The 112,567-nt window shown below is 66.4% G+C and carries 108 protein-coding genes and 4 pseudogenes; 62 read left to right on the forward strand and 50 right to left on the reverse strand.

The genetic code is table 11. From position 1 onward, the window contains the following. From BN996_RS06600 to BN996_RS06610, 3 genes are all read right to left on the reverse strand, one after another. Positions 1-339 (reverse strand): nucleotide-binding protein (locus tag BN996_RS06600; protein ID WP_449271626.1); only part of this gene is annotated, 339 nt, incomplete at its 3' end. Positions 340-403: 64 nt separating this feature from the next. Then, positions 404-778: a YlbF/YmcA family competence regulator gene (locus BN996_RS06605; RefSeq protein WP_004041523.1), complete on the reverse strand. Its 375-nt coding sequence runs from the start codon at positions 776-778 to the stop codon at positions 404-406. A gap of 72 nt (positions 779-850) precedes the next feature. Beyond that, positions 851-1,504 carry an alpha/beta hydrolase gene (locus BN996_RS06610; protein WP_089777706.1) on the reverse strand — a complete coding sequence of 218 codons (654 nt, stop codon included), beginning with the start codon at positions 1,502-1,504 and terminating at the stop codon, positions 851-853. 165 nt (positions 1,505-1,669) lie between these two features. Here BN996_RS06610 and dph2 point away from each other — a divergent pair, with 165 nt between their 5' ends. The 3 genes and pseudogenes from dph2 to BN996_RS06625 all read left to right on the forward strand — a co-directional run bounded on the left by dph2 (position 1,670) and on the right by BN996_RS06625 (position 4,979). Then, positions 1,670-2,704, forward strand: a complete 1,035-nt coding sequence (gene dph2, locus BN996_RS06615) for a diphthamide biosynthesis enzyme Dph2 (protein ID WP_008574453.1) — start codon at positions 1,670-1,672, stop codon at positions 2,702-2,704. A 158-nt stretch (positions 2,705-2,862) separates the two neighbouring features. Then, positions 2,863-3,423: a DUF8173 domain-containing protein gene (locus tag BN996_RS06620; RefSeq protein WP_089777707.1), complete on the forward strand. Its 561-nt coding sequence runs from the start codon at positions 2,863-2,865 to the stop codon at positions 3,421-3,423. A 79-nt stretch (positions 3,424-3,502) separates the two neighbouring features. Beyond that, a pseudogene (locus BN996_RS06625) lies at positions 3,503-4,979 on the forward strand (hypothetical protein). Between the two features lie 27 nt (positions 4,980-5,006). Here BN996_RS06625 and BN996_RS06630 read toward each other — a convergent pair. Further along, positions 5,007-5,456: a TIGR00725 family protein gene (locus tag BN996_RS06630; protein WP_089777708.1), complete on the reverse strand. Its 450-nt coding sequence runs from the start codon at positions 5,454-5,456 to the stop codon at positions 5,007-5,009. A gap of 177 nt (positions 5,457-5,633) precedes the next feature. After that, positions 5,634-5,756 carry a hypothetical protein gene (locus tag BN996_RS20635; RefSeq protein WP_264371800.1) on the reverse strand — a complete coding sequence of 41 codons (123 nt, stop codon included), beginning with the start codon at positions 5,754-5,756 and terminating at the stop codon, positions 5,634-5,636. Between the two features lie 248 nt (positions 5,757-6,004). On the opposite strand from BN996_RS20635, the gene BN996_RS06635 reads away from it, so the two are divergent. The 3 genes from BN996_RS06635 to BN996_RS06645 all read left to right on the forward strand — a co-directional run bounded on the left by BN996_RS06635 (position 6,005) and on the right by BN996_RS06645 (position 10,000). Beyond that, the gene (locus BN996_RS06635) at positions 6,005-6,838 is read left to right on the forward strand and encodes an MBL fold metallo-hydrolase (RefSeq protein ID WP_089777709.1); all 834 of its coding nucleotides are present in this window, start codon (positions 6,005-6,007) and stop codon (positions 6,836-6,838) included. Positions 6,839-6,994: 156 nt separating this feature from the next. Beyond that, positions 6,995-9,028: a hypothetical protein gene (locus BN996_RS06640; protein ID WP_089777710.1), complete on the forward strand. Its 2,034-nt coding sequence runs from the start codon at positions 6,995-6,997 to the stop codon at positions 9,026-9,028. A 75-nt stretch (positions 9,029-9,103) separates the two neighbouring features. Beyond that, positions 9,104-10,000 (forward strand): phosphoribosyltransferase HisG-related protein, encoded by an 897-nt coding sequence (locus tag BN996_RS06645; RefSeq protein WP_042666224.1) that lies wholly within the window; start codon positions 9,104-9,106, stop codon positions 9,998-10,000. 30 nt (positions 10,001-10,030) lie between these two features. Here the strand turns inward: BN996_RS06645 and BN996_RS06650 are convergent, their stop codons facing one another. Next, complete coding sequence (locus tag BN996_RS06650) at positions 10,031-10,330, reverse strand: hypothetical protein (protein WP_226908713.1); 300 nt, start codon at positions 10,328-10,330, stop codon at positions 10,031-10,033. 241 nt (positions 10,331-10,571) lie between these two features. Next, positions 10,572-10,661: pseudogene (locus BN996_RS20790) on the reverse strand (ArsR/SmtB family transcription factor); the annotation flags it as partial. Between BN996_RS20790 and BN996_RS20640 the strand changes: the two are divergent. Both BN996_RS20640 and BN996_RS20485 read left to right on the forward strand, forming a co-directional pair. Continuing rightward, a complete protein-coding gene (locus BN996_RS20640) occupies positions 10,623-10,757 on the forward strand; it encodes a hypothetical protein (RefSeq protein WP_264371801.1) in 135 nt (44 codons plus the stop codon). The pseudogene BN996_RS20790 and the gene BN996_RS20640 sit on opposite strands and share 39 nt — an antisense overlap. A 35-nt stretch (positions 10,758-10,792) precedes the next feature. Further along, a complete protein-coding gene (locus BN996_RS20485) occupies positions 10,793-10,960 on the forward strand; it encodes a RidA family protein (RefSeq protein WP_244878209.1) in 168 nt (55 codons plus the stop codon). A 70-nt stretch (positions 10,961-11,030) separates the two neighbouring features. Here BN996_RS20485 and BN996_RS06660 read toward each other — a convergent pair whose 3' ends face one another. The 3 genes from BN996_RS06660 to BN996_RS06670 all read right to left on the reverse strand — a co-directional run bounded on the left by BN996_RS06660 (position 11,031) and on the right by BN996_RS06670 (position 14,588). Further along, positions 11,031-12,080, reverse strand: a complete 1,050-nt coding sequence (locus tag BN996_RS06660) for a tyrosine-type recombinase/integrase (RefSeq protein WP_089777712.1) — start codon at positions 12,078-12,080, stop codon at positions 11,031-11,033. Beyond that, the gene (locus tag BN996_RS06665; protein WP_089777713.1) at positions 12,070-12,516 is read right to left on the reverse strand and encodes a DUF5805 domain-containing protein; all 447 of its coding nucleotides are present in this window, start codon (positions 12,514-12,516) and stop codon (positions 12,070-12,072) included. Before BN996_RS06665 ends, BN996_RS06660 begins: the two co-directional genes overlap by 11 nt. Positions 12,517-13,883: 1,367 nt before the next feature. Then, positions 13,884-14,588, reverse strand: a complete 705-nt coding sequence (locus tag BN996_RS06670; protein WP_089777714.1) for an SOS response-associated peptidase — start codon at positions 14,586-14,588, stop codon at positions 13,884-13,886. Between the two features lie 121 nt (positions 14,589-14,709). On the opposite strand from BN996_RS06670, the gene BN996_RS06675 reads away from it, so the two are divergent. The 3 genes from BN996_RS06675 (at position 14,710) to BN996_RS06685 (ending at position 16,682) form a co-directional block, all read left to right on the forward strand. Beyond that, entirely contained in the window at positions 14,710-15,465 is a 756-nt protein-coding gene (locus BN996_RS06675) for a ribonuclease H-like domain-containing protein (RefSeq protein ID WP_042666204.1), read from the forward strand. Positions 15,466-15,572: 107 nt separating this feature from the next. Next, on the forward strand, positions 15,573-15,923 hold the full coding sequence (locus BN996_RS06680; RefSeq protein WP_089777715.1) for a DUF8002 family protein: 351 nt from the start codon (positions 15,573-15,575) through the stop codon (positions 15,921-15,923). Between the two features lie 72 nt (positions 15,924-15,995). Continuing rightward, complete coding sequence (locus tag BN996_RS06685) at positions 15,996-16,682, forward strand: dolichyl-phosphate hexose transferase (protein ID WP_089777716.1); 687 nt, start codon at positions 15,996-15,998, stop codon at positions 16,680-16,682. Between the two features lie 62 nt (positions 16,683-16,744). On the opposite strand, the gene BN996_RS06690 is transcribed toward BN996_RS06685, so the two are convergent. Then, positions 16,745-16,948: a DUF5800 family protein gene (locus BN996_RS06690; RefSeq protein WP_007274390.1), complete on the reverse strand. Its 204-nt coding sequence runs from the start codon at positions 16,946-16,948 to the stop codon at positions 16,745-16,747. Between the two features lie 121 nt (positions 16,949-17,069). Here BN996_RS06690 and BN996_RS06695 point away from each other — a divergent pair, with 121 nt between their 5' ends. The 3 genes from BN996_RS06695 to BN996_RS06705 all read left to right on the forward strand — a co-directional run bounded on the left by BN996_RS06695 (position 17,070) and on the right by BN996_RS06705 (position 20,158). Further along, positions 17,070-17,921 (forward strand): polymer-forming cytoskeletal protein, encoded by an 852-nt coding sequence (locus BN996_RS06695; RefSeq protein WP_089777717.1) that lies wholly within the window; start codon positions 17,070-17,072, stop codon positions 17,919-17,921. A 108-nt stretch (positions 17,922-18,029) separates the two neighbouring features. After that, the gene (locus tag BN996_RS06700) at positions 18,030-18,893 is read left to right on the forward strand and encodes a DUF4349 domain-containing protein (protein WP_089777718.1); all 864 of its coding nucleotides are present in this window, start codon (positions 18,030-18,032) and stop codon (positions 18,891-18,893) included. An 89-nt stretch (positions 18,894-18,982) separates the two neighbouring features. Continuing rightward, positions 18,983-20,158 (forward strand): redox-regulated ATPase YchF, encoded by a 1,176-nt coding sequence (locus BN996_RS06705; protein ID WP_089777719.1) that lies wholly within the window; start codon positions 18,983-18,985, stop codon positions 20,156-20,158. Between the two features lie 220 nt (positions 20,159-20,378). Here the strand turns inward: BN996_RS06705 and BN996_RS06710 are convergent, their stop codons facing one another. Further along, positions 20,379-20,624, reverse strand: a complete 246-nt coding sequence (locus BN996_RS06710) for a hypothetical protein (RefSeq protein ID WP_042666210.1) — start codon at positions 20,622-20,624, stop codon at positions 20,379-20,381. 81 nt (positions 20,625-20,705) lie between these two features. Here BN996_RS06710 and BN996_RS06715 point away from each other — a divergent pair, with 81 nt between their 5' ends. Continuing rightward, the gene (locus BN996_RS06715; RefSeq protein WP_089777720.1) at positions 20,706-21,125 is read left to right on the forward strand and encodes a DUF5367 family protein; all 420 of its coding nucleotides are present in this window, start codon (positions 20,706-20,708) and stop codon (positions 21,123-21,125) included. A 200-nt stretch (positions 21,126-21,325) separates the two neighbouring features. On the opposite strand, the gene BN996_RS19740 is transcribed toward BN996_RS06715, so the two are convergent. Beyond that, positions 21,326-22,144 carry a hypothetical protein gene (locus tag BN996_RS19740; RefSeq protein ID WP_139043111.1) on the reverse strand — a complete coding sequence of 273 codons (819 nt, stop codon included), beginning with the start codon at positions 22,142-22,144 and terminating at the stop codon, positions 21,326-21,328. Between the two features lie 433 nt (positions 22,145-22,577). Then, positions 22,578-23,699, reverse strand: a complete 1,122-nt coding sequence (locus BN996_RS06725; protein ID WP_089777722.1) for a pyridoxal phosphate-dependent aminotransferase — start codon at positions 23,697-23,699, stop codon at positions 22,578-22,580. Positions 23,700-23,955: 256 nt separating this feature from the next. Between BN996_RS06725 and BN996_RS06730 the strand changes: the two genes are divergently transcribed. The 3 genes from BN996_RS06730 to BN996_RS06740 are packed head-to-tail and all read left to right on the forward strand — an operon-like array spanning position 23,956 to position 26,674. Then, positions 23,956-25,002, forward strand: a complete 1,047-nt coding sequence (locus BN996_RS06730; protein WP_089777723.1) for an ABC transporter substrate-binding protein — start codon at positions 23,956-23,958, stop codon at positions 25,000-25,002. Beyond that, entirely contained in the window at positions 24,999-25,868 is an 870-nt protein-coding gene (locus tag BN996_RS06735) for an ABC transporter permease (RefSeq protein WP_042666216.1), read from the forward strand. Before BN996_RS06730 ends, BN996_RS06735 begins: the two co-directional genes overlap by 4 nt. After that, a complete protein-coding gene (locus BN996_RS06740; protein ID WP_089777724.1) occupies positions 25,856-26,674 on the forward strand; it encodes an ABC transporter ATP-binding protein in 819 nt (272 codons plus the stop codon). Before BN996_RS06735 ends, BN996_RS06740 begins: the two co-directional genes overlap by 13 nt. 49 nt (positions 26,675-26,723) lie before the next feature. Here BN996_RS06740 and BN996_RS20050 read toward each other — a convergent pair whose 3' ends face one another. Then, positions 26,724-26,873, reverse strand: coding sequence for a hypothetical protein (locus BN996_RS20050; protein WP_167344111.1), 150 nt, complete (start codon positions 26,871-26,873; stop codon positions 26,724-26,726). Between the two features lie 143 nt (positions 26,874-27,016). Between BN996_RS20050 and BN996_RS06745 the strand changes: the two genes are divergently transcribed. After that, positions 27,017-28,393: a DEAD/DEAH box helicase gene (locus tag BN996_RS06745; protein WP_089777725.1), complete on the forward strand. Its 1,377-nt coding sequence runs from the start codon at positions 27,017-27,019 to the stop codon at positions 28,391-28,393. A 39-nt stretch (positions 28,394-28,432) separates the two neighbouring features. Here BN996_RS06745 and BN996_RS06750 read toward each other — a convergent pair whose 3' ends face one another. Further along, positions 28,433-28,825, reverse strand: coding sequence for a transcriptional initiation protein Tat (locus BN996_RS06750; RefSeq protein WP_089777726.1), 393 nt, complete (start codon positions 28,823-28,825; stop codon positions 28,433-28,435). 162 nt (positions 28,826-28,987) lie between these two features. Between BN996_RS06750 and BN996_RS06755 the strand changes: the two are divergent. Further along, positions 28,988-30,437: pseudogene (locus BN996_RS06755) on the forward strand (DUF790 family protein). A gap of 33 nt (positions 30,438-30,470) precedes the next feature. Here BN996_RS06755 and BN996_RS06760 read toward each other — a convergent pair. Both BN996_RS06760 and BN996_RS06765 read right to left on the reverse strand, forming a co-directional pair. After that, positions 30,471-31,007 carry a DUF7122 family protein gene (locus BN996_RS06760; protein WP_089777727.1) on the reverse strand — a complete coding sequence of 179 codons (537 nt, stop codon included), beginning with the start codon at positions 31,005-31,007 and terminating at the stop codon, positions 30,471-30,473. Further along, positions 31,004-31,945 carry an RsmB/NOP family class I SAM-dependent RNA methyltransferase gene (locus BN996_RS06765; protein ID WP_089779853.1) on the reverse strand — a complete coding sequence of 314 codons (942 nt, stop codon included), beginning with the start codon at positions 31,943-31,945 and terminating at the stop codon, positions 31,004-31,006. The genes BN996_RS06760 and BN996_RS06765 overlap by 4 nt, the downstream gene beginning before the upstream one ends. Before the next feature lie 180 nt (positions 31,946-32,125). Here BN996_RS06765 and BN996_RS06770 point away from each other — a divergent pair, with 180 nt between their 5' ends. From BN996_RS06770 to BN996_RS06805, 8 genes are all read left to right on the forward strand, one after another. After that, complete coding sequence (locus tag BN996_RS06770; RefSeq protein ID WP_089777728.1) at positions 32,126-32,872, forward strand: proteasome assembly chaperone family protein; 747 nt, start codon at positions 32,126-32,128, stop codon at positions 32,870-32,872. A 117-nt stretch (positions 32,873-32,989) separates the two neighbouring features. Continuing rightward, complete coding sequence (locus BN996_RS06775; protein WP_089777729.1) at positions 32,990-33,685, forward strand: nucleotide exchange factor GrpE; 696 nt, start codon at positions 32,990-32,992, stop codon at positions 33,683-33,685. A gap of 126 nt (positions 33,686-33,811) precedes the next feature. Then, positions 33,812-34,573, forward strand: a complete 762-nt coding sequence (locus tag BN996_RS06780) for an alpha/beta hydrolase (protein WP_193310946.1) — start codon at positions 33,812-33,814, stop codon at positions 34,571-34,573. 223 nt (positions 34,574-34,796) lie between these two features. Beyond that, a complete protein-coding gene (dnaK, locus tag BN996_RS06785; protein WP_089777733.1) occupies positions 34,797-36,677 on the forward strand; it encodes a molecular chaperone DnaK in 1,881 nt (626 codons plus the stop codon). A gap of 146 nt (positions 36,678-36,823) precedes the next feature. Next, positions 36,824-37,981 (forward strand): molecular chaperone DnaJ, encoded by a 1,158-nt coding sequence (gene dnaJ / locus BN996_RS06790; protein WP_089777734.1) that lies wholly within the window; start codon positions 36,824-36,826, stop codon positions 37,979-37,981. 52 nt (positions 37,982-38,033) lie between these two features. Beyond that, positions 38,034-38,354 carry a cupin domain-containing protein gene (locus BN996_RS06795; protein ID WP_089777736.1) on the forward strand — a complete coding sequence of 107 codons (321 nt, stop codon included), beginning with the start codon at positions 38,034-38,036 and terminating at the stop codon, positions 38,352-38,354. 94 nt (positions 38,355-38,448) lie between these two features. After that, on the forward strand, positions 38,449-39,156 hold the full coding sequence (locus BN996_RS06800) for an AMP-binding protein (RefSeq protein ID WP_089777739.1): 708 nt from the start codon (positions 38,449-38,451) through the stop codon (positions 39,154-39,156). Between the two features lie 137 nt (positions 39,157-39,293). Next, positions 39,294-40,601 (forward strand): dicarboxylate/amino acid:cation symporter, encoded by a 1,308-nt coding sequence (locus BN996_RS06805; protein ID WP_089777741.1) that lies wholly within the window; start codon positions 39,294-39,296, stop codon positions 40,599-40,601. 21 nt (positions 40,602-40,622) lie between these two features. On the opposite strand, the gene BN996_RS06810 is transcribed toward BN996_RS06805, so the two are convergent. After that, positions 40,623-42,629, reverse strand: coding sequence for an AMP-binding protein (locus BN996_RS06810; protein ID WP_089777743.1), 2,007 nt, complete (start codon positions 42,627-42,629; stop codon positions 40,623-40,625). Positions 42,630-42,752: 123 nt separating this feature from the next. Between BN996_RS06810 and BN996_RS06815 the strand changes: the two genes are divergently transcribed. Further along, positions 42,753-43,334 carry a GNAT family N-acetyltransferase gene (locus BN996_RS06815; protein ID WP_089777745.1) on the forward strand — a complete coding sequence of 194 codons (582 nt, stop codon included), beginning with the start codon at positions 42,753-42,755 and terminating at the stop codon, positions 43,332-43,334. A 32-nt stretch (positions 43,335-43,366) separates the two neighbouring features. On the opposite strand, the gene BN996_RS06820 is transcribed toward BN996_RS06815, so the two are convergent. Both BN996_RS06820 and BN996_RS06825 read right to left on the reverse strand, forming a co-directional pair. Beyond that, positions 43,367-43,636 (reverse strand): DUF8142 family protein, encoded by a 270-nt coding sequence (locus BN996_RS06820; protein WP_089777747.1) that lies wholly within the window; start codon positions 43,634-43,636, stop codon positions 43,367-43,369. 95 nt (positions 43,637-43,731) lie between these two features. Next, positions 43,732-43,986, reverse strand: a complete 255-nt coding sequence (locus BN996_RS06825) for a DUF7520 family protein (RefSeq protein ID WP_089777749.1) — start codon at positions 43,984-43,986, stop codon at positions 43,732-43,734. A 146-nt stretch (positions 43,987-44,132) separates the two neighbouring features. On the opposite strand from BN996_RS06825, the gene cdd reads away from it, so the two are divergent. The 4 genes from cdd to BN996_RS06845 all read left to right on the forward strand — a co-directional run bounded on the left by cdd (position 44,133) and on the right by BN996_RS06845 (position 47,933). Next, on the forward strand, positions 44,133-44,555 hold the full coding sequence (cdd, locus tag BN996_RS06830; RefSeq protein WP_004041462.1) for a cytidine deaminase: 423 nt from the start codon (positions 44,133-44,135) through the stop codon (positions 44,553-44,555). Position 44,556: 1 nt separating this feature from the next. After that, positions 44,557-45,810, forward strand: a complete 1,254-nt coding sequence (locus BN996_RS06835) for a hypothetical protein (protein ID WP_139043112.1) — start codon at positions 44,557-44,559, stop codon at positions 45,808-45,810. Next, positions 45,807-46,625, forward strand: a complete 819-nt coding sequence (locus BN996_RS06840; protein ID WP_089777751.1) for a nucleoside phosphorylase — start codon at positions 45,807-45,809, stop codon at positions 46,623-46,625. Before BN996_RS06835 ends, BN996_RS06840 begins: the two co-directional genes overlap by 4 nt. A gap of 114 nt (positions 46,626-46,739) precedes the next feature. Next, positions 46,740-47,933, forward strand: coding sequence for an NAD(P)/FAD-dependent oxidoreductase (locus tag BN996_RS06845; protein ID WP_089777753.1), 1,194 nt, complete (start codon positions 46,740-46,742; stop codon positions 47,931-47,933). A 196-nt stretch (positions 47,934-48,129) separates the two neighbouring features. On the opposite strand, the gene BN996_RS06850 is transcribed toward BN996_RS06845, so the two are convergent. Both BN996_RS06850 and BN996_RS06855 read right to left on the reverse strand, forming a co-directional pair. Further along, the gene (locus BN996_RS06850; RefSeq protein ID WP_089777755.1) at positions 48,130-48,375 is read right to left on the reverse strand and encodes a hypothetical protein; all 246 of its coding nucleotides are present in this window, start codon (positions 48,373-48,375) and stop codon (positions 48,130-48,132) included. Positions 48,376-48,543: 168 nt separating this feature from the next. Further along, positions 48,544-49,077, reverse strand: coding sequence for an Rrf2 family transcriptional regulator (locus BN996_RS06855; RefSeq protein ID WP_004976849.1), 534 nt, complete (start codon positions 49,075-49,077; stop codon positions 48,544-48,546). 165 nt (positions 49,078-49,242) lie between these two features. On the opposite strand from BN996_RS06855, the gene BN996_RS06860 reads away from it, so the two are divergent. Then, positions 49,243-50,163, forward strand: a complete 921-nt coding sequence (locus BN996_RS06860) for an NAD-dependent epimerase/dehydratase family protein (RefSeq protein ID WP_089777757.1) — start codon at positions 49,243-49,245, stop codon at positions 50,161-50,163. A gap of 45 nt (positions 50,164-50,208) precedes the next feature. On the opposite strand, the gene BN996_RS06865 is transcribed toward BN996_RS06860, so the two are convergent. Further along, a complete protein-coding gene (locus BN996_RS06865; protein WP_089777759.1) occupies positions 50,209-51,522 on the reverse strand; it encodes a DUF389 domain-containing protein in 1,314 nt (437 codons plus the stop codon). Between the two features lie 121 nt (positions 51,523-51,643). Between BN996_RS06865 and rocF the strand changes: the two genes are divergently transcribed. Both rocF and BN996_RS06875 read left to right on the forward strand, forming a co-directional pair. Next, entirely contained in the window at positions 51,644-52,543 is a 900-nt protein-coding gene (rocF, locus tag BN996_RS06870) for an arginase (protein WP_089777761.1), read from the forward strand. Then, complete coding sequence (locus tag BN996_RS06875; RefSeq protein WP_042663302.1) at positions 52,543-53,013, forward strand: NUDIX domain-containing protein; 471 nt, start codon at positions 52,543-52,545, stop codon at positions 53,011-53,013. The genes rocF and BN996_RS06875 overlap by 1 nt, the downstream gene beginning before the upstream one ends. 4 nt (positions 53,014-53,017) lie before the next feature. Here the strand turns inward: BN996_RS06875 and BN996_RS06880 are convergent, their stop codons facing one another. The 3 genes from BN996_RS06880 to gyrB form a co-directional block, all read right to left on the reverse strand. Then, entirely contained in the window at positions 53,018-53,434 is a 417-nt protein-coding gene (locus BN996_RS06880) for a hypothetical protein (RefSeq protein WP_089777763.1), read from the reverse strand. Positions 53,435-53,543: 109 nt separating this feature from the next. Further along, the gene (gyrA, locus tag BN996_RS06885; RefSeq protein WP_089777765.1) at positions 53,544-56,099 is read right to left on the reverse strand and encodes a DNA gyrase subunit A; all 2,556 of its coding nucleotides are present in this window, start codon (positions 56,097-56,099) and stop codon (positions 53,544-53,546) included. A 1-nt stretch (position 56,100) separates the two neighbouring features. Continuing rightward, entirely contained in the window at positions 56,101-58,020 is a 1,920-nt protein-coding gene (gene gyrB / locus BN996_RS06890; RefSeq protein ID WP_089777766.1) for a DNA topoisomerase (ATP-hydrolyzing) subunit B, read from the reverse strand. A 253-nt stretch (positions 58,021-58,273) separates the two neighbouring features. Between gyrB and BN996_RS06895 the strand changes: the two genes are divergently transcribed. Both BN996_RS06895 and BN996_RS06900 read left to right on the forward strand, forming a co-directional pair. Beyond that, positions 58,274-60,670 (forward strand): DNA topoisomerase VI subunit B, encoded by a 2,397-nt coding sequence (locus BN996_RS06895; protein WP_089777768.1) that lies wholly within the window; start codon positions 58,274-58,276, stop codon positions 60,668-60,670. Further along, positions 60,670-61,770, forward strand: a complete 1,101-nt coding sequence (locus tag BN996_RS06900; protein WP_089777770.1) for a DNA topoisomerase IV subunit A — start codon at positions 60,670-60,672, stop codon at positions 61,768-61,770. The genes BN996_RS06895 and BN996_RS06900 overlap by 1 nt, the downstream gene beginning before the upstream one ends. 27 nt (positions 61,771-61,797) lie before the next feature. On the opposite strand, the gene BN996_RS06905 is transcribed toward BN996_RS06900, so the two are convergent. From BN996_RS06905 to ligA, 5 genes are all read right to left on the reverse strand, one after another. Continuing rightward, entirely contained in the window at positions 61,798-62,019 is a 222-nt protein-coding gene (locus BN996_RS06905; RefSeq protein ID WP_042663298.1) for a hypothetical protein, read from the reverse strand. Between the two features lie 76 nt (positions 62,020-62,095). Next, positions 62,096-62,929, reverse strand: a complete 834-nt coding sequence (locus BN996_RS06910; protein WP_089777772.1) for an alpha/beta fold hydrolase — start codon at positions 62,927-62,929, stop codon at positions 62,096-62,098. An 89-nt stretch (positions 62,930-63,018) separates the two neighbouring features. Next, entirely contained in the window at positions 63,019-63,726 is a 708-nt protein-coding gene (locus BN996_RS06915) for an MBL fold metallo-hydrolase (protein ID WP_042663296.1), read from the reverse strand. Between the two features lie 103 nt (positions 63,727-63,829). After that, entirely contained in the window at positions 63,830-64,180 is a 351-nt protein-coding gene (locus BN996_RS06920; RefSeq protein WP_042663295.1) for a DUF8070 family membrane protein, read from the reverse strand. Between the two features lie 72 nt (positions 64,181-64,252). Continuing rightward, a complete protein-coding gene (gene ligA / locus BN996_RS06925) occupies positions 64,253-66,010 on the reverse strand; it encodes an ATP-dependent DNA ligase LigA (protein ID WP_089777774.1) in 1,758 nt (585 codons plus the stop codon). A gap of 118 nt (positions 66,011-66,128) precedes the next feature. Here ligA and BN996_RS06930 point away from each other — a divergent pair, with 118 nt between their 5' ends. Next, positions 66,129-67,658: a glutamate-cysteine ligase family protein gene (locus BN996_RS06930; protein ID WP_089777776.1), complete on the forward strand. Its 1,530-nt coding sequence runs from the start codon at positions 66,129-66,131 to the stop codon at positions 67,656-67,658. Positions 67,659-67,797: 139 nt separating this feature from the next. Continuing rightward, positions 67,798-68,175 (forward strand): DUF8097 family protein, encoded by a 378-nt coding sequence (locus tag BN996_RS06935; protein ID WP_089777778.1) that lies wholly within the window; start codon positions 67,798-67,800, stop codon positions 68,173-68,175. Positions 68,176-68,255: 80 nt separating this feature from the next. Here BN996_RS06935 and psmB read toward each other — a convergent pair whose 3' ends face one another. Then, positions 68,256-68,987 carry a proteasome endopeptidase complex subunit beta gene (gene psmB / locus BN996_RS06940; protein WP_089777780.1) on the reverse strand — a complete coding sequence of 244 codons (732 nt, stop codon included), beginning with the start codon at positions 68,985-68,987 and terminating at the stop codon, positions 68,256-68,258. Positions 68,988-69,134: 147 nt separating this feature from the next. After that, entirely contained in the window at positions 69,135-69,308 is a 174-nt protein-coding gene (locus BN996_RS20055) for a hypothetical protein (RefSeq protein ID WP_004970695.1), read from the reverse strand. Between the two features lie 337 nt (positions 69,309-69,645). On the opposite strand from BN996_RS20055, the gene BN996_RS06950 reads away from it, so the two are divergent. Both BN996_RS06950 and BN996_RS06955 read left to right on the forward strand, forming a co-directional pair. After that, entirely contained in the window at positions 69,646-70,005 is a 360-nt protein-coding gene (locus BN996_RS06950) for a DUF555 domain-containing protein (protein ID WP_004970698.1), read from the forward strand. A gap of 142 nt (positions 70,006-70,147) precedes the next feature. Next, positions 70,148-70,687: a CBS domain-containing protein gene (locus BN996_RS06955; protein WP_004041437.1), complete on the forward strand. Its 540-nt coding sequence runs from the start codon at positions 70,148-70,150 to the stop codon at positions 70,685-70,687. A gap of 45 nt (positions 70,688-70,732) precedes the next feature. Here BN996_RS06955 and BN996_RS06960 read toward each other — a convergent pair whose 3' ends face one another. After that, positions 70,733-72,037 carry a cytochrome P450 gene (locus tag BN996_RS06960; protein WP_089777785.1) on the reverse strand — a complete coding sequence of 435 codons (1,305 nt, stop codon included), beginning with the start codon at positions 72,035-72,037 and terminating at the stop codon, positions 70,733-70,735. A gap of 72 nt (positions 72,038-72,109) precedes the next feature. Continuing rightward, positions 72,110-73,084 (reverse strand): phosphoribosylformylglycinamidine cyclo-ligase, encoded by a 975-nt coding sequence (gene purM, locus BN996_RS06965; RefSeq protein WP_089777787.1) that lies wholly within the window; start codon positions 73,082-73,084, stop codon positions 72,110-72,112. 415 nt (positions 73,085-73,499) lie between these two features. Here purM and BN996_RS06970 point away from each other — a divergent pair, with 415 nt between their 5' ends. Then, positions 73,500-73,736, forward strand: a complete 237-nt coding sequence (locus BN996_RS06970; RefSeq protein ID WP_089777789.1) for a DUF8028 family protein — start codon at positions 73,500-73,502, stop codon at positions 73,734-73,736. Positions 73,737-74,109: 373 nt separating this feature from the next. On the opposite strand, the gene BN996_RS06975 is transcribed toward BN996_RS06970, so the two are convergent. Together BN996_RS06975 and BN996_RS06980 are read right to left on the reverse strand one after the other, a co-directional pair. Further along, entirely contained in the window at positions 74,110-74,733 is a 624-nt protein-coding gene (locus BN996_RS06975) for a zinc metalloprotease (protein ID WP_089777791.1), read from the reverse strand. After that, a complete protein-coding gene (locus BN996_RS06980; protein WP_089777793.1) occupies positions 74,730-76,409 on the reverse strand; it encodes a TraB/GumN family protein in 1,680 nt (559 codons plus the stop codon). Before BN996_RS06980 ends, BN996_RS06975 begins: the two co-directional genes overlap by 4 nt. 53 nt (positions 76,410-76,462) lie before the next feature. On the opposite strand from BN996_RS06980, the gene BN996_RS06985 reads away from it, so the two are divergent. The 12 genes from BN996_RS06985 (at position 76,463) to dhaM (ending at position 88,682) form a co-directional block, all read left to right on the forward strand. Continuing rightward, positions 76,463-77,791 (forward strand): glycerate kinase type-2 family protein, encoded by a 1,329-nt coding sequence (locus BN996_RS06985; protein WP_089777795.1) that lies wholly within the window; start codon positions 76,463-76,465, stop codon positions 77,789-77,791. 63 nt (positions 77,792-77,854) lie between these two features. Beyond that, positions 77,855-78,475 (forward strand): ArsR/SmtB family transcription factor, encoded by a 621-nt coding sequence (locus tag BN996_RS06990; RefSeq protein ID WP_089777798.1) that lies wholly within the window; start codon positions 77,855-77,857, stop codon positions 78,473-78,475. Positions 78,476-78,555: 80 nt separating this feature from the next. Beyond that, on the forward strand, positions 78,556-78,999 hold the full coding sequence (locus BN996_RS06995; RefSeq protein ID WP_004041429.1) for a bifunctional nuclease family protein: 444 nt from the start codon (positions 78,556-78,558) through the stop codon (positions 78,997-78,999). A 60-nt stretch (positions 79,000-79,059) separates the two neighbouring features. Then, positions 79,060-79,545, forward strand: a complete 486-nt coding sequence (locus BN996_RS07000; RefSeq protein WP_089777799.1) for an acyl-CoA thioesterase — start codon at positions 79,060-79,062, stop codon at positions 79,543-79,545. 48 nt (positions 79,546-79,593) lie between these two features. Continuing rightward, the gene (locus BN996_RS07005) at positions 79,594-80,046 is read left to right on the forward strand and encodes a DUF7992 family protein (protein WP_089777801.1); all 453 of its coding nucleotides are present in this window, start codon (positions 79,594-79,596) and stop codon (positions 80,044-80,046) included. Positions 80,047-80,233: 187 nt separating this feature from the next. Then, positions 80,234-81,643 (forward strand): DUF4397 domain-containing protein, encoded by a 1,410-nt coding sequence (locus BN996_RS07010; protein ID WP_089777803.1) that lies wholly within the window; start codon positions 80,234-80,236, stop codon positions 81,641-81,643. Positions 81,644-81,768: 125 nt separating this feature from the next. Continuing rightward, positions 81,769-82,074 carry a DUF8036 family membrane protein gene (locus BN996_RS07015; protein ID WP_089777805.1) on the forward strand — a complete coding sequence of 102 codons (306 nt, stop codon included), beginning with the start codon at positions 81,769-81,771 and terminating at the stop codon, positions 82,072-82,074. A gap of 32 nt (positions 82,075-82,106) precedes the next feature. After that, complete coding sequence (locus BN996_RS07020) at positions 82,107-82,715, forward strand: hypothetical protein (RefSeq protein WP_089777807.1); 609 nt, start codon at positions 82,107-82,109, stop codon at positions 82,713-82,715. Positions 82,716-83,156: 441 nt separating this feature from the next. After that, entirely contained in the window at positions 83,157-86,288 is a 3,132-nt protein-coding gene (ileS, locus tag BN996_RS07025; RefSeq protein ID WP_089777809.1) for an isoleucine--tRNA ligase, read from the forward strand. Between the two features lie 176 nt (positions 86,289-86,464). Then, positions 86,465-87,463 (forward strand): dihydroxyacetone kinase subunit DhaK, encoded by a 999-nt coding sequence (dhaK, locus tag BN996_RS07030; protein WP_089777811.1) that lies wholly within the window; start codon positions 86,465-86,467, stop codon positions 87,461-87,463. A gap of 137 nt (positions 87,464-87,600) precedes the next feature. Next, on the forward strand, positions 87,601-88,299 hold the full coding sequence (gene dhaL, locus BN996_RS07035; RefSeq protein ID WP_089777813.1) for a dihydroxyacetone kinase subunit DhaL: 699 nt from the start codon (positions 87,601-87,603) through the stop codon (positions 88,297-88,299). Continuing rightward, positions 88,296-88,682: a dihydroxyacetone kinase phosphoryl donor subunit DhaM gene (gene dhaM / locus BN996_RS07040; RefSeq protein ID WP_004063261.1), complete on the forward strand. Its 387-nt coding sequence runs from the start codon at positions 88,296-88,298 to the stop codon at positions 88,680-88,682. Before dhaL ends, dhaM begins: the two co-directional genes overlap by 4 nt. A 106-nt stretch (positions 88,683-88,788) precedes the next feature. Here the strand turns inward: dhaM and ptsH1 are convergent, their stop codons facing one another. The 6 genes from ptsH1 to glpA all read right to left on the reverse strand — a co-directional run bounded on the left by ptsH1 (position 88,789) and on the right by glpA (position 96,477). After that, positions 88,789-89,064 (reverse strand): phosphocarrier protein HPr, encoded by a 276-nt coding sequence (gene ptsH1 / locus BN996_RS07045; RefSeq protein ID WP_089777815.1) that lies wholly within the window; start codon positions 89,062-89,064, stop codon positions 88,789-88,791. Positions 89,065-89,163: 99 nt separating this feature from the next. Continuing rightward, positions 89,164-90,234, reverse strand: a complete 1,071-nt coding sequence (locus tag BN996_RS07050) for a DUF7973 family transport facilitator (RefSeq protein WP_089777817.1) — start codon at positions 90,232-90,234, stop codon at positions 89,164-89,166. Between the two features lie 3 nt (positions 90,235-90,237). Then, positions 90,238-91,770 carry a glycerol kinase GlpK gene (glpK, locus tag BN996_RS07055; protein ID WP_089777819.1) on the reverse strand — a complete coding sequence of 511 codons (1,533 nt, stop codon included), beginning with the start codon at positions 91,768-91,770 and terminating at the stop codon, positions 90,238-90,240. 363 nt (positions 91,771-92,133) lie between these two features. After that, a complete protein-coding gene (locus BN996_RS07060; protein WP_089777821.1) occupies positions 92,134-93,444 on the reverse strand; it encodes an anaerobic glycerol-3-phosphate dehydrogenase subunit C in 1,311 nt (436 codons plus the stop codon). Next, positions 93,441-94,709: a glycerol-3-phosphate dehydrogenase subunit GlpB gene (gene glpB / locus BN996_RS07065; RefSeq protein ID WP_089779854.1), complete on the reverse strand. Its 1,269-nt coding sequence runs from the start codon at positions 94,707-94,709 to the stop codon at positions 93,441-93,443. The genes BN996_RS07060 and glpB overlap by 4 nt, the downstream gene beginning before the upstream one ends. Continuing rightward, entirely contained in the window at positions 94,696-96,477 is a 1,782-nt protein-coding gene (gene glpA, locus BN996_RS07070; RefSeq protein ID WP_089777823.1) for an anaerobic glycerol-3-phosphate dehydrogenase subunit GlpA, read from the reverse strand. The genes glpB and glpA overlap by 14 nt, the downstream gene beginning before the upstream one ends. A 356-nt stretch (positions 96,478-96,833) precedes the next feature. Here glpA and BN996_RS07075 point away from each other — a divergent pair, with 356 nt between their 5' ends. Together BN996_RS07075 and BN996_RS07080 are read left to right on the forward strand one after the other, a co-directional pair. After that, positions 96,834-98,024, forward strand: coding sequence for a Cdc6/Cdc18 family protein (locus BN996_RS07075; protein ID WP_089777824.1), 1,191 nt, complete (start codon positions 96,834-96,836; stop codon positions 98,022-98,024). 81 nt (positions 98,025-98,105) lie between these two features. Continuing rightward, on the forward strand, positions 98,106-98,786 hold the full coding sequence (locus BN996_RS07080) for a phosphoglycolate phosphatase (RefSeq protein ID WP_089777826.1): 681 nt from the start codon (positions 98,106-98,108) through the stop codon (positions 98,784-98,786). A 30-nt stretch (positions 98,787-98,816) separates the two neighbouring features. Here BN996_RS07080 and BN996_RS07085 read toward each other — a convergent pair whose 3' ends face one another. Then, positions 98,817-99,005, reverse strand: coding sequence for an HEWD family protein (locus tag BN996_RS07085; RefSeq protein ID WP_042663830.1), 189 nt, complete (start codon positions 99,003-99,005; stop codon positions 98,817-98,819). Positions 99,006-99,195: 190 nt separating this feature from the next. On the opposite strand from BN996_RS07085, the gene BN996_RS07090 reads away from it, so the two are divergent. From BN996_RS07090 to BN996_RS20795, 4 genes and pseudogenes are all read left to right on the forward strand, one after another. After that, on the forward strand, positions 99,196-99,750 hold the full coding sequence (locus BN996_RS07090) for a class I SAM-dependent methyltransferase (protein WP_089777829.1): 555 nt from the start codon (positions 99,196-99,198) through the stop codon (positions 99,748-99,750). A gap of 326 nt (positions 99,751-100,076) precedes the next feature. Next, positions 100,077-100,502: an IS200/IS605 family transposase gene (tnpA, locus tag BN996_RS07095; protein ID WP_089777831.1), complete on the forward strand. Its 426-nt coding sequence runs from the start codon at positions 100,077-100,079 to the stop codon at positions 100,500-100,502. Beyond that, a complete protein-coding gene (locus BN996_RS07100; RefSeq protein ID WP_089777833.1) occupies positions 100,499-101,773 on the forward strand; it encodes an RNA-guided endonuclease InsQ/TnpB family protein in 1,275 nt (424 codons plus the stop codon). The genes tnpA and BN996_RS07100 overlap by 4 nt, the downstream gene beginning before the upstream one ends. Positions 101,774-101,814: 41 nt before the next feature. Beyond that, a pseudogene (locus BN996_RS20795) lies at positions 101,815-101,925 on the forward strand (rubrerythrin-like domain-containing protein); the annotation flags it as partial. A 104-nt stretch (positions 101,926-102,029) separates the two neighbouring features. Here BN996_RS20795 and BN996_RS07110 read toward each other — a convergent pair. Continuing rightward, positions 102,030-102,998 (reverse strand): DUF368 domain-containing protein, encoded by a 969-nt coding sequence (locus tag BN996_RS07110; RefSeq protein WP_089779856.1) that lies wholly within the window; start codon positions 102,996-102,998, stop codon positions 102,030-102,032. An 837-nt stretch (positions 102,999-103,835) separates the two neighbouring features. On the opposite strand from BN996_RS07110, the gene aglM reads away from it, so the two are divergent. Then, on the forward strand, positions 103,836-105,128 hold the full coding sequence (gene aglM, locus BN996_RS07115) for a UDP-glucose 6-dehydrogenase AglM (RefSeq protein ID WP_089777837.1): 1,293 nt from the start codon (positions 103,836-103,838) through the stop codon (positions 105,126-105,128). A 73-nt stretch (positions 105,129-105,201) separates the two neighbouring features. On the opposite strand, the gene BN996_RS07120 is transcribed toward aglM, so the two are convergent. The 4 genes from BN996_RS07120 to BN996_RS07135 all read right to left on the reverse strand — a co-directional run bounded on the left by BN996_RS07120 (position 105,202) and on the right by BN996_RS07135 (position 111,616). Beyond that, complete coding sequence (locus BN996_RS07120; protein WP_089777839.1) at positions 105,202-108,348, reverse strand: oligosaccharyl transferase, archaeosortase A system-associated; 3,147 nt, start codon at positions 108,346-108,348, stop codon at positions 105,202-105,204. A gap of 72 nt (positions 108,349-108,420) precedes the next feature. After that, on the reverse strand, positions 108,421-109,476 hold the full coding sequence (locus BN996_RS07125) for an NAD-dependent epimerase/dehydratase family protein (protein WP_089777840.1): 1,056 nt from the start codon (positions 109,474-109,476) through the stop codon (positions 108,421-108,423). Positions 109,477-109,609: 133 nt separating this feature from the next. Next, complete coding sequence (locus BN996_RS07130) at positions 109,610-110,602, reverse strand: NAD-dependent epimerase/dehydratase family protein (RefSeq protein ID WP_226908715.1); 993 nt, start codon at positions 110,600-110,602, stop codon at positions 109,610-109,612. Positions 110,603-110,605: 3 nt separating this feature from the next. Then, a complete protein-coding gene (locus BN996_RS07135; protein ID WP_089777843.1) occupies positions 110,606-111,616 on the reverse strand; it encodes a sugar phosphate nucleotidyltransferase in 1,011 nt (336 codons plus the stop codon). Positions 111,617-112,567: the final 951 nt, after the last annotated feature.

Here is a 112,567-nt window from a genome sequence, read left to right on the forward strand (position 1 = left end):
GGCGGCGTCGGGGCCGGCCCCCGCGGGGCAGTCGACGACCGCGCGCCGCTCGTCGTCCGCGGCGGTTCGGAGCCACCGCTCGAAGGCGTCGTCGTCGGCCCCGGCTGGCGCCGGCAACACGGAGACGGTCGAGTCGGTCGGATGCGGCCGGACCGACGGCTCTCGGGCGGGTGCGCCCGAGGCGGCGTCCACCGGGCGTTCGACGCCGGCCATCGCGTGGAGGTTCGGCATGTCCCTGTCGGCGTCGACGGCGAGCACCGGGCCGTCGAGCGCGCTCGCCAGTCCGAGGGTCGTGGTGGTCTTCCCGCTGCCGCCCTTGCCGCCCGCGATTGCCAACATAGCCGGGGCTGGCCCCGGCTTGGTACTTGAACCTGCGGCGAAAACGAGTCGCGCCGAGTCGTCCTCAGTCGTTACAACAGCCGCCGGCCTCGCCGCCGAAGTCGACCGCAAGCGGCTCCGAGATGGCCTCGTTAATCTTCTCCAACTCGCCGACGAGTTCGGCCTGCGCGAGGAGGTACTCCTCCATCACGGGCTCGGAGTGGAGTTCCTCTTGGGCCGCTTGGACCTTTCGGAGCCCCTCTTGGGTCGCTTCGCCCATCTGCCGGGACACGTTGAACTCCTCGCGGAGCTGGTTGAACTCCGTGATGAGTTCCTGCACGTCGTCGTCGGCTTCGACGGCGGCCTTCGCCTCCTCGTAGGCTTCGTACTTCGGATGGTCGGCGATGGCTTCGCCGAGTTCGCGCCCGAGTTCTTCGAGCCGCGTCGTCTGCGTGCTCATAGCCGCGCGTTGGGGTGCGAGCGGTTTCAACCTGCCGAACGGGGAAGGACGGGCGATTCCGCAGACGGCGGCTCAGACGCGGGCTTCGACGAACGCGACCACGTCCCGCAGTTCGTCCGGGCCGACGCCGTGGGGCGCGCCGTAGACGTTCGCGGTCACGTCCGCGCCGAGTTCGCGGAGGCGCTCGGCCGCGCGTTCGACCCGCGAGGCCGGGATGACTTGGTCCATCGACCCGCCGCCGACGAACACCGGCTTGCCGGCGATGCCGTCGGGGTCGAGGTCGGCGTGCGAGTCAGCGAGGTAGCCGTGGAGCGCGACGACCCACGCGTAGTCGTCGGGGTCGTCGAGGAGGAGCGACAGGCTGGTAATCGCGCCCTGACTGAACCCGAGGAGTCCGATTCGGTCGGGGTCGATGTCGTACGCCTCGACCGCGCCGGCGATTGCCTCGCGGACGAGGCTCCGGGAACGCTCGAACTGCTCGGCGTGGGGCTGGCTCTGGTGGAGACCGCCCTCGGAGAGGTCGAGTTCGTACCACGTGTAGCCGCCCTGCAGCGGGTCGGGCGCGCGGAGGCTCACGACGTGGACGTGGTCGGGGAACTCCCGTGCGATAGACAGGAGGTCCTGTTCGTTCGAGCCGCGGCCGTGGAGCAGGACGACGGCGGGAGCCGGTCCGTCGCCCGGCTCCGACGGTTCGACGTGGACGTGTTCGAGGGGGATGTCTGACATGGACGGCGGTAGGCCGCCGCGAGCCTTGAATCCCCGAGTGACAACGGGGTAACCGGGTGACGCCGCCGTCGACGCCGCGGTTCGATTCGGCGTGCGTGCGGGTGTGTGACGCTCATTCGTGGGGAAGCGCGGTGGTTAAACGGCTCCGTCCGCAACGATGGGGCAATGAGTCAGGACGCCACCTCGGAGGGAGACCTCCGAAACACCGGGATGTCGCTCAAGCACGACCGGGAGTGGGACTACGAACTCGAACAGATCGTCGAAGCCATCGAGGAGCGCGACGCAAAGCGCGTCGGCCTCCAGTTCCCCGAGGGGTTGAAGCGCCGCGGCCCGGCGGTCGCCGACGACCTCCGACAGCTCTGCGACGACGACGTGACGTTCATGCTCTCCGGTCAGCCGTGTTACGGCGCGTGCGACCTCGACACCTACCTCATGCGGCGGACCGACGTGTTCGTCCACTTCGGCCACTCGCCGATGAAGGAGTCGGACAAAATCATCTACGTCCCGCTTTTCTCCAACGTCGACCCCTTCCCCATCATGGAGGACGCGCTCGACGACATCGAGGGCGACGAGGTCGGCCTCGTCACCACCGCCCAGCACATGAACCGCTTCGAGGACATGTGCGACTGGCTCGAAGAGCGCGGCTACACCGTCCAGACCCGCAAGGGCGACGACCGCCTCACCTACGAGGGACAGGTCCTCGGTTGTAACTACGCCTCCGCGGACATCCCGGCGGACGACGTTCTCTACGTCGGCGGCGGCAAGTTCCACCCGCTCGGCCTCGCGATGGAACACCCCGACAAGAACGTCGTCATCGCCGACCCCGTCAACAACGTCGTCACCATCGCCGACACGCGGAAGTTCATGAAACAGCGCTACGCCTCGGTCCACAAGGCGATGGACGCCGAGAAGTGGGGCGTCATCTTCTGTACGAAAATCGGCCAGGGTCGCATGGAAATCGCCGAGAAGATTCTCGAAGACAACGACAACGCCTATCTCATCACCATGGACGAGGTGACGCCGGACCGCCTCCGCAACTTCGACATGGACGCGTTCGTCAACACCGGCTGTCCGCGCATCACGACCGACGACGGCCCGCGCTTCCACAAGCCGATGCTCACGCCGCAGGAGTACCGCATCGCCGTCGGCGACGAGCCGCTCGACGCCCTCGAATTCGACACGTTCCACGGCACCTGGTAGCCCGAGACTCCCGGTGAGCGCCCCGCCCCGGCGCGTGGCTCTCGCGACGCCGCCGAGGGGAGCGTCCTGTTTCGACTCTTCCGCCTCGCTTCGGACGTATCCGATTTTCTGACAGTCCATCCAGAATACCTATACGAGTCGCCATTCGACGGACACGTATGGTCCCTCCACGAACACGAACTGCCCTCCTGAGCCTGCTCGGCGTCCTCGCGCTCGCGGGGACCGCCGCCGCGCAGAACCTCGAATCCGCACAGCAGATTTCGCCGGTGTTCCGCGCCGGTGGAAGCTTCCTCATCGACCTCGTCGTCGGCGGCATCCTCGTCGCCGCGGCCCCGGCGTACACCAGAGACGCCATCGCCGAGATTCGGGACGACCCCGGCGGGTCGTTCCTCTGGGGTCTGGGCGTCAGCATCGGCGGCGTCATCGTCCTCGTCCTCCTCGCAATCACCATCATCGGCCTCATCGTGGCGATTCCGGGGTTCCTCGCGCTCATCCTGCTTAGTATCGTCGGCGGCGCGGTTTCGACGGTCTTCCTCGGCTCGCTCGTGACTGGCACCGCCTCCGGCGGGTCTCCCCCGCTCGGCGTCTCGGTCGCGGTCGGCGCGCTCGTCGCGGCGGTCCTGTCGCTCGTCCCCATCCTCGGTAGCGTCATCCTGTTCGTCGTCGATATGCTCGGCCTCGGCGTCGTCGGCCGCAACCTCATCCGGCAGTGGGTCTGACGCCGCGCCGCCGCTTCTGACAGGCGGCTCTCAGGAGCACCACAACATTCAGGGTACAGGTAGCGAATTGGTCAGACAGATGCCGACGACCCACCTCCCCGTTCTCGGATTCGACGTGCAGCGGGTCGTCACCCCGCTCGAAGCCGCCGACGTCGACGCAGACCGGGTTCGGCTGGTCCGCGACGAGGCCGACCCCGAGCAGGGTCGCGACCCGGACGACTGTACGCCCGGCGCGCCGCGAGCGAGCGCCCGCGCCGCGAAAGCCGTCTCCGAACGGCTCGCGGGCCGGGGGACGCTCGACGAAGCGCGGCTCCCCTTCACCGCGTCGTTCGAGGAACTGTACGCCGCGACGGCCGACCTGCTCCGCGAGGCCGCCGCGGACGGCGACGTGCAGGTGAACCTCTCGGGCGCGCCCCCGCAGGTCGCCGCCGCGTTCTACGCCGCGCGGACCGCCCTCGTCGACGGCGGCGACCTCGACCGCGGGACCGTCTCGCTCTTGGCGATTCCCGCGACCGACCGTCCCGACCTCGCCGCCATCGACGACCTCCGGACGCTCGTCGCCGACGTCGAGGCCGCGTCGGACGCGTTCGCCGAGTTCCGGCCGCCCCGCGGGCGCTCGTGGGGCGCGCTCCGGCGGCGACTCGCCGCTCGGCGCGATGAGTTCCTACGTCGGCCGCGCCCGCGAACAGTTGGCCGACCTCGTCGAGTCCGAGGCCCCCCGCCCGGACCCCGAAGACACCCGCGACCCGAACGCGGTCCTCGACGCGCTCGACGGGTGGCTCGACGCCGAGAGCCGCCTGCTCGCGTCGGTCGAAGACGACCCCCGCGAACTGGTCGGGCGCTTCCGGACGAGCTGTGAGGCGCGCTTCGGGAAGTTCGAAGACCGGGCAACCATCGAGCTGTTCGAGTCGCTCGACCGCTTCGAGGCGCACCTCGACGCCTATCTGGACGCCCGGTCGCAGCTCTCGGCCGCCGCCGCTCCGGTCGCAGAACGGACGGCCGACCTCTCCGAGCGGGCCACAGCGGCCGCGACGAGCCTCTCCGAACTCGACGAGTCCGGTCCGGCGACCGGCGAGTCGGGCCTCGAACTCGACGCCCACGCGCTCTCGCCGTTGGGCGACCTCGAAGCGGCGGTGCTGTCCGTCCTCGTCGCGGGGCCGCCGCGCTCCCGCCCGCGGACCCGCCGCGCGGTCGCCGCCGAACTCCGCGAGCGCGCCGAACACCACGGCATCGTCGCCGGCGCGCGCGACGAGGAGACGTGGTCGGCGTTCGATTCGTTCTGCGTGGGCGTCGCTCGCGACAGCGTGACCGGCGACCGCTTCGAAAAGCGACTCTCGAACGCGCTCGCCCCCAGACTCGACGTGGCCGTCGAGGGACTCGCCGCGAACGGGTTCGTCACGACGCGCGAGCGCGAGCGCGGACGAGACGCGCTCGAACCGACGGACGCCGGCCGGCTGTGGGCGTCGACGACCGACTGGGAGTCGTTCCGCGAGACCGTCGTCGACGACCTGCTCCGCGACTGCGTCGAGCGCGACGAGGGCGTCGCCGACGCGTAGCACGAACGGCGCGACCGAACTGGGTTCTCAGACCGCGTTTTCGACGAATGCGACGGCCGCTTCCGGCGAGTCGCACGGCTCGAAGCCGTCCAGCGAGCCGACCTGTTGGGTCCTGATTCCGGCCGTCGGGCGGTCGAAGACGTTGGCGTAGCCGACCTCGGAGAGCGTCCCGCCGCCGCCGTCGACGGCGATGACGGCGTCGCCGTTCATCGCGACGAGCGCGTTTCTCGCGTGGCCGAGACCGGTCGCGACGGCCACGTCGACGTAGGGGTTCGCCTCGTCGCGGTCCTCGCCCGGCAGGACGCCGATGGTCGTGCCGCCGGCGTCCTTCGCGCCGCGGCAGGCGGCCTCCATGACGCCGCCGAGACCGCCGCAGACGACCGTGTGGCCGCGCTGGGCGAGCAGGCGTCCCACGTCTTCCGCGACGGTCTCGACCGGTGCGGGAACGACGCTGCCGCCGACGACGCTCACGCGCACGGCGGCACCTCTTTTCGGCGTCCGCCGGTGTCGGTGTCTGTATCGCTGTCGTCGTCGCCTCGGCGTTCGTCGATACCGCGGATTGTGGCTGCGCTCATGTGGTATCGGACCGCGCCGAAGAAGATAAGTGCGGGGCCGCGTCGCCCGACTGGGGTCGGGCTGCCGTTCTCGGTCGCGTCAGAACTCGTCCGTTCGCCGCGAGTCGTCGTCCAGCGGGGAGACCGCTTCCCACGCACCGCACGCGCGCATCGTCCGAGCCATCGAAGAGAAGTTCGCCGTTTGTTTGCGGGGTCTTGACATGGTGTTTGGTAGCATGAGATACACCATTAAATATCTTGTCAGGGTAACACCTTATACGACACATATGTCCTCAAATTCTATCTAGTTCTGAGATATTCGACCACTCACTCTCGGATTAGTCACTAATTTTGAAGATGCGGTCGAGGCGGCCGGGAGGAAGGGGGAGAGGGCGCGCGGTCCGCTCCCGCTCGACGAGTCCAACGGGAGAGAGCGCAACGCTTAGTCCCCCCGCGTGAGGACACGTCTCTATGACAGTCAGCGACTGGAGCGACTGGCTCCCGCGTGCGGTCGAGTCGGCCGACCCCGAGACGGTTGCCGTCTGGTATCTGGGCTGCAACGGGTTCGTCATCAAGGGTAGTGAGGGGACGACGCTGTTCGTCGACCCGTACGTCGGCATCGGCGACCCGCCGCGGACGGTCCGCATGATTCCCGTCCCGTTCGACCCCGAGGACGTGACCGAGGCCGACGCGGTCCTCGCCACCCACGAGCACACGGACCACGTCCACGGCCCGAGTCAGGCCCCTATCCTCGAAAACACGGGTGCGACGTTCGTCGCCCCCGACGACTCGCTTTCGGTCGCCTACGACGACGAGGCGTGGTTCGACGACTACGACCTCTCCGACGACCAGTTCGAGGAGGTCGCGGAGGGCGACAGCGTCGAAATCGGCGAGTTCACGGTCCACGTCGAACCCGCCTACGACCCCGATGCGAGCCACCCGGTCGCCTACGTCTTCGAACACGAGTCGGGCACGTTCATCCACGGCGGCGACACCAAGCCCGCCGAGGAGTTCGCCGACATCGGCGAGCGCTACGACCTCGACCTCGGCATCCTCGCGTTCGGGACCGTCGGCAACATCCCCGACAAGGAGACCGGTGAACCGGTCCGCACGAAGTGGTACAACGACGAGAACCAGATTATCGAGGCCGCGAGCGACCTCGACCTCGACCGCCTCGTGCCGACCCACTGGGACATGTGGAAGGGCCTGACCGCCGACCCGAAGGTGCTGCATCACCACGCCAAGAGCTTCGAGGCCCCCCGCTCGCTCGAACTCGTCGAAATCGGCGACCGCGTCGATCTCTGAGGCCGCGTCCGGGACCGAAATTCCGGCGACGGCGGCCCCGCGACGGTCGTCGTCGACCGACAGTCATCCCATCGGAACGGTCTAATCGAGGGACGGCGTCGGGTCGACTTCGCGGTCCCCGGTTGTTTTATAATGGATGTCGGGAAAGTGGCGGCCATGAGCCGCGAGTCCGAAGGGGTTACCTCGGTTTCCGACGGCGAGGTCACGGTCGAAAAGACCTTCGCCGCCGACGAGTTTCCCGTTCCCGCCATCAAGTTCGTCATCAGTTCGACGCGAGATGAGGCGACCCGAATCCGGGTCATCGACCGCATCCCCGAGTCGTTCCCGATGGAGAGCGTCGGGTTCCACCCCGACTTCGAGAGCGACAACTGGACGGCCTACAAGGACCACCGCGTCGAGTACGAGCGGACGCTCGACCCCGGCGAGGAACTCGTGACGGTCTACGGCATCCGCATCACCGACGGCCACGACCAGACTGACTTCCTCGAAGAGCCGACGCTCGAACGCATCCCGGTCGACGGCGGCATCGACCCCGACGACATCGACGACATCCTCGGCGAAGACCGCAGTCAGATCGTCCGGGACGTGCTCGCGGGCAATCGCGACCCGCCCCGCGACCAGTCGTCCGCCGCCGACGCGGACCGAGAGGACGAAGGGGAAGTCGTCCTCGACGCGCCCGCGGACGCCGTTTCTGAGCCCGGAGCCGCCGTCGACGCCGAGGCGGACGCGACCGCCGACGCGGAAGCCCTCGACGACGAGCCGAGCGACGGCGACCTCGCGGCCGCCTTCCGCGGTGGAGACGACGAGGACCTTGACGCAGACGCACCCGAGTCGCAGACGTCCGACGAGGGCGACGGGCCGGTCGCACCTTCGCCCGACGACGACGTGCTCGGCGATGACGACACCGACGACGCGGACGCCGCCGCCGGCACCGCCGAATCCGTCGGCCCGCGCGCCGTCGCGGCCGACACCACACCGGCGGTGACCGCACATCTCGAAGAGCCCGAGCCCGAGCCCGACCCGGCGGTGGAGCCCGACGCCGGAGCCGATTTCGACATCGACGCCGAAGCGGACTCGGCCACCGACGCCAACGCCCCCGCCGACGCGGCTCCGGCCGGAAGCGCGCCCGCGACCGACGCGAGCGGTCTCGTCGGCGCGCTCGCCGCCGAGATTCGGTCGGGCGCGGCCGACGAGGAGGACATCGAGGTCCTGCGCGAGGCGGTCGACGCCGAGACGCGCCGGAGCACCGACGTTCGCATCCGTCGCCTCCAGTCGCAGATGGAGGACCTCGCGGCGTACTCCGACGCGCTCGCGGAGTTCATCGACGAGGAGGGGACCGGGAACGAACTCGTCTCCGAGTTCCGCGCCGAGATGGCCGACTTCCGCGAAGACCTCGACGCCCTCGACTCGATGGTCGACGGCGCGGTCGAGTCGGTCGACGACGCGGCCTCCCGGCTCGACGCGGCCGAAGAGACCATCGCCACGGTCGACGAGCGCTCCGACCGCGTCGCCACGCGGGTCGCCGACGCCGAGAGCCGCCTCGACGACCACGACGGCCGTCTCGAAGGCCTCGCGTCCGACCTCGAAACCGCGGACGACACGCTCGATGACTACCACGGCTGGCTCGAATCCCACAACGAGCAGTTCGAGGCCGTCGAGGGCCGGCTGGACGACCACGACGGCCGGTTCGAGGACCACGACGAGCGGCTCGAAACCGCCTCGCGGAACATCGACGCCGGTTCCGCCCGCCTCGACAGCGTCGAGGAGACGCTCGCCAAGCGCGAGGAGGAGCTCGTGACCGTCCGCGAGCGTCTCGACGACATCGCCGGTCGGTTGGACGAGACGGTCGACCGGCTCGAAGGGGCCGAAACCGACGCGGCGGAAGCGACCGAACAGGCCTCGACGCTCCACGCCGAGGTCGGCGACATCCGCGAGGACATCGCCGAACTCGACGGGGACATCGTGGAGACGCGCGAGGCGCTCGACGACCGCCTCGCGGACGTTCAGTCGCGGGTCGAAGACGCCGCGGCCGACGAGGAAATCGAGGCTCTGCGCGACGACATCCAAGAGCTAAACGATACCGTCGCCGAACTCGAAACCTTCCGCGAACGCCTCGCGGGTGCCTTCGGCACCGGCATGGGCGGCGGCCCGGCCGCCGGCGACGACGGCGACACCGACGACGCGGAGTAGCGCTTCCGAGCTTTTTCCCGAGAGACGTTTTCGCGAAGCGCAACCTGTTTAGCGGGCCGCCCCGACGTTCCGATGATGACAGAGACGGTGCGCGTCGCTGTTCCGCGAAAGGGTCGCCCCCTCGAAGCGGTGCTCGAACGGTTCGCCACGACCGAGAGCATCGCCGAGGTGGCGGACGAAATCACCTCGACACTCCGATACGAGAAGTCGGTCACGAAGGGCCATACCCATCCGGAACGCGACGTGTACGAGCGACTCGCGGACTACAGTGACCTCTCGGACCCGGCCGCGCCGGAGTTCACGCTCCTGCGCGACGACCGAGACGGGATGCCGCGACGCATCGTCTTCGACAGCGTCGTCTTCGAAATCGACGGGGTGGACATCCACCTCGTCGGCCGCGAGGAGCCGTTCCGCGCCCTCCGGACCCACGAGTTCGGCCTCGGCTTCGACAGCGCCGACCTCGTCCTCGAAGAGGTCGTCAAGCTCCGGCCCGAGGGCCTCGGGAGCATCGAGGACGTGAACGCCCGCATCGACCCGATGGACACCGACGTTCGGGTCGTCTCCGGGCTCGGCGACACGGTGTATCACACGCTCATGGCCGACCCCGAACTCCTCCCGCCGGGCTCCGAACTCGACCGCGACTTCGTCGCGGACTACGCGGGCGACCTGTGTATCTCGCCGCGCTACGAGCGCCTCGTGGAGGCGGTTCTCGGCACGCGGTGTCTCGACGACGTGACGTTCGCGTATCCGAACGGCGCGCCCGAAGAAGAGGCCGCCATCGCGGAGACCGGTATCGGCGTTTACCTCACGATGACCGGGTCGACCGCGCGCGAACACGGCCTCGTCCTCGGCGAACACCTGTTCCCGAGCGAGACGGTCCTGATGGAGAACGTCGCGGAGGCGACGCCGGCCGCAGAGACCGTCAAGCGGGCCATCGCGTCGCCGGAGGTAGAGACCGAATTGACGGTCTAACCGAGCACAAAACGAAGCAGAACTTCAGTTCTATATCAGCGGGTTCGGTGGATAGATGGAGAGTCCTCTTCGGATGCCATACTCGAAAATGGCGACGATGCCAACGAAGACGACGAACACGAACCAGACACCGAGGTAAAGCGGTGTGAAACTCTCCATGGAGGGTGAGAAGTGGTCGTAAAGGCTGTAGGATGTGAATACAATGGCCAGCATCCCCGGGAGTATCAGCTTGTATCGGAGAAGTAGGTAAGATGAACCTGCGCCCAAGACAAACATGCCGAATATCTGAAGGAAGTTATACAGGAGACGTTGGGGACCTTCAGCATCCATAGACAAATTCAGTAGATAGTATCCATTGAAATAGACGATAACCGCGTTAATGACCCCGATAGCTACCGCGATTCCAATTCGTTTATTCATGGTTTACTATCGTGTTGATTATGACCCTACTGAGTCCTTAGCATTGCGATATCGCCATTGTGGGACTCCCAGTCGGAGCCGTTATTGAGGCTAGACCGTGCTGGGTACCGGGAGGAACTATCTGTCCAACAGCCAACGATTTCCTCTCTTGTTCCGAGGCGGTGAGCGGGTCGTCGTAGACGGCGGTGAGGAGACGCCTCGCGTGACAGATGACCGCCGACAGGACTTCGTCGGCGTCGTCGAGTGCGACGACAAGCAGTTTCCCGAACCGGACCAGACGTCGGACGGGCTCCGGTCGGTCGAGAGCCAGACCACCCGCGCGCTCGAACGCGTGTAGTCGGTGGCCGAACGCTCGGGACCCGACTGGACGACGTGCTTCGGACCACGGTGTACGCGACCGACCTCGACCGAATCGACGCCATCGAGTCGGCCTACGACGCCTACTTCGGCACCCGACGACCGACGATGACCGTCGTCAGCGTCTCCGTACTCCCGAACGACCCCCCCGTCCAAACCGAGGCGACGGGTGTCAAACGATAGGTTCGAACCCTCCAATTAGATATAGCGAGATACAGTTTACAAGTCGCACTTCGAACAGCTATCACGCTCCTCAGCGGAGCGAGTAAATGTTCGATTCGTACGTTTCGCGCACTCTGTCGCCCCAGTTGTGGGTATACGTGTCGATGATGTCGCCGGCCACGTCGCCGCGGAGGTACTTGACGATGCCGCGGTCGCCGGTGCGGTCCCGGAGATGGGTCGTGAAGAAGTGCCGGAAGTAGTGCGGCGTGACGTTCTCCTCTCGGTCACCGCCCGCCCGGTACCAGCCGGCGTCGGCGGCGTGAGAGGTGACGACGTGGTGGACGGCGTCGGGGTCCAGCCGACGGCCCCACCCCGAGGCGGTGCCGACGAAAAGCGGTTCGGCCGGTGACGGCGAATCCGGACGAACCGCTAGCCAACGCAGGAGAACGTCCTCCAGTTCGTCGTCGACCGGGACGACCGTCGACCGCTTTCGCTTGTTCGATGCGGTTCGCTCCTCGCCGTTTGTAATGCTCCCGACGCTCGGGTCGGCGGCGACGTACATCGACGGTCCGCGCCCGTCGAGGGCGGCGCGAGTCGATACACCGGAGAGGGGTGTATCCACCGACAACGACACGTCTCGAAGGTCGAGATTGCACAGTTCGCCGACGCGCATCCCGGTTTTGAGGAGGGTGACTACCAGCGCGTGCTCCAGCGGATGGGCGATTCCGCGGACGAACTCCCGCATCTGCGGGACCGAGAGCTCGCGTCGGGCGGGGTTCGTGTCGATTCGCTCGTCCATCTCCTCCATCACGAGGCTCATCGGGTTGGAGTCGAACGCGCCGACCTGCGCCATGTAGGCGTAAAACCGGTGGAGGTAGGAGGCGTACGTCGCCACCGTGCTCGGCGCGACATCCCGGTTTCGAAGGGTGTGTATCCACGCCATGCAGTCGCGGTGAGTCGCGTCGCCGACCGACCGAGCGGTCCCGGAGGGGTTCCGCGAGGGGTCCCCGAGGAACGACTCGAACGCCCGGAGGACGCGTTCGTAGGCGTCGCGGGTTCGGTCTGTCTTCCCGTGATAGGTCATATCCTGCAGGAAGTAGCCGACGGGGTCTTCCGCCTCGGCGGGGTTTTCAGCGGCCATCGCGCTCCGCCAGCGTGTAGCCGCCGTGTCGCCCGCTGTACACGACTCGGCCGCTCGATTGCAGTTCCTGAAGCGTCGATTCGAGGCGGTCTTCGATGTCGTCGGTCAGCGCCGCGACGAGGTCGTCCCACGACCGATGCGAATCGGCCGCGAGCGCCTCGACGATCCGGGCCTCGAACCCGTCGTTATTTTCTCTCGATTCTTCTTGATTTGAACCGTCGTTCTGGAGACCCGTTTCCACCCCTTCGACCCCGGGGGTTGTGGTCGCTTCATCGCCTCTCGGAGGGACATCGAAATCGCGCCGACCGGCCTGTACCATCGTTCTGACAAATTCGCTCTGGCTCATCCCGAGTCGGTCCGCGTGGTCCTTCCAGATGGCCTTCTGGTGGGCCGGGAGGTAGGTTTGCACCGTCGCGCGGTCGGCCTCGTCGCTCATGAACGGGTCGACACGGGGGTCGATATTCAATCTACCGGCACGGTCCAGAATAAGAGAGATTATCCTGAGCAGTACATGCGTATTTTCGGCGGCGAATCTGAGTTATCCTGAATACTACAATCGTATTTTTGGCAATTTGCATGTAGTATTCAGGATATTATATTTCGCCGGAGAATGTCGATTTCGGGCGTTTCGAGCGAATTTGAGACTCGGCTGATTTTTGTTGCTCTCGATAGGACAAACCACGCGCAGCATCTCCTCATTTTTGTTATGGATGCCCAATTTTGGATGGGGGTTCTCACCTTGTTCACCCTGGAGTAACGTATGGAAGAACCACTTACACGAGTTTCGTTATTTCATACATAATTTCACTGAATTATTATATAATTTGGACAGCGCTGGTTTTGCCCCCGTTTTATTTCTCTCAACGAGACACGAACTATTCTGTCTATAATTTCTGTATATTTTCTCAGAAATATACTCGCTGGCGACGCGTCATCTGTGTTCTCTCGAACGGCTATATTTCAACTAAAATGAACTCGGTATTTTTCACCGATTATATCTGCCATTCTACTCCGAATATGTGTCGCCGGACAGACCTTCGTTTCGAATTGATTCTATCTACTATTATGCGTGTTCTATTTCGAAGAAATTCGGTGAGTGTTGTCTGATTCGAACACGCAACCACCCGGGTGACGCCGTTCCGAATGCACTCGAAGACGAACCCAACCGAGGTCCTTGCCGGCTCGATTCGTTCTCTTTTGACGCCTTCACAGCCCTCTCCTCGCGGTGAGAACAGTTCCTCGGGTGTGGCTCCCCTCTCAGGTGAAGCGGCGTTCGAGCGCGGTGTGGCCGTCCTGACGGGTTCCATGAGTCCGGGGTTTCGGTGTCTCACTCACGGCCGGATTCGACGACTCACTCGTTCGGCGGACGATCCGTTCGAACGAACCGTCTCTCGGCCGGTGACTCGTTCGAACGGGCTGCCTCGAATCCCGGATGCGATGGCGTACTCCGTCTGCACGACCGGACTCGCCGCCGATGCACCTGTGTACTCTCGACTGCGATACACCCCCGACCGGGAGCGTGATGCGACTGTCGCGCTGTGATGCTGAGAAGACTCAAACGCTATCGACCGCTGGAGTGCCGATTTTCTGCGTCAACGCGGCTCAGTCGCCAAATATCCGGAGATTCGGGTCTCTCTGCCCGGTCGCCGATTGTCCGATTCGAGACTCGTATATCGCATCTCGCTATACCCAATTCCTGTTCCCGAGCTCACCCGATTTCGGAACAGTCGCGTCCCGTCGAACCCGCTCGGCCCGCGTCGAAATGGTCGAGACGGCCGAGCGCCGACGATTTCACCCGACGCGCTACGCTTCGACTGGCTCTATCAGCTCGGGGTCGTCGTTGGCGGGGCTGTTCACCCGCGTCGAGACGGGGTACGCCGTGAGTTCGTCGTCGGGGTAGGTGTCGAGGAGCGCCGCCGCCTCGTCGGGGTCGCCGTGGAGCCACGTCTCCTCTTCGTCGGGCGCGAGGACGACCGCCATTCGGTGGTGTAGCTCGGAGACGAGGTCGTTCGGCTCGGTCGTGACGACGGTGAACGTCTCCAGCGGCTCCTGTTCGCGCGAGGGGCCGTCGCTTCCGAAGTCACCGAGCCCGGTCTGTTTCGTCGAGGGCGTCCATCGCTCCCAGAGGCCGGCCATGGCGAACGGGCGGTCGTCCTCGAAGGCGACGCGGTAGGGCTGTTTGTCCCCGCCGCGGTCGACCCACTCGTAGAAACCGTCCGAGGGAACGAGACACCGGCGGGCCTCGTAGGCGTCGGCGAAGCTCCGCTTCTCGCGGACGGTCTCCGCGCGGGCGTTGATTCGGTCGTTTCCGACGCTCGCGCTGTCGGCCCACGAGGGGACGAGTCCCCACTTCAGGAAGCGGAACTCCTCCGGCGCGTCGTTTGTCACGACCGGGAGTTCCTGGCCGGGCGCACAGTTGTACCGCGCCGAAAGCGGGCGCGTCGGCGTCGCGTCGAACCGCGTTTCGAGTTCCTCCGGTGGGGTAAACAGCGTGTAGCGACCGCACATACCCCCGGCTTCGCGCCGTGCGGGTAAAACGCCCGCGGCGGGGGAGTGCGGGAGCGCGCCGGGAGCGCGGCCGCCGACCCACGACGACGCATTTAGGGTCGCCGACGCCCCCCTGTCGGACATGCGAATCGAGAACAGCTTCATCCCCGTCCGCGGCGTGGGCGAGCGGACGGAGCGGAACCTCTGGCGGGCCGGGTCGACCCACTGGGACGAGTTCGACGCCTCGCTCGTCGGCGCGAAGACGGGCGACCGAATCGAGACGTTCATCGCCGACGCCGCCGCCCACCTCGACGACGGCGACTCGCGGTTCTTCGACGACTGCTTCCCCTCGGGCGAGCGCTGGCGACTGTACGAGAACTTCCGCGACGAGACGTGCTTTTTCGACATCGAGACGACCGGTCTCTCGCCCGAGCGCGACTCGGTGACGACCGTCTCGTTCCATCAGGACGGCGAGACCACGACGCTCGTCAGCGGCGAGGATCTGACCGCCGCCGCCCTCCGCGAGCAGTTCGTCGACGCGAAACTCATCGCGACGTTCAACGGCGCGCGCTTCGACGTGCCGTTCCTCGAAACCTCGTTCGACGTCTCCATCGACGTTCCGCACGTCGATTTGATGTACCCGTGCCGGACGCTCGACCTCACCGGCGGGCTGAAACAAATCGAGAAGGACGTCGGTATCGACCGCGACCGCCCCGACATCTCCGGGCGCGACGCCGTCCGACTCTGGCGGGAGTACGAGCGCGGCGACCGGTCGTCGCTCGATACGCTCGTCTCGTACAACCGCGAGGACGCGGTCAACCTCGAACGCCTCATGGAGACCGTCACCGGACGCCTCCACGACCGCGCCTGCGAGGGACTCGACGCCGAACTCGGCTGAGTCGGGCGTCGCCTGATTCGCTCGCGCCCGCGGCCGGACGACAGCCGACCCGAGCGAACGTGACGGAACCCCGCGCTTTTTTCATCCCCCGAAGCGACGCGCCGCACATGACCGACGACCCCGACGCCGACCCCGAGGCGGACGACACCGCCGATTCGACCTCGACAGCCGACGCGGCCGAGGCGACTGAGCCGACCGACGGCGACGAGCCAGTCGATGCCGATGCGGCCGTCGAGGCGGCGGACGGCGGTACAGACGAGCGCGACGACGGCAACGGCAACGGCGACGAGACCGTCCCGCACGTCGAACTCGACCTCTACGAACTCTCCGTCCGCGTCAGCGGGCAGTCCAGCGACGAGCTCGACGACGTGGAGGCGTCGGCGACCCGCCTCATGGACTACCTCGTCGACCACGCCAAAGAGCTGGAAGACCAGCCCGACACCCGCGGGCTCAGCTAACGCCGGCGCTCGCGTCGCCTCCGGTTTTGGCAAACCTAAACGCTCAAGAGCGGCCGTCGACAACCCCGCCCAATGACCGAGTTCACCTTCGACGACCTCGCGGTCGTGATGGGGACGTACAACGAAGAGCAGGCTATCGGGGCCGTCCTGGCCGACATCGACCGGATTACCGACGGGCGCGCCGAGGTCGTCTGCGTGGACGGCTCGGACGACCGGACGCCCGAAATCGCCCGGAAGATGGGCGCGCGCGTCATCGAACAGGAGCCGCAGGGGTACGGCGTCGCGGTCGAGGCCGCGGTGCTCGCGTCCGACCGGCCGGTCGTCGTCACCACGGACTGCGACGACACCTATCCGATGGAGTATCTCCCGGAATTCCTCGACCTCATCAACGACGGCTACGACGTGGTCTCCGGCGACCGAATCACGACGGGCGCGGAGACGATGCCCCGACTCAACCGCGCGGGCAACGTCGCGTTCGCCCGCCTCGCCAGCTTTCTCATGGGCGCGACCGTCCACGACACGACCACCGGCATGCGGGCGTACCGCCGCGAACTCCTCCACGATATCGAGTGGACCGAGAACACGGGGCTGTCCGCCGAACTCCTCATCCGCCCCGCGATGCGCGGCTACAACATCGCCGAAGTTCCCATCCCCTACCGCGAGCGCGCGGGCGAGACGAAACTCGACCCCTTCGCCGGCGGCGCGGCCATCGGGAAATCCATCGTCAAAGTCTGTCTGGAAGAACGGCTTCGGTTCTGAGTTCGCGCTTGGAGCGCGTGATTCGAGAGCGATACGCGGAGAAACGGAGTTTTGGGCGGCGGTTACGACGAGTTCAGGATGTCGCGGACGCGCCGGGGTTCGCCGGAGAGAGCGGGTTCCTTCTCGACGATTTTCAGCACCTCGTGGTCGGTCACGTCGGGGTAGGACTTCCCGATGGCCTCCTCGATGAGGGCCTTTTCGAGGCGGAACTCCGTTCCCTCGTAGACCACGTCTACGCCGTCGTCGTCGAAAGAGAGAATCGTCATACCTCTCGTTGTATCCCGCGCGTAGTTAAATACGCGTCGTCGGCGCGAAACCGGCCGCCTCCGTCGCGTCTGACGCTCGTCTTGCGGACGGTTTATTACGGCACGGGTGTTGGTTCGGAGCGTGTCACTGGGTACGGACCCGCTCGATGCGCTCGAAATCCCCGACGGGACGACGGTCGAGGAACACGACCTCGTCACCGACGGCGACGTCGTCGTCGGCGGGCAGAGCACCGTCGAGTTCGGCGTCCGCGGACGGAACGTCTTCGCGGGCGAGCGCGTCACCTTCGGCGGCGACATCGAGGCCGAAGCCGACTGCCGACTCGACATGCTCGACGACGTGGCCGGCAACGTCCTCGTCGGCAACGACGCCTACCTCGGCGAGCGCGTCCACATCGCCGGCCGCCTGATGGTCTCGGGCGACCTCGACATCGGCGACGACGTCGACATCGAAGAGGGGTTCGAGGCAAACGGCTGGATCGTCATCCGCAACCCGATTCCGACGCTCGTGTTCTACTTCATCGTCCTCTCGCAGCTCCTTCGGCTCGGCGAGGACGAGGCGGCCGACGAACTCGCAGAAACCCTCTCCGGCGAGTCGCCGCACGACCCGCTCGTGATTCCCCGGAACGCCACCGTCTCCGACGACGCGTGGCGCGTCTCGACGCCCGCGCACGTCGGCTCCAACTGCCGAATCCACGGCAACATCCGCGCGAAGTCCATCGACCTCGCCGAGGACGACAACGTCTTCGGGAGCCTCCGCGCCCGCGACGATATCGTCGTCGGGAGCGGGACGCGCATCCACGGCGACGTGACCACGCGAAACGGCGAGGTCCGAATCCACGAGGACGCGCGCGTTCTCGGCGACGTGTCCTGTAACGACCTCGTGCTCGAAGCCGGCGCGCACGTCGACGGCACGATGCGCGCCCGCGGCGAGATGCGCATCCACCGCGACAACCTCCCCCGCGAGGCCGAGTAGTCGGCGTCGGAACCGACCGAGCGACTGCGGCCACCCGTGCGCCGCGATAGCAACAGTCGCCGTTTGTGCCTACCCAACGATTATTCGTTCACGTCGAGAGTGTCGTCTATGGACAATCGACTGAAACTTCTCTCGGTCGCCCTCCTCGTCGTCCTCGCCGGGTGTACCGGCGGCGCGGCGGACGGCGGTGCGGGCGGGTCGGAGAGCGTGTCTCTCGCCGCCGACGCGGGCGGTTCCACCGAGGCCGAACAGACGGGCGGCGACGACCTCCCGCAGGCCCAGCGGCGGGCGGTCATCAGGAACGGCCAGATAGAACTGACCGTCGACGAGTTCAACGAGTCGCGCGACGCGGTCGAATCGACCGCCGAATCCTACGGCGGCTACGTCAGCGACTCCAACGAGTACGTCAATCGCCGGAGCGGCGGGACCTATCGCTCGGGTCAGCTCGTCGTTCGCGTCCCCTCAGAGGACTTCTCGGCGTTCATGACCGACATGAAGGACCTCGGCGAGGTCGAGCGCGTCGAGACGAACTCGGAGGACGTGACCGACCAACTGGTCGATATCGAAGCGCGGTTGAGCAACCTCCGCGCCCAGCGCGACCGCCTCCGCGACCTCTACGAGTCGGCCAACACGACCGAGGACGTGCTCGCGGTCGAAGAGCGCCTGACCGAAGTCCAGACCGAAATCGAGCGGCTCGAAGCCCAGAAGCAGTCGCTCGAAGACCGGGTCGCCCTCTCGACTGTCCGCGTCTCGCTGTCGGAGCGACCGCCCGGCCCGGCGCAGTGGTACGACACGCCGGTCTTACAGGCGTTCTCCGAGTCGGTCAACGGCGCGTTCGTCGCCCTTCGGGCGCTCGTCGTCGCCGTCGCCTACGCGGCTCCGTACCTCGTCGTCTTCGGCGGCCTCCTCGCGATTCTCGGGAGCGGGGTGGTACTCGCCGGCCGCGCCGCCTTCAGGCGACTGACGGACTGACTGCGCGCCGGTCTCTCTTTCGTCGCTCGCCGTCGCTCGCGCTTCCTCGCACGCGAGCGTTTTTCCGCGTCCGCGACCATCGTCGAGCCATGCTCTCTCTCGCGTTAGCCGGCAAGCCGAACGCCGGCAAATCGACGTTCTACACGGCCTCGACGCTCGCCGAGGTCGACGTGGCGAACTACCCCTTCACGACCATCGACGCGAACCGCGGCGTCACGCACGCTCGCACCCGCTGTCCCTGTTTCGACCGCGACGAGCGCTGCGGCAACTGCGAGGACGGCATCCGCTACGTCGCCGTCGAACTCGTCGACGTGGCCGGCCTCGTTCCCGGCGCGCACGAGGGTCGCGGCCTCGGCAACCAGTTCCTCGACGAACTGACGAACGCCGACGCCATCGTCAACGTGGTCGACGCCTCCGGCGGGACGAACGCCGAGGGCGAACCCGTCGAGGTGGGGAGCTTCGACCCCGTCGAGGAGGTCGACTTCATCGAGGAGGAACTCGAACAGTGGCTCGCGGGCATCGTCCACAAGAACTGGGAGTCCGTGGTCCGCAAGTCGCGGTCGCCCGACTTCGACATGGATGACGCCCTCGCCGACCTCCTGACGGGCGTCGGCGCGAGCGAGTTCGACATCGCCGCCGTCCTGCGGGACCTCGACTACTCGCCGAACCCAAGGGAGTGGGACGACGCTGACCGCGTCGAACTCGCCCGCGCGATTCGCCAGCGGACCAAGCCAATCGTCCTCGTCGCCAACAAGGTGGATATCGCGCCCCCGGAAAACCTCGAACGACTCGCCGAGACCGGAAAGCCCGTCATCGCCGCCACGGCGGATGGCGAACTCGCGCTCCGGCGGGCCCGCGAGGCGGGCATCATCGACTATCACCCCGGCGACGACGACTTCGAACTCGTCGGCGACGTGAGCGACGCCCAGCGGAAGGGCCTCGAACGAATCCGCGACCTGATGGGCGAACACGGCGGCACCGGGACGCAGGAGGCCATCGACACCGCGGTCTACGACGTGCTCGACCGCATCACGGTCTACCCCGTCCAGAACGAGTCGAAGTGGACCGACGGCACGGGCAACGTCCTCCCCGACGCCTTCCTCCTCCCGCGGGGGTCGACGCCGCGGGACCTCGCGTACGCGGTCCACTCCGACATCGGCGACGGCTACCTCCACGCGGTCGACGCGCGAGCGAAACGCCGCATCGCCGAAGATCACGAACTCGAAGAGGGCGACGTCATCAAAATCGTCTCGACGGCGAAGTAACTGTCAGCGGTTCGTCTTTTCTGCCGGATTTCGTTGTTTGTCCTCGGTCAGTACTTCGTCTGCCACGCCACACGTAAATCAAATTTCGCTATACAGAATTGGATATCCCACGTCACCGATAGTCGACCGAACACAGAATGCGGAGTCGCACCACCAGTTCGACTGTCGCGCGGCTCACGCGTCGAGATTCACGGCGGAAAACAGGATTCGTCCCGGCGGCTCAGAGGTCCTTTGCGACGCGAAGTTCCGTGTCGGTCACCGTCTCGACCGACTCGGCCGGGACCTCGATGTCGTCGCCGTCGGCGTCGCCGAAGCCGAGGCCCTGCAGGACCGCCTCGGCGAGGTCCGGGTCGGGTTCGACGTACGCGACTTGGGCGTCCGCGTCGACTTCGGTCACGATTCCGATCTGTTCGGCCTCCTCGTCCATGAGGAACTTCCCTTCGTCGGCGGTCGAGAGTACTGACATTCGACCAATCGTTATGCCGGGGTGACATAATATCCTGTGGCCGGCACGAACGCTGATACGCCCTGCCCGCGTACGGGATGCATGACAATCGGTTCACAGGTTTCCGAGGCCGACGCCCGCCGGCTCCCGCTGCCCGAGACGCGGGTGTTGCTCGGCGTCGGGCTGGCGATTGCCCTCGTCGCCGGACTCGTCTTCCGCGTCGTCGGCCAACTCGTGTTGGTCCCCTCTCGCCCGCTGGTCACGGCCGTCGTGTTCGCGCTGACGGTCCCCGTGATGTGGGCGCTCGCGGTCGGGGTCTTCCGGTGGCGCGGGCTGTCCGGCGGCGCGCGGCGGGAGGCCGCGGTGTTGCTCGTCGTTCCCGGCATGCTCGTCGACGCGGTCTCGACGGCGCTGTTCTCGGTCGTCTACCCGAACATGGGCCTCGAATCCGCGGGGCTCTTCGGCGGGCTGTTGCTCTTGGCGTACGCGACGGTGCTCGTGGCCGGATTCGTCAGTCGATGAAACGTTTCAGCCTGGGACCGTATTACTCGAAATAGTATGATATTTTTAATTTAATACCAAATCTATTTTTCTATTGTTGTGAATACAATTCTGCATCGAATCTTCACTTAGTGACGTAGTATTCGCTTTGGCCTACCAGACCGAATCCTATGTGATTATTAAACCATAGTTGGTGTATTAATATAAATTAAAAAGAAAAACTACAGGTGCCGATCCAGATCGAACGTTTTCGACGTCAACGTGTGTTCGTGTGTTGCATTTACGAATGTTTCAATCTCAACAGTCCCGGACTCATATTCATCTACTTGGAACCGGAAATTATTCATGGCGAAATTCACAGCCTTGTGCTTGTCAGTATTATCACTGAACGTAACTTGGTTCTCTTCCTCTTCGACGAACATATCCGAAGTTCGGGCAACAGTATACAGGAAGGCACTACCAGAGTAAGCAGGGTAAAGCAATGTTCCACCTGCCACAATGACATCAGCTAGTGCAAGAAAGGCCTCTTCTTTATCATCTTCAGCAGAGGCGTCCCCGTCTGGGTCGCTTATTCCACTTTGAGTATTGTTAGAGTCAAGGGGTTGAGGATCACCAGTGACACTATCACTAGCGTTCCATCTGATACCGTAACTCCAAATATTTGGCTTATTTTCCATGTGCTCGTATTTCTTACGTGCTTCAACCGACGATGCAATATCAAAATGGTAATATACGCAGTTATCGCAGTCGTCTGAATCGGTATTCTTGGCACCAATTGAGGTTTTTATCTGAGCTTGATACCGGTCGCCGTCGGGGTTATGATTCATTCCGTTGGCTTCATCCCATGTCTCTGAATCGTCCCAACAGTCCCAATAGCTTTCTCCATTATCTGGTTCGGGACAACCATTTTCCGCGGCTGCAGAACCGGAAATACCCGCAATAGAGCCACTAGTCGCCAAAGCGGCCCCCGTGGTTCGAAGGATTGAGCGTCGGTTAACAACCAGACCATTCCGTGTCTTGCTATTGTCTTCTTCTGTCATCATATAATGCATTCCGAGTGACATATTAAAAAGATTCTGGCGATAATTAGAGTGAATTCACGATTAAATAGTTTGTATAGCAACATGACTTAGTGGCCGGAAAACAACCTAGTTAGCCGGTTTGAGAACCGTCCGGGTCATTGAGTGGGTTTGAGTGGTGCTCGAAGATTTGCTCAGCGAGTGCTTTGCGACGGATCTCGAAGACTAGACCGTACCTGACGAGAACACCTCTCTTCTCACTAACGTCAGGGACATAGCGAAGTGTGCTAATAGCAAACTGACAATCCCGTACGATTCTGCGGCAAGTCGAGAGTCATTTCACAACTGTTGTGTATTTGACTATCCAATTGGAACAAACATGATGACAGAAATTAAATAATGAGCGATATCTAAAATCGAAACAAAATCAGATAACTGTGCCTCGGTTTAGGTATTATATGACCGCCTCGTACGCTTCGCCCATGATTTCGATGGCCTCGCGGAGCGACTCGGTGTCGGTCGCGTACGACAGGCGGGCGTAGCCGCGGCCGTGCTCGCCGAACGCCTCGCCGGGCACGATAATCACGCCGCGGTCGATGCACTCGTCGACGAAGCCCTCGGGGACCTCGGGCATGACGTAGAACGCGCCGCCCGGCGACGGGACGGTGAGGCCGATGTCCTCCAGCCCCTCGACGACGAGGTCGCGGCGCTCGCGGAACGTCTCGGTCATCTCCTCGATGCGGTCCTGCGGGCCGCTGAGCGCGGCCTCGGCGGCGAACTGCGCCGGTGCGGAGGCGCACGCCTGCACGTACTGATGGACGCGGAGCATGCGTTCGACTCGGCGGGTGGAGCCGTACACCCAGCCGAGTCGCCAGCCGGTCATCGAAAACAGCTTCGAGGCCGAGTTGACGACGACGACGTTGTCGGTCTCGGCGAACTCGATGGGCGAGCGGTGTTCGCCCTCGAAGACGGTGTACTCGTACACCTCGTCGGAGATGCAGAGCACGTCGTGTTCGTCGGCGATGCGGGCGAACTCGGCGATGTCGTCGGGCGGCGAGACCGCGCCCGTCGGGTTGCCGGGGCTGTTGACGACGAACGCCGCGGTGTCGTCGGTGATGGCGTCTTCGACCGCCTCGGGGTCGAGCGTCAGGTCGTCGCGGAGGGGGACCGGAACCGGGTCGCCCCCGGCGAGTTTGGTGAGCGCGTCGTAGGAGACGAAGCCGGGGTCGGGGATGATGACCTCGTCGCCCTCGTTCACGTGCGCCTCGATAGCGATGTGGAGTGCTTCGCTCCCCCCGGCCGTGGCGATGACGTCGTCTGGGTCGAGGTCGACGCCCTGGTCCCGGCGGTGCTTCTCGGCGATGGCCTCGCGCAGGTTCGGGAGGCCCTTGTTCCCGGTGTAGCCGTCGGCCTCGCCGGCCTCGATGGCTTCGACGGCCGCCCGTCGCGCGTGGTCCGGGGCCGGGAAGTCGGGCTGACCCAGCCCGAGGTTGATAGCGTCTTCGCCAGCCGCCTCGAACACCTTGCGAATGCCGCTGATGGAGATGCGCTCCACCCGGTCGGAGAAGTGCGTCATATCCTATCCGGTGTCGCCGTTCGGGATAGTTCTTCCCACGCACGGTCGCCGCTGACCCATCGAATCAGTGACGTGACCGGGGGCATTTGTCGGAAGCTGCTGCCGCTATCTGGGAGACGTAAGTCTCGGAAAAAACGCGTTTCTAACCCGAAATACGGCCGTAATGGGGACTTCAACGACTCTTCGAGTGTCATCTACCGCGTCTATCGTTACCGGGTGCGCGCCCGGAATAAGGCGCTGATTCGTAACGAGGACAATGACAGAGGCACCACGTTCGACGTCGATCAGCCGTAGACGTTTCCTGCAGGGGTCCGGACTCGCGGCGACCGCCGGCCTCGCGGGTTGTCTCGGCGGGTCCGGCGGGAGCGGGCTGGACGAACTCAACGTCGCCTACATGCCCATCTACCCGGACATGCAGTACTTCGTGATGGAAGAAGAGGGGCTGTTCGACGAGCTTTCGGTCCCTGTGGCGGGCAAGAAGTTCTCCGACGGTCCGAGCATCGTGCAGGCGTCGGCGACGGGCGACTTCGACGTGATGATGTTCGGCATCGTCCCGGCGATGATTGTCATGGACAAGGGCATCCCCGCGAAGATAACCGCGGCGAACATCAAGAACGCGATGGAGATTCTCGCCACCGACGAGTTCGCCGCGCTGTGGGAGGAACACGGCAAAGACGCCTTCGCCGAGTTCGAGGCGCAGAAGGGACGTAAGTTCACGTTCGGCACCTTCCCGCCGGGGTCGGTCCCGGACATCCTGCTCCGCTACTGGATTCAGAACACGCTCGGCCTCGACCCCGAGGAGGACGTGAACGTCAAGGGCCTCGGCGGCGCGGCCGCGGTCCAGCAGGCGCTCCTCTCGAACAACGTCGACGGCACGAGCATCATGGAACCCGTGCCGACGGTCATCGAGGCCAACGACGCGCCGTTCCAGCCCATCGCGTGGGCGGGTGACTTCATGCCCGGCCAGCCCGCGGCGGTCACGCTCATGCACGACCGCCTCCGGCAGGACAACCGCGACCTCGCCACGGAGTTCGTCGAACTCCACCGGCAGGCGACGAACTTCGTCGCCGACAACCCCGACAGCGCCGCCCAGCACGCGAGCTCGGTCATCGGCGAGAGCGCGCTCCCGGTCGAGACCGCCCGCGCGGCGCTCGACTCGCCCGCGTCCGACTTCATCACCGACCCCCACGACATCGAAGGCGGGGCCGAAATCTTCGCCGACTACGCCCAGACGCTCGGGAAGACCGAAGCGCAGTTGAGCATCGACGAGATGTTCGACTACGGTATCTACGACTCGCTATGAGCAACGACGAAGTCGGCGCGGGCGTCACCCTCTCGGAGACCGAGGCGGACGAGCGACTGCTCGACCGACTCGCGGGGTTCTCCTCGGAACAGACGGGGCTCGCGGTCGCCGGCTTCGTCGGCTTCCTCGCCGTCTGGTACGTCGCCGCACTGTTCCAACCGACGTATCTCCTCCCGTCGCCCGTCGAGGTGCTCGCGGCGTTCGTCGTCGAGCTCACCGCGCCGGCCTCGCTGTCGATTCCATTCACCGGCGTGGAACTCCCGGCGACTCGACTGCTGGTCAAACTGATTCAGAGCCTCTACCACTACGTGCCGGGACTGCTCATCGGGACGTCGCTCGGCGTCTTCGCGGGCGTCGCCATGGGCTGGAACACCCGCGTCGACAGCGTCTTCACGCCCGTCACGCGCCTCCTCCGCCCGATTCCGCCGCTGGCGTGGATCGGCTTCGCCGTCATCTGGCTCGGCGTCAACCACCAGGGCGCGACGTTCATCGTCGCCATCGGCTCGTTTTGGATTAACTTCTACAGTGCCTACGGCGGCGTCGAAGGCGTCTCGGAGGACCTCAAGGAGGTCGCCGCGACCCTCGGCGTCGACGACGACTGGACGATGATTCGGAAGGTCGTCATCCCGGCGGCCAGCCCCTCCATCATGACCGGCATCCGGACGAGCATCGGCCAGTGTTGGATGATTGTCGTCGCGGCCGAACTCATCGTCGGCGTCGGCGTCGGCTACGAGATTCTCAACACGGCGCAGAACCTCGCCATGGACGTGTCGGTCGCCTACATGCTCGTCATCAGCATCGTCTTCCTCGTGAGCGACGGCCTGTTCCGCCGGGTCGAACGGCGGGTGCTGGAGTGGAGAGCATGAGCGGCGACGCGAACGCGGATACGGATGCGTCCGCGAACACGACCGCGGCCGACCCCGACGAGACCGCGACGGTCCGCGTCGACTCGCTCGGCAAAACCTACGCGTCCGACCGGCGGACGGTCGAAGCCCTCTCCGGCGTGGAGTTCGCCGTCGAGGACGGCGAGTTCGTCTGTATCGTCGGCCCCTCGGGCTGTGGCAAGACGACGCTGTTCCGCATCATCGCCGGCCTCGAAGCCGCCACGTCGGGCGCGGTCACCCTCGACGGCTCGCCCGTCACCGGTCCCGGAACCGACCGCGGGATGGTGTTCCAGGAGTACGGGCTGTTCCCGTGGCGGACCGTCGCCGAGAACGTCGCCTTCGGCCTCGAAGAACAGGGCGTCGAGGAGCCCGAACGCTCGGAACGCGTGACCGAGATGCTCGAACTCGTCGGCCTCGACGGCTTCGCCGACGCCTACCCGAAAGAGCTGTCCGGCGGGATGAAACAGCGCGTCGGCATCGCCCGCGCGCTCGCGGTCGACCCCGAACTCCTCCTCATGGACGAGCCGTTCGGCGCGGTCGACGCCCAGACCCGCGACATGCTCCACGGCGAACTGCTCGACATCTGGACGGAGACGGACAAGACGGTGCTGTTCGTCACCCACGACGTGGAAGAGGCGGTCACGCTCGCCGACCGCGTGGTCGTCATGGCCGCCAATCCGGGCCGCGTCCGCGAAATCGTCTCGGTCGATATCGACCGCCCGCGCGAGCGGACCGAAAGCGAGTTCGCGGAATACGTCGAGCGGATTCGCGGGCTCATCGGGGAGTAGCTCTGCTCCGCTCTCGGTTCTCGCGTCTCTCCTCGCTCGCCTCTCGTACCTACTCCCGCGCCTCTCGCAACTCGTCGATGTGCGCGTCGATGACCGACAGCGTCGCGTCGGCGTCGACGTAGCCCTTATCGTACTCCTTTATCGCGCTGTTGTAGTCGCTGAGGAACTGTGCGACCGCGTCGTCGAGGTCGTCGCTCATACACGTCCGTAGCCCCGCCATCGGATTTGAACCTTCGGCCCGAGGTCGGCGAGGGCGGGACCCTCGTGGCACCGCCCCGACCTCCCCGGCCGTCCACAGCGAGGACCGTCGATTTATCACCACGCCCCGCCAACGCGCCGGTAGTGACGACCCTCCGCTTCGAGGACGGCACCGTCCACGTTGACACTGGCGGCGACGGCTCCGAGGGCGACGCCGACGTTCGGGCCGCCCTCGCCGACGTTCCGAGCGTCGAAGCCGACCCCAGAAGCGGCGGCTATCGCGCCCCTGCGATGCTGTACGCCGCGGTTCGGGACGCGCTCGACGCGGCCGGCGTCGACTACGACGACCGAGTCGCGGCCGCGCTCGACTCCCCCCTCTCGCTCTCGACGACCTACGACCTCCGAGAGTACCAGCGGGCCGCCCTCGACGCGTGGCTCGATGCAGACGCAGCGGGCGTCGTGGAACTGCCGACCGGCGCGGGCAAGACGGTGCTCGCGGTCGCCGCGATGGTCGCCCGCTCGGTGCCGACGCTCGTCGTCGTGCCGACCATCGATTTACAGGACCAGTGGATACGCGAACTCGAAACCGAGTTTGACGTGGCGGTCGGCCGGTTCGGCGGCGGCGAACAGACGCAGGAGGCCATCACGGTCTCGACGTACGACTCGGCGTACCTCCGCGCCGACGGCGTGGGCGGCGACTTCGGCCTCGTCGTCTTCGACGAAGTGCACCACCTCGGCGGCGAGGGGTATCAGGACATCCCGCGGTTTCTCGCCGCGCCCGCTCGCCTCGGTCTGACGGCGACGTTCGAGCGCCCCGACGGCGCACACGAGCGCGTCGAGGAACTCGTCGGCCCGCGGGTGTACCGCCTCGACGTGGACGACTTGGCGGGCGACCACCTCGCGGACTACGAGGTCCGCCGCATCGAGGTGGAGCTCACGGCCGACGAGCGCGAGACGTACGACGAGGCACAGGAGACGTTCGTGAACTACCTGCGCACCTCGGGGCTGTCGATGCAGTCGGGGAGCGACTACCAGAAGCTCGTGATGCGGTCGGGCAACGACCCGCGAGCGCGGCAGGCACTGCTCGCCAAGCAGCGCGCCCGCGACGTGATGATGAACTCCGAGGCGAAGGTGGACAAACTGGCCCGGTTGCTCGCGCGGCACCGCGAGGACCGCGTCATCGTCTTCACCGCCTCGACCGACCTCGTCTACCGCATCTCGCGGCGCTTCCTCGTCCCGCCGATAACGAACGAGACCGGCACGAGCGAGCGGCGCGAAATCCTCGACCGCTTCCGCGACGGCACCTACGACACCGTCGTCGCGGCCAACGTGCTCGACGAGGGCGTGGACGTGCCCGACGCCAACGTCGGCATCCTGCTTTCTGGGTCGGGGTCGGAACGCGAGTTCACCCAGCGGCTCGGCCGCATCCTCCGGCCGAAGGCCGACGGCGCGACCGCGACGCTCTACGAACTCGTGAGCGTCGAGACGGCGGAAGAACGGGTCGCCGCTCGGCGTCGCTGACGCGAGTCGGTTCCGTCGAAAACGCGGTCGTCTTCGGATTCAGACCAGCGAAACGTTCAGGTCGCCGTCTTCTCTGAAGGCGTCGTAGCCGAACTCGAACTCGACTGCGAAGTCGGCAGTTCCGCCGGCCGGGACGGCGAGTTCCTGCGACCGCGTCGAACGCTCGCCGCCGACGGTGACTCGGACTTCGACCGTGGTGAGTCGCTCGGCCCCGCCGTCGTTGAGGACCGACCCGAACACCCGGAGGCGGCCGTCGTCGGTCGCCTCGTAGTCGATATCTTCGATGCGGACCGGGGAGACCGCCGGCGTGTCTCGGGGGTCGCCCGCCGGTGCCTCGGGCGGGTTTCGCGGCCCCGTCGCGCCCGGTAGCGAGCCGAGACAGCCCGACGACAGGCCGACCGCGACCAGTCCGAGGAGGCGTCGTCGCTCCATACGGTGGCGTCCGCCGCGGGCGCAATGAACCTTGTCGTCCGTGTCGTCGTCAGCCTCTCAGTCGCGCCGTCGCTCGACCTACGCCCCCGCTGTCGGCACGCCGTCGCTCGCCCCTCCGCATCGCCCGAGTCGCTTTTGTCCCGCCGCCCCCTCGTGGCGAGCGTGCTGACGAAGGACCTGCTTCGCGTGTCGCGGGCGGGCGGCGGCTACCACCCGCAGTTCGCCGACCGGGGCGACCGCCCGCTGGCCGCGAAGGCAATCGGCGTCTTCCGGCGACACGTCGGCGACGCCCGGGCCGACCTCGACGACGCCCTCGCCGACCTCGAAGCCGAGGCCGACGACTTCAAACTCGCCCGCGGCTTCGCGTCGCTGCTCGACCGCGAGGCGGTGTTCGAGACGGCGGCTCCCCTGCCCCCCGCCCGACGAGGAGCGAGCCGCGGCGCTCGACCGCGCGGCGTCCTCGCTCGGGTCGTCGCCCGACGCGGTCGACGAGTCGCTCACGGCCGACCGCGAGGTCGAACAGGTGCTCTCCGAGTTCGACCCGCGGTGGACGCCCGACGAACTGCTCGCGCAGTACAACCTTTCGCTCGCCCAGACCGCCCTGTTCGACGCGACCGAGGTCCGGGTTCGAAGTTCCGACCCGAAAGCCGTCGTCTCGGCGGTCAAGCGCCTCCGGCTGATGTACGAGGTCCGGAAGACCGACGCCGGCCGCGAGGTCGTCGTCACCGGCCCCGACGCGCTGTTTCAGCGAACTCGCCGGTACGGGACCGCCTTCGCCCGCCTGCTCCGGTCGGTCGCCACCGCTGGCGACTGGCGACTCGTGGCGACCATCGACGACCGCGGGACCGACCGGGAGATGACGCTCACGAGCGACGACGTGTCGGTCCCCGGCGTCGATCCGATGGCCGAACCCGGCTTCGACAGCGGCGTGGAGGCCGACTTCGCCGCCCGCTTCCGCGGCCTCGACCTCGACTGGTCGCTCGTTCGGGAGCCGGAACCGCTCGAAACGGGCACGAGCGTAATGATTCCGGACTTCGCGTTCGACTACGTCCACGCCGACTTCCGCGTCTTCTTCGAGATTATGGGCTTTTGGACGCCCGAGTACGTCGAAAAGAAGCTGGGTCAACTGGCCGACGTGGAGGACGTGGAACTCGTCGTCGCCGTCGACGAGTCGCTCGGCGTCGGCGAGGACATCGCCGCCCGCGACCACCGCGCCGTCCCGTACGCGGGCTCCGTGCGCGTGAAGGACGTGGTGGACGTGTTGCGCGACTACGAGTCCGACCTCGTCGCCGACGCGGCCTCGTCGCTCCCCGCCGAACTCGCGCCCGACGACGACGTGGTGACGCTGTCGGACCTCGCGGCCGCCCGCGGCGTCTCGGTCGACGCGCTCGACGACGTGGTCTTTCCGGACCACGAACTCGTCGGGCGGACGCTGGTCCGGCCGGGCGTCCTCGACGCGCTCGCCGAGGAGGTCGAGGCGGGGATGTCGCTGTCGGCGGTCGAGGCCGCCCTCGACGACCGCGGTCTCGACGACGCGAGCGCGGTCCTCTCGCGGCTCGGCTACCGGGTCGAGTGGGAGGGACTGACCGGCGGGACGGTCAGAGAGAAGTAGGAGACGTCGCGTCGGCGGACGACCCCGAACGGCTCAGTCGAGTTTGACGAGGTCTTCCTGCCGACCCTTGGGGACGGTCGAGCGGAGTTCCCCGTGGAGGTAGAGGCCGACGCCGAGCGGTTCGAGTTCGCCGGCGATTTCGTGGGCGGCGGTGAGGTAGCCCCAGTCGCCCTCCCATCGGTCGAGCTGTTGGTCGTGGCCGTCGACGAACGCCTTCGCCTCGCCCGGGCTCAGTTCGATGACGTTCTTCGTCGCGTCGCCGCAGAATCGCTGGACCGCGTTGGTCGAGGGCTTCCAGTGGCGCTGGCGGGTCCGCAGGATGCGCATTCCGAGGCCCTCGACTTCGATGGGGTCGACGACCTCGCCGTGGAACGCCCAAATCTTCCCCGCGCCCTTCTCCCAGAACGTGTAGCCGTCGAAGACGGCGGGGTCGACGCCGAACCGCTCGTCCCACCAGTCGATGACCTCCTCGCGGGAGGGCCGTCCCTCGACGACGCGGTCGTCGGCCGTCGGCGGCAGGCGGTCGAACTGCTGGCCCCAGTTCTCGTCGGGGGCGGTGTCGTCGCTCATGCGGTCACCTCCAGCTTGGCGGTGAAGAAGCCGCCCGTGTCGTTGTGGTGCGGGTAGACGCGGCGGGCCTTCGTCACCGACGGGTCGTACTCGTCGCCCTCCCACTCGGTGATGCCGGGCGCGGTCTCGAAGCCGTCGGGGACGTCCCACTCGACCACCTCGCAGTCCTCCCGTTCGAGGACGAAATCGAGGATGGCCTCGTTCTCCTCCGGCGCGAAGGTACACGTGGAGTAGACGACGTTCCCGCCGGCTTTCGTCACCTGCACGGCGCGCCGGAGGATGCCCTTCTGGATGCCGGCGACGCTCTTGACGTGGTTCATCGTCCACTCGTCGAGCACGTCGGGGTTCTTCCGGCAGGTGCCCTCGCAGGAACACGGCGCGTCCACGAGGACGCGGTCGAACTGCTCGAACGATTCGGACTTCTCCGGGGTCCGCTCCCCGTAGGGCTTCATCGAGAAGTTGCGGGCGTCCTGATTCGACACGACGAGGTTGGTCACGCCGAGGCGCTCGGCGTTGTGGCGGAGCGCCGACAGCCGACCGAGGTTGTTGTCGTTGCCGACGAGGACGCCCTCGTCGTCCATCATGGCGGCAATCTGGGTCGTCTTCGACCCCGGCGCGGCGCAGGTGTCCCACACCCGCTCGCCCGGTTGGGGGTCGAGGGCGATAGCCGGGAGCGCCGACACCTCCTCTTGGCCGTGGAGCCAGCCGTGGAAGTACGGCCAGTTCGTCCCCGGACTGCTGTCTTCGAGCTTCAGGATGCCGGGGTGCCAGTCGGTCGGTTCGTAGGCGACGCCCTCGTCGTCGAGCGCCTCGCGGGCGCGCGCCACCGTCGTCTTGATGGTGTTGACGCGGACGACGGAGGGAAGCGGCCGCTCGCAGGCCGCGAAAAAGGCCTCCTCGTCGTCCACGAGCGGCGCGTACCGCTGGAGCGGGTTCATGACACTCGATTCCGCGCGGGCGCGTTTGTCGGTTTCGGAGTCGTCAGCGTCGTCGGAGTCGCCGGCGGCGTTGGCGTCGTCGCCGGAAAACGACCGGCCGAACCAGTCGCGCCGTCCAGTCGGCCGATGGCGACGCATTCGCCCGTCGGTTTTACCTCGCCCGGGCGACCATGTTCACGTATGGCACGCATTCGCGTCCTCGCGGAGGAACTCACCGACGAACTGGAGTCGCCGACGCTGGTCGAAGGGCTGCCGGGCGTGGGGCTGGTCGGCAAAATCGCGGCCGACCATCTCGTGGAGGCCTTCGACATGACCCACTACGCGGACGTGTTCTGCGAGGGCGTCCCGAAGGTCGCGGTCTACATGAAAGACGACCCGGCGTTGCACCCGCCGGTCAGGCTCTACGCCGACGCGGAGCGGGACCTGCTCGTCCTCCAGAGCGACATTCCCATCCGCCCCGAAGCGGCGACCGAACTCGCCACCTGTCTCGGCCCGTGGTTCGAAGACCTCGACGTGCTTCCCGTGTTCCTCTCGGGCATCGCCCGCGAGAAGTCCGAGGACGTGCCGGCGCTCTACGGCGTCGGCACCGACGGCGCGAGGTCGCGGCTCGAAGCCGCCGGCATCGACCGCCCCACGGAGACGGGACTCGTCTCGGGGCCGACGGGCGCGCTCCTGAGCAACGCCGTCTCGGTCGGCCGTCCGGCGCTCGCGCTGGTCGTCGAGTCGGACCCGCAGTTCCCGGACCCCGAGGCCGCTCGCGTCATCATCAAACAGGGCATCGAACCGCTCGTCGGCGTCGAGGTCCCCGTGGACGACCTCGTGGACAGCGCCACCGAGATTCGCCAGGCCAAAGAGCAGTTGGCCCGGCGGATGCAGCAGTCCGACGAGGAGAGCACGCAGGCGCGGCCGCTCGGGATGTACCAGTAAGCGGCGCTGGTCGTCGGTCGCGGGGAGTCCCGGCCCGCGCGACCGCTCCGCCCTGAGAAGGGTTTCGGCCGACCCGCAGTCTACACGTTTAAGCCGCGTCGGACACTTCTCCCGCCCATGAGCGACGACCCTGCCGAGTCGGTCACGGACGCGAACGCAGAATCCGAGACTGACGCGGCATCCGACGCAGCGGCGCAGGCGGCCGAAGACGCGGCGACGGACGCCGACGGCGAGGCGTCGAGCGCCGAGTCGGCGGCCGAGCAATCCGACGCGACGGGCGACGGCCCGACCGTCGCCGACCGCGTCGCCGAGTACGACGACGACCTCGCGGCCGAAGTCGCGGCGCTCGAAGCCCGCGTCGCCGACCTCGAAGCCGAACGCGACGAGGCAGAAGCGACGGCCGAGGAACTCCAGTCCCGTCTCAAGCGCACGCAGGCGGACTTCCAGAACTACAAGAAGCGCGCGAAGAAGCGGCAGTCCCAAATCAAAGAGCGCGCCACGGAGGACTTCGTCGAGCGCGTCGTCACCGTCCGCGACAACCTCGTTCGCGCGCTCGACCAGGACGACGACGCCGACATCCGCGGCGGCCTCGAATCGACGCTCAAGGAGTTCGACCGCATCCTCGAAGACGAGAACGTCGAAATCATCGACCCCGAACCGGGGACCGACGTCGACCCGAACCGCCACGAGGTGATGATGCGCGTCGACAGCGACCAGCCGGCGGACACCGTCGCCGACGTGTTCCAACCCGGCTACGAGATGGCCGACAAGGTCATCCGCGCCGCGCAGATCACGGTCAGCAAGGGCGAATAGCGCGACGGACGCGGGGCGCTCGCCGTCGTCGGGGCGGTCTCGCATCCCCCCGACCGGCGAGGACTTTTGTTCTCACCTCGCAATCACTACGCCATGCGACTTCGTTCCCGTCGGCGACGGCCGACCGTGCGCGTCACCCAACACGGCGACCCCGGCGACGACGACCTGCTTTTCGTCCTCGGGTGGGGCAACAAGCCGGGTCACCGGAGCGTCGAGTGGCTCCTCGACCGCCTCACCTACGAGGGGTATCACGTCCACGCCGTCGAGCTCCCGACGAACGGCTGGGAGTTCGAGCGCCAGTACGTGAGCCCGGTGCGGGCGTACGCGGTCGACCGCGACATCGACCTCGTCCTCAGCCACAGCACCGGCGGCCTCGTCGCCGCCCACCTCGACCTCGCGGTCCGGAACGTCTTCTTGAGCCCGTGGTGGGGAACCGCGGTGTCGGGGGTAGCCACCGTCCTTTTGCCCCTCCTCAGGCGACTGCCGACGACCAAACCCGTCGTCCCGTCCGGCATCTCCCGCGAGGACCTCGGCGAACTGAAACTCGCGGCCGAACTGGCCGACGCGCCGGCCAACGCCTCGCCCGCGTTCCTTCGCATGGTTCACGGCGCACAGGAGTCGCTGCCGCCGTTCCGCCCCGACGACGTGGTGTTCGTCTCGCTTTCGGACCGGGTCGTGGACGTCCGCGCAATCGGCGACCGGACGCCGGCGTCGAACCTCGTCCCGTACGACGGGGGTCACGAGTTCTTCGCCAGCGAGGGCAGAGAGCGGACGCTCTCGACGGTGCTCGACGCCCTCGACGGGGCCGACGCGTCGTCGCTCCGGTCCGACGGCGCTGACGAATCCGACTCGGTCGACGGAACCGAGCGACCTCAGCCGACCGACTGACGCTCCGAGAGCCGCGCGGTTGGTCGCCGACCGGGCGTCGGGTCGCCGCCGGGCGACCGCGCTCGGAGCCGTCGCCGCGACGCGGTCGGCGGTTCTACATAAATCGACCGACCTGTTTCGACGCGAGAAGTAGAAATCGCAAGACGGCGTCGACCCCGATGCACACCGTGTGTCGCAGTATCTAGTAACCTTTAACCGGCAAAAGACGGTATTTGCGGGCAAGATGGCGAGCAACAAGATTCTGGGTATCGACCTCGGCACCACGAACAGCGCGTTCGCGGTGATGGAGGGCGGCGACCCGGAGATCATCGTGAACGCAGAAGGCGACCGAACCACCCCCTCCGTCGTCGCGTTCACCGACGACGGTGAGCGGTTGGTCGGCAAGCCGGCGAAGAACCAGGCCATCCAGAACCCAGAGCGCACGATTCGGTCCATCAAGCGCCACATGGGCGAGGACGGCTACACCGTCGACATCGAGGGCGAGGAGTACACGCCGGAGCAGATCTCGGCGATGATTCTCCAGAAGATCAAGCGCGACGCCGAGGACTACCTCGGCGACGAACTGCAGAAGGCCGTCATCACCGTCCCCGCGTACTTCAACGACAAGCAGCGGCAGGCGACGAAGGACGCCGGCGAAATCGCGGGTCTCGACGTCGAGCGCATCGTCAACGAGCCGACCGCCGCGTCGATGGCCTACGGCCTCGACGACGAGTCGAACCAGACCGTGCTCGTCTACGACCTCGGCGGCGGAACGTTCGACGTGTCCGTCCTCGACCTCGGCGGCGGCGTCTACGAAGTGGTCGCCACGAACGGGGACAACGACCTCGGCGGCGACGACTGGGACGACGCCATCATCGACTGGCTCGCACAGGAGTTCGAAAACGACCACGGCATCGACCTCCGCGAGGACCGACAGGCCCTCCAGCGTCTCAAGGACGCGGCCGAGGAAGCCAAAATCGAGCTCTCCTCCCGCAAGGAGACGACCATCAACCTCCCGTTCATCACGGCGACGGACTCCGGGCCGGTCCACCTCGAATACGACCTGACCCGCGCGAAGTTCGAGTCGCTCACCGCCGACCTCATCGACCGCACGGTCGAGCCGACCGAGCAGGCGCTCGAAGACGCCGGCTACGACAAGGGCGACATCGACGACGTCATCCTCGTCGGCGGCTCCACCCGGATGCCGCAGGTCCGCGACAAGGTCGAAGAACTGCTCGGCTCCGAGCCGAAGAAGTCCGTCAACCCCGACGAGGCCGTCGCGCTCGGCGCGGCCATCCAGGGCGGCGTCCTCGGAGGCGAGGTCGACGACATCGTCCTCCTCGACGTGACGCCGCTGTCGCTCGGTATCGAGGTCAAAGGCGGCCTCTTCGAGCGCCTCATCGAGAAGAACACGACGATTCCGACCGAGGAGTCGAAGATATTCACCACCGCGGCCGACAACCAGACGACGGTGCAGGTCCGCGTCTTCCAGGGCGAGCGCGAGATGGCCGAGGACAACGAGCTCCTCGGCGAGTTCACGCTCTCCGGCATCCCGCCGGCCCCCGCGGGCACCCCGCAGATCGAAGTCGGCTTCAACATCGACGAGAACGGCATCGTCAACGTCTCCGCCGAGGACAAGGGCTCCGGCAACGCCGAGTCCATCACCATCGAGGGCGGCGCGGGTCTCTCCGACGACGAGATCGACCGCATGCAGCAGGAAGCCGAACAGCACGCAGAAGAGGACAAAGAGCGCCGCCGCGCCGTCGAGGCCCGCAACGAGGCCGAGGGCGCGGTCCAGCGCGCGGAGACGCTCCTCGAAGAGAACGAAGAGAACGTCGACGACGAACTCCGCGACGACATCGAGGCGGCCATCGAGGACGTCGAAGCCGTCCTCGAAGACGACGACGCCTCCACGGACGAACTCGAAGACGTGACCGAGGAGCTCTCGAAGGAACTGCAGGAGATCGGCAAGCGCATGTACCAACAGCAGGCGCAGGCCGGCGGTGCCGGCGGCGCTGGCGCTGGTGCGGGCGCGGCCGGCGGCCCCGGCGGTGCTGACCCCGAGGACTTCGTCGACGCCGACGCGGACTTCGACGAGGACGCCGAGGGCGACGAGGACAACTAACCACCCGGCTGACGCTCGCGCTCGCCGAGGGACCCGACGCCGGCGGTCGAATCCGGGCGAAACCTCCGGTTTGACCCCGCTCGCGCTCGCCGCGATACGAGAGACGGACTTTTCAAATACCTTCACCGGCTACAAGATAGCAACCGATGAGCGAGGACTTCTACGACGTACTCGGGGTCTCGCGGGACGCCTCGAAAGACGAAATCAAGAACGCGTACCGCAAGAAGGCCGCGAAGTACCACCCCGACGTTTCCGACGAGGACGACGCCGAGGAGAAGTTCAAGAAGGTCCAGAAGGCCAAGGAGGTGCTCACGGACGACGAGAAGCGGCAGATGTACGACCAAGTCGGCCACGAGCGCTTCCAGCAGTCCCAGAAACGCGGCGGCGGTGGCGGCGGCCGCGGACAGGGCAACCCCTTCGGCGGCGGCGGCAACCCGTTCGGTGGAATGGGCGGCGGTGGCGGCGGCTTCGAGGACATCTTCAACAACCTGTTCAACGGCGGCGCGGGCGGCCAACAGCGCAACCGCCCCCAGCAGGGCCGCGACGTGGCCCAGCGCATCTCCATCGACCTCGAAGACGCCTACCACGGCGTCGAGCGCGACGTGACGATTCGCCGCCGCGAGGTCTGTCCCGAGTGCGACGGCGAGGGCCACCCCGACGACGCAGAGGTGAACACCTGTTCGGAGTGTAACGGCTCGGGCCAGCAGACGACGGTCCAGCAGACGCCCTTCGGCCGCGTCCAGCAGACGACGACCTGTCGCGCCTGCGGCGGCGAGGGCGAGACGTACAGCGAGGACTGCTCGGAGTGCCGCGGGAGCGGTCGCGTCCGCCGCACCCGCGACGTGACCATCACCATCCCCGCCGGCTTCCGCGACGGCCAGCGCCTCCGCTACCGCGGCGAGGGCGAACCCGGCGAGAACGGCGGTCCCAACGGCGACCTGTTCGTCGAGGTCACCGTCCGCGACCACGAGGAGTTCGAGCGCGAGGGCGACGACCTCCGGTACACCCATCCCATCTCCTTCCCGCAGGCCGTCTTCGGCGCGACCGTCGAGGTGCCGACGCTCGACGGCGAGGAGGAACTGAAGGTGCCCGCGGGCACCCAAAGCGGGTCGACGTTCACCGTCTCCGGCGCGGGGATGCCCCACCTCGACGGTCGGGGCCACGGCGACCTGCACGTCGAGGTCCACGTCGTCACGCCCGAAGACCTCAACAAGGAACAGCGCGAGGCGCTCAAGGAGTTCGCCGAGGCCGGCGGCGAAGAAGTGAAAGAGGGCCTCTTCCAGAAGCTGAAGAACTCCCTGTAACGGATTTCCGGCACCGCCACGCTCTCTTGTCCGGCGGCCGTCAGTTCGGTCGATGTCCTACACGAAAGCGAACTACGAGGACGTAGACGCGGTCGGCGGCGGGCTCCACTTCCTGCGGGACGAACTCGACTGCGTCGAACTCGGCTTCAGCGTGTTGGAGGCGGACCCCGACTGGTCCGGCAAGCCCCACGACCACGCCGAACAGGGCCACGAGGAAGTGTACTACCTCGTCTCCGGCGGGGCCACGCTCGTCGTCGACGACAAGGAACTCGACCTCGAACCCGGCGACGCCGTGCGCGTCTCGCCGGAGGACACCCGAGAACTCCGAAACGGGCCCGAGGAGAGCACGTTCGTCATCGCGGGCGCGCCCTGATTCGAATCGAGGGACGACGCCGTTTTCCCGTCGCGCTCTCGACCCGCGAGCGCGCCTCGGGGGCTTTTTTCGCGCCGACGCCGTACGGTCGGCTATGGACGTTATCGGCGACCTCATGGCCCGCGACCGGCGGAGCGACCGACTCGCGCTCCGGGTCGACGGCCCCGCCCGGACCTACACGTACCACGACCTCATCACGACCTCGTACAAGGCCGGGAACGTCCTCCGCTATCTCGGCGTCCGCAAAGGTGCTCGCGTCGCGGTCGACCCGGTGTCGCTCCCCGAACCGCTGTTGACGTTCCTCGGGGCGGCCCAACTCGGCGCGGTGTCCGCGTTCGACCCCGCGGTCGAGGCGCGGGCGACCGTGGTCGCCGTCGCCCGCGAGTCCGAGTTCGACGACCTGCCGCCGGGGCAGAAACTCGCCGTGTTCGGCGGCCCGCCGAGTTCGCCCGCGACGACCCACTGGGAACAGGAGGTCTGGAGCGAGAACCCCGCGGTCCACCCGGAGGTCGTCGCGCCCGACGACCCGGCGCTCGTCGCCGACGACCGCGAGGTCACCCACGGCGACCTGCTCGACGCGGCCCGCGGGGTCGTCGCCGACTTCGACCTCGAAGCGGACGACGCGGTCGCGGTTCGGTCGTCGCTCTCCCGTCCCGGCACCGTCGTCGCCGGCGTGCTCGCCCCGCTTCTCGCCGGCGGGACGATTCAAATTCCCGCGGGCGACGAGGCCGTCGAGGCGGCGCTCTCGGTCGGCGACGGGGTTCCCGAGTCGGTCGCCCTCGCGCCTGACGACGCGTGGTGACGACGGACGCGGCGGCGTATTGTCGGAGAGTCAAATATCCGTTCGATTCTTGAGTTTTACTTCTACCCTCGTATTAAATTCCGATTCTCAACCGCTACATTTATAATTCGGCTATATGTGTGGTTCACACACGTCACATGTCACAGTCTAGCATCGCGTCTCTCTGGAATCGGTATCGCTCGGTCGGCATCGTCTACCGAATCGGGGTCGCGTTCGTCCTCGGGTCGCTCGTCGGTCTCGTCGTCGGCGAACCCGCGACGGTCCTGAAACCGGTCGGCGACCTGTTCGTCCGACTGCTGGAGATGCTCATCGTCCCCATCGTGGTGTTCACGCTCCTGATGGGCGTCAGACAGCTCTCGCCGGCGTCGCTCGGGCGCGTCGGCGCGCAGGTCGTGGGCCTGTACGCGCTCACGTCCGCGTTCGCGGTCGCCATCGGGCTCGGCGTGAGTAACCTCGTCTCCCCCGGCTCTCGCGGGCTCGAAGAACTGCTCGCCGGTGCCGAGGCACAGAGCGCCGAGGCCCCCGACGCCGTCGAAGTCGTCCTCAACATCGTCCCGACGAACCCCGTCGGCGCGATGGCCGAGGGCAGCGTGCTCCCGACCATCTTCTTCGTCGTCGTGTTCGGCCTCGGCCTCACGCTGGCGTGGGAGGAGACCGACGACGAGCAGGTCAAACGCGGCATCGAGGCGTTCTTCGATCTCGCCGACGCGGGCGCGGAAGCGATGTACAAGGTCGTCTGGGGGGCGATGGAGTTCGGCGTTCTCGGCGTCTTCGCGCTCATGGCGAACGTCTTCGGCACCGCCGGCGTGGACGCAATCCTGCCCTTCGCGCTCCTCATCGGAACGATGCTCTTCGCGGCCGTCGTCCACATCGGACTCGTCTACCTCGGCGCGTTCGTCGTCGGGGTCGCGGGGCGGTCGCCGGCGGCGTTCCTCTCCGGCGCGCGCGACGCGATGGTGACCGCGCTGAGCATCCGGTCGTCGTCCGGGACGCTCCCGGTCACGATGTCCGACGCGGACGAGAACCTCGGCATCGAAGAGCGCATCTACGGCTTTACGCTCCCGCTCGGCGCGACCATCAACATGGACGGAACGGCGATGTACCAGGGCGTCGCGGCCATCTTCGCGGCGAACATCGTCGGCGTGAACCTCTCTCTGGCCGACCAGTTCGCGGTCGTCGCGGTCGCCGTGCTGGCGAGCATCGGCACCGCCGGCGTGCCCGGGTCGGGGCTCATCATGCTCACGCTCGTCTTGACGCAGTTGGGACTCCCACTGGAAATCGTGGGGCTCGTCGCCGGCGTCGACCCAATCCTCGACCGGATTCGGACGATGGTGAACGTGACCGGCGACCTCGCGGTGACGACCGTCGTCGCCACGTGGAACGACGCGGTCGACTTCACCGCCGACGCGTGGAACGACGGCGTCGGCGCGGCGCTGTCCGACTGAACGAAAGCCGGACAAACCGCTTCAGGACGCGTTCTCTATCTTTTCGAGCGACTCGGGGTTCTCGATACTGCTCATGTCGCCGAGGTCCTCGCCCGCGTAAATCGAGGCGATGGCGCGGCGGATAATCTTCCCCGACTGCGTCTTCGGGAACTCGTCGACGAACAGTATCTCGCGCGGGCGGAACGGCTTGCCCAACTCCTCGCCGACGACGCCGCGAAGCTCCTCGCGGAGGTCGTCGCTTTCCGCAACGCCGTCTTCGAGGACGACGTAGGCGACGACGGCGGTCCCGGTGGTGTCGTCGGGCACGCCGACGGCGGCGGCCTGATTCACCGCGTCGTGTTCGATGAGCGCGCCTTCGACCTCGGCGGGGCCGACCTTGCGGCCGGCCACGTTGAGGGCGTCGTCGGCGCGGCCGTGGAGGAACCAGAAGCCGTCTTCGTCTTTCTGCGCCCAGTCGCCGTGGTCCCAGAGGTCGTCCCACGACGACCAGTAGGTGTCGAGGTAGCGCTCGTCGCCCTCCCAGAGGCTCTTGGTCATCGACGGGCAGGAGTCGCGGGCGACGAGGAAGCCTCGTTCGTGGGTGTCGGCGATGGACTCGCCCGCGGAGTCCACGATGTCGATGTCCATCCCGAGGCCGGGGCCGCCGAGCGAGCAGGGCTTGAGCGGTTGGGTCGGCATCGGCATGAGGAAACAGCCGCAGATTTCGGTGCCGCCGGAGATGTTGATGATGGGCGCGTCGCCGCCGCCGACGTGTTCGTAGAACCACATCCACGACTCGGGGTCCCACGGCTCGCCGGTCGACCCCAGCAGGCGGAGGCTCGACAGGTCGTGTTTCTCGACTTCCTCGTCGCCGTACTTCCGCAGGGCGCGGATGGCCGTCGGCGAGATGCCGAAGGTGGTGATGCGGTGGCGCTCTATCATGTCCCAGAAGCGGTCCGGGTTCGGGTAGTCGGGCGCGCCCTCGTACATGAAGATGGTGCCGGCGAACGTGTGGTTCCCGATGAGCGTCCACGGACCCATCATCCAGCCGATGTCGGAGACCCAGAAGAAGCGGTCTTCGGGCTTCTGGTCGAATCCGAAGTGAATCTCCTTCGCGGTCTGCATCTGCACGCCCGCGTGGGTGTGGACGATGCCCTTCGGCTTGCCGGTCGTCCCCGAGGAGTACAGTAACATCGACTCGGCGTCCGACGGCAGGCGCTTCGTCTCGTACGCCGCGTCGGCCGTGCCGACGGTGTCGTCCCACCACTCGTCGCGGCCCTCGGTCCACGGCACGTCGGCGTCGCTATCCTCACTTTCGTCACCGAACCGCCGGTAGACGACGACGTTCTCGACGCAGCCCGCCTCCGCCATCGCCTCGTCGGCGGTCGGCTTCAGTCGGACCTCGGAGCCGCGGCGGTAGAAGCCGTCGGCGGTGAAAAGCACCGAGCACTCGGGGTCTTCGAGGCGGGTCGCCGTGGCGTCGACGCCGAACCCGGAGAAGATGGGAACCGCGATGGCCCCGACCTTGAAACAGCCGTAGAGGATGGAGATGACCTCGGGGACCATCGGCATGTAGAGGCCGACGGTGTCGCCGGTCTCGACGCCGTACGATTCGAGGACGTTGGCGACGCGGTTGGCCTCGCGGTAGAGGTCGTGATAGGTCCGCTGGACGACCTCGCCGTCTTCGCCCTCCCAGATGCAGGCGACGCGGTTCCGGTTCCCGGAGCGGACCGCGGCGTGGCGGTCGAGGGTGTTGTGGGCGACGTTGATTTCGCCGCCGGGGTACCAGCGGGAGAACTGCGGCCCCTCCGAATCGTCGCGGACCGCGTCGTACTCCTCGTAGAAGTCGATGTCGAGGTAGTCGACGAGTTCGTCCCAGAACCACTCGACGCCCGAGGCACCGACGCCCGGAACCTCGGTCGTCGTCCGCTCGATGAGTTCGTCGTAGTCCTCGATGTCGTGTTCCCGCATGAAGCGGGTGACGTTGGCGTCCTCGACGAACGCCGGGTCCGGTTCGTGTACCACGGTGTCGGTGTCGGGCACGTCCATGAATCGAGGTACCGCGACCGCGACCATGAATCTTTACTGTTCTTTCGTTGACTTCGCCGGACGCGGCGGGAATCGGCGACCCGGCCCGAGGCGTTTTTGTCGGCCGGTGTGCTACTGATAGGCATGTACGTCCGAGACGCGAAGAACCGAGACGAGGTCTGGTTGCTCGACTCGCTGGAGGAACTCGGACTCGACGACGGCTCGTTCCGCTCCCGCGACTACGTCATCGCGCTCGACGAGGAGTCCGGCGAAAAGGCCGGTTTCGGGCGCATCCGGGTCAACAAGGCCGACGAGCCGTTCTGCGAGGTCACCTGCGTCGGCGTCTCGGAGCGGTGGCGCGGACAGGGCGTCGGGGCGCACGTCGTCGAGCGACTGGTCGACCGCGCCGCGGCCGAGGGGTTCGACACCGTCTACGGCTTCACCGCCGACCACGGCTACTGCGCGCAGTTCGGCTTCGAGGCGGTCGACGCCGAGGACCTCCCGGCGGGGCCGCGGCAGCGACTCGACGGAGTCAGAGAGGCCGACGGCGACGCCATCGCGCTCCGACTCGACCGCGAGGCGTTCTCGATGCCCGAGCGACTGCGCGAGCGGTTCAAAGCCGCCGCCCCCGCGAGCGGCGGGGACGCCGAACCGGAACTGACCGCCGAGGACTTCGGCTACGACGAGGAGACGCCGACGAAGTACTCCACGAACCTGCGGCGCTGACGTTCCGGCTCCGAGTCGGGTCGCCCCCCGACTCAGGTCCGGTCGTCGAGGAAGTCGGTGCTGAAGACGATCCAGGTCAGCACGCTACAGAACAGAATCGGCGGGAGGATGGCGAAGCCCCAGAGCGGTTCGAGCCCCTGTAGGAGGATGAGTACCACGTCGGCCAGCCCGAGCGCGAGGAACGGTGCGGTCGCCAGCGCGGCGCGCTTTCGGTTCTTTCCGCCCGTGTCCTCCGGGAGCGGGCCGGGGGCGGCGTCGCCGGCCGAGGCGTCCGAGGTCGAGGTCGACGAGGGCGCGTCCATGCGGGTCCGTCGGGGCCGGACGAGCAAAAGCGGTCCGCCTTGCGGTCGCGGTTCCCCGACTGATAGGGCGTTTCGCCGCGGTGTGAACCGCCGTTTTACCGGGCGTTCTCCACGCGCGAGGCGTACTCGACGAGCGCGAACAGCGCCGCGAGGAGGACGGCCGAGAGCACCATTCCGTAGAGGCTGAACGCGAGCGGACTGGTCGGCAGCGGGAGGACGCCGAACAGCGATATCTCGGCGGCGACTTGGCCGCCGTTCTCGCCGATGAAGACGCCGAGGACGCCCGAGATGACTACGACGCTCGCGCCGACGAGGAGCAGGATTCGTCGTCCGCCGGATGTGTCGTTCACGACGCGGCGTTAGGGCCGCGCCGTATAGTCGCTTGCGGGACGATTCGATGGGAGGTGGCCACGGAGCCGGCCCCGTCCGTCGACCGCCGGACCGACAGTCTCGGAGAGCCGAACGAACTAAGCCACCCCACGCGAATGAGCGCCCAATGCCCGAAGCACTCGTCGAACGCGCCCGCGAAGCGCTCGACAACGCCTACGTCCCCTACTCGGAGTACACCGTCGGAGCGGCGCTCAGGACCGCCGACGGCGAGGTCTACGTGGGCTGTAACATCGAGAACGCGAACTACTCGAACAGCCTCCACGCCGAGGAGGTCGCCGTCGCGGAGGCCGTGAAGAACGGCCACACCGAGTTCGACCGCCTCGTCGTCACCTCGGGGGCGCGCGACGGCGTCACCCCCTGTGGGATGTGCCGCCAGACGCTCGCGGAGTTCTGCGACGAGGACCTCCCGGTCGTCTGCGACCTCGGCGGCGACGACGTCGCCGAGTACACGCTGGGCGAACTCCTCCCGAACACCATCTCGCTGGACACGCTGGAAGCCGCCGCGGCGAAGCGCGACGCCGACGAGTAACGTGTCGCTCGCCGTCGACCGCGGAATCGTCGCGCTCGCGCTCGCTTTTCTCGTCGGGCTTTCGGGGTGTGCGTCGCTGTCGCCGTCCCCGCCGGTCGTGGACGCCGCCCTCGGAACCCAGTCGGCCGACGCGACCGACGGCGACGACGGGGCCGTCTCAACCGCCGTCGGTGGAACCGGGCCGTCGCCGGTGCCGGAGACGCGCCCCGCCGACAACCCGTGGGGCCACGCGCCCGTCGTCGTCGGCATCGACGCGCCCGCGGACGGCCGCGACTACGCCTCGCTCGTCGAATCGGCGGTCGACTACTGGCGGGCGAACGCGTCGGCGGTCGCCTACGACCCGGCGTTCGCCGTGGTGCCGAACGCCTCGGAGCCGGACGTGACCGTCTCGGTCGTCGAGCGAATCGACGCCTGCGGCGACTACGCCGGCGCGGACGCGGTCGGCTGCGCGCCCCTCTTGGGCGGCGACGAATCGACCGCACCAACTGAGTCTGCCTCGGTGGTCGTCGCCGCCGGCTACGACGACGAGACGACCGAGACGGTCCTGAAACACGAGTTCGGCCATCTGCTCGGGCTGACCCACGACGACGCCGCCGCGTTTCCCGCGCTGTCAGAGCGCATCGAGACGACGCGACTGCCGGAACCGGACGCCGACGAGCGGGAGTCGCCCTTCCGCGAGCCGACCGTCGCGGTCCACGTCGACCTCTCGAACGTCTCGCCCGGCGAGCGGGCGACCTACGAGGCCGAAATCGACCACGCGCTGTCGTACTACGAGGCCGGAGCCGACGGCGTCGCGCCCGCGAACCGCTCGTTCGAGCGCGTTTCCGACCCCGAGATGGCGGACGTGACGCTCTCGGTGTCGGCGTTCCGCGACGGTGGTTCTGGCGTGCGCTGGCGGCGGACCGGTATCGACGCCGACGACGACGCGGCGCTGGAGTGGTACACCGGCGGCGACCTCGTCGTGGACGCCGGCCTCGCCCCGTCGCTGGTCGACTGGTACGTCGGCGCGGGACTCGGCTACCTGCTGGCGGCCGACGAGAGAGCCGACCTCCCGCCGCCGTTCCGCGACGGCGACCCCGCCGACGACCCGGTGTGGCGCGGTCTCACCGGCGAGACGGCGGACGACCCCACGCGCGACGACCTCGCCGACCGCGACCGCGATACCGAGAACGCGACCGAGAACGCGACGACGCCCACGGGGAGCCCCTCAGAGAACGCAAGAATTTCCACCGCCGCCGCGCGAGTACACTCATGAACGACAGTGAGGACCCGAACGACGAGGTTCAGTACCACCTCGAAGTCGGTCCCGCGGACCTCGCCGACGCGGTGTTGCTCCCCGGGAACCCGGAGCGCGTGGACAAGGTGACGGCGCTGTGGGACGACCACGAGGAGAAGGCCTACCACCGCGAGTACCGGACGGCGACCGGGAGCTACGACGGGACGCCGATTTCGGTCACCTCGACGGGTATCGGGAGTCCCTCGGCGGCCATCGCCGTGGAGGAGCTCGCCCGCGTCGGCGCGGACACCTTCATCCGCGTCGGCTCCTGCGGCGCGATTCAGCCCGAGATGGACGTGGGCGACCTCGTCATCACCTCGGGCGCGGTCCGACAGGAGGGCACTTCCAAGGAGTACGTCCGCGAGGACTACCCCGCCGTTTCCGACCACGAGGTCGTCTCGGCGCTCGTCGCGGCCGCCGAACGCCTCGGCTACGACTACCACGTCGGCCTCACGATGAGCGCCGACTCCTTCTACGCGGGGCAGGGCCGCCCCGGCTTCGAGGGCTTCCGCGCCGCCGGCTCCGACTCGCTGGTCGAGGAACTCCGCGAGGCGAACGTGAAGAACATCGAGATGGAGGCCGCGGCGCTCCTGACCATCGCCAACGTCTACGGCCTCCGCGCCGGGGCGGTCTGCTCGGTCTACGCGAACCGCATCACGGGCGAGTTCCGCACCGAAGGCGAGTCGCGCGCGGCGGAAACCGCCAGCCTCGCGGTCCACCTCCTCGCCCAGATGGACGCGGTCAAGCGAGAGGCGGGCGTCGACCGCTGGCACGCGGGCCTCAGTCTCGACTAATCCGACAACCGTCGAATCCGGATTTCGACGCGCTGGGGGCGTAGCGGCCAAAATTACCCCGGCTGTGGAGACGGTTTCAAAGCCCCTTTATCGGATGACTACACAGACGACGACATGAGCACGCAGGTCGTCGTTCTCGGCTCGGGGTACGCCGGGGCCGGCGCGGTCACAACCCTCGAAGAAGAGCTCGGTCACGACGCGCAACTCACGTGGGTCGCCGAACACGACTACCACCTCGTCCTCCACGAGGTCCACCGCTGCATCCGTGACCCGAGCGTCGAGTCCAGCATCACCATCCCCGTCGACGACATCAAGTCCGACTCGACCGACTTCGTCAAGGGTCGCGCGACCGACGTGAACGTCGACGAGCGCGTCGTCGAACTCGAAGGCGGCGACACCGTCGACTACGACTATCTGCTCGTCGCCATCGGCTCTTCGACCGCCTTCTTCGGCATCGAGGGCCTCGAAGAGTTCGCCCACCAGCTCAAGGGCCTTGACGACGCCCGCGAGATTCACCAGGACATCAAGGAGGCGGCCGCCGACGCCTCCCGCGACGACCCCGCGCAGGTCGTCATCGGCGGTGCGGGCCTCTCCGGCATCCAGGCGGCCGCCGAGGTCGCCGAGTACCGCGACACCAACCGCGCGCCCATCGACATCAAGCTCGTCGAGGGGATGGACGAAATCTTCCCCGGCAACGACCCCGAACTGCAGGGCGCGCTCCGCCGCCGCGTCGAAGACCTCGACATCGACATCCTCACCGGCGACTTCATCTCGAAGGTCGACGAGGAGACCGTCTTCATCGGCGGCGGCGAGGACGAGGACCCCGAGGAACTCGACTACGACGTGCTCGTCTGGACCGGCGGCATCACCGGCCAGCCCGAGGCGTCCGACGTCGAACTCGAACAGGACGAGCGCTCCCACCGCTTTTTCGCCGAGGAGGACTTCCAGACCAGCGACGACCGCGTCTTCGCGGTCGGCGACTGCGCCCTCGTCGAGCAGGGTCCCGACAGCGTCGCGCCGCCGACGGCGCAGGCCGCCTGGGACGCCGCGGACGTCGCCGGCGAGAACATCGCCCGCGCCATCGCCGGCAAGCCGCTCAAGCGCTGGACGTTCACCGACAAGGGAACGGTCATCTCCATCGGCCACGACGCCGTCGCCCACGGCGTGAAGTTCCCCGTCGTCGGCGAGTTCCCCGTCAACGTCTTCGGCGGCCCGCTCGCGCGGACGCTGAAGAAGGGCATCGCCGCGAACTGGATCGCGGACGTGACGTCGCCGAAGCGCGCGCTCTCCGCCTGGAACGACCTCTAACTCGGCCGCCGCGCCGCCGCGCCGACCGCCGGGTGACGCGCCGCCCGACGCTCGCCGACTCGGTTTCGATTTCTCCGACGCCGCACTCTCCGAGTGCCGATGGCGCTCGCGGAGTACGGGGCGCAACAGCGACTCCTCGTTTTGATTCGTGTGAGAAAATACGTGCCGCCGCGGTGGTCTCTCGACGCTTCGGTCCTCAGAAGGAGGGCGACTCAGTCGTTCGGAGATACTCGGAGAGCCGAATCAGCGCCGTTCCAAGGAGAACGACCGCGACACCAGTCACTGCGACCGCGACCATCGTTTCAGGGTCCCCGCCGGCCATCGAAGCGAGCGACAACGTCCCGATAAGCAGGGTCACGGTGAAGAGACACGCTATCACGTCGGCGTTCAGTTCCTCCCACGTTGATGGGATGCCGAACGCGCTCTGCTGATTGTACGCCATGGGGGTATTGGGTCCCCGATTCAGATAAAGCTGTGTGTCAGTCTACATTATCGACGGACATGTTTGCGGTCCGAACTCCACCGTTCGGGTCGGCCGTCGTCCGAACGCTGAACCCGTCGGTCGGAGTACGCCGAGAGTGCCCGGAAAAAGACGAAGAGATGTGCGTGGTTAGTGCTGGGGTTCGCCGACGGGGGCCTTCATGTCGTCGATGCGGAGGATGAGGATGTTGCTCGTGTCGTCCTTGCCGTCGAGCGTGCCGTCGATGACGAGCTTCGAGAGGGGCGTCGGCCCGACGCGAATCTTGTCGCCCTCGTGGAACTCGCGGACCGAGCCCTGAACGTGAATCTCGGCGCGGCACAGTTCGGGGTGGTGGACGCTGGAGAGGTCGATTTCGTCGACGTTGACGCCCTCGACTTCCTCGTCGTTGTGGAACAGGGGGACGAACGCGGGCTCGTCCATCTTGTCCACGTCGAGCGCCTCGTAGGCGTTGGCGGTCGGCTTGTAGCCGCCCTTCGGGCCGGGGACGCCCTCGACCAGTTGGAGCGCCTTCAGGCTCTGCATCTGGTTCCGGATGGTGCCGGGGTTTCGGTTGACCTCGGTCGCGATGTCCTCACCCTTTACGGCGTCTTCGGAGTCCCGATAGAGGTTGATGAGGGCAGTCAAGATAGTTTTCTGACTCGACGTGAGCTCGATTGATGACATGGAGAATGGTTCGCTACATACGTCCTTAAATCCGATGGATGACGCCTCGAATCTGCCGTTCGTCTACTTTGGAACCACGGCACACTCATGAATGTTCATTTTGAACTCTAATTCACCTTCGATGCTGTCGATAGCACTATACGGCTCACGAGAGTTCGGTAGCGCATGAACGGGAAACGAGTCCTCGTGACCGGCGGTGCCGGCTTCATCGGTTCGAATCTCGCGAACCACCTCGCCGACGACAACGAGGTCGTCGCGGTCGACGACCTCTACCTCGGGACGCCCGACAACCTCGACGACGCGGTCGAATTCCACGATATGAGCGTGCTCGACGACGACCTCCCGACCGAGGGCGTGGACGCGGTGTTCCATCTGGCGGCGCTGTCGTCGTACAAGATGCACGAGGAGAACCCGACGAAGGGCGCTCGCGTCAACGTCGAAGGCTTCGTCAACACGGTCGAGCAGGCGCGAAACGACGGCTGCGACACCGTCGTCTACGCCTCCACCTCCTCTATCTACGGCTCCCGGACCGAGCCCTCGCCGGAAGACATGCCCGTCGAGGCGCGAACGGGCTACGAGGCGTCGAAACTGGCGCGGGAACGTTACGCGGAGTACTTCCACCACCACTACGACGTGCGGACGGCCGGACTCCGCTTTTTCTCGGTGTATCAGGGCTTCGGCGGCGCGGAGGAACACAAAGGCGAATTTGCGAATACGGTCGCGCAGTTCGCCGACCAGATTGCCAACGGCCAGTCGCCGGAGCTGTTCGGCGACGGCACCCAGACCCGCGATTTCACCCACGTCGACGACATCGTCCGCGGCATCGAACTCGCCGCCGACCACCGGCTGCAGGGCATCTACAACCTCGGCACCGGCGAGAGCTACTCGTTCAACGAGATGGTCGAGATGATAAACGAGGTGTTGGGGACGGACGTCGACCCGGTGTACATCGAGAACCCCCTCGACGTGTACGTCCACGACACGAAGGCCGACTGCACGAAGATTCGCGAGGCGACCGGCTGGGAGCCCCGGATCTCCTTCGAGGAGGGCGTCCGGCGCGTCTGCGAACCGTACCTCGACGGGTAGCTCGTCGGTTCGTCGTCCCACCGTCCGCCGCGCTGTTTCAGTCGGTCACGACGCCCGCGACCGACTCTGTTGTTCGAACTCCACGGTCACGACGACGTCTTGCCCCGTCGCCTCGCGTATTCGGTCTTCGATTCGCGGCGACAACTGCGGGTACTGACGACCGACCGGGTGCTGGACTGTGACCGTCACCTCTCGCGGGCCGTCGTCGATACCGGGGGTCCCGAACTCGACGCTGAGCGACAGCAGTTCCAGCGAGTCGTACTCCGAATCGTCGAGAACGGTCTGAACGGCCGCCGTCGACTGGTTCTCGAACGCGATTTGCGAGGCGAGAAGCGACCCCGGTCCGAGGACGGTGAGTCCGAGGAACACGAGCGCCACCCACGTCGCTTTGGTTCCGAAGAACGCCCGAACTCGCCGTCTGGTCGACCCCGTCGAGTTCCAGAAGCTCGGTCGATACCCGAGATACCAGAGCGCGAGCGTCCCGGCGAGGATGATGCTCGCCACGTTGACCGCGAGGAGGGTGAGCGCGCCGATAGCGACCGCCGGAATCGCCCACGCGACGCCGATACCGACGGCCGCGGCGGCGGGAACGGTCGCGGCCGCGACCGCGACGCCGACGATGGAGACCGGGAGTTCGGTCGCCAACCCGACGCCGCCGGCGGCTCCCGCACAGAGCGCGACGACGAGCGTCAACAGCCCCGGTGACGACCGGCTCGCTAACTGCTGGACCGTGGTCACGTTCAGCGCCGCCGGCACGAACTGCGCCGTCTTGAGCCCCCACCCCAACGCCGCGGCGGCGGCGATGGCCACGGTCAGTCCGATAACCGTCGACCGAACGCCTCCCGTGAACATCGCGTCGTCCCCGAGCGCCGCGCCGACGCTGGCCATGAGCGCCGCGCCGATCTGCGGGGCGATGACCATCGACCCGACGACGAGCGCGGCCGAGTCGAGCAACAGCCCCGCGGTGGCGACGAGCGCGCTCAGAACCGTCATCGCGTAGTACGCCGTTGGCTGGGGGTTGAGGTCGTGCGCCTTCGTCAGAATCTCCTCGTTCGAGACGCGTTCTTCCTCCTCGTCGCCCTCGACGTACCGCTCGACGAGTCGGTCGTAGTGCGGCGTCGTCGCCGACTCGATGTTGCCGATGACGAGGTGGTCCTCCTCGAAGCCCGCCTCGGAGAGCGTCTCTCTGATTCTGTCGACCGCCTCCGTCGGCAGCGGGAATTCGACGAGATACGACTGGGGTTCGTCGCCGTCGGCCCTGTAGACCGGCAGCGTCACCGGGTCGACGTCCTCCCCTCGGAGCGCATCGACGACCGCGTCGAGTTCCCCCGCCTCGACGCGAATCTGTAAGTGCCGCATGAGACTCGGTACGACCTCGCCGTGCAAAAGCGAGGTGGGCGTACCCGTCGGGCGCCGCACGGCATTATTGATAAGGGTGTTTTTCCGATGCCACTAAACGCCCCGAACGAGTGCATCAGCTATGGAACGGAACGTCAGAATTCTGGGTGCACCAACGGACTACGGTGCCAATCGACGCGGGGTGGACATGGGACCCTCCGCGATTCGATACGCCGGACTCGCAGGGGAACTGGAGTCCGCGGGCGTCTCGCCGACGGACGCCGGCGACCTCGCGGTCCCGCACCACGCGACGCGGGACGCGGACGCCGGGGCGGCGAACGCGAAGCACGTCCAGGAGGTCGAAGAGGTGACGACGAGCCTCGCCGACGCCGTCTCGACCGCGCTCGCCGAGGGGACGACCCCGCTCGCGCTCGGCGGCGACCACTCCATCGCCATCGGGTCGCTGGTCGGGAGCGCCCGCGACGCCGACATCGGCGTCATCTGGTTCGACGCCCACGGCGACTTCAACACGCCGAGCACCTCGCCGTCCGGGAACGTCCACGGCATGCCGCTGGCCGCCGCGCTCGGCGTCGGCGACTTCGCGGGCGTCGAGTGGGCGAACGCCGCCGGCCTCACGGAGGAGAACGTCGCCATCGTCGGACTCCGCTCCGTCGACGGCGCGGAGGCCGAGGCGATTCGCGACAGCGACGTGACCGTGTACACGATGTCCGACATCGACGAGCGCGGCGTCACCGAGGTGACGAACGACGCCCTCGACGTGGCGACCGACGGCACCGACGGCGTCCACGTCAGCCTCGACCTCGACTGGCTCGACCCCCGCGAGGCCCCCGGCGTCGGGACGCCCGTCCGCGGCGGGGTGACCTACCGCGAGGCCCACGCGGCGATGGAACTCGTCGCCCGCTCGGAGGCCATGCGCTCGTTCGAACTCGTGGAGGTCAACCCCATCCTCGACGAGCACAACGAGACCGCGACGCTCGCGACCGAACTCGCCGCAAGCGCCTTCGGCAAGCGCATCCTCTGATGTCGACGCCGAGAGAAGCCCCCGCGCCGCACGACCTCGCCGCCGGCGTCGTCGTCCTCCAAGAGAACTCGGTGCTCGCGGTCTACGAGAAGGACCGCTGGGGACTGCCGAAAGGCGGCTCAGAGCCCGGGGAGTTCTTCTTCGAGACCGCCGCCCGCGAGGCCGCAGAGGAGACCGGCGTCGAAGTCGAAATCCAGTCGCTCGCGTTCACGAGCGAGATTCGCGCCCCGGACCGCCGCATCTACCTCCAGCGGTTCTACCACGCGACGCCCGTCGCCGACGACCCCACCCCGTCGCCGAGCGACCCGGACGACGAAATCGAGGCGGCGAAGTTCCTCCCGCTCACCGCGCTCGGGTCGACGCTCACCTACCGGCCGCGGGTCGAACCGCTCCGCGACTGGCTTCGGGACCGCAAGCCGCGACACTACACCTACGACCTGACGCGAGAACCCTCGGACGTCGAGAAATAGCCGACTACGGGGTTCGCCCGGTGGCTGTCCCGATTTTCCGCGCGATTCGAACGACGTAACCGACGGCCGCTCCGAGACCGCCGAGCACGAGTGCAAGCATCGCACCGCCGACGAGCGGATACGCGACCCACAGCGGCGACTCCATCGTCGAAACCGGGACGAACAGGTTGCCCGCGAACCCGAGACACGGCCCGAAGGCGAGCACGATACCCTCGCCGGCGCGCGTGCCGACGTTCTCGCCTCTGGCGACGTGTGCCGCGACGACGGCGACGACCAGCACCGCGCCCGCGTCGACGACGAGCGACTGCGCGGCCGTCGACGGTTCGAGGTTCCACGCCCGAAGCGCGGTCAGGCCGCCGAGAACGACGACGAACGCGAGCGCCGAGACGCCGACAATTCTCGACCGCGGTCGCACTCTCATACCGTGACGACCCCTCGGCCGAAGTAAATGTCTTCGGGGAGCGATGGCCGGAGCCGCGGCTCCCCGGTGGGGTCCGCAAAAGAGGAATCCGTCGTCGGGGAGAGCCGACTTACTCGTCGTCCGCGTCGGCTTCCGAGTCGCCTTCCACGTCGTCGAGTTCCTCGGCCTCGGTCGTCATCGCGGCCGGAATCACGTCGACGGAGGCGACGTCGTCGCCGTCGTCGAGGTCCATCACGATGACGCCCATCGTGTTGCGGCCGACCGTCGAGATGTCCTCGACGGGGGTCCGGAGAATCTGGCCCTCGTCGGACATGACGACGAGGTGGTCGCCCTCGCCGACGGTGTTGATGGCGCAGACCGGGCCGTTTCGCTCGTTGGTCTTGATGTCGATGAGACCCTTGCCGTTTCGGGACTGCTTGCGGTAGGCGTCGAGGTCCGTGCGCTTCCCGTAGCCGTTCTCGGTGACGGTGAGAATCCAACTGTGGTGGGCCTCGTCGATGGCGGCCACGCCGGCGACCACGTCGTCGCCTTCGAGTTTGATGCCGCGGACGCCGCGGGCCGAGCGACCCATCGCGCGCACCTCGTCCTCGTCGAAGCGGATGGACATCCCCCGTTCGGTACCGATGACGAGGTCGCTTTCGCCGTCGGTGACCTCCACGTCGACGAGTTCGTCGCCCTCGTCGAGCTTGGTGGCGATGATGCCCGTCGAGAGGATGTTCTGGAAGCGGTCGGTGCCGGTCCGCTTGATGTAGCCGTTCCGGGTCACCATCGTCAGGTAGCCCTCGATGTCTTCGAGGTCGTCGCAGTTGACGACGGCCGTAATCTCCTCGCCGTCGTCGAACTCAAGGAGATTGACCGCCGACTTCCCGCGGGCGGTCCGGGACATCTCGGGCACCTGGTAGGCCTTGAGCTGGTAGACCTGTCCGTGGTTGGTGAAACACAGCAGGTCGTCGTGGGTGTTCGTGACGAACACCGACGAGACGTTGTCGCCCTCCTTGAGGTCCGTCCCGATGATGCCCTTACCGCCGCGGTGCTGGGCGCGGAACCGCGAGACCGGCATCCGCTTGATGTAGTCGTCCTCGCTGACGATGACGACCACGTCCTCCTCGGGGATGAGGTCGGCGCGGGTGACCTCGCCGGTGTTGGCGACGAAGGAGGTCCGCCGGTCGTCGGCGTACTCGTCTTTGATGTCGAGCAGTTCGGACTCGATGACGGCGTCGAGTTCAGACCGGTCGCCGAGGATGGTTTCGAGGCGCTCGATGGTCGCTTGGACCTCCTCGTACTCGTCTTCGATTTCGGCCGCCTCCATCGAGGTGAGCGAGCCGAGTTGCATCGAGACGATGTGGTTGGCCTGGTCCTCGGAGAAGTCGAACGCCGGCAGCGGTTCGCCGTCGACTTCGACCGTGACCTCGCCGCGGAGCGCGGCCTTCGCGTCGTCGCGGCTCTCGGAGTTCCGGATGGTCTCGACCACGTCGTCGATGTTGTCGAGGGCCTTCAGGCGGCCTTCGAGGATGTGCGCGCGGTCTTCGGCCTCGGCGAGTTCGTACTCGGAGCGCCGGCGGACCACGTCGCGGCGGTGGTCGAGGTAGTGTTCGAGCGTCTCCTTGAGCGTCAGCACCTGCGGCTGACCGTCGACGAGCGCGAGGTTGATGACGCCGAACGTGGATTCGAGGTGGTTGTCGAGAAGCTGGTTCTTGACGACCTCGGCCATCGCGCCGCGCTTGAGCTCGATGACGACGCGGATGCCGTCGCGGTCGGACTCGTCGCGGATGTCGCGGATGCCCTCGATTTTGCCCTCGTTCACGTCGTCGGCGATGCGCTCGATGAGGCGGGCCTTGTTCTCCTGATACGGGAGTTCGTTGATGACGATGCGGCCCTCCTCCTCGGACACGTCGTAGTCGGCGCGGACGCGGACGCGGCCGCGACCCGTCTTGTACGCCTTGTGGACCGCGTTGCGGCCGACGATGTTCGCGCCGGTCGGGAAGTCGGGGCCCTTGACGTGTTCCATCAGGTCCGCGACGGTCGCCTCGGGGTTCTCGATGAGTTCGACGGTGGCGTCGATGACCTCGCCGAGATTGTGCGGCGGGATGTTCGTGGACATCCCGACCGCGATGCCGGACGACCCGTTGACCAGCAGGTTCGGGAACGACGACGGGAGCACCGTCGGCTCCTGTTTGCGGTCGTCGTAGTTCGACTGGAAGTCGACGGTGTCCTTGTCGATGTCGTCGAGGAGTTCCTCGGCGATGGGGGCCATCCGCGCCTCCGTGTACCGCATCGCGGCCGGCGGGTCGCCGTCGACGGAGCCGAAGTTACCCTGCCCGTCGACGAGCGGGTAGCGCATGGAGAAGTCCTGCGCCATGCGCGCGAGGGTGTCGTAGATGGCGGAGTCGCCGTGGGGGTGGTAGTCACCCATCGTCTCGCCCACGATGGACGAGGACTTGCGGTGCGACGAGTTGGAGGTCACGCCGGCCTGGTGCATCGCATAGAGGATGCGCCGGTGGACCGGCTTCAGGCCGTCGCGAACGTCGGGGAGCGCCCGACCCGCGATGACCGACATCGCGTAGTCGATGTACGACTGCTCCATCTCGTCTTCGATGCGCGCGTTCTTGACCTCGGCCGCGATACCCGCGCCCGGTTCGAAAGAATCCGGTGTGTCAGAACTCATGTTAGATGTCCACCCACTCGGCGTCGTTCGCGTGGTCCTTGATGAACTGCTTTCGCGGTCCGACGGCGTCGCCCATCAGGATGTTGAACATCCGGTCGGCGGCGGCGGCGTCCTCGACGGTGATGCGCTTGAGGACGCGGTTTTCGGGGTTCATCGTCGTGTCCCACAGCTGGTCGGGGTTCATCTCGCCGAGTCCCTTGAACCGCTGGACCTGCGTGGGGTTGCCGTTGCACTCTTCTTCGATGATGCGGTCTCGCTCCGCCTCGTCCATCGCGTCGTAGGTGTTGCCGCGGTAGCGGACGCGGTACAGCGGCGGTTGGGCCGCGTACACGTAGCCGGCCTCGATGAGCGGTCGCATGTGCCGGTACAGGAGCGTCAACAGGAGCGTCCGGATGTGCTCGCCGTCGACGTCGGCGTCGGTCATCAGGATGAGGCGCTGGTAGCGCACCTTCTCGATGTCGAACTCGTCGCCGACGCCCGCGCCGATGGCGGTGATGAGCGCGCGGACCTCGTTGTTCTCCAAGATGCGGTCGAGACGGTGTTTCTCGACGTTCAGAATCTTCCCGCGGAGGGGCAAAATCGCCTGGAACTTGCGGTCGCGGCCCTGCTTGGCCGAGCCGCCCGCGGAGTCGCCCTCCACGATGAACAGTTCGGACTTCGAGGGGTCGCGGCTCTGACAGTCCGCGAGCTTCCCCGGAAGCGAGGTGGATTCGAGCGCGGACTTGCGGCGGGTGAGCTCCTCGGCCTGCTTGGCGGCCTTGCGGGCGCGGGCGGCCTCGACGGCCTTCGAGATGATGGCCGTCGCCGTGTCCGGGTTCTCCTCGAAGTAGGTTCCGAGCTGTTCGTGGGTGACGCTCTCGACGATGCCGCGGACCTCGGAGTTCCCGAGCTTCGTCTTCGTCTGGCCCTCGAACTGCGGATCGGGGTGCTTGATGGAGATGACGGCGGTGAGACCCTCTCGGACGTCCTCACCGCGGAGGTTGTCGCCGTCGAGGTCGGCCAGCATGTCGTGGCTGTTCGCGTAGTCGTTGACGACGCGGGTGAGCGCGGTCTTGAACCCGGTCAGATGCGTGCCGCCCTCGCGCGTGTTGATGTTGTTGGCGAAGGCGTGAACCGACCCCTGTAGCTCGTCGGTCGCCTGCATGGCGATTTCGACCTCGATGCCCTCCGACTCGTCGTCGTAGTAGATGACGTCGTCGTGGAGGGACGTCTTGGTCTCGTTGAGGTACTCGACGAACTCGCGGATGCCGCCCTCGAAGAGGAACGAACTCGACTCGTCGGTCCGCTCGTCGGCGAGGGAAATCTCGACGCCGGAGTTGAGGAAGGCGAGTTCGCGCAGGCGGTTTTCGAGCGTCTTGAAGTCGAACTCGGTCGTCTCGAAGATACCGTCGTCCGGCCAAAATCGGATGGTCGTCCCGGTGTCCTCGTCGGGTTCGAGGTCGCGGACGCGCTCGAACTCGTCGACCTGCGGCTCGCCGAACTCGAAGCGGTGTGTCCACACCGCGCCGTCGCGTTTGACCTCGACTTCGAGCTCGCTCGACAGCGCGTTGACGACGGAGACGCCGACGCCGTGGAGGCCGCCGGAGACCTGATAGGACTTGTTGTCGAACTTCCCGCCGGCGTGGAGGACGGTCATGATGACCTCCAGCGCGGGTCGCTCGTACTGTTCGTGCGTATCTACCGGAATCCCGCGGCCGTTGTCGGTGACGCTGACGGAGCCGTCCTCGTGGAGGGCGACTTCGATGGCGTCGCAGTGCCCCGCAAGCGCCTCGTCGATGGAGTTGTCGACGACTTCGTAGACGAGGTGGTGGAGCCCGCGAGAATCGGTGGACCCGATGTACATCGCCGGACGCTTTCGAACGGCTTCGAGCCCTTCGAGGACCTGAATCTGTCCGGCCCCGTACTCGTTATCCTGAGACATCTGAACTGGCCTAGGATAGCCCGTCCCTTAAAGCCTCGCACGCGCGGGCGCGTACTACTTACTGGAGTCCCGCGTAGCGGTTTCCGCGTCCGGCGATTTCGACCGGCTGACCCGTGTTTCGTGAGTGACTCTGTGTAACACGATTCGTCGTTCCGGCGCGAACGCCCCTCGAAGCGCGTCAACGTCCCGTGTTCACTTTCACTCCGTTGCCGGTGAGTACTTAACGCGGGACTGGGTAGATGCGCATCAGGAAATGACCTCGTTCCAGTCGACACTCGGTGACGAGCCGGGGATCGCAGAGGAGCTGGCGAAGGGCCAGCGGGAGATCTCCATCGCCGAGTTCTTCGAGAAGAACAAGCACATGTTGGGCTTCGACAGCGGAGCCCGCGGGTTGGTCACCGCCGTCAAGGAAGCGGTGGACAACGCGCTCGACGCCACGGAGGAGGCGGGCATCCAGCCCGACATCTACGTGGAGATAGCCGAGGCGGGCGACTACTACCGCCTCGTCATCGAGGACAACGGGCCGGGCATCACGAAAGAGCAGGTGCCCAAAGTGTTCGGGAAGCTCCTCTACGGCTCTCGCTTCCACGCGCGCGAACAGTCCCGCGGCCAGCAGGGTATCGGTATCTCCGCGGCGGTCCTCTACTCGCAGTTGACGAGCGGCAAGCCCGCCAAGGTGACGAGCCGGACGCAGGGCTCGGAGGACGCCGAGTACTTCGAACTCGTCATCAACACGGACCAGAACGAACCCGAGATTCGCACCGAGAAGACGACCTCGTGGGACCGCCCCCACGGCACGCGCATCGAGTTGGAGATGGAAGCCAACATGCGCGCCCGCCAGCAGCTCCACGACTACATCCTCCACACGGCGGTCGTCAATCCCCACGCCCGACTCGAACTCCGGGAACCCGGCCTCGACGAGCCGATGAAGTTCGAGCGGGCGACCGACCAGCTTCCGAAGCAGACGAAGGAGATTCGTCCCCACCCTCACGGCGTCGAACTCGGGACGCTCCTGAAGATGCTCTCGGCCACTGAATCGTACTCCGTCTCCGGCTTCCTCCAAGAGGAGTTCACCCGCGTCGGCGCGAAGACCTCCGACAAGGTTCACGACGCCTTCCGCGACCGGCACTTCGGCCGCGAGATGACGTGGCGGACGCCCGACGCGTCCGAGACGAACGACCTCGTCGCCGTCGTCGAGGACGCCGTCGCCAACAAGGGCAGGGAGGCGACCGCGGCGTTCGCGGACGAACTGGTCGGCATCGTCGTCGGCAAGGACCGCATCGCCCACGGAGAACTCGTCACTATCGTCGAAAACGTCGCCGAATCGGTCGGCGAGGACACCGACACCTCGTTCGGCGAGACGGTCCGCGAGAACGTCGTCGAGGCGCTGTGGCCCGTCCTCACCGACGACCGCGAGGGCGACGTGTACGCCATCGTCGACGACGTGACGACCACGCAGAAAGACGACGCCGGCAAGCTGTCGATGGCGCGCTCCATCGCCACGCAGTTCGCCGAGACGACCGGCCCGGCGGACCGCGCCACCCGCGACGACGTGGCCGAGTTCGTCTCGTGGGCGGCCGAGCGGACCAAAGAACGCGAGGACGAGACCTACGGCGAGACGGCCCAAGAGAACATCGGCGACGCCATCTGGTCGCGGATGCGCACCGTCGCAGACGAGGTGCCGAAGGTCCGGGAAGTCTCGGACGACCGCGACGTGGCCCGCGACCTGCTCGACGCGATGCGCCAGACGGACATCCTCGCACCGCCGACGGACTGTCTGTCGCCCATCTCCGCCGACCTCGTCGAGGCCGGCCTGAAAAAGGAGTTCGACGCCGACTTCTACGCCGCGGCGACCCGCGACGCCGAGGTCCACGGCGGCGACCCGTTCATCGTCGAGGCCGGCATCGCCTACGGCGGTGAACTGAAGTCCGAGGGGAAAATCGACCTGCTCCGCTTCGCCAACCGCGTGCCCCTCGTCTACCAGCAGGGGGCGTGTACCATCACCCACGTCGTCAAGGACATCGGCTGGCGGAACTACGGCCTCGACCAACCCGGCGGTACCGGCATGCCGAGCGGTCCCGCGGTCCTCATGGTCCACGTCGCCTCCACGAACGTCCCCTTTACGAGCGAGTCGAAGGACGCGCTCGCGGACGTGCCGGCGATTCAAGACGAGGTCGAACTCGCCATCCGCGAGGCGGCCCGAGACCTCAAGTCCTACCTCTCGAAGCGGCGGTCGCTCCAGAAGCGCCGCGAGAAACAGGACGTCCTCGGCCGCATCCTCCCGCAGATGGCGACGAAGCTCTCTGAGGTCACCGGCCGACCGGAGCCCAACATCGACGGCGCGCTCGGCCGCATCATGAACAACCTGACCGTCGAGCGGGCCGTCGACGACGGCGAGGTGACGCTCACGGTGAAAAACTACTCCAACACGAACGAGTCGCCGGACATCACGGACATCGTCTCGGCGGAGCCGGCCGGCCTCGACGGCGAGGCGACGGTCGTCGACCTCGACGGGGAGTGGTTCGTCAAGTGGAACCCCGAGGTGTCGTCCGGTGAGACGGCGACGCTCACGTACTCGGTCGCACAGGACGCGTCGTTCGACATCAACGTCGACGGCGTCGAGACGGAGAAACTCACGGTGAACGTATAATGGCATCCGAACGGAAGACATCCGAGGAACGCACCCGCGAGCGTCTCATCGACCTCGCGGCGGAGTTCTACGACCAGTTCGACGCGGGGGAGATTCCGCACATGACGCTCCCGACGCGGACGAAAAGCAACATCGAGTACGACGAGGACGCCAACGTCTGGGTGTACGGCGACCGGACCTCGAAGCGCTCTGCGAACAGCGTCCGGGGTGCGCGAAAGCTCCTGAAGGCCGCCTACACCATCGAGTTCCTCGCGCGGCAGTTGGACGAGGACCGCTCCTCTACCCTGCGTGAGCTGTACTACATCTCCGAGTCGTGGGACAACGAGGAGGCGCACTTCTCCGACCAAGACGAGTCCAACAAGCTCATCGAGGACTTGGAAATCGTCAGCGAGGTCAAGCGCGAGGACTTCCACATGCGCCCGGAGGAGTCCGGCGCGAAGCTCATGGGCCCCCTCAAAATCCGCGAGCAGACGAACCGCGGCGACCGCGAGATTCACTGCCAGTTGGACGTGGGACAGGGCGGCTACCAGATTCCGAACAACCCCGACACCATCGAGTTCCTCGAACACGACGTCGAGTTCGTCATGTGCGTCGAGACCGGTGGGATGCGCGACCGACTCGTCGAGAACGGCTTCGACGACGACTACAACGCGCTCGTCGTCCACCTCGGCGGCCAGCCGGCGCGCGCCACCCGGCGCATCACCAAGCGCCTGCACGACGAACTCGACCTGCCGGTCGTGGTGTTCACAGACGGCGACCCGTGGTCCTACCGCATCTTCGGCTCCGTCGCCTACGGCTCTATCAAGTCCGCGCACCTCTCGGAGTATCTCGCCACGCCCGAGGCGAAGTTCGTCGGCATCCAGCCGCAGGACATCGTGGACTACGACCTCCCGACCGACCCGCTCGCAGATTCCGACATTAACGCGCTCCAGTCCGAGCTGGAGGACCCGCGGTTCATGAGCGACTACTGGACCGAACAGATAGAGCTCCAACTCGACATCGGCAAGAAGGCCGAACAGCAGGCGCTGGCCTCCCGCGGTCTCGACTTCGTGACCGACGAGTACCTGCCGACGCGCCTCGACGAGATGGGCATCATCTAACCCCGGTCACTCCCGGTCACCGCTTTTCTACCGCCCTGCTCCGGACCGATTGAACAGTGCAACGAGCGTGTAGCCGCCGTAGAAGCCGAGGGTGTGAACCGCCACCTCGGTTGCGAACTCCGCGGCGGTTCGGGTCGGTTCGATGTGAAAAAACAGCGCGTCGGTCGTCACGACGACGAGCGTGACGACGAGACAGACGAGGAGCCGACGGACGCTGAAAAGCGGGCTCGACCGGAGGGCGTCGCGCATGGCGGTCCGACGGCCGCCCGCTGTATGAGCCTGTTGCCCCGAGAGTGTTTCAGGGGTGTCAGCTTCCGGAGGGCAGTTACGGGTACAGCCCGTTCCCGCGGAACCCGTCGAAGTAGCGCCTGACGACGCCGTTCAGCGTTCGCGGCTCGCTGGTCGTGAGGTTGTGACCCGCCCCGGAGAACAGCGCGAGCGTCGCGTCCGCGACGCCGTCTTTGAGTTCCCGAACCCGCGGTTCGGGGAACAGTCGGTCGGACCTCCCGGCGGCGACGAGCGTCGGCGCGTCGACGACGCCGAGAACCTCCCGAGAGTCGTGTTCGAGACAGGCCGTACAGGAGACGACGGCGTCGGCGGGGACGGCGGGTCGGAGGTCGACGACCCGGCCGGCCGCCTCGATGAGCGCCGGGGCGACCGTCGCTTCGAGGCCGGTCGCGGACTCCCGTTCCGCGTCGGCGACGACCTCGGCCCAGCGGCCCTTGCCCGCCAGCGAGCGCCAGCGCGTCACGACGTTCTCGCCGTGGCCGCCGAGTCGCGTCCCGGCGGAGACGACCGCCAGCGAGTCCACGTAGTCGCCGTAGTCGGCGGCGAGGTACTGGGCGACGAGACCGCCCATCGAGACGCCGATAACGTCCGCCGGCCACAGGTCCTGTTCGTCGATGACGCCCGCGTAGCCCGCGGCCATGTCGCGCGTGGTCGACCCGACCGGGAGGTGTCGCGGCCGGCCGACCACCCACACGTCGCGGTCGTCGAACTCGCGGAACAGACCGGCGAGCGCCGCCGCAGTTCCGCGGTTCGGGTCGATGCGCTGGAAGGCGTCGGAGAGGCCGGGAAGCACCACGAGCGGGTCGGCGTCGGCGTCGCCGAAGCGGTAGTAGGGCCGCCGGCCGCCGAGCATGCCGTAGTCGAGGTCCATACCCGAACCGACGGCCCGGCGCGGCAAAATCGTTCTGTCCATTCGCTAGCCCGTCCGGCTGTTCGGCTGTCCGTCCCGCGGTCGCCCCCTCAGACTTGGTCGGGGTCGTCGAGGACGACCGGGATGCCGCGGTTCGCCACGTCCACGACGAAGGCGTCCGGGTCGGTTTCGAGAAGCGGGATGGTGTCGTAGTGAATCGGGAGCACGAGGTCGGGGTCGAGCGTCTCAGCGAGGTCGGCGGCCTCGCGGCGGTCCATCACGACCGACCCGCCGATGTTGGCGAGGAACAGCGACACTTCGAGGTGTTCGTGGCCCGCCAGCACGTCGGAGTCGCCGGGCCAGAAGACGGTTCGGTCGGCGATTGAGATGTGGAAGCCACAGCCGAACCCGCGGGGGTGGACCACGTCGCCGTCGCGGAGGTGCGGGCCGTCGGGGTCGTTGAACGCCGGGAGCGACCACACGTCGACCTCGCCGACGGTGAGGTGGTCCTCCTCGCCGACGCGGACCGTCTCGTAGGGGAGGTCTTCGACCGGCACCACGTCGCGGTCGATGGTCGCGGCGTCGACGCCCTCGAAGGCGACGACGGTCGCGTCGGCGTCGGCGACCTGCTCGATGGCGTCGGAGTCGTAGTGGTGGTTGTGCGTGACCAAAATCAGGTCGCCGTCGCGGGCGTAGTAGTCGTCGAGGACGCCGTAGCGGCCGGGGTCGAAGTAGACGACGAAGCCGTCGGGCGACTCGATTCTGACGGTCGCGTAGCCGAGCCACGACACGTCGAGGCCGTCGTGTTTGATGGTCATACGCGACACCTCGAACCGAGGGGTAAAAAGCGCGGCTCTCGGGGCGAATCGGCCGGTTCGGGCGAGGACGAGTGACGTGGCGGGTGCGCGGCGGGGGTCCGACTCAGACGAGGGTGTCCCGCAGGACGCCGAACACGACGAGGCTCCACAGGAACACGCCGGCCCCGTAGAACAGGAGGGCGAGTCGGAGCGAGGTGTCCGTCTCGACGGGGGACCACAGCCCCGCGTTCGAGACGACCCGGTTCGTCCCGCCTTTCTCGCCCGCGTGTTCGACGTTGCTGGGGCCCATCTGACCCACGGCCCCGCCGCCGAGTACGACGAGCAGCACGCCGGCCCCCAGCAACGCCAGCATGTACATCCCCGAGTGCGTCGCGAGATACACCGCGCCGACCGTGAGCAGTCCGAGGAGACCCGTATACAGGAGGGTCGGTCTCCAGAGGGCGTCGAGATTCATGGTAGGAACCGTCTGAAAACGTGTCTGTTGGGACAGTAAATCCCTTTGGGCGCGACCCGGGGCGAGCGTCGCTCACTGCGAGTCGGCCAGTCGCTCCACGCGGTCCAGCGAGTCGGCCGTCTCGGCGGTCTTGTCCTCGCGGACGGTGACGAACCGCGGGAACCGAAGCGCGTAGCCCGAGGAGTACGTCGGCGACGCCTGAATCTCCTCGTAGCCGACCTCGAAGACGACCGACGGGCGGATGTCGACCTCCTTTCCCGCCTCGCGTTCGATTTCGGGTTCGAGGAGGTCGGTCAACTCGGCCAACTCCTCGTCGGTGATGCCCGTGGCGACCTTGCCGATGGTCTCGAAGGCGTCGTCGCCCGAGTCGGCTTCGACGCGGGCCGAAAGCAGGAACGTCCCGAGGAACTCCGCGCGGCGGCCCTCGCCCCACTCCGCGCCGGTGACGACGAGGTCCAGCGTCTCCACGTCGGGCTTGCGCTTCAACCAGTTCTTCCCGCGGTCGCCCGGCGAGTACGGCGCGTCGGGGTTCTTCAGCATGATGCCTTCGTGGCCGGCGTCGAGGGCGTCGGCCTCGTAGGCGGCGATTTCGTCCGGATCGTCCGAGAGGAGGAGGTCCGAGACGGCCGCCGAGTCGCCGCCGAGGACCGCGGTCAGTCGATCGTGGCGGGCGGAAAGCGGGTCGGTGAGGAGGTCGTCGCCGCCGGCGTGCAGGCAGTCGAACGCCCGGAGTTCGACGCGGACCTCCTCGCGCATCCGCCCCACGTCGTGCTTGCGACGGAAGCGCCGGAGAATCTCCTGAAACGGGAGGGGTTCGCCGTCGTCGTCCATCGCCACGACCTCGCCGTCGAGGATGACGGGTTCGTCGACCGCGTCCGCGACGAACTCGACCACCTCGGGGAGCGCGTCGGTCACGTCCTCCATGTTGCGCGAGAACAGCGAGACCTCGCCGTCGGCGTCGCGGTGGACCTGCACGCGCGCGCCGTCGAACTTGGTCTCGACCGCGGCGGTGTCCCACTCGTCGAGCGCGTCGGCGGCGGTGCCGGCCTGCGCCAGCATCGCCTGCACGGGGCGGCCGACTTCGAGGCGGACCCCGTCGAGACCGGCCTCGCCCTCGTCGCGGGCGAGTTCTGCGACCATGCCGTAGTCGTTCGACACCTGCAGGGCGCGGGCGACGGCGGCGATGGCGTCGTTCCGGCGGTCGCGGGCGGCGGCTTCAGTCTCGGAGTCGGCGTCGTCGTCGCGGATGGCGGCGGCGTCCGCGGGGTCGACCAAGAACGCCTCGGCGACGGCGTCGCGGACGGTCCCCTCCCCGACGCCGATGCGCATCTCCGAGAGGACGAGTCGCGCGAGGAAGCGCGCCTCGTCGGGGTCGGTCCGGTTGAACAGGCCGTAGAGCGTCTTGAGCTTCGTCTCCTCGCTCCCCGAACCGGAGGCGGCCGCGAGCGCCCGGAGTTCGGAATCGACTTCGGCGACGGTCAGGCCGTCCTGTCCGCCAGAGCCGAAGGCGGCGAGGCCGCGCTGGCCGCCGAAGTCGTAGCTCGCGGCGACCGCGCCGATTTCGCCGCGGTCGGCGAGGCGGTCTTCCACGTCGTCGGCCGAGACGTTCGGGCCGGCGGCGCGGGCGATGGCCTCGTGACAGAGCCGCGGGCCGATGTCGAGCGTGGTCGAGTCCCACGCCGGGAAGACCCGGCCCTGGACGAACCGAGCGACCGTGTCGAGGTCGTCGCCGGCGTCAGAAAAGAGGTCTGAGAGGAGCGAGACGACCGCGAGGTCCGCTGGCTCGGCTTCTATCTCGGCGGCGCGGGCGGCGAACTCGGCGAACTGCATCGTCCGTGGGTATCGCCGCGCGGGGCAAAAGCGTCTCGACAGCCGTCGGGGATGTGATTCGCTGTCGAACGGCCGGAGTGCCGGGAAGTTGAAGGCCTTCGCCGTCGGAACGCCGGGTATGAGCGACGACCTCGCAGAGCGCGTCGAAGACGTGCTCGCGGTCGACGCGGCCGAGTTCGAAGCGCAAGCGAGAGCCGACGCCGAGGTGCTCAAGCGCGAACTGCGCGAGGGGACCTTCGACAACCACCAGTCCATCGTCGGCTTGGAGTACGAGTTCTACGCCGTCTCCGACGGTCGCTGGTCCGCGAGCGAAGACGACGTACACGCGCTCATGCGGGTCCCGCGCCGGCTGCTCGGCCTCATGGGATTCGAGAAGGAACTGGGGCTCCACAACGCCGAGATGACCACGAGCCCCCAGCCGCTGAACCCCCACGGCCTCCGCGCGCAGGAGTCCGAGGTCCGCGCCCGACTCGACGCCGCGCTCGACTGCGCCGCCGCGGAGGGGATGCGCCTCGTCTCCGACGGGATGTGGAGCATCCCGCCGGCCGGCGAGAGCGCCCGCGAGTACCTGACCGACTCCGTCACCGACGGGGGCGTCCGCCTCGCGACGAACATGAGCAACTCCGTGCGATACCACGCGATGGCGAACGGGCCGACCGCCCCGCCGTCGTTCACGCTCGACGCGCCGCACGTCTCGCTCGAAGCGGACACCGTGATGCCCGAGGCGCTCATCACGTCCATCCAGCCGCACTATCAGGTCCCGCACGCCGACGACCTGCCGTACCACTTCAACTACGCGCTGCGGGTCGCCGGCCCGCTCCTCGCGCTCGGCGTCAACTCGCCGTTCTTCCCGGCCGACCTCTACGACGAGGACGTGACGGGCGAGGAGATTCTCGCCGACAGCTGGGACGAAAACCGAATCGCGGTGTTCGAGTCGGTGCTCAACTCCGGCGATCACGAGAAGGTCTCCTTCCCCGGCGACCTCGACACCGTCGAAGACGCCGTCGACCGCGTCGTCGAGGACTCCACGATGGTCCCCATGTCGGTCGAGCGCGGCGACCGCTTCGACGACGACTTCGCAACGCTCCGCCGGAAACACGGCACCTACTGGCGGTGGGTCCGCCCGGTGTTCGACGGCGCGTCCCGGTCGTCGGCCAACGCCCGCATCGAGTTCCGGCCCATCGCGGGCCAGCCGACCGTCCGCGACTCGGTCGCGTTTCAGGCCGCCTTCGCGGGCCTCATGGAGCGGCTCCCCCGACTCGACCACCCCGTCATCGACCTCGACTGGGAGACCGCTGAGGAGAACTTCTACACCGCGATGCGCGAGGGTCCCCACGGCGACCTGCGCTGGATAGACGTCGACGGCGACGATGCGACCGGCGCGGACCTCTACGAGGACCTGCTCGTCCACGCCCGCGACGGGCTTCGGCTGGCGGGCTGTTCCGAGGAGGAGGCCAACTACTACCTCGAACCCCTCCGCAAGCGCGTCGAGACGGGCGTCACGCCGGCCGACTGGAAGTGCGCCCGCGTCCGCGACGCCCTCGACGACGGCGGTGACTTCGAGACGGCGCTCCGCGAGATGCAACGCGAGTACGTCGAGCGACAGTCCGACTCGCTGCTCGAAGGCGCGTTCGCCGACTGGTTCTGAGCCGGCGCGGGCGTCCGCGTCTGCGTCCGCCCCACGTCGGCGACGACGCGGCGGCCGTTCTCGTCGGTCGCTGGCTCTCACGCGCTCCGCGCACTCTTGTCGGAGAAATAACTATTATCGTGCCGCTCGAACGCCGCGTATGGTCTCCCGTCGGACGAAAGCCGTCGCCGAGTTCGGTATCGCGCTTCTCACCGCGCTCTGGATGGTGTCGATGCGCCGTCTGCTCCGCTCCAGCGACGACGAGTCGCACGAACCGACGCCGCTGTCGCCGGGCGGACTCGCCGTCGGCGGGGCGTGGGGTGCCGGGCAGGTGTGGGCCTACGACCGCGATAGCTGGAAAGTTCGCACGAATCGGCGTCGCGGGATGGCCGTCAGCCTCCTCAGTATCGTGGTCGAGCGCCGACTGCTCCCCCGAACCGAGTCGTTCCGGTACAGCCTCGGACTCGGGCGCGTCCTCGGCGTGGTCGTCTACCGGGCGTGGTACGGGCTCGTGCGGCCGCTTCCGGGCGACGACTGAGTGACGAGCGAGCGGGAACCGCGGGAGCCCCGCCGGTCGCAAGTCGCGAAAACGGAGAGAAACCGCCGACTGCGGGCGACTTATTCGAGGCCTTCGAAGTTCTGGTGGCGCTGGATGTCGACGCCGTCCTCGGTGACGACGGCGATGTTGATGCCGTTACCCGACGCGAGGTCGCGCTCGACCGCGGAGCGGATGGCCTTCGTGGCGACCTGCTTCGCCTCGTCGATGCTGAGGCCGTCTTCGAACTCCTGTTCGAGCACACCGAGGGCGTACTGGCTGCCGGAGCCGGTGACGGTGTACTCCTCTTCGAGGATGGAGCCGGCGGGGTCGATGCTGTAGATGTGGGGGCCGGTCTCGTCGACGCCGCCGAGGATGGGCTGGACGACGTAGAACCCGCCCGAGCGGAGGAAGTTGCCGACGAGCGTCGACAGCGCCTGCATGCTCATGTCCTCGCCGCGGCGGGCCTCGTAGAGGCGGACCTCCGCGCGGAGGGAGCTGATGAGCGACTGGGCGGCCGACACGGAGCCGGCGATGGTCAGCGCGCCCGTCGGGTGAATCTCTTCGACCTTCTGGACGTCCTTCGAGGAGACCATGTAGCCCATGCTGGCGCGCATGTCGGTCGCGAGGACGACGCCCTCTTCGGTCTTGATGCCGACGGTGGTCGTTCCGGTCTTCGTCTCTTTGTCACCGAGCGAGTCGGCGCGACGCTCGGCGTTCGAGAACTCGCCGAGTTCGGGGCCGAACACGTTCGAGCGGTCGCCGTTCAGCGAGTCGAGACGGCCGGAGAACTCGTCGTGAGTCGGGGTACGCATTGTCAGCGATTGCACTTCGGCGCTGATAAATGCAACCCTTCGCCTCGCCGTTGCCGGTGCCAAACATCGTCCGCGCGTCGGCGGCGGCCGCGCGGCGCGGTCGCTCGCGGCGAGTGTCGTCGGGAGGAAGCGGTCGCGTGAGTCGGCTTAGCGACCCGCGGCGCGTTCGTAGGCGGTTCCGGTCGTCTCCACGAGCCGGCGAATCGGGAGGGTCACACCCATCCGGCGAGCGGCGAGCGCGATGGGGAGGAGCGCGATACCCATCGCGACCGATAGCTGGTAGGCGGCAAACAGGACGTACTTCGTTAGGCGGGGAATCATCACCGTGTCCTCAGTCGTGGCTCGGGCGGTGCCGGTATATAAGTCTTCTCTCAGCCGGGCGCACGTCACCCCGGCGCTGTCTGCCGATTAAAGCGCAGTTGTCTCTAATCCAACTAGACCGACCATTCGGCGTGAGTCGCGCGTGACCCGCGGAGCGCTTCTCCATAAGTTATAGCGATAATCGCAGTGGCATGCGCGAGTCGTGCGCGCTCCGGTCGAACGACGTGAGCGTCGCGGGTTCGGACGGGACGCCCGCTCGCGCGCCGGGCGTGTGAATCCCACGCGCCCCGACGCCCGAACCACAAGACACGAAACCCCACCGGCGCGTAACGTGTGTATGAGCAACTATCTCGTCGCGATGGAGGCGGCCTGGTTGGTCCGGGACGTAGAGGACATCGACGACGCCATCGGCGTCGCGGTCAGCGAGGCCGGCAAGCGACTCAACCAGAAGGACAAGGAGTACGTCGAGGTCGAAGTCGGCGCGACGCCCTGTCCCGCCTGTGGCGAACCGTTCGACTCCGCGTTCATCGCGGCCAACACCGCGCTCGTCGGCCTGCTCCTCGAAATCAAGATTTTCAACGCGGACGGCGAGAAGCACGCCTCCCGCATCGCGAAAAGCGAGGTCGGCGGCGCGCTCCGCGACGTCCCCCTCGACGTCATCGACATCCGCGAGTTCGACTCCGACGAAGACCAGTAACCGCGCCGCCGCGTCCGGCCGCATCGGACCGCGCCGCCGCGTCCGGCCGCATCGGACCGCGCCGCCGACCACCGAACTCGGGGCGACCGCCCGAGGCGAGCGACCGGAACACTTTTTCATAACTACGGGTTATTCCCCCGTCATGGAACTTCCCACGCCCCAAGACCTCAGGGAACGGCGGAACTCCCTCGAACTGACGCAGAGCAAACTCGCCGACATGGCCGGGGTCTCCCAGCCGCTCATCGCCCGCATCGAGGGCGGCGACGTCGACCCGCGGCTCTCGACGCTCCGGCGCATCGTCGAGGCGCTGGACGAGGCCGAAGGGCGCATCGTGCGCGCGGAGGACATCATGAACACGACCGTCCGGAGCGTCGCCCCCGACAACTCCGTCCGCGAGGCGCGCGACATCATGCTCGACGCCGGCTTCTCGCAGTTGCCCGTCATCGAGAACGGCCGCCCGCTGGGCATCATCTCGAACGCCGACATCCGTCACGTTCAGGAGGACGACGTCACCGACCGTCCGGTCAACGAGGTCATGTCAGAGGGCGTCACGACGGTCGAACCCGAGACGACGCTGGACGAAATCGGCGTCTACCTCGACCACAACTCGGCAATCATCGTCGTCGAGAGCGGCGAGACGGTCGGCATCATCACCGAGGCCGACATCGCGGCCCACATCTGAGCCGACCCCGAAACGACGGCGGTTCCCCGACGACGCCGCTCGGAGTCAGCGCCGCCGGACGACGAGGGGCGTCTCGCCCTTCGGCTGGGTCGTCATCTCGGGCGTGATTGCTAACTCTCCGTCGCCGGCCCAGTCGAGGTCGAAGTCGCGGAGCACGGTCGCGAGCACGATTTTCGCCTCCGTGAGCGCGAACGCCCGGCCGAGACAGCTCCGCGGCCCGGCCCCGAAGGGGAGGTAGGCGTAGGCGGGGCGGTCGGTGTCGCCGTCCCATCGTCCGGGCCGGAACGCGAGGGGGGCATCGTACCACCGCTCGTCGCGGTGGATGCGGATGACAGAGAGGTGGATGTCCGTGCCCGCCGGGATGACCCGGTCGCCGGTCGGAAACGGTTTCGCGGTCTCCCGCGGGAGCGTGTGGACCGGCGGATAGAGCCTGAGCGTCTCCTTGATGACGCGTTCGAGCACCGGGAGCTCCCCGGTCGCGTCGGCGGTCACGGGGCCGTCGCCGACGACGCGGTCGACTTCGGCGACGGCTCGTCCCCGGGCGTCGGGATGGGTCGCGAGCAGGTACAGCGCGTAGGTGAGCGCGAGCGCGGTCGTCTCGTGGCCGGCGAAAATCATGCCCACGAGCTGGTTCTCAAGCGACTCGACGGTCGCCGGGTAGTCTGCGTCGGTTCCGAGCGCGTCGGCGAGGTGGCGCGTGAGGCTCCCCTCGTCGGCGGTCTCGACCAGTTCGCGGACCTCCTCGCGGAGGACGCGGTCGGCCCGGTCGAACCGGCGTCGGCTCGGCGTCGGTACCCACGACGGCAACACCCACGACGCGGGCGCGAAGCGGCCGTTGAGACCGTCGGCGGCCGACCGAATCCGCACGTCGCCGTCGAGGTCGAGTTCCCGTCCGAGGATGGTGGCAAAGATGATGTCCAGGGTGACCGCCTTCATCTCGGATTCGAGCGACAGCGTCCCCGAGTCGGGCCACGTCCGCAGGCGGCGCTCGACCTGCCGGCGCATCACGGGTGCGTAGTCGTCGACCCGCTCCCAGCGGAAGAAGGGCTCTAGCTCGTCGCGCTGTCGCCGCCACTCGTCCCCCTCGGCGGCGATGACGGCGTCGCCGAAGGCGGCCTCGAACTCGCCGCCCTTGACGATGGAGTCGCGGTCGGTCACGAACGCCCGCTCGAAGTGGTCGGGGTGTGCGAGGACGTACAGGTCGTCCATCCCCACCACGTCCAGTCCGACCGCGTCCTCGACGCCGTGGTCCGCGAGGAGGTCGGCGACGAAGCCGAACGGGTCGGCCGCGAAGCCGACGGTGTGCCCCACGAGCGGGAGGCCGCTCGGTGTCGGTGGCGGTGAAGTCACACCTCCACTATGGCGAACGTCGGTAAAATAGTGCTTCTAATCGAACAGTTCGATTCGGCGCTCGGTCCGGCCTCAGAGGTCGAGGCCGCGAATCGAGACGCCCTCGCCAGCCTCGACGCGGCCGATGACGCGACCGTCCGTGGCTTCGACCAGCGCCTCGGCGTTCGCCTCGGGGACGGCGGCGACGAAGCCGGTGCCCATGTTGAACGTCGTGTGCATCTCCTCGTCGGAGACGCCGCCGCGTTCCTGGACGAACTCGAACACCGGCTGGGGGTCGAAGGCGTCGTCGACGACGTAGCGGAACTCGCCCATGCGTTCGAGGTTGGTCCAGCCGCCGCCGGTGACGTGGGCCGCCGCGTTGGTCTCGGCCGCGCGCAGGTCGTCCAGCAGGTAGGTGTAGAGCCGCGTCGGTTCGAGGAGCGCCTCGCCGACGGTATCGTAGTCGTCGCCGTCCCACGCGTCGTCGTAGTCGCCGTCGGCCGTTGCGGCCTTGCGGGCGAGCGTGAGGCCGTTCGAGTGGATGCCCGACGACGGGAATCCGACGAGCGCGTCGCCCTCCTCGGCCTCGCCGGGGAAGATGGCGTCTTTCTTCGCCAGTCCGGCGCAGGTGCCCGCGAGGTCGAGGCCGTTGATGACCTCCGGCATGACCGCCGTCTCGCCGCCGACGAGTTCGATGTCCGCTTCTTCGGCACCCGCGGCGAGGCCCTGACCGACCTGCTCGGCGAAGCTCTCGTCTGGGGCGTCGACCGCGAGGTAGTCCACGAACGCGACGGGCCGGACGCCGGCCGCGACGAGGTCGTTGGCGTTCATGGCGATGCAGTCGATGCCGACCGTCGAGTAATCGCCGAGCGCCTCGGCGACGAGCAGTTTAGTGCCGACGCCGTCGGTGGCGAGTCCGAGGTAACGGTCGCCGATGTCGAGCAGGCCGGCGTAGTCGCCCGACCCGCCGCCGACCTGCGCGACGAGCGCGGCGGTCGCGGCCTCGCTCGCCTCGATGTCGACGCCCGCGTCGGCGTAGGTCATCCCGTCGGAGTCGTCGTTCGTCATGTTCGTGTACGAGATAGGCCGAAATATAAAATCACAGGGTACGAATCATACACGTTCTCGCATAGGTGAGCGTTCGCCGGCGGTCCGGCCGACGACGGAGGCACGATGGACCGGCGTCGCCCGTTCGGTTACCCACCTCCTGTCGGCCGCGCGCGCTCCGGGACGCCCCCCGCTACGACCCTCCTAATCGTCGGCTTCCGAGCCGATGTTATCGAATAATCAATAGCTTTCGCAACATTTGCGAAAAAGCACGAAAGGAGTGTATAAACTTTCTCGGCCGGTCTGAGCGGTTCGTAAAACGTTACGAAAGAAGAATGTCTTCCGTAACCCGGCCCTGAACGGTCGAAAAAGGACCCGAATTCACGGTAACGCTCGACCCCTTATATTATGGTCCCCGTCGTATGCAGAAGTGACGATGTCCGGAATCCCCTCCACGAACGACTCGATCGCGCTCGACCTCGCATCGACCGTCGGCCGCCTCGCGTACGCCCCCGTCGAAACCGTCGCGTTCTGGTCGGCAGTCGCGCTGCCCCTCGCGTACCTGCCCGTCCTCAGCGGCGGTCTGAGCGCCGGCGAAATCCCTCTCTTCGCCGGGCTCATCGCCCTCCACGCCGTCGCGCTCGTCCTCGGGCGCGACCACGGCCAGCAGTAACTGCGGTCCCCCGACGCGTACGACCAACCCGGATTCGTCTCGGTCCCCGCCGACGCTCTCCCCGCGAAGCGTACGTCTGCACCCCCCGCCCGACCGCGAACCGCTCGCTACCCAACCCAACCCAACCTGACAGCAGCCCCCAATCCAACCTCAACCCGACCGACCCGCCGCTCGAACCCGGCCTCGACGTGCCGACCGACCCTCCGCTTTCCTCCCCCCGGACTCCGACCTCGACGACCCGGCCGGACCCCGCCTTCGCGGCCCCTTTTGCCTCCGTTCGTCCCTGTGAGAATCGAGCAGTCGCTCGCGGCTTCGAGACCGAAACGAACCAGAAATCGAGCGGTTGGGGTCGTCCTAACCCCCCGTCGTCGGGTCAGAACCCGACGAACAGGAACAGGCCGACGGTGAGGAGAATCGACAGGACGAGCACGCCGGCGAACACCGGCGTGCTCCACGACTGGACCGTCTTTCCGTCGAGCGAGCCGAACGGGAGCATGTTGAACGCCGCGAGGAAGGCGTTGATGATGAGCCCGCGCGCGCCGACGAGTTGGACCACGTCGGAACCGGCGGCGACGCCGACGACGAGTACGGGCGCGAAGGCGACGAGGAGCAAGAGGTTCGTCACCGGCCCGGCGAGGGCGATGAGACCGTGTTCGCGCTCCGTGAGCACGCCGCGGTGGTAGACCGCGCCGGGCGCGGCGAAGATGAACCCGACGAGCGCGCTCATGATGGCGATGGCGAGCATGCCGTAATCGGCGCGGAACTCGGCGACCTGATTGAACCTGACGGCGACGACCTTGTGGGCGACCTCGTGGAGGAGAAAGCCCACGCCGGCCGTCAGGAGGCTCACGACGAGCGCGAGGCCGAACGACCCGCTCGTCAGCAGTTGGAGCGTCCGGTTGCCGCCGCCGGCGAAGAAGATGGCGAAGGCGAGGCCGAGCGCGACCCACGCGACGAGCAGGTCGCGGAGTTCGCGCGAGGAAAACGAGACGTTCACGTCAGGGACCTCCAGATGAGGTCGGCGCTGTTGTGCGCGCCCTCGAACATCAGGTTCGCCACGCCCGCGACGCCGCCGAGGTCGGAGGCGATGGCGGGGATGACGTAGGTGACGAAGAGGAAGCTCGCGATGATGCTCCCAATGTTCGTCATGGCGACGACCATGATGAGCTTGAACAGCGGCACGTCGAACATCTGGCCGACGAGGTCGACGATGGGCGTATCCTCGTCTGCGAGCAGTTCGTTCAGTTTGCCGATGTCGCCGACGTTGACCGGCGTGTGTCGGAGTTCGACGTAGCCGGTGAACCAGCCGGGCGCGAGAAGCGGGTTGATGGAGGTCATCCACGCGACGAGGCCGCCGACGAGGGCGGAGGTCCACCGCGCGCCGGCGACCTTGGCGAGCGCGGCGGCGAACACGCCGTTGATGAGGAACCACGCGCCGAAGATGGTCAGGAGCCGTTCGTTGCCGACGCCGGCCATCGCCAGGAGGACGAAGAAGGCGACGAACACGGCGGTGACGCCGAAGCCGAGCAGTTTGCCCCACGGGAAGCCGTCCTTTTCGGCGACGCCGACGAGCGATTCCATCGGCGGGAGCGTCTCGGGGTGTTCGAGGTAGTTCTCGATGCCCTCGCGGTGGCCCGCACCGACGACGGCGACGACGTGGCGGCCTGACTGCCGGAGCGCGACGAGCTGGTGGGCGATGTAGGCGTCGCGCTCGTCGATGAGCGCCTCCGCGCCGCCGGGGCTGAACCGGCGGAACTCCTCCATCATCGCCGACACCACGTCGCCGTCGGTCAGCTCGGCCATGTCGAACTCCTCGTAGTCGGCGTCGCCCTCGACGGGCGCGAACAGGCCGAAGACGTTCAGGACCGCGCCGACGGTGACGCCCACGACGACGCCCGCGAGGATGCCGATGACGAGGCTCCCGACGATGGCGGTGCCGAGGCTCCCGAGGACGCCCGAGACGAGACCGGTTCCGAGGCCGAGGCCGAAGCCGGCGACGATGCCGACCGCCGCGCCGCCGCCGAGGCCCGCGAGGACCGCGTCGTCGCCGTCGAGGGAGAACGAGGCGACAGTGTAGAGCATGTACGCGGCCGCGGCCCCGAGGACCGCGGCGGTGGCGGTGCGCGTCAACAGGAGGTCGGTGACGCCGACCGCGCCCCCGAACAGGCCGACGAGCGGCCCGAGGAAGACGCCGACGGCGATGCCGAACACCGCACCGATGCCGCGGGCGTCGGCGACCCCGAACAGGAGGTCGCCGGCCATGCGCATCTTTTCGAGCGTGCCCATCCGCCGCCAGAAGCGCTGGATGGTCACCTGGATGTCGCGGTCGACGAGCGCCACGTCGAGGCCCTCGTCCTCGGCGGTCTCGACGGCCGCGAGCATGTCCGCGCCGGGCTTCACGTCGAACTTATCTCCCATCCGCGACTGGACGTACGAGAGCATCCAGTAGGCGATAAACTGGAAAACAGTGTTGCCGCGAAGCAGGTCGCGCGCTTCGATGTCGTCGGGCGTTCCGCCTTTCAGCTGCCGGTAGCGCCCCTCGTCGAGTTCGACCGCGACGACGTCCGGACGCTCCTCTCTGACGGTCTCTTCGACCTCTCTGACGCTGTCGGCCGAGACGTGGGCCGTGCCGACGACGCGGACGTGACCCTCGCCGGGCGACGAATCGTTCATCGCCGGGTTTACCGCCCCACGGTTTTTATCCGTGTCGGCATCCCCCACGAACTATGCAGGAGTTCGACGCGCGAACCCCGACGCCCGCACACGAGACGGCCATCGACTGCCTCCGCGCCGGCGTCGAGGCCGTGCTTCCCGACCGCGTCGTCCGCGAGTCGGTGTCGCTCGACGGCGACACGCTGACCGTCGCGGACGCCGCGTACGACCTGACCGCCTACGACCGCATCCTCGTCGTCGGCGGGGGTAAAGCCGGAAACGGCGTCGCAGACGCCCTCGAAGCCGTCCTCGGCGACCGCATCGACGGCGGCGTCGTGGTGACGCCCGACCCGACGCCGAGCCCCGACGGACGCATCGAGCGACTGCCCGGCGACCATCCGGTCCCCTCCGCGCGCGGCGTCGAGAGCACCCGGCGGCTCGCTGACCTCCTCACGGACCTCGACGACCGGACGCTCGTCCTCGCCGCCATCACGGGCGGCGCGAGCGCGGTCCTCCCGGCCCCGGCCGAGGGCGTCTCGCTCGCCGAGTTACAGGAGACGACCGACAGACTGCTCGAAAGCGGCGCGGAGATTCACGACCTCAACGCGGTCCGAAAGCACGTCTCGACGCTGAAAGGCGGCGGTCTCGCGCGCCTCGCCGCGCCCGCGACGGTCGTCGGTCTCGTGCTCTCGGACGTGGTCGGAAACGACCTCGGCGTCATCGCCTCCGGCCCGACCGCGCCCGACGAGACGACCTACGACGACGCCCTCGACGTGCTGGACCGCTTCGACCTCGACGTGCCGAAGTCGGTCCGAACCCGACTCGCCCGCGGTTCGGCTGGCGATATTCCAGAGACGCCGAAGCCCGGTGACCCGGTGTTCGACCGCGTGACGAACCACGTCCTCGCGGACACGTTCACCGCGCTCGACGTCGCCCGCGAGGTGGCCGACGAACGCGGTTACGACCCGCTCGTCCTCTCGTCTCGCGTTCGCGGCGAGGCGCGCGAGGCCGCGAAGACCCACGTCGCCGTCGCGGAGGAGGCGCTCGCCACCGGGAACCCGATTCCCGCGCCCGCCGTGGTCCTCTCGGGCGGCGAGTGCACCGTGACGGTCCGCGGCGACGGCGACGGCGGGCCGAACCTCGAATTCTGCCTCGCGGCCGCCGCGGAACTCCCCGAAGCGGCCGTCCTCGCCAGCATCGACAGCGACGGGAAAGACGGCGGGACCGACGTCGCGGGCGCGATCGTTGACTCGTCGTCGGTCGACGCCGGCGACGCCCGCGCCGCGCTGGCGAGAAACGACGCGCTCCCGGTGCTCCGGGAGGCCGGCGCGCTCGTCGAGTCCGGCGCGACGGGGACGAACGTCAACGACCTGCGCGTCCTCGTGGTCGGCGGGGGCGTCTGAGCGCCGGCGGTTCTCCGGGCGGCGGGACAACAGGTTTGTATCCTCCGGCGGAGTACCCCCCGTATGGCCGGTTTGTTGCCCTCCACCCCCGACACCTCCGCCGCGGACGAGTCCTCGCCGCGGGTCATCGGACTCGAAGACGACGAGGCGTCGGACCTCCTGTCAGCGCTCTCGTCTGAGACGGCCCGCCGCGTGCTCGCCGCGCTCCACGAGGAGCCGACGAACGCCGCGGAACTCGCAGAGCGCGTCGACACGTCGCTCCAGAACGTGCAGTACCACCTCCGAAAGCTCGACGACGCGGGCCTCGTCGAGGTGGTCGACACCGTCTACTCCGAGAAGGGCCGCGAGATGAAGGTGTACGCCCCCGCCGACAGGCCGCTTGTCGTCGTCGCCGCCGGCGAGGAGACGCGGACGGGTCTCGCGTCCATGCTGACGAGCCTGCTCGGCGGCGTCGCCGTGTTGGGTCTGCTCTCGGCGCTCGTCCAGTGGGTCGCCACCCGCGGGCTCGGCGTCCTCGGCGGTGCCGGCGGTGCCGCCGAATCCGCCGACGCCGGGGCGGTCTCGACGATGGCCGCGGAGGCCGCGCCCGCGGCGGCGCAGGGGATTCCGCCGGGACTCGCCTTCTTCGCCGGCGGTCTCGTCATCCTGCTCGTCATCGCGGCCGTCCAGCTCGCCCGGCGGTGAGGCCCCGCGGGAGTCGACGGCGACCGGGTCGGCGACCGCGCTGGGGTAACTATTCGTACTCCGCCCAACTACAGCATAGCATGAAACACCGTGCCGTGGTCCGCGGTATCGGGGTCGGCGTCGGCGAAGACGGCTCGAACGTCCCGGCGGTCGTCCTCGAAGCGCGCGACGAGTTCCTGCCCATCGTCATCACGTCGGACCAGGCTCAGGCCATCCAACTCGGTCTCTCCGGCGAGCAGTTCGAGCGCCCGCTGACCCACGACCTCCTGGTCGAGATGGTGACGGAGTTCGGCGGGGCAATCGACAGCATCCGCATCGACGACCTCTCGAACGGCACGTTCCTCGCCAAGGTCGACGCCGAGCGCTACCACGACGGCGAGGCGCGGTCGGTCGTCTTCGACGCGCGCCCGAGCGACGCCATCGCCCTCGCCATCCGCGTGGACTGCCCGATTCTCGTCTCCGACGAGGTGCTCGACGCCGCCGGGCAGTCGCCCGAGGCGTTCGACGCCGACTTCGACGAGTGAACCGGGGGCGTCGCCGCCGCGCCCCACGATTTCAAGCCCCCTCAGCGTGACCCTGCTCGCATGAGCGAACCCACCGCGACGCTCGAAGAGTCGCGCACCGAGATGACCGAACTCCTCCTGCCGAACGACACCAACAACCTCGGGCGAGCCCTCGGTGGCGCGGTCCTCCACTGGATGGACATCTGCGGGGCCATCGCGGCGATGCGGTTTTCGAACCGCCAGTGCGTCACCGCGTCGATGGACCACGTCGACTTCATCGGCCCCATCGACCTCGGCGAGGTGGCCGTCATCGAGGCGTACGTGTTCAACGTCGGCCGGACCAGCGTGGACGTGAAAGTCGACGTGCACGCCGAGAACCCGAAGACCGACGAGCTACGGAAGACGACCACGTCGTTCCTGACGTTCGTCGCGCTCGACGACGACGGGAAGCCGACGCCCGTGCCCCGACTCGTCTGCGAGACCGACGAGGAATCTGAGCTCCGCGCCGAGGCGGTCGCCGCCCGCGCCGACCAGCTCGAATCCGTCATCGAGCGCATGGAGAACTGAGAAACCCGGCGCCGAACCCTTTTCCCCGGCGGCGACCGACTGGCGACCATGCTCGACGTTCCCGTCCCGGACCCGCCGTCGCTCCCGACGGTGGACCCGAACCAGTACGACGACGCGCAGGTGGCGGCCGACGCCGACTTCAAGCGCGCCGAGTTGGAGGAGTTCCTCGAAGCCGGCGCGTGGGCCGACGCCTTCGAGGCGTGGGCCGCCGAGACGCCCGTCACCGAGGCGCAGTGGGAGGTCGTCCTCGACCTCGACCTCCTCACCCACTTCGACTTCTTCTGGGACGACTTCGCCGACCGCGTCGGCTACCACGCCCCCGGAATCCCCGAGGACTGGAAGGAGCGCGAACTCCACCCCGACCTGACCTCGTGGGGCGAGGTGTCGTCTATCAACGCCGGCCTCACCGAACTCGGACAGGACGTGTGCGACGTGCTCAAAGACGACTACATCGACTGGGAGTCCGAGTACGAAGCGCCCGACGACCTGCCGGACTTCTGAGGCCGTCGATTCCGTCCCGACCGTCGTTCTTCCTCGGCTCGTCGTCTCGCGAGCCCTGTTCCGAAATCCCTCCGAGAATAGTCTTTATATCGTGATATTATCGTACAATGTATGTATTTATGGACACATTGTGGCGAGATTTGGGAAAACGGTGATATTCCGACCGTCGCTCTCATCTCTCGTCGCTATGACGAACATGAAACGACGCGACGTACTCCGTGGATTCGGTGGCGTCGCCATCGCGGGCGGACTCGCAGGGTGCATGGGCGGCGGCACGGCCGACGACGAGACCGAGACGACCACGACGTCGACCCCCACGCCGACGCCGACCCCGACGCCCACGCCGGAACCCGAGACGGCGATGCTCCGCGTGGCGCATCTCTCGCCGGACGCGCCGAACGTCGACGTGTACGTCGACGACTCGGTCGCGCTCTCGGACGTGCCGTTCGGCGCGGTCAGCGATTACCTCTCGGTTCCCGTCGGAACCCGGACGGTGAAGGTGACCGCCGCCGGCGACGAGTCAACCGTCGCCTTCGAGGGCGACCTCGACGTCGCCGAGGCGACCTACACCGTCGCCGCGGTCGGCGAACTCACCGAAGAGACGTTCGAACCGCTCGTCCTCGAAGACGACGTGTCGCTCCCGGCCGACGACACGGCTCGGGTCCGCGTGGTCCACGCCTCGCCGGACGCGCCCGCGGTCGACGTGACTGCCGGCGACACGGTGCTTTTCGACGGCGTCTCCTTCACCCAGTCCGGGAGCGTCGAGGTGCCGGCCGACACCTACGCACTTCAGGTCCGGGGCGACACCGAGTCGAACGACGGCGACGCGGTCGCCGAGTTCGACGTCGAACTCGCCGGCGGCACCGTCTACACAGTGTTCGCGGCGGGCTACCTGACGCCCGACGACGAGCCGACCGACGCGGGCTTCCGGCCCGTCGCGGTCGTCGACGCCGGGTCCGGCGGCGGCGGGCTCGTCCAGCGCGACGTGTCGCTCCGCGCCGCGCACCTCTCGCCGGACGCGCCGAACGTCGACGTGCTCGTCGACGGCGCGGTCGCGCTCTCGGACGTGCCGTTCGGCGCGGTCAGCGACTACCTCGCGTTGACCGCCGGGTCGCACCAGGTGACGATTCGCGCGACCGACGCGCCCGACACGGTCGTCTTCGACGAGATGCTCGACCTCGCGGCCGGCGCGTACACCGCCGCGGCGCTCGGCGAACTCGACTCGGCGGCCGAGAACGGCTTCGCCGTCTCGCTCCTCGAAGACGACCGCTCGGCCCCCGCTGACGACGCGGCCCGCGTCCGGGTGCTTCACGCCTCGCCGGACGCGCCCGCCGTCGACGTGACCGTCGCGGGCTCCGGGGACGCTCTCGTCGACGGCGCGGCCTTCGGCGACGCCGCGACCGTCGAGGTCCCCGCCGGGGACTACACGCTCCAGATTCGGGGCGACACGGAGTCGAACGACGGCGACGTGGTCGCCGAGTTCGACGTCGCGGTCGAGAGCGGCCGCGCCTACACCGCAATCGCGCTCGGCTACCTGACGCCCGACGACGAGCCGGCAGACGCCGCGTTCGACCTCAGCGTCGTCGCGGACAACTGACCGTAGACCGGCCCGACCGGCCTGCGAGCGCCCCCGACTCGACACCGCCTCCAGGAGACCCCATCTGAACGAATGACGACGACACGAACCCGGCGACGTGAACCGCCCCGCGAACAGCGGCGGCCATGAGCGTCTGGGTCGACGCCGCGCGGTTCTCGCTCGGCGCGAGCGTCGTGTTCCTCGTCGTCATGCTCGCCGTCTGGGGGCGGAACTACCTGCTGTTCCGGTCGAAACACGCGCTCGGGTTGGTCGTCTTCGGCGCGTTCCTCCTCGCACAGAGCCTCTTCGCGCTCTACTACTACCTCGTCGACCCGACGCTGTCGGTCTGGTTCGCCGCGGCCGTCCCCGCCGCGGCGTGGCGGGTGTTAATGGGAATCCACGTCCTCCAAGCGATCGCGCTGGCGGTCCTCCTGTGGGTCACGTGGGATTAAACGTTAACCCGGAGGGCCCCGAGCCTCCTTGCATGCACCGCCGAGCCCTCCTTTCGAGCGCCGCCGCGCTCTCGCTTGCCGGCCTCTCGGGCTGTCTCGCCGACGCCCGACGAACCGCCAGCGGTCGAATCCGCGCCGACACCGGCCACTCGCAGCTCCACCCGACCGACGAGCGGTACGTGAAAGGGTCGTTCCCCGACGACGCCGACTTCCGCGGGTGGCTCTTTTCGGACCCGCCGGCCGACCAGCGGGACGTGTTCACCGACCGCGCGATGCAGGGGCAGTACTCGAACGACCTACTGGAGGTCGACGGCGACTCGTTCGTCCTCCTGTTCGAGGTCCGAATGGCCCGCGAAGACGCCGCGTTCTACAACGTCGGATTGTCGCCGTCGTGGTCCGGGTGGCGCGACGCCGACATCCCGATTCGGCGGTCGCCGCCGGCCGACCCCGATGCGTTCGAGGTGGATGCCGACACGCTCGTCTGCACTCACCTCTCGACGTTCGACGTCGCGAGGGGTGCGACTCCGACGGACGCCACGCTCCGGGTGTTCGAGCGCGACGACGAGTCCGGAACCACGCACGGGTCGTCGGCCGAGTCGGTCGTGGCCACCCACCGCGTCGGCCGTTGGTCGGACCGGTAGCGTCGGAGTCCCGTCGGGTCCCTCGGCGTCGTCGTCCGCGTCGCCGTCGGCCGCGGAGTAAGCGTTATACTTCTCGCGGGACTGCTCTCGGATAGCATGCGACGGCACCGGAGTTCGCGCCGTCCGCCCGCGGTCGGCCAGTTCCGACGCTCGGTCGTCGCCCCGTCGCCCATTATCGCGGGGCAGTAGCCTCGCACTTCTCTCATCCTCGACCCCCGTCCGTATCGACCTCCGAGCGACAGCGGTCTCCCGTCCGGTGACCGCGACCACCGGAACCCAACATGGAGCGACACACTCTCCCCACCCGACAGGCGTATCGACAGCGACCAGTAGACCATCGACAGCGGAGGGTCTCCCGTGTCTGAGTCGGACCCGGCGGAACGGCCGACCGACGCGGACCAGACCCGCCGTTTTGATATATATCCGCGAGAAGGACGGGGTATGGAAGACATCGCAGACCAGTACACGCCGTCGGACGTGGAGTCCGTCGTCGGCGAGTACTGGGACGAGAACGACGCCTACGAGGCGACGAAGGAGGCACACGCCGACGACCCGTCGTTCTTCTTCGTCGACGGCCCGCCGTACACCTCCGGCCAGATGCACCTCGGCACGGCGTGGAACAAGACGCTGAAGGACGCCGTCATCCGGCACAAGCGCATGACGGGGCATCAGGTCACGGACCGCCCCGGCTACGACATGCACGGCCTCCCCATCGAGGTCAAAGTCGAAGAGGAACTCGGCTTCACCTCGAAGCGCGACATCGAGGAGTTCGGCATGGAGCAGTTCATCCAGAAATGCAAGGAGTTCGCCGTCCGCAACCGCGAGGCGATGGACGAGGACTTCCAGTCCATCGGCGCGTGGATGGACTGGGACAACCCCTACCAGACGCTCTCGCCCGAGTACATGGAGTCCGCGTGGTGGGCCTTCTCGAAGGTCGCCGAAAACGGACTCGTCGAACAGGGCAAGCGCAGCGTCAACTACTGCCCGCGCTGTCAGACCGCCATCGCGGCCAACGAGGTCGAGTACGACGAAATCACCTCGCCGTCCATCTACGTCAAGTTCCCGCTGAAGGGCCGCGAGGGCAACCTCGTCATCTGGACGACGACGCCGTGGACCATCCCCGCGAACACGTTCGTCGCCGTCGACGGCGAGATGACGTATCAGGAGGTCCGCGCCGAGAAGGACGGCGAGAGCGAGGTTCTCTACCTCGCCGAACCCTGCGTCGAGGAGGTCCTGAAGAAGGGCCGCTACGAGGACTACGAGGTCCTCTCGGAGGTCACGGGCGAGGAGATGGTCGGCTGGGAGTACGACCACCCGCTCGCCGGCGTCGTCGCCGAGTACGCCGACTTCGAGGGTGCTGGACAGGTGTACACCGCCGACTACGTCGAGGCCGACCGCACGGGCCTCGTCCACTCCGCGCCCGGCCACGGGCAGGAGGACTTCGCCCGCGGGCAGGAACTCGGACTCGACGTGTTCGTCCCCGTGGACGACAAAGGCGAGTTCACGGAGCAGGGCGGCGACTACGCGGGCACGTTCGTCCGCGACGCCAACCCGGAGGTCATCGAGGACCTCGACGAACTCGGCCACCTGCTCCACGCCGGCGAGCACGACCACCGCTACGGCCACTGTTGGCGCTGTGACACGGACATCATCTTCCTCGCCACCGACCAGTGGTTCATCACGGTCACGGACGTCAAAGACCAGCTTCTCGACAACATCGAGGAGTCCGAGTGGCACCCGCAGTGGGCCCGCGACAACCGCTTCCGCGACTTCGTGAGCGACGCGCCCGACTGGAACGTCTCCCGCCAGCGCTACTGGGGCATCCCGCTTCCCATCTGGGTCCCGAGCGACCCGGACGCCGAGGGCGCACAGGAGATGATTGTCGTCGGCACCCGCGAGGAACTCGCCGAGCGCGCCGACCAGGATATCGACCCCGAGACGGTCGACCTCCACCGGCCCTCGGTGGACCCCATCACCATCACCGAAGACGGCGTGACCTACGAGCGCGTCCCCGACGTGTTCGACGTGTGGATAGACTCCTCGGTCGCCACGTGGGGCACCCTCGACTTCCCCGGCGAGACGGAGGCGTACGAGGAACTGTGGCCCGCCGACCTCATCATCGAGGCGCACGACCAGACCCGCGGGTGGTTCTGGTCGCAACTCGGCATGGGCACCGCCGCGACCGGCGAGTCGCCGTACAAGGAGGTCATCATGCACGGCTTCGCCAACGACAAGGACGGCCGCAAGATGTCGAAGTCCGTCGGCAACATCGTGACGCCCGAGGAGGCCATCGACCGCGCCGGCCGCGACCCGCTTCGCGCGTACCTCCTCAGCCACGACCAGCAGGGCGTCGACCTCTCGTTCGAGTGGGACGGCCTCGCCGACACCCAGTCGACGCTCAACATCTTCTGGAACGTCTTCCGCTTCCCGCTTCCGTACATGGACCTCGACGGCTACGACCCCGCCGAGGCCGACCTCTCGGAGGGCGAACTCACCGTCGTCGACGAGTGGGTGCTCTCGCGGCTCCAGACCGTCGAAGCCGAGATGGCCGACGCGTGGGACGACTACGAGGTCTCCACCGCGCTCAACGCCCTTCTCGACTTCATCACGAAGGACGTCTCGCGGTTCTACGTGAAGGCCATCCGCGAGCGCATGTGGGACGAGGAGGACTCGGCGTCGAAGCTCGGCGCGTACGCCACGCTCTCGACGGTGCTCTCGGAGTCCATCCGACTCATCGCGCCCTACGCGCCCTACATGGCCGAGCGGATGTACCAGCGGCTCGACGGCTCTGCGACGTCCGTCCACATGCTGTCGTACCCCGAGGCCGACGAGGAGCGCCGCGACGAGGAACTGGAGGCCAACATGGCCGTCCTCCGCGACGTGGAGGAGGCCGCGGCGCACGCCCGCCAACTCGGCGGCCGCAAACTCCGCTGGCCCGTCTCGCGCATCGTGGTCGAGTCCGACGACGACGCCGTCGCCGAGGCGGTCGACGCCCTCTCGGACCTCCTCGCGGAGCGCGTGAACACCCGCGACGTGCAGGTCGTCGAGGTCTTCGACGAACTCGTCGAGACTGCCGAACCGCAGATGAGCGTCATCGGGCCGGAGTTCGGCGCTGACGCCCAGAAAATCATGGAGGCCGTCGAAGGGCGCTCGCGCGCCGAGGTCGAGTCGGGCGTCGAGGTCGACGGCGAGACGTACGACCTCTCCGACGAGATGGTCTCGTACCGCGCGGAACCGCCGGAACACGTCAGCGGTGCCGACTTCGAGGGCGGCACGGTCTACGTGGACACCGAACTCACCGACGACATCGAGTCCGAGGGCTACGCCCGCGACGTCATCCGCCGGATTCAGGAGATGCGCAAACAGCTCGACCTCGACGTCGAGGCCGAAATCGACGTGTCGCTCGCGGTCGACGACGAGCGCGTCGCCGGCTTCGTCGCGGAGAACAGCGACCTCATCGCCGAGGAGGTCCGCGCCCGCGAGTTCGACCTCGGGTCGGCCGAGGGCGAGACGGTCGAGACGTGGGACGTCGAGGACGTGTCCGTGACCATCGCGGTCACCCAACTCGACTGAGGCGGTCGCGCGCCGGTCCGTACCGGCCCCGGGCGTCTCCGCCGGCCCGACGCTCGGCCGCCGCCGCGACCCGTGAAATGGAGGGCGTTTACCGCCGATTTTTCGCAGACGGCGACCGCCCCGACTTCCGACTGACCAACACTTTTGGCCTCATCGAACGTGAGGGACGGTGAGTCATGAAGAAACTCATCAACGAACCCGGAGCGGTCGTAGACGAGATGCTCGACGGGATGGTCGCGGCGCACCCCGAACTGCGCCGGCTCGACGGTACGAACGTTCTCGTCCGCGGCGACGCGCCGGTCGAGGGGAAGGTCGCGGTCGTCTCCGGCGGCGGGTCGGGCCACGAGCCGACGCACGCGGGCTATCTCGGCGAGGGGATGCTCGACGGCGCGGCGGCGGGTGAGGTCTTCACCTCGCCGACGGCCGACCAGCTGAACGAGATGATTCAGGCGACGGACGCGGGCGAGGGCGTCCTCTGCGTCGTCAAGAACTACGAGGGCGACGTGATGAACTTCGACACCGCCGCCGAGATGGCCGGCATGGAGGGCGTCGACGTCGAGCAGGTCGTCGTCAACGACGACGTGGCCGTCGAGGACTCGCTGTACACCTCGGGCCGCCGCGGCGTCGCGGGCACCATCTTCGTCCACAAGTGCGCGGGCGCGAAGGCCGCCGCGGGCGGCGACCTCGGCGAGGTCAAAGCGGTCGCGGAGAAAGTCGTCGACAACGTCCGCACCATGGGCATGGCCCTCACCTCCTGTGTCACCCCGGAGAAGGGCGAGCCGACGTTCGACCTCGGCGAGGACGAGATCGAACTCGGCATCGGCATCCACGGCGAGCCGGGAACCGAGCGCGCCGAGGTCATGAGCGCAGACGAGATAACCGAACACCTGACCGAGAACGTCCTCGACGACCTCGAACTCGACGAGGGCGAGGAGGTCGTGACGATGGTCAACGGCATGGGCGGCACGCCGCTGTCGGAGCTGTACATCGTCAACCGCAAGCTCCAGTCCATCCTCGACGACCGCGGCGTCGAGACGTGGGACGCGTGGGTCGGCGACTACATGACCTCACTCGACATGATGGGCTGTTCGGTCTCCGTGCTCCGCGTCGACGACGAACTCAAGGAACTGCTCGGCGCGCCCGCGGAGACGCCCGGACTGACGGTCACCGAGTAAGTCGGACTCACCGCCGCCGAGTACGCGACGACCGCCGCCGCGAACTCCCGGCGGCGACCCCCGACACGTCACCGATTTTTCGCGGCAGAACAGTCCCGCGGGACAAGGGATTAACCCCCGGCCGACGAAGGTCAGCCATGGCTGACGCAGAGACACAACGCGAAGCGGTGCTGGACGCGCTCGACAACGTCGCCGAGCGCCTCGCCGAGGAGAAGGAGTATCTCACGGACCTCGACTCCGCCATCGGCGACGCCGACCACGGCGCGAACATGGAGCGCGGCTTCGGCAAGGCCGCCGAAAAGCGCGAGGAGTTCGCCGAGATGGAGCCGAACGAGGTCGTCAAGAACGTCGGGACGACGCTCATCTCGAACGTCGGCGGGGCCTCCGGCCCCCTCTACGGCGGCTCTATCATGTTCGCCAGTCAGGAACTCGAAGACGGCATCACCGCCGAGACCTCGGTGTCGTTCGCGGAGGCGTACCTCGACAAGGTCAAGGACCGCGGCGGCGCGCAGGTCGGCGCGAAGACGATGGTCGACGCGCTCGTCCCCGCCGTCCACACCTACAAGAAGTCCATCGAACAGGACGACCTCCCGCCGCTCGAAGCCCTCGCCAAGGCCGTCGACGCGGCCGAGCGCGGCGTCGCCTTCACCGTCCCCATCAAGGCGATGAAGGGCCGCGCGTCGTTCCTCGACTGGCGCTCGGTCGGCCATCAGGACCCCGGCGCGACGAGCACGCTGTTCATCCTCGAAGAGCTGCTTGAGACCGCCGAGGAGTACCTCGACGGCGAGGTAGACCGCGACGCGCGGGCCGAAGACGCAGTCGGGAGGGACGAATGATCGGTCTCGTCGTCGTCTCGCACAGCGCGAAGGCGGCCGAGGGAATCGCTGAGGTCGCGGCGCAGATGGGCGGCGGCAACGCTCGCATCGTCCCCGCCGGCGGCGACGAAGACGGCATCGGCACCTCGCCGGACCGCATCCGCGAGGGTATCGAGGAGGCGGACGACGGCGACGGCGTCGTCGTCCTCGTGGACCTCGGCAGCGCCGTGATGAACGCGGAACTCGCCATCGAGATGGCGATGGACTCCGAGGCGGTCATCGCGGACGCGCCGGTGCTGGAGGGCACGCTCAACGCGGCCGTCGAGACGACGAGCAAGAAGGCGACGCTCGATTCGGTCGTCGAGCGCGCCGAGGACGCCCGCGACTACCGGAAGCTGAACTGAGTCGGTCGGCGGTCGAACCGGTTTCCGAGCCACCGATTCGACCGGGAAAGAGACCGCCGCGCGGCGCGGCGGCCCGCAGTTCCGTGCCGCTTTGTTTTGTTTCGTTTTATTCTTCGTCGCCGGCTTCGGGCGTCGAGAGCACTTCTTCGAGCGCGTCGAGCGCCGCTTCCGCGTCGTCGCCCTCGGCGACGAGGCGAATCTCCTCGCCGTGGCCGACGCCGAGGCCGGTGACCGCGAGCATGCTGGCGGCGGGGACGAGGTCGTCCTCGCCGGCGCGGCCGAGTTGGACGTCGGCGTCGAAGGAGTTCGCGGTCTCGACGAACTGCGAGGCGGGACGGGCGTGGAGGCCGTCTTTCGGGACGACCGAAACGGTGCGTTCCATACGTCGGGTATCGACCGCGGAGCGTTATCGCTACCGGTTGCGGAACGCGGCGAAGAAAAATCGTGAACGACGTGTGCGGGGCCGGAGGCGTCCGGGCTGTTAGGGCCCGAGTCCGAGGTACGCCGAGTTCGGGATGGCCCCGAGGAGGAACAGCACGCCGATGAGCAGCGAGTAGATGGTAATCGACATCGCCGGCGGGTCCACGTGGGTCCCGGAGTGCGAGTAGGCGATACGCTGGGTGAGCTCGCCGAGCAGCGCGCCGATGAGACCACCGACCGCGGCGGCGACGATGATGAGCGGTTCGTTACCGCCGACCATCGGCGCGGCGATGGCCGCGAACGACGAGCCGCCGAGCGTGATGTGGTGGGTGACGGGAATCTTCTCGACGCCGAGGTTCAAGAACAGCAGGCTGGCCGCCGAGATACCGTAGGCGAGGAAGAAGCTCTCCGTGATGAGCCACGTCCAACCGCCGAGGATACCGGCCCCGAGGCCGATGACCACGATGTTGACCCACTTGTACTGGTGGGGAAGCCACGGCTCGGTCGCGGGTCGGCCGCTGCCGTCGCCGCGCGTCTCTCCCTTCTCGAACGGCGACATGTCGAGGAGGCCGCTGCCGGCGGGCGAGCCGATGAGCGGGTAGCCGAAGGCGATACGCGCGATGAACGCCGTCGTCATGACGGACAGCGCGACGCTGTCGAGCGGGAGGCCGATGCCGCCCGCGACGCGGGAGATGAGGAGCCCGAGGACGCCGAAGAGACCGCCGACGGCGAGGATGTCGGGCTGCGTGCCGAACGCGTACGTGATGTCCTTACCGAAGTGGTAGCCGCCCTCGCTGGGGTCCATATCGGCGTACCGCTTGCCCGCGTAGGCGCTGGCGGCGACGCCGCCGGCGAAGGCGATATGCGGGCCGACGAACGGGCCGAACCCGATACTGCTGGTGATACCCGTTCCGAGTTCGCCGGCGGTGATGAGGTCGGCACCTTCGAACTGTCGGATGATGATGCCCGCCGTCTCGCCGAGCAGCACGACGAAGCCGGTGAAGATGAACGACGGCAGCGCGCCGAGGGCCGCGCCGAACATCCCGCCCGCGAACGCCGCGAGCAGGAGGACGATGAACCGCTCGGTACTGACGCCGATGACCGGAATCTGGAGTGCGAATGTTTCGAACACGTGTTACTCCTCCCGTGCCCAGTCGAGCGAGCGGTCGACGGCCTCCTTCCAGCGGCCGTAGCGCGCTTCGACGTTCTGTGGGTCTTTCGGACCGAACTCGCGGTCGACCTGCCAGTTGTCGCGGAGTTCGTCGAGCGTCTCCCAGTAGCCGACGGCGAGGCCGGCGGCGTACGCCGACCCGAGCGCGGTCGTCTCGTCGACCTGCGGGCGGACGATTTCCGTGTCGAGGATGTTCGACTGGAGCTGGCAGAGGAAGTTGTTCTTGACAGCGCCGCCGTCGACGCGGAGACTGGAGAGGTCGATGTCGCTGTCGGACTCCATCGCCTCGGCCACGTCGCGCGTCTGGAACGCGATGGATTCGAGCGTCGCGCGGACGATGTGCTCGCGGCGGGTGCCGCGGGTCATGCCGACGATGGTGCCGCGGGCGCGCTGGTCCCAGTGGGGCGCGCCGAGGCCCGTGAACGCGGGGACGAAGTAGACGCCGTCGGTGGACTCGACCGACCGAGCGAGCTTCTCGGACTCGCCGGCGTTGTCGATGAGCGTCATGTCTTCGAGCCACTCGATAGCCGCGCCGGTGATGAAGATAGAGCCTTCGAGGGCGTACTGGACCGGCTCACCGGAGCGCTGGAAGCCGACGGTGGTGAGGAGGCCGTGTTCGGACATGACCGCCTCCTCGCCGGTGTTCATCAGCATGAACGAGCCGGTGCCGTAGGTGTTCTTCGCGTCGCCGGCGTCGAAACAGGTCTGGCCGAACAGCGCGGCCTGCTGGTCGCCGAGCGCGCCGGCGACGGGGACTTCCGCGCCGAGGAAGCCGTCCGCGTCGGTCTCGCCGTAGTGGTCGTCGTCGGACGACGGGCGGACCTCGGGGAGGAGTTCGCGCGGGACGTTGAACTCCTCTAAGAGTTCGTCGTCCCACTCCATGTCGTGGATGTTGAACAGCATGGTCCGCGACGCGTTCGTCACGTCCGTGATGTGGTTCCCCGTCAGATTGTAGATGAGCCACGTGTCGATGGTCCCGAAGGCGAGTTCGCCGTCTTTGGCGCGGTCTCGGATATCCTCGGGTCGGGAGCGCTGGAGCTTGATGGGGTCGGAGTTGTCCAGCAGCCACTCGGCCTTCGTCGCGGAGAAGTACGCGTCGGGTTCGAGACCCGTCTTGGCGCGCACGTCGTCGGTCTTGCCGTCCGCTTCGAGCGTCTCGATGCGGTCGGTCGTCCGACGGTCCTGCCAGACGATGGCGTTGTGAATCGGCTGTCCGGTCTCACGGTCCCAGATGAGCGTCGTCTCGCGCTGGTTCGTGATCCCGATGGCTTCCAACTGCTCGGGGTCGAGCCCGGCGCTCGAAAGCGCCGCGTCGATGACCTTCTTCGTGTTGTCCCAAATCTCGTTTGCGTCGTGTTCGACCCAACCGGGCTCTGGGTAGATCTGTTCGTGCTTCTCGTAGGCGTTGGCGACCACCTTGCCGTCGTGGTCGAACACCATGAACCGCGTGCCTGTGGTACCCTGATCGATGGCACCGACGTAAGTTTCTCCTGACATTTCTAACCAACCTCGATACGAACTCTCGGTGTGAGAGTCCTACCACTACAAACGTGTACAAATTATATGATAAATGTTTCTTTACTACTCCCCCGCATATTGTGTAGAACGAATCCGCAGTATAGGCTCCATGTCGGCTGAATATGGGGAGTACTATTTCACACGGACACTTTTTCGACCGTTTTACTCAACGAGGCGGTCTGCCGGACAGAACGACCACGTCCGCCGAGTAACGGGCGAAAACGGCGATAAACAGGCAATATAATCCGCCAAATCGCCGGCGATTCGGCGCGCGCGCCGAGCGCGGCGACGTTCGAGTGGTCCGGCGCTCGAACGCGTTCGTCCGTCAGCCGTGCGCGCGTGTCAGACCAGCGCCTCTTCGAGGAGCTGGAGCGGGTGTTTGATGTCGTAGCCCGTGCCGTGTTCCATCTGCATCGAGCAGGTGGGGCACTCGGTCATGCCGACGCTCCCCTGCGCGTGCTCCATGTGGTCGAACATGTCCGCGCCGATCTGCATCGACTTGTCGTACTTCTCTTCCTTCCAGCCGTAGGTGCCGGAGATGCCGGAACAGGAGTCGCCCACGTCCTCGATTTCGACGCCGTCGAGCTGGCGGAACAGCTCGACCGCCTGCCGGTCGAGGCCCTGATTGCGGCCGTGACACGGCGCGTGGTACGCGAAGGCTTGGTCGTCGACCGATGCCTCGCGAACCGCGCCTTCGAGGTCCTCGTGGATGCGCAGGTACTCCAGCGCCTCGTAGGTGTGCGCCGAGAGGTCCTCGATGCCGTCGATGTCGAACAGTTCGGGGTACTCCTGGCGGAGCGACATCGAACAGGAGGTACACGACGCGATGATGTCGTAGCCCTCGCGGATGAGCCCCGCGAAGTTGTCGACGTTGATGCCGGCGGCGCGCTTGGCGTCGTCGAGCATGCCGTTCGCGAACATCGGCGTCCCCGAACAGCGCTGTTTGGGGACGACGACCTCGTAGCCGAACGACTCGAAGACGCGGACCATCGCCTTGCCCACCTCGGGCGTGTTGTAGTTGGAGTAACAGCCGTGGAAGTAGGCGACGCGCTTTTCCTCGGAGCGGACCTGCGGGCCGCCGCGTTCGTTCCACCACTCGCGGAACGTCTGGGTGGCGAACTCGGGGAAGTCGCGCTCGGCCGTGATACCGAGTACTTTCTCGTTTATCCGCTGGACGACCGAGTTGCCCATGACGGCGTTCGCCAGCCGCGGGAACATACCACCCAGCTGGGCGAGCGTGCCGTAGTTGGCGAGGATGCGGTTGCGGATGTACTCCCGCGAGAGCTTGTCCATCTCCTCGTCGACGTACTCGCCGCGGGCCGTGTTGTGCATCTGGCTGAGCGGGACGCCCGACGGACAGGCGTCGTCACAGCGCATGCAGTTCGAACACGACATGATGGAGTCGTCGACGGCCTCGTCTTCCTTGCGCTTGAGCCGCCACTGCTCCGGCCCTTGGAACTTCGGCCCGGGGAACTCGTCGTCGACCTCGGCGACCGGGCAGGACACGTCGCAGGCGGTACACTTGTAACAGTTGTCCGCGCCGGGACGGAGGTCCATGTCGGTGCTGTCGGGGAACACCTCGACGGCCTCGAAGTCGTCTGTCTGTGCGTCGGGGGTCAGCGTTGGATTGCCTGGGGATTCTGCGTCGCTCATCTGGTTGCCTCCTCGCCCGCGAGGCGGCCGGCGACGGCACCCGTCGCCAGCGAGACGCCGCTCGCGGATTTCTCGCGCGCCACGTCGGCACCGCCGACGACGCCGCCCGCGGCGCGCAGGTTCTCGAAGTGCGGTTCGCCGTCTTCGTCGGTCGGCCGGAGTTCGTCGTCGGGGACGACGCCGAAGCGCGCGAACGCGTGGTCGCCGAACGCCTCGGGTTCGGACCAGTCGTAGCGGTCCTCGGGGTGCGGGACGTGACAGCCGAAGACGGGCTCTGTGACCGATTCGCGGTCGGAGTCGAGGCCCTTGCCGACGAGGCCGCCGGTCGCGAGGACGACCTGGTCGGCCGAGTAGGGCGTCGGTCTGTTCTTCTGGTCGACGATGACCGTCTCGACGCGGCCGTCTTCGGCCTCGAAATCGACCGCCGGGTTGCCCGCGGAGATGCGGACGCCAGCCTCGTCGAGCGCGTCGAACAGGATGTCCTCCAACTTGAGTCCGAGCAGACTCGGCGGGCCGGTCGGCACCTCGAAGACGGGGACGCCCAGCCGGTCCGAAAGCTCCGCGCGAACGTCCTCGTCGTGGTCGTCGCCGAGCATCGCCGGGAAGCCGACGCGCGACTCGCCGTCCAGTTCCGCGGCGACGGTGTCGGCGAGGACGGAGCGAACCGTGCCGCCGTCCACCGTCTCATCGCGGTCGAGCGCCTTGGCGAACCGCGTCACCTTCGCGTCGGAGCGGAACCGCTTGGGGAACTCGACGGTGACGCCGCGGGCCGAAAACGGCACGCCGGCGGCCGCGAGGTGGTCGGCCGCGACGGGCGCGTCGAAGTCCGTGAGGCCCGCGAAGCCGACCAGAAGCGTGTCGCCGGACGAACTGGCGAGGCCGGGCGCGACCGACTCGGGGTAGCGCGCGGTCGGCTTCACCGCGCCGCCGTGGGTCATCACGAGCGCGTTCGAGTCGGTGTGGCCGCCGCGGTAGGCGTCGCCGACCGCCTCGTCGAAGACGCGGAGGCCGGCGCGGACGCCGTCCTCGCCGACGACGCGGTAGGGGTGACCCTCCGGGAGCGCGTCGAGACCGGCGTAGGGGTCCGAGAGGGGACCGTCGCCGCCGGCGTAACCGAGCACGTCGACGAGGCCGCTGGCCTGTCGGAGCGTGCTCTTCTTGTGGGCGAGCAGGCGCACGCGAGCGCCCGTCTCCGCGGCCGAGAGCGCGGCCGTGCAGGCGGCGATACCGCCGCCGATGACGAGCACGTCGTCAGTTATCGCCATCGGCACCTCCGAGCGCGTCGTCGCTCGCGCGGTCGTCGAGTCGGCCGCCGTCCGCGACCGCGCCGCCGGACGCGACGCCCGAGGCGTCGTCCTCCGAAGCGCCGCCGTCGTCGAAGGCAGCGAAGTCGATGTCGGCGTCGGCCGCCGCGGGGTCCTCGTCGCGGTTCATCGTGGCCGCGTGGAGCATGTGCTTCAGCGCGGTCTGGGAGAGCTGCGTGCCCCACATGGCGTGGCGCTCGCCCTTCCAGCGCTCCTGATAGAGGTCGTCGAGGGACGCGCGAATGGTCTCCTCGTCGTACTCGGGCGCGAGTTCGTTCGCCATCCGGTGACAGCATATCGCGCCCTGACAGTTACCCATCGAGGCGCGCGTCTGGATGCGCACGGAGTTGAGCTCCGTGCCGGCGGTGTCGAGGGCGTCCTGAATCTCGGCGCGGGTGACGGCCTCGCACTCGCAGACGACCGGGTTGGGGTCGACGCTGTTGAGCACCTCGTCGGCGCGCGAGCCGAGCCGCTGGGCCGACCGGCGGCCGATGGGCGACCGCAGGCCGAAGTCGTCCATGTAGTCGCGGAGGACGGTGAAGTCCTCGCTCCCCGGAAGCGGCACGTCGGCGGTGCGGCACTCGGCGTCGACGCCGAGCTTCTCGCAGACGTGGTCCGAAATCTGCTCGGCCATCATCCGATAGGTGGTGAGCTTGCCGCCGACGATGCTCGTCATGCCCGGCAGGTCGTCGCGGTCGGCGTGGTCCAACAGGAAGAACTCGCGGGTGATGTCCGTCGGGTCTTCCGTGCCGGTGCCCGGCGGCTCGTACAGCGGGCGAACGCCCCAGAAGGAGCGAATCGTCCGCGCCTCGGCCAGCATGGGAACGAGCTCCGACAGCGTCTCTATCATCAGGTCGACTTCCCAGCCCTCTTCGGGGTAGTCTTCCGGGTCCTCGACCTCCTCGTCGGTCGTCCCGAGGATGCACGTCGTCTCGTGGGGGACGACGATGTCGGCGTCGCCCTTCGGCCGACAGCGGTTGATGACCGTGTCGACCTGCCGGGTGTTCATGATGGTCATGACGCCCTTCGACGGGCGGACTTCCACGTCGACGCCGGCGAGGTCGCCGATTTGGCCGGCCCACGCGCCCGTCGCGTTGACGACGTAGTCGGCGCGGATTTCCTCGACCTCGCCGGGCTCGCCGTGGACGTACGGGCCGGTACCGGTCTGGTGGGTGACCTCGACGCCGACGACCTCGCCGCCCTCGACGAGCACGTCGGTGACCTCGGAGTGCGTCTCGATGCGCGCGCCGTGTTCGACGGCGCTCGCGGCGTTCGCCACGCAGAGGCGGAACGGGTCGACCGCCCCGTCCGGGACCTTGATGGCGCGTTTGATGTCCTTGGCGAGGTACGGCTCTATCTCGCGCGCTTCCTCGGCGGACAGCACCTCGGCCGGAATGCCGCACTCGCGGCAGCCCTCCAGTTTCTTCTCGAAGTACTCGTCGGAGTCCTCGGGGCGCTGGACGAACAGGCCCCCCGTCATCTCGACGCAGTGGCCCGCGATGCGCCGCAGGACGCGGTTCTCCTCGATACACTCCTTGGCGGACGGCTGATCCGATACCGCGTACCGACCCCCGCTGTGGAGGAGTCCGTGCATCCGCCCCGTCGTCCCGTGTGTGAGGTTCCCCTTCTCGACGAGGGTCACGTCCAGCCCGCGCATCGCGAGGTCGCGCGCGATGCCCGTGCCGGTCGACCCCCCGCCAATGACGAGGACGCTCGGCGATTTTTTCATCTGTCTTTCGTGAGGTAGGACCGACGGCACTTTATTTTACCTTCACTCGTCTCGCGTCCCGTTCGTCTCACGGAACGGACCACTTCGCTCGCGGGACTCCCATCGGTGCGCCCGTAGAATACCGTAGCTCGGCGTTTCTACACCGAATCGAAACGGCAGCGATAATTCAAAATTATCGATGCAATTAGTTACGTTCGCCCTTGGTGCGGCGGTAGTCGCGAACCTCTCAACTGCCTTCGAGGCGGCCGTCCCGGCCGATTCCCGTGTTTCGTGTTCTCTCTTGTCAGGGGTGCTGTCGGTAGTGGTCGGTTTTTAGGCGTGTGCCGGATACCCTCTGCCACGGGACTTATCACGCTATGCGCCTCGAAGACAGAATCACCAGGCGACGTCGCCGCGGGGGGAAGCGACCCCGGCTCGTTCGGGACCTGAGCGCGCTCGACCCGACAGCCCACCCGGACGAGCCGACCGGCCGCGGCCCGACGCTCGAACGCATCCTCGACCACCTCGACCCCGTGTTCGACGGCGACCTGCCGCCCGACGCCCACGTCCACGGGCCGAAGGGCGTCGGGAAGTCGGCGGTCGTCGCGACGCTCTTCGAGCACCTCGCCAGCGCGCTCCCCTCTCGGCGGTCGGTCATTCACACCACCACGCGCACCGCCGCCACGCCGACGACCTCGTTCGCCTACGTCGACTCCCGGGACGCCCCGACCGAGTTCGCGCTCCTCCACGCGGCGCTCGACGCGCTCTGCGAGGAGGCGGTGCCGTCGCAGGGCGTCGGCGTCGAGGCGCTCCGCGAACGGCTCACCGAGCGCGTCGGGCACGACGAGCACGCGGTCGTCGCCGTCGACCACGTCGGCGAGCCCGAGACCTACTCCGCGGCGACGGCGGTCGAGACGCTCTCGTCGGTGTCGCCGCACGTCTCGGTGCTCACCGTCGGGCGCGACCCCCGCGACGACGCGCGTGCGGGCGGCGATACCGGCGCGACCGACGCGCCGTCGATCGCCGTCTCGGCCTACGAGCGCCACAGTCTCGTCGATATCCTCGTCGCGCGCGCGTCGGACGGCGTCACCCGCAACGCGCTCCCGCACGAGGCGACGCGCGAGGTCGCCGAGTGGGCCGACGGCGACGCCCACGACGCGCTGTCGGCGCTCTACGGGGCGGCGACGCTCGCCGCCGCCGACGGCGCGGAGACCATCGACACCGAGTACGTCTGCGCCGGCATCGACGCCGTTCCTGACGACGGCTGCTCGCTGGGGCGCGTGTTCGCGCTCCCCGAGAGCCGTCGCCGCGTCCTCCGGGCGTTCGTCGCGCTCGACGACGAGGCGACGGCCTCCGTCTCGGCGGCGACCGAGCACATCGCCGCGTCGCCGCGGGTGTCGCTGTCGCCGGCGACCGTCCGCCGCGTCCTCTACGAGCTTTCGGACCTCGGCATCGTCCGGCGCGTCTCTGACGACGACTCCACCGACGGGCCGGGCCGGCCGGCGACGCGACCCATCCCGAACTTCTCGACGCTAGCGTTCCGCGGGCTGGACGACGCCGAGCGTTGAGTGTCGAAAACGACGAACCCGACCTGCGGCGCGGTTCTCCCCGACCGCTGAACCTTTTTCCCCCGTCTCCCAACTCCGGGTATGGTTCCGCCGCTCGTACTCGACATCGACGGGACGCTCACCGACGCGGATGGCCACCTCGACCCCCGCGCGTTCGAAGTGCTCCCGTCGTGGGACGCCCCCGTCATCCTCGCCACCGGCAAGGCGTTTCCCTATCCGGTCTCGCTGTGTCACTACCTCGGACTCCCCCAGACGGTCATCGCGGAGAACGGCGGGGTCGTCCTCGCCGACGGCGAGGTGACATTCACCGGCGACCGCGAGGCCGCGCAGGCCGCCGCCGACGAGTTCGTCGCGCGCGGCGGCGACCTCGGGTGGGACGCCGCGGACACCGCGAACCGCTGGCGCGAGACCGAAATCATCGCCCGTCTCGACGCCGACGAGGCGCTCCTCCGCGAGGTCGCAGACGAGTTCGACCTCGAAGTCATCGACACCGGCTTCGCCTACCACATCAAGACGCCGGGAGTCGAGAAGGGCGTCGGCCTCGAACGCGTCTGCGAGACGATGGACTACGACCCCGAGGAGTTCGTCGCCGTCGGCGACAGCGTCAACGACGCCTCGACGTTCGGCGTCGCCGGGCGGTCGTTCGCCGTCGCCAACGCCGACGACGTGGCCAAGGAGGCGGCCGACACGGTGCTCGACCAGTCGTACATGGACGGCACGCTGTCCGTGCTCGAATCGCTCCGGGAAGAAGACGCGGCGTAATCGCCGGTCGTTCGCGTCGCTCTCGGCGTCTCAGGCCGGTTCCTCGAAGGGGGCGAAGCGCCCGTTGATATCCCACTCGTGGATGCAGTAGGCGCTTCCGACCTGTTTTTCGCCGTCCGCTTCGGCGACGAGCCACGTCGCGGCGTCGTCGTCCCAGCGTTCCACCCGACCACAGCGCTCGCAGACGCGTCGCGTCGGCCGTCGAAGTTGGGGTTCCATACGTGTGTGAGCGGTTGCCGAGCAAAAAAGCCCATCGCCGTCGGCAGTTTCGCGGCCGGTCGCTCGGACTCGCGTCGCCCCGCCAACGGACCGACTCACGGCCGACCGGCCCGCGGACGGCTGTGCACGACTCGAACACGACTCGGGTCGGAACCGATGGGACTTACGGGCCGGGGTGCGGAGTGTGCGCATGGGCTTTCACACCTTCGACGCTGACAGGGCGGCGAAACTGGACGACCCCGCGCGGTTCCGCTTCGTCTCCCGAGAGGAACTCCTCTCGCGTCTCGGCGTCGCCCCCGATAGCGTCGTCGCCGACCTCGGCAGCGGCACCGGCTTTTTCACCGACGAGGTCGCCCCGCACGTCGGGACGCTCTACGCCGTGGACGTACAGGAGGTCATGCACGACCTCTACCGCGAGAAGGGCGCGCCCGACACCGTCGAGTTCGTCACGGCCGACGTGGCGTCGCTCCCCTTCGACGACGACCACCTCGACGCCGCCTTCTCGACGATGACGTACCACGAGTTCGCCACCGACGAGGCGCTGGCCGAACTCGCCCGCGTCGTCCGCCCCGGGGGCTCAGTAGTCGTGGTCGATTGGTCCACGTCCGGGTCGGGCGACGACGGGCCGCCGCTCGACGAGCGGTTCGGCCTCGGCGACGCCGTCTCGGCGTTCGAATCGGCCGGCTTCACCGTCTCCCACGCCGAGACGCGACGCGAGACGTTCGTCTGCGTCGCCCGGCGCTGACGCGACGGGGATCGGTGAACTGAATCTCCGTCGGAATTGAACAGTACTCTGAGATGTGGTTGATTCGGTTCCCGTTTGAGTGTCTACTCCGGTTAAGAATATTAAATCTGAGAGTAGTTTGGTGAATCACAGGACAAGACTTAGGGAAATTCGAGGCGAAAGCCTCGCCCTTCAGGGCGTCACCAGAACACGCCGCGTTCTGGTTTCCCGCCAGACGTAATCTGGCGACGGGGATGAAGCCGACCAATAGTATTCAACCGCTGACGATGGCATAGACGGGGTTCCAACGCAATCTTTAACCCGCTCAAACATGACAGTATGCATAGATGGTAAAGAGTACCCGTCACGCGAAATACGAACTCTACTACCACATAGTATTCGTGCCGAAATCTGGCGGAATCGAAGATCCCGCTGACCTCGCGGAACAGGGCTCCGCTCAGTATCGGCGTTCGCAGCTGACGGGGAAGACAAAGGAGCGTCTCGAAACCATCTTCGTGGAAATCTGTGAAGACAAGGGCCTCGAACTGGCCGAGTCCGAGGTCATGCCCGACCACGTACACCTGTTCATCGGGAGTCCACCCAAGAACGCCCCTTCTCTCATCGTCAACTGGGTCAAGGGCATCTCGGCGCGGAAGTACAACCAACGCTACGACGACCGTGTGAAGTGGACTCGTTCCTACTACGTCGGAACGGCGGGAAGCGCGTCGAAGGGCGCTGTCGAACAGTACATCAAGGGGGGTTCCGACGCATGAAGCGCGTCAACACCTTCGAGGTCGACCCACAGATCGAGAACGACAAAGAGTGCCTCCTACGGTTACTCGATGCCTCAGCCTCCCTGTGGAACGAACTGACCTACGAACGTCGTCAAAGCTACTTTGGCGACGGTGACGTGTGGGATACCTCCGAGTACCGAGGACGCTACAACGGCGTCATCGGGAGCGCGACTGTCCAACAGATCTCGCGCAAGAACAGCGAAGCGTGGCGGTCGTTCTTCGCCCTCAAGGAGAAAGGCGAGTACACCAACCCACCGTCGTACTGGGGCAACGAAGATGACGGACGCGAACTCCGCACCTACATCCGATGTAACCAGTACACGATTCAGTGGGGCAAGCGTAGCCGTCTTGAAATCCCTGTCGGGCAAGAACTGAAAGACGAATATGGACTCGGCTACCACGAACGACTCCGCCTCGAAGTCCGAGGCAACCCGAAGTGGGACGGCAAACAAGGTCGTCTGGAACTTGAGTATGACGAAGTGAGCGACACGTTCAGGGCTTTCCAACCAGTCACCGTATCTGATTTTCGACTGGATTCACCACTGGCTTCCAAAGAAGCCGCCCTCGACGTTGGCGCAAACAATCTCGTCGCCTGTTCCACGACTACTGGGAACCAGTATCTCTACGACGGTCGAGAGTTGTTCGGACGGTTCCGCGAGACGACAGACGAAATCGCCCGCCTACAGTCGAAACTCCGTGAAGGACGATACAGTTCCAAGCGAATTCGACGGCTGTACCGACAGCGGACGAAGCGTCGTGACCACGCACAGAACGCGCTGGTACGCGACCTCGTTGAACGACTGTACGACGAGGGCGTGGCAACGGTGTACGTGGGTGACTTGACCGGCCTGCTGGAAACGCATTGGTCGGTCAGAGTGAACGAGAAAACGCACAACTTCTGGGCGTTCAAGAAGTTCATCCACCGTCTCGCGTGCGTTTGTGAGGAATATGGCATCTCTCTCGAAGCCGAGTCGGAAGCGTGGACGAGTAAGACGTGTCCCGAGTGTGGCGACCACGAAAAGACGGCTCGCCACGGAGATACGCTGACGTGTCCGTGTGGCTTCGAGGGACACGCTGACCTCACGGCGTCTAAGACGTTCCTTCGAGAGAACAGCGATTGCGAAATCAGGCCGATGGCACGGCCCGTGCGATTCGAGTGGGACGACCACAATTGGTCGGGGAAACCATACCCTCATGGAAGTCCCAAAGAAGTGCGTACAAACCCGCAAGTTGCCTCCGTGGGTCGGTAGCCGACCCCCAACGGAGGAATCCTCGCGCTTTAGCGCAGAGAGGATGTCAAGAGTGTCGCTCCTGTCGCACTCGAACCGTCAGCGAGACCCACCTGTCAGAGTGTCCTGACTGCGGCGGCTCGGTTCGAAACATCGCCGTCGCCCGCGAGTGAGTGTCGTTCGCGCGAGCCGTACAGTCCGGGTCCGCCCGTAACCGTCCGACTTCCTTCTCACGGGAGTCGTCGCCCCGCCGTGGCGGTGGCGACTGCGCTCTCGTTCAGGACTCGATGACGTCCGTGTAGCGGTCGACGAGCAGGACCACTGCCGCGCCGACGACGGCCGCCACGGCGAACGTGGCGTAAAGTCCGGTCGTCCACGACTCCCCCGCGGCGACGAGTTCCTCCGTGCTCTTCACCACCGGCGCGCGCAGCGCCCCGACGATGAGGCTCACGAGGAACGCGAGCGTCGCCCGGCGGTGGTGTTCGAGCGCCCAGCGGACGACGTGTGCGATGCTGAACAGGCCGATGATGGCCCCGAGCATGAACGTGACGACGACCGTCCCCGGTTCGACGACGACAGACAGCGGCGCGCCGCCGGCGACATCGATGAGGCTGTCGAGGAACGTGTTGAGCGCCGCGGTCATGTACTCGTACTGGCCGAGAATCAACAGGAGGAGCGACCCCGAGACGCCGGGGAGAATCATCGCGCTGACGGCGATACCGCCGGCGAACGCGATGGCTGGGAGCGAGTGCCCGGCCACCCCGGCACCGCCGCCGGAGGCGATGAAGGCGATGAGGAAGCCGGCGACGGCGGCCGCGATTTGACGCGGGCCATCGAGCGAGACCTGCGCGTACAGGACCACCGCCGACGCGGCGATGAGCCCGAAGAAAAAGCCGTACGTCGGGACCGGTGCCTCGTTGAGCGCGATGTGGAGCACGCGCATCACGGTCACGATGGCGGTGGCAATGCCCGCGCCCAGCGCGAGCAGGAAGCCGATGTCGACTTCGCGCATCGCCGCGACCGCGTCGGCCCGGCGACCGGGGACGACGACGCCGAGGACGCGTTTGATGCGACCGGGCGTGATGGCCGTCACCGCGCCGATGAGTCGTTCGTAGATGCCAGTGATGAGCGCGATAGTACCGCCCGAGACGCCGGGCACGGCGTCGGCGGCCCCCATACAGACGCCTTTCAGGTAGATGAGAAGCCACGAGAGGAGGGCCGAACGTTCGTCGGATTGCGCTGGCATTTGCTTGTGCGAATCTTCTTCGGAGTCCATTTGAGTCCACCGCTATGGAATACTGTGATTTCTGTTACCTACTTCTCTGTTGAACACTCTAAGACCAAGCACATCTATGCCCCCACGATTTTCCGGAGTGGAGAGTCTCATACGAGTCGCTGTGTTCAGTACACGCATGAAATCTCCCGGAAGAGAGGTATTCATCGCAAGTGAAACACGAAGACGATTGAGATAGATGCGAGAACAATCTCTCTTTGACTCATGAGTGAAACACAAGCTCTGACTCAAGAATCAACCAGAGCCCACTATCAACGTCGTGAAATGCTGATTGTTGTAGTCGTTGAAGGGTACCTAGGCTATTCCGTAGCTTCACCATTCGGTGGATACACCCCACTCACGATGGTGTGTACTGGAGAATTCTTCTTGGCTTGCGAGCGTGTGTTGGTAGAGTCACAGCGCTCGTTTGTGAACATGACTATAGATGATATCCCGTGAAATATCGCACAAGGGCTCCTCTGTCCTTTTGAGAGCGATAAACAAACCCGAAAGACGTGGGAAATCTCGATTGTAGAGAAGTTGGTGTACACCTTGAACCGACCACAATGAAGTACACTCTTGCGGGGAAACGCCGTGGGTGTACACCCCTGAGAACGAAGGGTGTAGCTAGTGAGAACCCGGCTTTCTTCTGATTCTATGGGTGTAGAAGATTGCCAAATCTGACCGAGGGTGTACGGTCTTTCTCTCCGAACGCTGAGCGTCAAAAGAGCCACGATAGTATTCACTAAGCCAGATTCCGAAAACGCGACTCGGAAAGAATCAAACCACCTGCCATTCACAACTCTGTCAATGAAGCTCAGCATCATCGGCAGCGGGTACGTCGGCACGACGGTCGCGGCCTGCTTCGCGGAGCTCGGCCACCACGTCGTCAACGTCGACATCGACGACGACATCGTTCGGGCGTTGAACGAGGGTCGGTGCCCGATTCACGAGCCCGGTCTGGCCGAACTCGTCGAACGGCACGCGGGAGACCGACTCCGAGCGACGACCGACTACGACGAGGTACTCGACACGGACGCGACGTTTCTCGCCCTCCCGACGCCGTCGAACGACGACGGCAGTATCGACCTCGGCGCGATGAAGGCCGCCGCGACGTCGCTCGGCGAGACGCTGGCGCGGAAAGACGGCCCGCACCTCGTCGTCACCAAGAGCACGGTCGTTCCGACGACGACGGTCGACGTCATCGGGCCGCGAATCGAGGAGGCGTCTGGGAAACGTGTCGGCGAGGGGTTCGATATCGCGATGAACCCCGAGTTCCTCCGCGAGGGCACCGCCGTGGACGACTTCCTCGACCCTGACAAGGTCGTCCTCGGCGCACAGACCGAACGCGCGTACGAGCAGTTAGACGAGATTTTCGCCCCGCTCGTCGACCGCGCCGGGAACCCCCCGGTCGTCGAGACCGGAATCAGCGAAGCCGAGATGATAAAGTACGCCAACAACGCCTTCCTCGCGTCGAAGATCAGCCTCGCCAACGACCTCGCGAACATCTGCAAGGAGTTCGGCGTCGACTCCGCGGAGGTGTTGGAGACCATCGGCCTCGACGCTCGTATCGGCTCGGCGTTCCTCGGTGCGGGTCTCGGGTGGGGCGGGTCGTGCTTCCCGAAGGACACGGCCGCGATTATCGCCGCGGCCCGCGGTCGGGGCTACGAACCCCGCCTCTTGCAGGCCGCCGTCGACGTGAACGACGGCCAACCGGAGCGAATGCTCGACCTCCTCCGCGAGCGCGTCGACCTCGACGGTCAGCGCGTCGCCGTGCTCGGGCTCGCGTTCAAGCCCGGCACCGATGACATCCGGAAGTCGCGGGCGACGTTACTCATCGGTTCGCTCCTCGACGCCGGAGCCGACGTCGTCGGGTACGACCCCGTCGCAACCGAAAACATGCGCGAGCAGTTCCCTGACATCGAGTACGCCGACTCGGCCGCAGACGCGCTCGCGGGCGCCGATGCGGCGCTCGTCGCGACCGACTGGGACGAGTTCGCGGCGCTCGACGACGAGTTCGACGCCATGCGCTCGCCCGTCGTCATCGACGGTCGCCGCATCGTCACTCGACGCGACGGCATCGACTACGAGTCGCTCGTCTAAGGTTCCCCCCACGAGTCACTCTCTGAATCGGCCTCGAAGAAGACAAAAAGCCGCCAGCGTCGCCGTTGGTTCGTTACGGAGCGACCGCGACCGCGCCGGCGTCGACCGACGCCGAGACCGAGGTCGACGCCGACTCGTTCGTCTGCGAGTCGTCCGACGAGGAGTTCCCGGTCAGGTCGAGTTCCTGTTCGTTCCGTTCGAGGGTGACCTCCACGGCACCGTCTTCGGCACCGTTGACGAGGCCCTCCTCGACGGCGACGTTCTCCGCCTGGTAGCTGACGACGGTGTTGTTCCCGGCGACCGACGTCGGGCCGGTGAACGCGTAGCCGCCCGTCGCGCGGACGCTGACGTTCGTGTAGCCGTTGTCCGGGCCGTACTCGTCGTAGCCGGTCGTGGAGTACGGGAGCGTCATCGTGAACTCACCGTCGGCGTCGGTCTGCGCCTGCTGCGTGTACGTGAAGTTCGTGCCCGTGGTCAGGTCGCGCATCTGGACGCGCGCGGTCACCGTCGCGTTGGCCGGGGCACCGCTGCCTTCGACCGTCGCGCCGGGAACGCGCTCGAACGTCTTGACCCACGAGGGGTTGTTGGGGACGAGCGCCTGCGGCTGAATGCCGTAGGTGTTCCCCTCCCTGACGATGGAGTTCTGGTAGGCCCCCGAGCGGAGCGCCGAACTGTTCGAGGACTTCACGAGGCGGTAGTGTTCGAGCGCGGCAACGCGCTCCTCGGGGAACGTGCCGAGACCGCCGATCTGTGAGGTCGGGTCGTTCGCGACGTACTCCTCTGCTGCGGTCATGTTGTCGAACACCCTGACCGCCTGCCCGTCCGAGGGCGTCACTTTGAACGTCACCGAGCCGTCGGAAGATGTGCGCTCTTCCCAATCGACGACGATCGGCGACGCCTCGCGGGCGCTACCGTGGTACGCGTAGAGTCGGACCATCAGGCTCTCGTAGTAGCGTTGGTCCTTGACGTTCGATGCGGCGGCGATAGTCGTCTGCCCGTTCTGCTCTTGCAGGCGGTACATCGGACTGTAGAAGTCCGACCTGGAGATGTTCGACTCGTCGTAGAAGACGGTCGGCGCGCTGAACTTCGAGTCGGTCGAAGCCATCTGCCAGTCGACCATGACGTAGCGGGTCTGGTCGCCTTCGCCGTCGTCACCCATCGAGGTGAGCACCGATTCGGCCTGCTGTTCGTCTTCGGCGAGGAGGAAGTTCGCTGCCTCCGTCGCACCTTCTTGGAACGGGTTCGCGTTCGGGATGCGTTCGCCGAGGACGGTAATCCAGTGACCGTAGTCCCACCAGGACATGACGCCGTACGAACCGTCCGGATAGTCGAAGTCGTCTGCGCGCTCGTACGTCCCGTAGTACTCCATCCGGTTCGACGTGCCGCCGAGTTCGCCTTCCGCGGGGGTGTTGTTCTGCATCCAAGTCAGGCTCCCTTCCCACTCGGTGACGGAGCCCGGACCGGTCTGAGACGCCTGCATGGCGTTCTGCGACACGCCGCCGTTACCGAGTTGTATCGGGATGATGAGAACGGGCGTGAGGATGAGGAGAACGGCGATTGCGACCGCCGCGACCTGACTATACGAGACGTCGTCGAGGCGTTCGACGTTCGCGAGACCGATGAAGCCGATTCCGAGGACCTCTCGAAGGAGGTAGGCGTTCATCACCGCGACGACTACGGCGAGGTAGTAGTTGAAACGAACCTGCGTGAAGGCGGCAGAGGTCATAATAGCTGCCCACACGAGGACGAACAGCTGTTCGCTCTCGTAGTCAGCTTGCATCACTGCGCCCACGATGAGTGCGGTGACGATGGCGAGGCTGACGAGCGACGATTCGACGCCGAGGACACTACCGACCCCTGCCGGAAGCGCCGGTATCAAGAAGAGCACCCCAATGAGGGCGAGACTCCCGACGACGTAGCCAATCTTCCGCGAGTCCCCATCGTTAACGATGGGTTTGGCGACGAGCCAAACTGCCGCGACCACACCGGTGAAGAAGGTAAACCCGTACTCGGACATGATACGACCGACTGCCGTCTGACCGCTCGACTGGAGCGTGTTTGCAGCGAGGAACGGCTGTGCCTCGCCGATAGTCCGAGTGGCTGCACCGGCGCTGAAGCCGACCGTGCGGAGGAAGTTAGTTGTAATCTGTCTGAACGCGTCCGGGAGGATGACCGCCAGTAGCGCTATCGCGATGAGCCCGATGCCAGCGACAGCAATGGGGTATCCTCGGTCGTCGACATCGTTCGACTCCCACCAGCGAGCGAGTGCGGCGAGAAAGGCAGCACCGAGAGCGATACCGAACGAGAACAGCGGTTGAATGAGGCTGAACTGGGTGATACTGAACGAGGTGTCGTTGAGGGGGACGAACATCAAGACGCCGGTGACGAGCATCGAGACGACACCGACGAACGCGACATGTTCGGGGGACTGCCCGCGTACGAAGTCAGAAACCATCGCAAGGACCAAAAAGAGACCAACAATCCCAACGAGAAGGATACCCGGCGGCCACGACCACATGTAGACCGCTATCGCGACGCCGGCAAGCGCGGACCACTTGATGGGATTTCGGAGGGCGTCGAAGTCGCGGGCCTCAACGAGTTCCCAGACGGGTTTTTCGCGGTCGGCGACACGAAGCGCAATCATAATCGCGAGGACAGCGAACCCCTGGAAAAACGGCTCTGCGATGTTGTGGTCGGCGAACCCGACGAGACCACGCTGAAGGAAGGTCCCGGGAAGGAGCATCAGGATGACGACGCCGAAGAGACCGCCGAGACGTCCGCCCAGTCTGCGGCCGATTAAGAACGTTGGAATGGCGACAAGCGTCCCAAAGACTGCTGGTGCGACGAGGAGCGTTTCCGCGACTACATCCGGGGAGGGACTCCCGAGTCCAACGATGAGGGCGACCGTCGCAATTATTTGGTCGTAAATAGTGCCGAACTGGCCGACACTCGTCCCGAACGGGAAGTTCGTCCACGGGTCGAACGGCATTGTGGAGGGCCAGTGGCGAACCGTGTACGAGACCTCACGAAGGTGATACCACGCGTCGTTTCCCGAGAAAAGGACATCACCATCTCTGATGAAATTGCTGTACGACCGGAGACGAATAGCCAACATAGTGACTAGTATCACGAGGAGGACGGGAACGTGATACCAGTCTTTGAACAGTTCGAGGACCGACTGAGAATCGAGGCCCTCTGTACGTTCAGAGTCTACGCTCATTGATTCGATGGATTCGGAAAACGCGCATAAGTCTTGTGAAAGTCGGTCTTCGAAACTTCATTTTCAGGAACGTTATCGGCTCTCGTACCAGTCGACGAACCGTTCGATTCCTTCTTCGAAGTCGACTTTCCGTTCCCAGTCGAGTTCGTTCCGCGCTCGTGACGTATCCGAGACGTACACTTTCTGGTCGCCTTCACGCCACTCGTCGAAGGAGATGTCGGTGCGCATGCCTGACTTTTCTTCGAGGAGGTCGAGGAACTCAAGCAGGCTTGTCGTGTTCTGCGTTCCTCCACCCATATTGTAGACCGCGGACTTCCCGTCAGGGTCTGACAAGAACGCGTCGTAGGCCCGAACAAGGTCTTTCACGTAGAGGACATCACGAACCTGCTTTCCATCTCCAAAGATGGTCAACGGTTCGTTATTGAGCGTACTGATTGCAAAGTGGGCGACCCACCCTTGGTCTTCATTTCCGAACTGGCGTGTTCCGTAAATACAACTCATCCGGAAGGCAGCCGCCTGAACCTCGTTCCGCTCTGCGTAGTCCTGCACGTAGATGTCGGCAGCGAGTTTTGAGACACCATACGGTGTGTGTTCACAGCCGTCGATGGAGAGCGATTCGGGGATTCCGTTCTCGAAGTCTGCGTCATCGTACCAGTAGCGGTTCTCTTCTTCGCGGACAGGGATGTCGTTGACGTTGTTTCCGTACACTTTGTTCGTTGAGGCGACCACCACGGCGGGGTCGCTGTCTGCTTTTCGTGCAGCTTCGAGGACGTTGAACGTTCCTTCGGCGTTCACTTCGAAGTCCGTCCGTGGGTCCGTCAGTGATGCGGTGACCGCGACCTGACCGGCAGTGTGAACGATTGCATCGTGGCCTTCGACGATGGATTCGAGCGCGTCGCCGTCGCGGATGTCCGCTTCGATGAGTTCGACGTCGGGGTAGTTCTCGTCGATGAAATTCCAGTTGTATGCTGCGGTGTTCCGGCTCTCGTCGGCCGTTTCGAGAGTATCGATTCGGCTGAGATTGTCGAGTGCTGTGACGTCGGCACCCTGTTCTGCGTAGTACTCGACCGCGTGACTGCCAACGAAGCCCGCGCCACCGGTGACGAGGACGGTCTCGGGCTTACCCATGTGTAACGTCTGTGTACAGGTTGTGAATATAGTTACTTCTCACAAATTGAATGTCATGTGTCACTACATTGAGTGACGCAGATTACTCCTCTCCGACGAAGCTCATCTCTTCGAATTTTTACTGCATGTGTGATTAGTCGTCTGTTAGCCGCTGTTCAAAATACGGAATCGTTCTTTTGAGTCCCGTTCGGAGCGAGATCGAGGGCTTCCAATCGAACTGTGACGTGATTTTGGAGATGTCTGGGCGTCGAACTTCTGGGTCGTCTTGTGGGAGCGGTTTGTACGTCATGCCGGAATCGGTATCAACGACATCGAGGATGACGTCAGTTAATTCCTGAATGGATATCTCCTCTGTGTTCCCGACGTTGAACACGTCGCCTGCAGCGACTTCAGCAGGCGCGTCAGCAATCGCCCTGATTCCTGCTATCAGATCCGACACGTAACAGAAACTCCGGGTCTGACTACCATCACCGTAGATAGTCAAGTCCTCACCTCGGAGCGCCTGCGTCAAGAAGTTCGGAACCACACGACCGTCGTTTGGATCCATTCGGGGGCCGAACGTGTTGAAAATTCTCGCGGTGCGAATGTCCATCTCGTATTTCCGTTCATACGCGACGGCGAGCGCCTCCGAGAAACGCTTCGACTCGTCGTAGGGCGCTCGCGGGCCTCTGATGTTGACGTTGCCGTTGTACGTTTCCGACTGAGGATGTTCGCCTGCATTCCCGTATACTTCACTGGTCGAGGCGATGAGCGCGCGAGCGTCGTGGTCACGAGCACATTCGAGTGCGTGCTTGGTCCCTTGACTGTTCGTCAATGCGATTTCGACAGCGTGCGAGGTGAAATCTTCTGGGCTCGCCCGTGACGCCATATGATAGACGACATCGACAGTTTTGAATTCAGGGAACGGATCCCGAACATCGTGTTTCTGAACGGTAAGCCTTGACGACTCAACATGCGCTAAGTTCTCTTCACGGCCACTACCGTAGTTGTCAAGAACAGTGACACGGAACCCATCTTCAAGGAGGCTATCGACGAGGTGACTCCCGAGAAATCCCGCGCCGCCAGTCACAACTGCATGCATTATCCTTTCTGTACCAGGCTGTAGTGGACTTTCGTCTTCCGACATATGTTAGAAATAGATACTGCTGTTGTCGCCAACGTTGAGATTGTTCGCCTCCCCGTGGACGTCGGTGTTACTCCCGACGATGCTTTCGCTGATATTGACGCCCTGTAAGACCGCATTCTGCCCCACAATACTGTTGGCAACGATGCTCTGTTCTATCGTGGCCCCATTGTCAATACTCACGTACGGTCCGATGACACTCCCTTTGACGGTTATATTCTCTCCAGCGTCAATGGGAGGGATGATGACAGACCCTCTAAGTTGCTCGTCTCCATCTGTTTTGGTTCGTTCGAGAAGGACACGGTTGGCTTCCAGAAGCGTCTCTGGACGACCACAGTCGTACCAGTCTTCGACTTCGAATGTTCGGAGGTTGCACCCCTGTTCGACCATCATCTGGAGCGCGTCGGTTAATTGGAACTCGTTTCCAGCACCTCTGATGTCGTTGTTGACCAGATTTCCAAGAGCGTCAAAAAGCGCGTTCGAATTTTCGATAATGTACACGCCACTGATAGCGAAGTTCGATGGTGGGTCATCAGGTTTCTCGACGAGTCGGCTGACTGCGTTGTCCTCGTTCATTTCGACGACGCCATAATGGTTCGGTTCGGAAACCTCTTTCACGCCAATGCTTCCGTCGCTCTCCGGAAGTTCGTCATGAGCATCGAGGAATGCGTTGAACTTGTTTTCGAAGAGCATGTCCCCGAGTGCGATGAGTAACTCGTCGCCGCGGGCGACAGATTCGGCCTGATAGATACTGTGGCCGAGGCCTTTTGCGTTCTCTTGTTCTACGAAGTCGAATGCGAACCGTTCGGAGAATGCAGACCGAGAATACTCAATAATTTGGTCTTTCATAGTCCCCCCGACGACGACGACGACTTCTTCGACATTCGTCTCGGCAATATTTTGGAGGATGTGTCCGAGAATCGGCTTCCCAGCTAGCCGTACCATCCCCTTTGGTTTCGTATGCGTCTGGGGGTAGAGCCGTGTTCCTTGACCGGCGGCTGGAATGATGGCTTTCATTAAAGAGAGATTTCGTTCTTCTCTCTAAAATCCACCGTCTCTATGCTACTCACGAACATGGGAGAGACATCTCCCCGTAAATCTCACACGACAAACTTTTTTTTCAAAGAGACTCACAGCTCGGGTGCCAATGATGGGTCGTCCCCCGTCCACAACGAGGTAAGGAACTTGACGCGACTGACTGACTTCGTGATATCGGTTTTCTTTCCTCCAGAGTTTTTCTCACGCGCTTGAAGTCGTCTACGTGGGAATACGAACTGTTTGGCCAAACTGTACGCTTTTGAACCTCTCTACTCGTTGTAGTTGCCGGTTTTCCTCGGGGCTACTCCTTAGTATTGCTATCTGGTAAGGACACATTCGCGGACGACGTTCATCGGTTAGATCGCCCCCCGAGGCGACTCGTGTCGGCACTCAGCAGACATGGCATCTTCTGGTCGTGGATGTTTATCTACGTACGTGTGTTTTAACTACGGAACACATCAAAACCATCAGTACGAGGCTACCATGCTCGCTCCCTCGATTACAACACTCACGTCTTAAGGACTCGAAATTGCCTGGAAATAGCATTACCACAATGTGTTCCATATCGCGACTGTGGTGATTCTCGTTAACGACTTGCTCTCTGGGTCGGTTGTCCTGTTTGAACTGTCCAACGAGTATTCGGTCGTGACTGACGGTGATGATACGAACGCACAGAAAGTACTGGACTGGTTGACAGGTTCCAGTGTCGTCTCGATCAACGATAGTGTCGTGGACACCGACTCAAAGTTGAGATGTCATCCAGAATATCGCTGACTGTTGGTCTACCGGCTGGATGGGTGATGAACATACACTACACTATATCCCGTTCAAATCGTCACCCTGATTAGATAAATTATGAAGCCGTGATGGATGGTTCCAAAAATTTAGTATCCTTAGTCGTGGGGGGGATAAAATGTAACACCCAGTGAG

It is taken from the genome of Haloferax massiliensis, assembly GCF_001368915.1.
Taxonomy (GTDB): Archaea; Halobacteriota; Halobacteria; order Halobacteriales; family Haloferacaceae; genus Haloferax; species Haloferax massiliensis.

What these genes read in the sequence shown, in the direction of transcription:
- BN996_RS06605 (WP_004041523.1), bottom strand. Translation starts at nt 778, where the DNA reads ATGAGCACGCAGACGACGCGGCTCGAAGAACTCGGGCGCGAACTCGGC.
- BN996_RS06610 (WP_089777706.1), bottom strand. Translation starts at nt 1,504, where the DNA reads ATGTCAGACATCCCCCTCGAACACGTCCACGTCGAACCGTCGGAGCCG.
- dph2 (WP_008574453.1), top strand. Translation starts at nt 1,670, where the DNA reads ATGAGTCAGGACGCCACCTCGGAGGGAGACCTCCGAAACACCGGGATG.
- BN996_RS06620 (WP_089777707.1), top strand. Translation starts at nt 2,863, where the DNA reads ATGGTCCCTCCACGAACACGAACTGCCCTCCTGAGCCTGCTCGGCGTC.
- BN996_RS20635 (WP_264371800.1), bottom strand. Translation starts at nt 5,756, where the DNA reads ATGTCAAGACCCCGCAAACAAACGGCGAACTTCTCTTCGATGGCTCGG.
- BN996_RS06635 (WP_089777709.1), top strand. Translation starts at nt 6,005, where the DNA reads ATGACAGTCAGCGACTGGAGCGACTGGCTCCCGCGTGCGGTCGAGTCG.
- BN996_RS06640 (WP_089777710.1), top strand. Translation starts at nt 6,995, where the DNA reads ATGAGCCGCGAGTCCGAAGGGGTTACCTCGGTTTCCGACGGCGAGGTC.
- BN996_RS06645 (WP_042666224.1), top strand. Translation starts at nt 9,104, where the DNA reads ATGACAGAGACGGTGCGCGTCGCTGTTCCGCGAAAGGGTCGCCCCCTC.
- BN996_RS06650 (WP_226908713.1), bottom strand. Translation starts at nt 10,330, where the DNA reads ATGGATGCTGAAGGTCCCCAACGTCTCCTGTATAACTTCCTTCAGATA.
- BN996_RS06660 (WP_089777712.1), bottom strand. Translation starts at nt 12,080, where the DNA reads ATGGCCGCTGAAAACCCCGCCGAGGCGGAAGACCCCGTCGGCTACTTC.
- BN996_RS06665 (WP_089777713.1), bottom strand. Translation starts at nt 12,516, where the DNA reads ATGAGCGACGAGGCCGACCGCGCGACGGTGCAAACCTACCTCCCGGCC.
- BN996_RS06670 (WP_089777714.1), bottom strand. Translation starts at nt 14,588, where the DNA reads ATGTGCGGTCGCTACACGCTGTTTACCCCACCGGAGGAACTCGAAACG.
- BN996_RS06675 (WP_042666204.1), top strand. Translation starts at nt 14,710, where the DNA reads ATGCGAATCGAGAACAGCTTCATCCCCGTCCGCGGCGTGGGCGAGCGG.
- BN996_RS06680 (WP_089777715.1), top strand. Translation starts at nt 15,573, where the DNA reads ATGACCGACGACCCCGACGCCGACCCCGAGGCGGACGACACCGCCGAT.
- BN996_RS06685 (WP_089777716.1), top strand. Translation starts at nt 15,996, where the DNA reads ATGACCGAGTTCACCTTCGACGACCTCGCGGTCGTGATGGGGACGTAC.
- BN996_RS06690 (WP_007274390.1), bottom strand. Translation starts at nt 16,948, where the DNA reads ATGACGATTCTCTCTTTCGACGACGACGGCGTAGACGTGGTCTACGAG.
- BN996_RS06700 (WP_089777718.1), top strand. Translation starts at nt 18,030, where the DNA reads ATGGACAATCGACTGAAACTTCTCTCGGTCGCCCTCCTCGTCGTCCTC.
- BN996_RS06705 (WP_089777719.1), top strand. Translation starts at nt 18,983, where the DNA reads ATGCTCTCTCTCGCGTTAGCCGGCAAGCCGAACGCCGGCAAATCGACG.
- BN996_RS06710 (WP_042666210.1), bottom strand. Translation starts at nt 20,624, where the DNA reads ATGTCAGTACTCTCGACCGCCGACGAAGGGAAGTTCCTCATGGACGAG.
- BN996_RS06715 (WP_089777720.1), top strand. Translation starts at nt 20,706, where the DNA reads ATGACAATCGGTTCACAGGTTTCCGAGGCCGACGCCCGCCGGCTCCCG.
- BN996_RS19740 (WP_139043111.1), bottom strand. Translation starts at nt 22,144, where the DNA reads ATGACAGAAGAAGACAATAGCAAGACACGGAATGGTCTGGTTGTTAAC.
- BN996_RS06725 (WP_089777722.1), bottom strand. Translation starts at nt 23,699, where the DNA reads ATGACGCACTTCTCCGACCGGGTGGAGCGCATCTCCATCAGCGGCATT.
- BN996_RS06730 (WP_089777723.1), top strand. Translation starts at nt 23,956, where the DNA reads ATGACAGAGGCACCACGTTCGACGTCGATCAGCCGTAGACGTTTCCTG.
- BN996_RS06735 (WP_042666216.1), top strand. Translation starts at nt 24,999, where the DNA reads ATGAGCAACGACGAAGTCGGCGCGGGCGTCACCCTCTCGGAGACCGAG.
- BN996_RS20050 (WP_167344111.1), bottom strand. Translation starts at nt 26,873, where the DNA reads ATGAGCGACGACCTCGACGACGCGGTCGCACAGTTCCTCAGCGACTAC.
- BN996_RS06750 (WP_089777726.1), bottom strand. Translation starts at nt 28,825, where the DNA reads ATGGAGCGACGACGCCTCCTCGGACTGGTCGCGGTCGGCCTGTCGTCG.
- BN996_RS06760 (WP_089777727.1), bottom strand. Translation starts at nt 31,007, where the DNA reads ATGAGCGACGACACCGCCCCCGACGAGAACTGGGGCCAGCAGTTCGAC.
- BN996_RS06765 (WP_089779853.1), bottom strand. Translation starts at nt 31,945, where the DNA reads ATGAACCCGCTCCAGCGGTACGCGCCGCTCGTGGACGACGAGGAGGCC.
- BN996_RS06770 (WP_089777728.1), top strand. Translation starts at nt 32,126, where the DNA reads ATGGCACGCATTCGCGTCCTCGCGGAGGAACTCACCGACGAACTGGAG.
- BN996_RS06775 (WP_089777729.1), top strand. Translation starts at nt 32,990, where the DNA reads ATGAGCGACGACCCTGCCGAGTCGGTCACGGACGCGAACGCAGAATCC.
- dnaK (WP_089777733.1), top strand. Translation starts at nt 34,797, where the DNA reads ATGGCGAGCAACAAGATTCTGGGTATCGACCTCGGCACCACGAACAGC.
- dnaJ (WP_089777734.1), top strand. Translation starts at nt 36,824, where the DNA reads ATGAGCGAGGACTTCTACGACGTACTCGGGGTCTCGCGGGACGCCTCG.
- BN996_RS06795 (WP_089777736.1), top strand. Translation starts at nt 38,034, where the DNA reads ATGTCCTACACGAAAGCGAACTACGAGGACGTAGACGCGGTCGGCGGC.
- BN996_RS06800 (WP_089777739.1), top strand. Translation starts at nt 38,449, where the DNA reads ATGGACGTTATCGGCGACCTCATGGCCCGCGACCGGCGGAGCGACCGA.
- BN996_RS06805 (WP_089777741.1), top strand. Translation starts at nt 39,294, where the DNA reads ATGTCACAGTCTAGCATCGCGTCTCTCTGGAATCGGTATCGCTCGGTC.
- BN996_RS06810 (WP_089777743.1), bottom strand. Translation starts at nt 42,629, where the DNA reads ATGGACGTGCCCGACACCGACACCGTGGTACACGAACCGGACCCGGCG.
- BN996_RS06815 (WP_089777745.1), top strand. Translation starts at nt 42,753, where the DNA reads ATGTACGTCCGAGACGCGAAGAACCGAGACGAGGTCTGGTTGCTCGAC.
- BN996_RS06820 (WP_089777747.1), bottom strand. Translation starts at nt 43,636, where the DNA reads ATGGACGCGCCCTCGTCGACCTCGACCTCGGACGCCTCGGCCGGCGAC.
- cdd (WP_004041462.1), top strand. Translation starts at nt 44,133, where the DNA reads ATGCCCGAAGCACTCGTCGAACGCGCCCGCGAAGCGCTCGACAACGCC.
- BN996_RS06840 (WP_089777751.1), top strand. Translation starts at nt 45,807, where the DNA reads ATGAACGACAGTGAGGACCCGAACGACGAGGTTCAGTACCACCTCGAA.
- BN996_RS06845 (WP_089777753.1), top strand. Translation starts at nt 46,740, where the DNA reads ATGAGCACGCAGGTCGTCGTTCTCGGCTCGGGGTACGCCGGGGCCGGC.
- BN996_RS06850 (WP_089777755.1), bottom strand. Translation starts at nt 48,375, where the DNA reads ATGGCGTACAATCAGCAGAGCGCGTTCGGCATCCCATCAACGTGGGAG.
- BN996_RS06855 (WP_004976849.1), bottom strand. Translation starts at nt 49,077, where the DNA reads ATGTCATCAATCGAGCTCACGTCGAGTCAGAAAACTATCTTGACTGCC.
- BN996_RS06860 (WP_089777757.1), top strand. Translation starts at nt 49,243, where the DNA reads ATGAACGGGAAACGAGTCCTCGTGACCGGCGGTGCCGGCTTCATCGGT.
- BN996_RS06865 (WP_089777759.1), bottom strand. Translation starts at nt 51,522, where the DNA reads ATGCGGCACTTACAGATTCGCGTCGAGGCGGGGGAACTCGACGCGGTC.
- rocF (WP_089777761.1), top strand. Translation starts at nt 51,644, where the DNA reads ATGGAACGGAACGTCAGAATTCTGGGTGCACCAACGGACTACGGTGCC.
- BN996_RS06875 (WP_042663302.1), top strand. Translation starts at nt 52,543, where the DNA reads ATGTCGACGCCGAGAGAAGCCCCCGCGCCGCACGACCTCGCCGCCGGC.
- BN996_RS06880 (WP_089777763.1), bottom strand. Translation starts at nt 53,434, where the DNA reads ATGAGAGTGCGACCGCGGTCGAGAATTGTCGGCGTCTCGGCGCTCGCG.
- gyrA (WP_089777765.1), bottom strand. Translation starts at nt 56,099, where the DNA reads ATGAGTTCTGACACACCGGATTCTTTCGAACCGGGCGCGGGTATCGCG.
- gyrB (WP_089777766.1), bottom strand. Translation starts at nt 58,020, where the DNA reads ATGTCTCAGGATAACGAGTACGGGGCCGGACAGATTCAGGTCCTCGAA.
- BN996_RS06895 (WP_089777768.1), top strand. Translation starts at nt 58,274, where the DNA reads ATGACCTCGTTCCAGTCGACACTCGGTGACGAGCCGGGGATCGCAGAG.
- BN996_RS06900 (WP_089777770.1), top strand. Translation starts at nt 60,670, where the DNA reads ATGGCATCCGAACGGAAGACATCCGAGGAACGCACCCGCGAGCGTCTC.
- BN996_RS06905 (WP_042663298.1), bottom strand. Translation starts at nt 62,019, where the DNA reads ATGCGCGACGCCCTCCGGTCGAGCCCGCTTTTCAGCGTCCGTCGGCTC.
- BN996_RS06910 (WP_089777772.1), bottom strand. Translation starts at nt 62,929, where the DNA reads ATGGACCTCGACTACGGCATGCTCGGCGGCCGGCGGCCCTACTACCGC.
- BN996_RS06915 (WP_042663296.1), bottom strand. Translation starts at nt 63,726, where the DNA reads ATGACCATCAAACACGACGGCCTCGACGTGTCGTGGCTCGGCTACGCG.
- BN996_RS06920 (WP_042663295.1), bottom strand. Translation starts at nt 64,180, where the DNA reads ATGAATCTCGACGCCCTCTGGAGACCGACCCTCCTGTATACGGGTCTC.
- ligA (WP_089777774.1), bottom strand. Translation starts at nt 66,010, where the DNA reads ATGCAGTTCGCCGAGTTCGCCGCCCGCGCCGCCGAGATAGAAGCCGAG.
- BN996_RS06930 (WP_089777776.1), top strand. Translation starts at nt 66,129, where the DNA reads ATGAGCGACGACCTCGCAGAGCGCGTCGAAGACGTGCTCGCGGTCGAC.
- BN996_RS06935 (WP_089777778.1), top strand. Translation starts at nt 67,798, where the DNA reads ATGGTCTCCCGTCGGACGAAAGCCGTCGCCGAGTTCGGTATCGCGCTT.
- psmB (WP_089777780.1), bottom strand. Translation starts at nt 68,987, where the DNA reads ATGCGTACCCCGACTCACGACGAGTTCTCCGGCCGTCTCGACTCGCTG.
- BN996_RS20055 (WP_004970695.1), bottom strand. Translation starts at nt 69,308, where the DNA reads ATGATTCCCCGCCTAACGAAGTACGTCCTGTTTGCCGCCTACCAGCTA.
- BN996_RS06950 (WP_004970698.1), top strand. Translation starts at nt 69,646, where the DNA reads ATGAGCAACTATCTCGTCGCGATGGAGGCGGCCTGGTTGGTCCGGGAC.
- BN996_RS06955 (WP_004041437.1), top strand. Translation starts at nt 70,148, where the DNA reads ATGGAACTTCCCACGCCCCAAGACCTCAGGGAACGGCGGAACTCCCTC.
- purM (WP_089777787.1), bottom strand. Translation starts at nt 73,084, where the DNA reads ATGACGAACGACGACTCCGACGGGATGACCTACGCCGACGCGGGCGTC.
- BN996_RS06970 (WP_089777789.1), top strand. Translation starts at nt 73,500, where the DNA reads ATGTCCGGAATCCCCTCCACGAACGACTCGATCGCGCTCGACCTCGCA.
- BN996_RS06980 (WP_089777793.1), bottom strand. Translation starts at nt 76,409, where the DNA reads ATGAACGATTCGTCGCCCGGCGAGGGTCACGTCCGCGTCGTCGGCACG.
- BN996_RS06985 (WP_089777795.1), top strand. Translation starts at nt 76,463, where the DNA reads ATGCAGGAGTTCGACGCGCGAACCCCGACGCCCGCACACGAGACGGCC.
- BN996_RS06990 (WP_089777798.1), top strand. Translation starts at nt 77,855, where the DNA reads ATGGCCGGTTTGTTGCCCTCCACCCCCGACACCTCCGCCGCGGACGAG.
- BN996_RS06995 (WP_004041429.1), top strand. Translation starts at nt 78,556, where the DNA reads ATGAAACACCGTGCCGTGGTCCGCGGTATCGGGGTCGGCGTCGGCGAA.
- BN996_RS07000 (WP_089777799.1), top strand. Translation starts at nt 79,060, where the DNA reads ATGAGCGAACCCACCGCGACGCTCGAAGAGTCGCGCACCGAGATGACC.
- BN996_RS07005 (WP_089777801.1), top strand. Translation starts at nt 79,594, where the DNA reads ATGCTCGACGTTCCCGTCCCGGACCCGCCGTCGCTCCCGACGGTGGAC.
- BN996_RS07010 (WP_089777803.1), top strand. Translation starts at nt 80,234, where the DNA reads ATGACGAACATGAAACGACGCGACGTACTCCGTGGATTCGGTGGCGTC.
- BN996_RS07015 (WP_089777805.1), top strand. Translation starts at nt 81,769, where the DNA reads ATGAGCGTCTGGGTCGACGCCGCGCGGTTCTCGCTCGGCGCGAGCGTC.
- BN996_RS07020 (WP_089777807.1), top strand. Translation starts at nt 82,107, where the DNA reads ATGCACCGCCGAGCCCTCCTTTCGAGCGCCGCCGCGCTCTCGCTTGCC.
- ileS (WP_089777809.1), top strand. Translation starts at nt 83,157, where the DNA reads ATGGAAGACATCGCAGACCAGTACACGCCGTCGGACGTGGAGTCCGTC.
- dhaK (WP_089777811.1), top strand. Translation starts at nt 86,465, where the DNA reads ATGAAGAAACTCATCAACGAACCCGGAGCGGTCGTAGACGAGATGCTC.
- dhaL (WP_089777813.1), top strand. Translation starts at nt 87,601, where the DNA reads ATGGCTGACGCAGAGACACAACGCGAAGCGGTGCTGGACGCGCTCGAC.
- dhaM (WP_004063261.1), top strand. Translation starts at nt 88,296, where the DNA reads ATGATCGGTCTCGTCGTCGTCTCGCACAGCGCGAAGGCGGCCGAGGGA.
- ptsH1 (WP_089777815.1), bottom strand. Translation starts at nt 89,064, where the DNA reads ATGGAACGCACCGTTTCGGTCGTCCCGAAAGACGGCCTCCACGCCCGT.
- glpK (WP_089777819.1), bottom strand. Translation starts at nt 91,770, where the DNA reads ATGTCAGGAGAAACTTACGTCGGTGCCATCGATCAGGGTACCACAGGC.
- BN996_RS07060 (WP_089777821.1), bottom strand. Translation starts at nt 93,444, where the DNA reads ATGAGCGACGCAGAATCCCCAGGCAATCCAACGCTGACCCCCGACGCA.
- glpB (WP_089779854.1), bottom strand. Translation starts at nt 94,709, where the DNA reads ATGGCGATAACTGACGACGTGCTCGTCATCGGCGGCGGTATCGCCGCC.
- glpA (WP_089777823.1), bottom strand. Translation starts at nt 96,477, where the DNA reads ATGAAAAAATCGCCGAGCGTCCTCGTCATTGGCGGGGGGTCGACCGGC.
- BN996_RS07075 (WP_089777824.1), top strand. Translation starts at nt 96,834, where the DNA reads ATGCGCCTCGAAGACAGAATCACCAGGCGACGTCGCCGCGGGGGGAAG.
- BN996_RS07080 (WP_089777826.1), top strand. Translation starts at nt 98,106, where the DNA reads ATGGTTCCGCCGCTCGTACTCGACATCGACGGGACGCTCACCGACGCG.
- BN996_RS07085 (WP_042663830.1), bottom strand. Translation starts at nt 99,005, where the DNA reads ATGGAACCCCAACTTCGACGGCCGACGCGACGCGTCTGCGAGCGCTGT.
- BN996_RS07090 (WP_089777829.1), top strand. Translation starts at nt 99,196, where the DNA reads ATGGGCTTTCACACCTTCGACGCTGACAGGGCGGCGAAACTGGACGAC.
- tnpA (WP_089777831.1), top strand. Translation starts at nt 100,077, where the DNA reads ATGGTAAAGAGTACCCGTCACGCGAAATACGAACTCTACTACCACATA.
- BN996_RS07100 (WP_089777833.1), top strand. Translation starts at nt 100,499, where the DNA reads ATGAAGCGCGTCAACACCTTCGAGGTCGACCCACAGATCGAGAACGAC.
- BN996_RS07110 (WP_089779856.1), bottom strand. Translation starts at nt 102,998, where the DNA reads ATGCCAGCGCAATCCGACGAACGTTCGGCCCTCCTCTCGTGGCTTCTC.
- aglM (WP_089777837.1), top strand. Translation starts at nt 103,836, where the DNA reads ATGAAGCTCAGCATCATCGGCAGCGGGTACGTCGGCACGACGGTCGCG.
- BN996_RS07120 (WP_089777839.1), bottom strand. Translation starts at nt 108,348, where the DNA reads ATGAGCGTAGACTCTGAACGTACAGAGGGCCTCGATTCTCAGTCGGTC.
- BN996_RS07125 (WP_089777840.1), bottom strand. Translation starts at nt 109,476, where the DNA reads ATGGGTAAGCCCGAGACCGTCCTCGTCACCGGTGGCGCGGGCTTCGTT.
- BN996_RS07130 (WP_226908715.1), bottom strand. Translation starts at nt 110,602, where the DNA reads ATGTCGGAAGACGAAAGTCCACTACAGCCTGGTACAGAAAGGATAATG.
- BN996_RS07135 (WP_089777843.1), bottom strand. Translation starts at nt 111,616, where the DNA reads ATGAAAGCCATCATTCCAGCCGCCGGTCAAGGAACACGGCTCTACCCC.